Genomic DNA, 115343 nt, shown 5'->3' on the forward strand with positions numbered 1-115343 from the left:
GTAGCTTTAGTTGGAGGTGCAACAGGAATGATTGGAGATCCTTCAGGGAAATCAGATGAGCGTAATTTGTTAAACGAAGAGGCTTTAGCTAAAAATGTAGCAGGAATTCAACGAACTTTAGGACGTTTCTTAAATTTTGATAGTTCTGCTAAAAATGCTCCTTTACTTGTTAATAATTATGATTGGATGAAAGATTTTTCATTCATTGAATTTGCTAGAGATGTAGGTAAACGTATTACCGTAAACTACATGATGGGAAAAGAATCTGTTAAAAAAAGAATTTCTGGAGAAGGTGCTGGAGGGATGAGTTTTACAGAGTTTACTTACCAATTAATTCAAGGATATGATTTTTATCATTTATATAAAAACCACAATTGTTTATTACAAATGGGTGGTTCAGACCAATGGGGAAACATTACCACAGGTACTGAATTAGTTCGTAGAATGAATGTCGGTGAAGAGGCAAAAGCCTACGCAATGACTTGTCCATTAATTACCAAAGCTGATGGTTCAAAATTTGGGAAATCTGAAGGTGGAAATATTTGGTTAGATGCTGATAAAACATCAGTATATAAATTCTATCAATTTTGGTTAAATACTTCGGATGCAGATGCAGAAAAGTATATTAAAATTTTTACTTTTTTAGATCAACAAACTGTTGAAGATTTAATTAAAAAACATCAAGAAACGCCACATGAAAGAGCGCTTCAAAAAACATTAGCAAATGCAGTTACAACTTTTGTACACTCGGAAGAAGCATTAGAAAAAGCAATTGCAGCTTCTAATATTTTATTCGGAAAATCTACTGCTGATGATTTAAAAGGTTTAGACGAACAGACTTTTTTAGATGTTTTTGATGGAGTTCCACAAGCAGAAGTTTCTAAAGATGATATTTCAGAAGGGTTATCAATGATTGATGCTTTATCAGGAAAAACAAATTTCTTAAAATCAAATGGAGATGCTAAGAGAGCTCTAAAAGAAAATGCTGTTTCTGTAAATAAAGAAAAAGTAAAAGAAGATTTTGTAATTACTTCAGAAGATTTAATAGCTGATAAATATGTGTTATTACAACGTGGAAAAAAGAGTTATTTTTTATTGAAAGTAGCATAGTTTTCAAAACTTAAATATAAAAAAAAGCCTTGAGAATTTCTCAAGGCTTTTTTATGTAAATATTTTTTATGAAACAGCTTTTAAACCAAAAGATAAAGGGCATCGCTTACAATTAATTCCTTTCTTTTTGTATTTATTACAGCAGTTAGTTTTTGGTTTTAAACAATTAGAGCTACAAACAGTATCACATATAGTTTCTTTCTGTAGTGAAACTACAGGTATAACTTTCTTATTATCAGTATAAAATATAATCATAATCTATAATATGATGCAAATGTAGTAATTTATTTAGAATAAATAAGAATAATATTTATACCTATTTTTAATTGATAAAAAAAAATACTTGAACTACCTTTACACCTCCTATTTAAAAAATAATTTTTGTTACAAAAACTAAGTATATATTTTTTCATTTTATTATACATGCTTGCTATGTTGCGCCCTATTGCGCCATTTGTTGAGTATGCTATAAATTATGATTATATATCAAAAGTATTATGTATCAATAAAGACAAACCGATGCTTCAGTGTAATGGTAAATGTCAATTAATGCTAAAAATAGCAGAACAACAAGATGATGATTTTAAATCATTACGAATTGTAGCGAAAGATTATCCAATAGGTTTTGTTGAATTTATAGGTGTACCAAAGAAAACTTTAATAACACTTCATAAAAAGGCATTATTTTCATACAATCAAACATATTCTTATTTGTTTGAGGTGTCTATATTTCATCCACCCAACACTTTACTTTTATATAGGTTCGCTTAATATTCACTGGTGTTTTTAACACGGGGTTTATTGGCTGTTTTATTAATTTTTTTAAAATAATTTGTTGATGATTTCAATAGTTCATCAGCATATAAACACATATAAAATGAAAAAAATATTTAATTTATTAGCAATTACTATTGCTTTTACTTTCGCTTCTTGTAATAACGATGATACTCCTTCAACTTTAGAAGGAACAAATAATGTTTCAATTGAATTTGATGCTTCTTTTGGAGATGATGATTTAATTTTAGGAAGTTCATATACTACTGAAAATGCTGAAAAGTTAAAAATATCATCTTTTGATTACATTCTAAGTAATTTTATCTTAGTAACTGATAATGGTGTTGAGATAGAATATCCAAAGGAAAAAGGCTACTTTATTATTAGTGAAGGAGGCGTAGATAAAAAGAAAAATGTAAAAGTTATTTTAGAAGATATTCCTGCAGGAACTTATAATAAAGTGAAATTTGGTATTGGTATAGATCAAGAAAGATATATTGATGGACAAGCTGCACAAGAAGATTTTTGGACAAAAGCCGAAGATTACAGTTTAACATGGAGCTGGCAAGCAGGTTATAAATTTGTTGTTTTAGAAGGTGATTTTACATCAGAAACTCAAACTGAAGAAAGTAAATTTATGTTACATATTGCGAGTAGAGGTACTACTGTTGATTTATATAAAGAAGTAGAATTATCTATGGAAACAGCTTTAGTTAGTAATGATAAATCTCCGCAAATACATATTAAAGTAAATGCTGATAAGATGCTTGATGGTTCTAATAAGATTAAATTATCTGAAGGAGAAACTATTATGGGAGGAGATAAAGCTGCTTTAATTGCTGATAACAATAAAGAAATGTTTTCGGTACATCACGTACATAATGGAAGTGATAGTCATCACTAAAAAACTATAAAAACCAACAGCATTACATTAAAAAATTATCGATTATGTAATGTTGTTGGTTCTATTTTAATCATCCTAAATATTTATACAAATGAAGAAGATTCTACTATTTATAGTTAGTATCTGTCTTTTTACAAGTTGTAATAAAGACCAAGGAGTTTATGAAAAAGTTCCATTAGCTTTTGAAAAACCTAGTAATTTTCCAGAAATAAAATATAACTTAGATAATAATCCGTTAACAGAAAAAGGATTTGAGTTAGGTAAAAAATTGTTTTATGAAGGGAAATTATCTTCTGATGGAGTAGTTGCTTGTGCATTTTGTCATCAACAAAAATTTGCATTTACACATCATGGGCATACTTTTAGTCATGGAGTTGATAATAGAGAAGGTACTCGTAATGCACCACCTATACAGAACATGGCGTTTCAAAGTCAATTTGCATGGGATGGAGCTGCTTTTCATCTAGATTTATTTTCGATAATTCCTATAACGAACCCTGATGAAATGGGGGAAACAGTTACCAATATTTTAGCTAAATTAAAGCAAGATAAGGCTTATGAAAATTTATATTCTTTGGCTTTTGATGATGGTAAAATAAATACAGAAAATACTTTAAAGGCATTATCTCAATTTATGATTATGATGGTTTCTTCAAACTCGAAATACGATAAATATGTTAGAGATGAAGAAGGTGGAGTTTTTACTGATGATGAAAAAGAGGGTTTAAAACTATTTGAAAACAAATGTGCTTCTTGTCATAAAACAGCTTTATTTACGGATGATTCTTTTAGAAATAATGGTTTGCCAATTAATCAAGAAATTAACGATTTAGGTAGAATGCGTGTTACTCTTTTAGAAGATGATAAATTTAAATTTAAAGTTCCTAGTTTAAGAAACATAGCATTAACAGCACCTTATATGCACGATGGTCGTTTTGGGTCGTTAAAATCGGTACTTAATTTTTATGCTAACGGAGTAGAAGAAACTACAAATTTAGATCCATTATTAAAACACTCAGATGGTAGCTTAGGTATTTTAATGTCTGCCAATGAGAAAAATAAAATTATTGCATTTTTAAACACATTAACTGATGAAGAATTTATTAAAGATAAAAGATTTGCTGAAAATTAAAAAAACATACTTGTTATTTTTTACTTTATTAACTACAGTTATGTATTCAGAAAATCCTTTTCCTTCTGATTACCGTCTTTTTTTAGAAGAAGATTGTGATGCTTGTGGTTGCAGTAATAATGGAGGTAGTTTAGGCATGGGAGGTATTCTTGAAAATAATTTTATTGGAGTTAGGTATTTACATCAACAATATGAATCAAAAGATGGTATTTTTAATAATTCGCCTAAAATAGAAGAATCATTTAATACCATGCAAATTTGGTCACGTATTCCAATTACATCAAAATTAGATGTACAAGTATTTGTTCCTTATCATTTTCATACTAGAAATTATATTGATAAATCTACTCAAATAAGCGGTTTAGGAGATGTAAGTTTATTTGCAAATTATACGTTAATTAATCAACAAAAAGGAGCGTATAATGAAACTTCAGATAAAGTAACATCAACAAATCATTTGTTAAAAATAGGAGGGGGGATAAAACTTCCAACAGGTAGTTTTAATGAAAAAAATAATAATGCTATTAATCCGAGTTTTCAATTAGGAACAGGAAGCGTAGATTATATAGCCAATGTACAATATGTATACAAGTATAATAAATTAGGAGTTACAAATTATGTAAATTATTATTATAAAACAATCAATAAAAAAGAGTATAAATTTGGAAATCAATTCAATTTTAACAGTGCTTTTTTCTATGTTTTTAAAGATAATCAAAAGCATTCTTTTGTACCTTCTTTAGGTGTTTCAGGTGAGTTTTATCAAAGTAATGAAAAATTTAACTTAGAGATAAAAAATACCAAAGGACATGCTTTGTTTACAAATATTGGTTTTGAATATAATACAGAAAAAATAACTTTTGGAGCATTAGGAATGTATCCAATAAATCAAAATTTAGCTCAAGGAACTATTGATGTAAAGTATAGAACAAGTTTATACTTTAATTATAATTTTTAAAGAATAAAAAATATTAATATTTAAAATAGATACTTAAATATCAATAGAACAAAATACAATAATGAAAAAAACAATAATAATTTTATTCATAGCGCTTTTAGTGCCTATGATTAATGGTTTTGCACAAATAGTATATAAAGGAAAAATTACTGATAAAAATAATAACCCTATTATAGGAGCTACTATTATTTCTAGTAATAATAAAGGAACAGCTTCTGATTTTGAAGGTGGTTTTTCTATCAAATTAAAAAATCCGAAAGTAAAAATTACAACAGTTGGATATCAAACAAAAATTGTAACATTTTTAAATAAGTTAAACACAATTCAATTAGAAGAAGACTTAGAAAGTTTAGAGGAGGTAATTATATCAGCAAGTAGAGAGGTTCAAAAACGAAAAGATATTCCTGCAGCAATTGGAATAGTATCTGAAAAAGATATTGAAGAAACAAAAGCTTTTGGAATCGAACAGTTGGTAAATCAAGTTCCTGGAGTGTATATGAGTACTTCAATGGCGGCAAGTAATGAACAACATATGATGGCTATTCGTAGTCCGATATCAACAAAATCGTTGTTTTTATACTTAGAAGATGGTTTGCCGATTCGTCCTGTTGCGGTGTTTAATCACAATGCTTTGTTGGAAATGAATAGTACTGCTTTTGGTAGAGTTGAGGTAGTAAAAGGACCTGCATCGAGTATTTATGGAAGTGAAGCTATTGGAGGAAGTATTAATTTTATGACTAAAAATCCGAGAAAAGAATTCGGAGGATCTGTCGATATTGAAGCAAATACTTTAGGATTACAAAAAATAGGAGCAGAAATATCAACAACAGTTTTAGATAAACACGGTTTTTATGTAGGTGTACATAAAATACGTCGTGTAAATGGATTACTTGAACATTCTGATTATGAAAAATTTGCGATTACTTTTAAAAATGTAAACGATTTTTCTGAAAATTTACGTTGGACAAATACTGTTTCTTTTATCGATTTTCGTTCAGATATGGGATCAAGTTCTTTATCCGAAGAAAATTATTTAGCAGGAAAATATAAGAGTAATCACACGTTTGCAGAAAGAGTTGCTACAACTTTACGTTTTCGTACTACGTTAGATAAAAAATGGAATGAGAACAATAAAACGTCTTTTAATTTTATCTATAGAAATAACGAAATGAATCAAATTCCTTCTTATAGAATTTCAACAAGAAGTCCGTTTGGAGAAATTAATTCGAATAAATTTACAAGTGCAGTAGGGCTTGTGCAACATAAAATAGACTTTAATTTTGCTGATGCTTCTTTAATTGTTGGTGGTACTGTTGATTATTCTCCGCAAGATTATTATGCCAAGAAAATTGAAGTAACTTATAATGAAGATACACAAAAGTTTGTTAGTTATAAAATGACTGATTTGTATAATATGTTTTATCAGGCTGATATTTTAAATTATGCAACTTATGCTCAATTTGAAATTTCGCCGTTAGATAATTTGAAATTAACAGCCGCGGTTCGTTACGATGGTTTTAGTTATGATTACGATAATAAAGATGAAGGAGCTTCAGGAGTTAATGACCAAAAAGTAACTTATAATAATATTTCGCCTAAAGTTGGATTAAATTATAATATCACTAATAAATCAGGGATTTACTCAAATTATTCAAAAGGATTTACTCCGCCACAAATAGGTTCGTTATTTAGAAATAGCGGTATTGAAGGAGAAGTTTACAAATTAAAACCAGCAAATTTTGATAATTATGAAATTGGAGGATATGTTACTGTAAATTCTGAGATTAAATTAGATGTTGCTGTATATCGATTAGACGGTAAAAACAGATTAGTTACAACTTCTGATGATAGCGGAAATTATTTACAGCAAAATGCTGGAAAAACTCGTTCGCAAGGAGTTGAGTTAGGTTTTAATTGGGAAATATTAAATAACTTAACTTTTGATTATAACGGAAGTTATGCATCACATAAATATCTTGATTTTTATGAGGCTGTAAAAGATAATAAAACAAAAACATATTCAAAAATTGACCATTCAAATACGGATATGCAAACTGCGCCAAATTATATCGCTTCAATGTCGTTAAAATATAAGCCTATTGATAATTTATTATTGACTTTACAGCACGAGCAAATAGGAAAATATAATACTAGTTATGAAAATCAAGTAGTAATTGGAGAAGATACTTTAGGAAACGATATTATGGGAACGGCTGTTTATGATGGGCATCATCTTTTTAATTTAAAAGCTGTTTATACTTACAAAAAAATTGATATTTGTGCACAAGCTTTAAATATTTTTGATGAATTATATTCTACAAGAGCTTCTTATCGATATGGTAAAAACTCTTATAGTGTAGGTGCTCCAAGAGCATTTCATTTTGGAATGAAGTATAACTTTTAACACGAAAAAACTTCTTATCTATTAAGATAAGAAGTTTTTAAATTTTTTATAAAATGAAAAATAGAAAACTAAATCAATGGCTTTGGAAATGGCATTTTATTGCAGGAATTATTTCCTTGCCTTTTATATTGGTGTTATCTATTACTGGAGCTATTTATTTGTTCAATCCAGATGTAGAAAGTAAAGAGGTTGCAAAAATTCAAGACGTTGAAAATTTGCATAAAACACCAATTTCGTATCAACAACAGTGGGAGAATGCTAAAGAAAAATTAAAAAAGAAACCAAGTTCAATGGTTATTAATACAAATCCTGATAAAGCAACAGCATTTATTTCAGGTAGGTTCAGTCATAAAACAACAGTTTTTGTAAATCAATATACAGGTGAAGCTACAGGAACTTTTAGTCCTAAAGATACTTGGATGTACACCGTTAGAAAATTACATGGTGAGTTATTAGGAGGCAAAATAGGAACTAAAATTATTGAGTTAATTGCCAGTTGGATGGTGGTTTTAATTTTAACAGGAATCTATATTTGGTGGCCATTTTCTAGTGGGATAAAAGGTGTTTTTACAATCCGATTTAAAGAAGGAAAAAGAATTTTATTTAGAGATTTACATGCTGTTACAGGTTTTTGGATGTCTCTTTTATTATTACTTGTTTTAGCGGGTGGTTTACCTTGGACAGATGTTTTTGGAAGTAATTTTAAATGGGTTCAAAAAGTAACCAATACAGGATTTCCTAAAACATGGAGCGGACGTGGTTTAACATCCGAAGTAAAAGAAAAAAGAATGACCATTGAAGAAATGGTTGCTATTGCAAATCAGCAAAAATTACAAGGAACTGTTAGTATTGGTTTGCCAAAATCAGCAAAAAGTACTTTTAGTGTTTCGAATAGTACTTTTCCTTTAGATGCTCAAAAAAAGTTGCATTTCGATCAGTATTCAGGTAAATTAATAAAAGAACATACTTGGAGCGATGTCGGGTTTTTAATGCGTGGCAGAATGTGGGTTATGGCATTTCATCAAGGGCAATTTGGTGGTTGGAATTGGTGGTTGATGTTTGGCGTTGCTGTGGGTTTAACATTAATGACTGTTGCAGGTTTATTTTCGTATTTATATAGAAAACAAAAAGGAAGTTGGTGTATTCCAAAAGTATCATCTCAATTTAAAGTAGGGAAATCAATTTTATTGATATTGGTGTTATTAGCTATTTTATTACCTGTTTTTGGTGTGAGTCTAATTTTGATTTTAATCGTTGAAAAACTTTTTAAATTTAAAAAAACTCATTAAAACTACTTTTAACAAAAGTATAGCTAATGATTACGGAATAGTTTTTGTAAGTATTTGTAATTTTGAAGACGAAATAGTCATAATAACAACTTTTAAAATAATTTATAATGAAAAATAGAATCTTTCTTACAGCGGTTTTAATGCTTACAGTATTTTTTTCTAATACTGTAATGGGGCAGAAATTTGAAAAATTAGATAGAAGCCCGATGGATGCCGCAAGTTATCCAAGTAGTTCTCGTATTTCAGATAAATTAGTGAAAGTAATTTACAGCCGTCCGCAATTAAAAAGAAGAGCTATTTCTAAATTAGCACCGAATGAAAAAGTTTGGAGAACAGGAGCTAACGAAGCTCCAGAAATTACGTTTTATAAAGATGTAAATTTTGGAGGTAAAGAAGTTAAATCAGGAACTTATACTTTGTTTACGATTCCTGGGGATAAAGAATGGACGGTAATTTTAAGTACAGCAAAAAATGTTTGGGGTGCTTATTCTTATAGTGAATCTGAAGATGTGGTAAGAGTATCGGCTACTATTTCTAAATCAAAAAAATCGATTGAAGCATTTTCAATTGTATTCAACGGACAAGAAAATGATGCAATCATGTATTTAGGATGGGGAAAAGTAATTGTATCTGTACCAGTAAAAGGATAATCATAAGCGATTAAATAATAGTAAAAAACTAGGTTTGAAAATCATACGATTTTTGAACCTAGTTTTTTTTGCTTCAGTTTGTTTTTATTAGCAATAAATAAACAAATATATTATTTAAAATAAACGTAAATTTGTAGCTTCTTAAACGAAATACAATGCAATATAATCATCAAGATATAGAAAAGAAATGGCAACAGTTTTGGGCAGATAACCAAACATTTAAAGCCAGTAATGAATCAGAGAAACCTAAATATTATGTGTTAGATATGTTTCCTTATCCTTCAGGAGCGGGTTTACATGTTGGGCATCCTTTAGGATATATTGCATCTGATATTTATGCACGTTATAAGCGTCATAAAGGATTTAACGTATTGCATCCGCAAGGATATGATTCTTTTGGTTTACCAGCAGAACAATACGCAATTCAAACAGGTCAGCATCCAGCAATTACTACCGAAACAAACATTAATACGTACCGTCGTCAGTTAGATACTATTGGTTTTTCTTTCGATTGGTCTCGTGAGGTGAGAACTTCTAGTCCTGAATATTATAAATGGACACAGTGGATTTTTATCCAATTATTTAATTCTTGGTATAATAAAGATTCTGATAAAGCAGAAGATGTTTCAACTTTAATTTCAGTATTTGAAACGGAAGGAAATGCATCTGTAAATGCAGTTTCAGAAGAAGATATCGCAGTTTTTTCTGCGGAACAATGGAATGGTTTTTCTGATAAAGAAAAAGAAGCTATTTTATTACAATATCGTTTAACTTATTTATCTGATACCGAAGTAAACTGGTGTCCAGGATTAGGAACGGTATTGGCAAATGATGAAATTATAAACGGAGTATCAGAACGTGGTGCGCATCCTGTAATTCGTAAGAAAATGACCCAATGGTCTATGCGAATTTCAGCATATTCACAACGTTTGTTAGATGGTTTAGAAAACATCGATTGGCCACAACCTTTAAAAGATAGCCAAACAAATTGGATTGGAAGAAGCGAAGGAGCAATGGTAACTTTTAAAGTTGATGCTTTAGAAGTGGAAGCTGGTGTAAAATTATCGTTCAAAGAATTAGAGGCATTAAAAGAAATGCGTTTAAACTTATCAAAGGCAGAAGAAGTTCTTTGGAATGAATTAAAAAATAAAAAAGGAGCATCAAAATTTAGAAAAAAATATACTATTGGTACATTTTTAGTAGATTATGTATGTTTAGCAAAAAATATTGTTGTCGAATTTTCTGGTAAAGAAGACGAAGCAGCAAGAACTACGTATTTTACAAACGAAGGACTTCATATAGTTCGTTTTACAAATGAAGAGGTTTTAGAAAATGTTTTAGGTGTTGTATCTAAAATTAATAATACCATTCAATTTGCAAAACCTCTTGAAAAATCAACAGTTGAGGTAGCAGAAACAGTAGTACAAAACGATTATAAAATAGACGTTTTTACTACAAGACCTGATACTATTTACGGAGTATCTTTTATGACACTAGCTCCAGAACATGAGTTGGTAACTAAAATTACAAGTGAATCTCAAAAGAAAGCTGTTTATGCTTACATAAAAGCAACAGCAAAGCGTTCTGAAAGAGATAGAATGGCAGATGTAAAAACTATTTCAGGAGTATTTACAGGAGCATATGCTTTACACCCATTCACAGGAAAACAAGTGCCAATTTGGATTGGTGATTACGTATTAGCAAACTACGGAACAGGTGCAGTTATGGCAGTTCCTTGTGGTGATCAACGTGATTATGACTTCGCAAAAAACTTCGGATTAGAAATTCCTAATATTTTTGCTGATGTTGATATTTCTGAAAATGCTCATGCAGATAAAGAAGGAACAAAAATTGCAAATTCTGATTTCTTAGATGGTTTATCATATAAAAAAGCCGTGAAATTAGCTATCTATGAAATGGAAAAGCAAGGTTTCGGTTTTGGAAAAATAAACTACCGTTTACGTGACGCTGTATTTAGTCGTCAGCGTTATTGGGGAGAGCCTTTTCCAGTTTTTTATAAAGATGGAATGCCACAAATGATTGACGCAAAATACTTGCCAATCGTTTTACCAGAAGTTGAAAAATATTTGCCAACTGAAGATGGAAAACCACCTTTAGGAAATGCTGAGGTTTGGGCTTGGGATACTGAGAAAAATGAAGTAGTTTCTAACGATTTAATTAATAATGAAACTATTTTTAATCTAGAATTAAATACAATGCCAGGTTGGGCAGGAAGTTCTTGGTATTTTAATCGTTATATGGATGCTACAAATGATGGAGAATTTGTAAGCAAAGAAGCGGCTGATTACTGGAAAGAAATCGATTTATATATTGGAGGTTCTGAACATGCAACAGGACATTTATTATATGCTCGTTTTTGGCAAAAATTCTTGTTCGATAAAGGAGCTTTACCTGTTGATGAGTTTGCTAAAAAATTAATCAATCAAGGAATGATTTTAGGAACATCAGCACTTGTTTATGAAGCATTGTTTGATGGTAAAAAACATAATTTATATGTTTCAGCTGATTATTTTCAAGGAGAAAATCAAATAGAAGATACAGAAGCCGATGATAAATTAGGTTCTCGATTACATAAAAAATTAGTCGAAGCAGGTTTAACAGAAGAAACAGAAGAATCTTTAACGTACAGACCAATTCATATTTGTGTAAGTACTTTAGAAGGAGATATCAATATAAATATTGATAAATTAAAAGCTTGGAGATCAGAATTTGAAACAGCAGAATTTGTTTTTGGAAGAGATAATCAATTTGTTTGTTACAGAGAAGTTGAGAAAATGTCTAAATCGAAACACAATGTTGTAAATCCTGATTTAATTTGTGAAGAATTTGGTGCAGATGCATTACGTTTATTCGAAATGTTTTTAGGTCCTTTAGAACAAACCAAGCCTTGGAAAACTTCAGGTATTTCAGGAGTATATTCTTTCTTAAAGAAATTATGGAAATTATATGTTGGCGAAGAAGGAGTTATTGTAACAGAAGCTGAACCAACTAAAGAAGAGTTAAAGGTTTTACACAAAACAATTAAAAAGGTAGAAGAAGATATTGAGAATTTCTCTTTCAACACTTCGGTTTCTACTTTTATGATTGCTGTAAACGAATTAACTGCTTTAAAATGTAATAAACGTGCAATTTTAGAGCCAATATTAGCTTTAATTTCACCATATGCACCACATATTGCGGAAGAATTATGGAATCAATTAGGACATGAAGGTTCAATTTCAACTATTGATTTTCCAATATTTGAAGCATCTTATTTAGTGGAAAGTTCTAAAAATTATCCAGTTTCTTTTAACGGAAAAATGCGTTTTACTTTAGAGTTAGCATTAGATTTATCAAAAGAAGAAATTGAAAAAATTGTAATGGCTGATGAACGTACAATTGCACAATTAAAAGGAGAAACTCCTAAAAAGGTAATTATTGTTCCTGGAAAAATAATTAATATTGTAGGATAATACTTAAAATATAAAATATTTAAAAGCCACAAACAAATTTGTTTGTGGCTTTCTTTTTTTAGTTATTTTCGTTAAAAAATATAACTATGAAATTACTTAAAATCATTTGCTTTTTATTCACTTTTACTTTATTAACAAATTGTGCTTCTGGTTATAAATCAATTAATCCAGCTAGTTTAAATTATTTATCTAAAAGCATTGATAACGGTGTTATTCTTGAATATAAATATGAATTATTAAATAAAAAATATAAGAAAAAAGAATTAGCTAAGGGTATTAAGTTAATTGCAATTAAGCTTACAAATAATTCGAATAAAGATTTAACTTTTGGTGAAGATTTAAAATTGACTTATGATGACGGTACGGGTTTATATATTATGGAAAATGAATTGATTTTTAAATCGTTAAAACAAAGTGTTACTTCTTATTTATGGTATTTATTATTAACACCACTTAATATTTATACAACAAGTTATAGTAGCCGAGGTTATGAAGAAACTAGTTCAACACCTGTTGGTTTAATTATTGGTCCAGGATTAGCAGCAGGAAATATGATTGCTGCAGGTTCTGCAAATGAAAAATTTAAAAAAGACTTATTAAACTATAATATTAACGGTACTATAATTAAAAAAGGAGAAAAAATATCAGGATTAATTGGTGTAAGGTCTGATAGCTATCATAGTATTAAAGTTCGTGTTTTAGAATAATTTTTAATAGAAATAACGATAAATGGTGATGTATAATAATTTTATACATCACCATTTTTTATATAATAAATATTTTATGAGTAAATTATCGATTAAAAGTTCTTGGCTTTTTTTATTAATACCTATCGGAATTATTTTTTTTGTAGTTACACCACAGCTTCAAAATCAATATGAAAGATATAACAATAATCAAATAACGCTTCAAAATGATATTCGCACTTTAGATTCATTAAAGCAATCAAAAAAATTAAATCGAAAAGGTACACATCTACTTAAAAGATTAGAAATTACGGTTGCTGTTCATCAAAAAGTTTATGGAAAACAAAAATTTCTATATTATAAAACAGGTGGAATGTTACTTGTTTTAGTCTTTATGGGAATCGGTATGCTAGTAACAAGTTATCTTTCTAATAGAAAAAAAACATCCTCTAAAAACAAACAAATCGATTTTACTTTTGATGATTTTAATACCGATGAAATAGGAAGAAGTATTTCGTGGGATGGTTTAGAAAGTTCAGGAAGCAATTTTGCCAGTGAAACATTTAAAAAAACAGCACAAGGTTATAAAATAACAGGAAGTTCGTTTACGAAAGTTTTTGCGTGGAGTTTTTTATTGATAGGATTAAATTATGTAGCTGTTTCAATTTATGAATATTATCAAACTTCTGATATTCCGCTTACTTTTATGAAAGGCGGAAAATTATTTTTTACATCAGGAGGTGTTTTCTTAATTGTAGGAGTTATTTTATTATTTATGTTTTCTCCAAAAGCATATATATACACCCGAAAAAGAAAAATTATTGTTGGAGGAGAATTATTAACTTTTCAACAAATACACGCCTTACAGGTTTTAGAAAAATTTATATCAGGTAACAGCTCTTCGGGAAGTTATTTTTCTTATGAATTAAATTTAATCACTAAAAATGGAGAACGTTATAATTTATTAAATCATGGTGATAAAACCTATATTTTAAGCGATATGATGAAAATAAGCAAATTATTAAATGTATCCGTTTGGAATAATGGCGTTGTATAACATCGATTAAATAAACTTTTAGTAATTTAGATTTCAAATAGAACCAAAACCTGTGCATATTTTATCTTGTAATAAACAAACTTTAAATGTTCGATATTTTTATAATATCAATGAAATATCAACGAATATTTGGCAACAATTAAACTGTACTAATAACTGGTATTTTCATCCGAAGTATTTAGAAGCTTTACAGCAAAACAACTCAAAAATACAATTTGCATACATTGTTTTGTTTGATGAAAAAAATAGTGCCGTAGCTTTGGCGACCATTCAAATTGTCGATTTTTATTTAGATAGCGTTCAAAATGATATGCAATCTATTGTACATTGGGTAAAATGTACAGGACGAAAATTAGGTTTTTTATCTCCAGAAAAAACATTTAAAATTCTCACTTGCGGAAATACTTTTGTAAGTGGTGAACATGGAATTTTTATCAAAAAAAATCAAAATAGAAATGAAATTCTTCCGCAAATAGCCGAAGCAGTATTAGAGTTTTCTAATTTAAAACCTCAAAATACAGCCGATGCTTTTATGCTAAAAGATTTTGAAAATAAATCATTGTTTAGTAAATCAGTATTAAAAGAAGAAAGCTATAATTCTTTTAATGTAGATCCTAATATGGTTTTATATATATCCGAAAATTGGAATTCTTTAGATGATTATTTAGCAGATTTAAAAACAAAATTTAGAGTAAAAGCCAGAAAAGCATTCAAAAATAGTGCTATTTTAAAAACAGAAGATATTACCGCAGATAGATTGAAAGATTTATTTCCTGAAATGACGGAGTTATATAAAACAGTTTCTAGTAAAGCGAGTTTTAATTTAGGTGATTTCAATTTACAAACTTTTCAAACTTTAAAAGATAATTTAGGCGATGCTTATTTTTTAAAAGCCTATTGGTTAGAAGATAAATTAGTTGGTTTTTTATCAGGAATTTTTAATCAAGATTCACTAGATGCTCATTTTGTAGGTATCGATTATCAGAATAATAAAGAGTACGCTATTTATCAGCGAATGTTATACGATTATATTTCTTTAGGAATAGAGAGTCAAGTAAAATCAATAAATTTTGGAAGAACAGCTAGCGAAATAAAAAGTTCAGTTGGTGCTGTTCCTCAGGATTTAACCATTTATTTACGACATAAAAAAACGATTACAAACAGTATTTTAAGTTTGTTTTTGAAAAAAATTCAACCTTCGGAATTTAAACAGCAATATCCTTTTAAAGAGAAAAAATTACTATCAGAAGTTAAATTATAACTATGAAAAATACAGCAGAATTATTAAAGATATTAATGCTAGAAAATCTAGGAAACAATAATTTTAATGGAATAAGTAAAGATATTGGAAGTCCAATTGTATTTGGCGGACAAGTTTTAGCACAGTCTTTAAATGCAGCTTATAGAACGGTTTCTGATGAGCGTATTTTACATTCCTTGCATTCGTATTTTTTAGAAGCTGGAAATTTAGAAGTGCCGATAAAATATAATGTACAAGTAATTCGTGATGGCGGAAGTTTTTCTACTCGAAGAGTTACAGCAACTCAAGAAGATAAAACTATTTTTATTTTAGCATGTTCTTTTCATAAAAAGGAGGAAGGTTACGAACATCAAAAGCCAATTAAAAAAGACATAAAACAGCCTGAAGAATTGTTAAGTTGGTCGGATATGTTAGTGCAATTCAGCGATTTTTTACCTAAAAAATTAAAAGCTTTTTTAAGTATCGAGCGACCTGTCGATTTTAAACCTGTTCATATAGTAAATCCTTTTGATTTAAAAGATTTGCCTCCCGTGGTAGATGTTTGGTTTAAATTAAAAAATGCTTCTCAAGATTTAAACTTAGCTTTAAAGCAACAGATTTTAACGTATATTTCTGATTATAATATTTTAACGACTTGTTTAAATCCGAATGCGAGTGTTGCTCATTTCGGAAATACGCAAATGGCAAGTTTAGACCATTCTATGTGGTTTTATCGTGATTTCGATTTTAATGATTGGTTATTATTTTCAATCGAAAGCCCTAATACATTTGGCGCTCGTGGTTTTGCAACGGGTAATATTTACACTCGAAAAGGCGTTTTAGTGGCTTCCGTGGCACAAGAAGGTTTGATGCGTGCTATCAAAAAGAAGTAATAATAAAATCAGAATTATATAAAAAAGTTTAAAGGTTTTTTGAAGCAATTTCCCGCTTTCCGCACTCGCTTTTTTTTGAAGAAAAATCAAAAAAAGAGCTGAAACAACTGCTTCAATCGGGGCTAGGCATTTGTACTAAAAATTAAATTTTGAAAATAAGAAATAACATTCGTCAACCTGAATTTATTTCAGGTTTGCATCCTAATTTTCCATAGTTTTCATGTTGATGTGATGCTGAACTAAATTCAGCATGACGATAATTATTTTATATCTTTTAAAAGCAGTTGAATACTTGTATTTCCGTTCCAAGTATTTTCATCTAGTGCGTATGCAATATCAAATTCATTTTGAATTAAAGGTAGTTTTTTTCCTAAACTAAAACCAATAGAATTATAAGTTCGATTATCAGCTCCATAAATAATATTCAGTTTTAAATGATTTTTATCAGCTCCTACTTGTTTTCCATAACCATTATCTCTAACGGCAGTTGTAGAAAAAGTAGGTCTCATATTTAAAGGGCCAAAAGGTGCCATTTGTTGAATAATTCTAAAAAACTTAGGAGATATTTCTGATAAATCTAATTCGGCGTCAATACTAATTTCAGGAATTAATAAGTTTTTATCGATAGTGTTTTTTACTACTTCTTCAAATTTATTTTTAAAATTCTCGTATTGTTCAGGGACTAAAGTTAAACCCGCAGCATATTTATGTCCACCAAATTGTTCAATAAATTCTGCACATTGTTCTAAGGCATTATATACATCAAATCCTTTTACTGAACGGGCAGAAGCGGCTAATTTATCGCCACTTTTTGTAAAAACTAAAGTAGGTCTGTAATAAGTTTCAATTAATCTTGATGCTACAATTCCGATAACGCCTTTGTGCCAATTTTCATCAAAAACAACTGAAGTAAATTTTTCAGTTTCATTATTGTTTTCAATTTGAAGTAAAGCTTCTTCTGTAATTTTTTTGTCGAGTCCTTTTCTATCAGCATTAAATTTTTCAATTGCTGAAGCAAATTCAATAGCCGAATCAAAATCTATTTCGGTTAAAAGTTCCACGGCATAATTACCGTGTTTCATTCTACCAGCTGCATTTATTCGCGGAGCGATTATAAAAACAACATCGGTAATGGTTAATTCTTTTTTATCTAATTGATGAATTATTGCTTTAATTCCGTTTCGTGGTTTTGAATTAATTACTTGTAAACCCCAATAAGCTAAAGTTCTATTTTCGCCAGTCATTGGAACAATATCGGCAGCAATTGCAGTGGCTACCAAATCTAAATACGGCATTAAATCATCAATAGTTTGATTTCTTTTTGATCCTAAAGCCTGAATCAATTTAAAACCAACGCCACAACCACATAATTCATCATAAGGATAAAAACAGTCTATTTGCTTCGGATTTAAAACAGCAACAGCCTTCGGAATTTCTTTTCCAGGTTTATGATGGTCGCAAATAATAAAATCGATGTTTTTTTCGGTAGCGTAAGCAACTTTATCAATGGCTTTAATTCCGCAATCTAAGGCAATAATTAAAGAGAAATCATTGTCATCAGCAAAATCAATTCCCATGTAAGAAACTCCGTAACCTTCGGCATATCTATCAGGAATATATGTAGCAACCTTCGGGTGAATTGTTTTTAAATAAGAAGAAAGTAACGAAACAGCTGTTGTTCCGTCTACATCATAATCTCCAAAAACCAAAATATTTTCGTTGTTTGCAATGGCTTTTTCAATTCGTTGTACGGCGATATGCATATCTTTCATTAAAAAAGGGTCGTGCAAATCATCTAAAGAAGGACGGAAAAATTTTCGAGCTTTATCAAAAGTATCAATATTGCGTTGTACTAAAATTTTAGCCAATGTTTTTTCAACAGATAACTCTTTAGCTAATTGATTTACTTTTAATAAATCGGGTTCTTTTTTTAAAGTCCAACGCATATTTTCTGATACTTATTTGTTATTGATTATGAAAATGAGATGTAATTTTTACTTCGGCAAATTTTCTAAACATTTCCATTACACCACAATATTTATCTACAGATAATTGTACTGCTTTATTAATTTTATCTTCATTTAAATCAGTTCCATAAAAATGATAATCAACAGTAACTATATGATAATATTTAGGATGTTCTTCGGTTAACTCGCCAGTAACTTCCATTTTAAGGTCAGTTATTGAAGTTCTCATTTTATTTAAAAGAGGAATAATATCTAAACCCGAACAACCTGCTAATGCAGATAACATCATTGCTTTAGGTCTTAAACCATCGCTATTACCGCCATTTTCTTTTCCTGCATCTATAAAAACTTTGTGCCCACTAGGGTTGTCTGTTTCAAATTGCATGTTTTCTTTCCAAACTGTTGTAACTGTATGCGATGCCATATTTTGTTTTTTTAATACAAGCAAATTTAATAAAGACTCAACAAAAGTTGTTGAATATTTACACAAACTTACTGTTAAACTTAACTTATAAATATATTGATAAGTAAAAAATGGATTATTTTTTATAAAATAAAAAGGCGATAAAAATAATTTTATCGCCTTTAATATAGTAGTTAGTAGTTATATTACTTTTTTAATAAGTCTCTAATTTCAGCTAATAAATCTTCCTGACTTGGTCCTTTTGGAGCTTCAGGAGCAGGTACTTCTTTTTTCTTTAAAGCATTCACACCTTTTACAACCATAAACATTACAAAAGCAACAATTACAAAATCAATAACATTTGTTAAAAATTCTCCATAAAGAATAGCAACTTCACCAGTTACTTTTCCTGCTGCATCAGCAATACCTTCTTTGGCGATGTATTTCAAATCTTTAAAGTTCGCGTTAAAGATTAATCCGATTAAAGGAGATACAATTCCACCTGTAAAAGAAGTTACTACTTGTTTAAAAGCAGCACCCATAACAAAACCGACAGCAATGTCGACTAAGTTACCTTTCATTGCAAAGTCTTTAAATTCCTTAAGCATACTCATAATTTTTTGATTTAATAGTTAATACTTTGCAATTATAAGTAAAATTTAGTGTTTAACCATTCTTTTTACACGTTGTGAAATAGCAGTAAGTGTTTCATAAGGAATAGTTTCACATTTATGAGCAATATATTCTATATGTTGTTGGTGATTAAAAAGGATAACTTCATCACCTTCATTACATTCAATTTTACTAACATCAACCATAATCATGTCCATACAAACATTTCCTATAATTGGTACAGGAGTATTATTAACAAAGACAAAACCTTCTTTATTACCTAATTTACGAGAAATTCCGTCGGCATGTCCAATAGGTATTGTAGCACTACGGGTTGGTTTAGTAGCAACAAAAGCCCTGTTATAACCAACAGTTTCACCTGGTTGAATAATATGTATTTGTGAAATAATAGATTTTAAGCTATGTGTGTTTTTTAGTTGTGCAGTTTCTTTTTTATTATTTGCAAAACCATATAAACCAATACCGATACGTACCATATCAAACTGAGCTTGTGGGTAATTAATAACTCCAGAAGTATTTAAAATATGAATCATAGGCTTGTAACCTAAATGTTGATAAATTTGTTTTACGATATAGGCAAAGTTATTTATCTGTCCAATAGTAAATTCTTGTTCATTTGGATCTTCGCTTGCTGCTAAATGAGAAAAAATAGATTCAACCTTTATATTGTTCGATTTTTTTAATTCAGAAATAAGTGTTGGTGTATCACTATGCCAAAAGCCTAATCTATTTAAACCAGTGTTAAATTTGATATGAACAGGATAGTTCATTAATGGTTTTTCATCTGCTAATTTTAAAAAAGCATCAAATATTTTAAAGTTGTATAAACTTGGTTCTAGTCGATATTTTACAATATCCTTTAGATTTTGAAGTTGCGGATGTAATACTAAAATAGGTGTTTTAATACCTGCTTCACGTAAAATAATTCCTTCATTTGAATATGCAACAGCAAAATAATCAACTTTATCTTCTAGTAATTTGGCGATTTCTGTTGATTCACTACCGTAACCAAAAGCTTTTACGACAGCTAAAATTTTAGTTTCAGGTTTTAGTTTTTGCTTAAAATAAGCAAGATTATGTTGTATTGACTTAGCATCAATTTCTAAAATAGTTACGTGATTATTCATCTGATAAATTTTCTTTCTTTTTATGTTGTTCTTGTACAGCTTTGTAATAAGCGGCTCTACTTAACGGTTCGTATTCTTGTAATTCACCTAATAAAACTAGGTCATCATTAGCTGCTTTTCTATGACTGTAATGTGCTAAGTTACCTGTATGTGTGCAAACAGCGTGTACTTTTGTAACATATTCGGCAGTAGCCATTAATGCAGGCATTGGCCCGAAAGGGTTTCCTTTAAAATCCATGTCTAAACCTGCTACAATAACACGAATTCCACTATTAGCTAAATCGTTGCAAACCGCTACAATTCCATCATCAAAAAATTGAGCTTCATCAATACCAACAACATCAACATTGTTAGCTAATAATCTAATATTTGAAGAAGAAGGAACTGGTGTCGATCTAATTTTGGTAGCATCGTGAGATACTACTTGATGCTCATCATAACGAGTATCTATTGCTGGTTTAAAAATTTCGACACGTTGCTTTGCAAATTCGGCACGTTTAAGTCTGCGAATTAATTCTTCAGTTTTTCCTGAAAACATTGAGCCACATATTACTTCTATCCAGCCAAATTGTCCTGTGTTATTTACTGTATTTTCGAGAAACATTTTGTATTTTTAGGCGCTAATTATTTAATTTTGTGTTACTTTCGAGTAGGAAACAAATTTATTAAAATTAAACAGTAAAAATTAAAATCAAAAGAACAACTTATGCACAAAAAGCTAGCGTCAGATTTAACCAGTTTAGCACACAGTATTTTACAGATGAAAAATAAGGATGATGTGTTTGAGTTGAAGCATAAAGCATATGAGGTTTATGAAAAACTTTCGGTTTTAGTTTATATAGAAGAGTATATAAATAATACTCCTAATCCTTCAAAAACAAAAGAAGAATTATTGGAGGATGTTTTATTGGCTGAAGAAAATAGAACTAGAAGTAAAATTGAAAAAAGAGATCTTGAAATTTCTTTATTAAAAAAAGAAACAGTTGTTTATCACTTAGAAGAAGAAGTTGAAGAGATTCCTAAAATTGTTAAAAAAGAAGAAGAACAGATTCAACAGATAATAGAAGAAGTACTTGTAGATAAAATTCAAGAAACTCCTATAAAAAATATAGTAGTAGATACTATTATAGATGTTGTACCCGAAGAAAAGCCTGTAATAAATACTCCTGTAAAAGAAGTTGAAGAAATTATAGAGCAACCTTTTGATGAAATATCACGCTTGTTATCTCAAACTGATGATAATGTTAAAAATGATGTAAAGGATATAGGAGAAATCAAAAATAAAACTCTTGAAGAGGAATTACATGGAACAATATCTGTTGATATTATGGCAGATTTATTTGAAAAAGTAACACCAAAAAAATCATTGAATGATTTGTTACAAACTACAATTCAAATAGATTTAAATGATAGAATTGTTTTTGTAAGACATTTATTTGATGGTAATCAAAATGATTTTAATAGAGTGATTTCTCAATTAAATACATTCAAGACAGAAAAAGAAGCTAAAAGGTTTATCAATAATATGATAAAACCAGATTACGATTGGTCAAATAAAGAGATACATGAAGCTCGATTATTTGAAATTATTGAAAGAAGATTTGCTTAAAAATAGTATAGATGAGTGATAAGAATAGAGAGATGAAGTATATATTTTGCATGAAATGGGGTACGTTATACGGACCTGAATATGTAAATAGATTATACGCTATGGTGAAAAAGAATTTATCATATGATTTTAAAATGGTTTGTTTTACCGATGATAATACTGGTATTATAGATGAGGTTGATTGTTACGAGATTCCAGAAATGAAAATTCGTACAGATATACCTGAAAGAATGTGGAAAAAGTTAACAACCCTAAAAGATGATTTATACGGGCTTGAAGGAACAGCGCTTTTTTTAGATTTAGATATTGTTATTGTTGATAAAATTGATTGCTTTTTTGATGTTGATGGTTCTTTTAGAATAATTAAAGATCATAGTTGGAGATCTTGGAGAATAACAGGAAATTCATCTGTTTATAGGTTTGATATCGGTAAGCACGGATATGTTTTTAATGATTTTATTAAAAATTTTGATGAGATAAGGAAAATCCACAGAAATGAGCAAGAGTATTTAACACACAGTATTAATGATAATTCAAGTCTTCAATATTGGGATAAAAAATGGTGTCCTAGTTTTAAATATGATTGTGTTTCTAGGTTTCCATTAGCTTTTTGGAAGAAACCAGTAATACCTGCTGGTGCAAAAATTATAATTTTTCACGGAGAAATTAATCCACATAACGCTATAAAAGGAGGACGAGGTAAATGGTACAGATATGTTCGCCCTGCACCTTGGGTTGCTGATTACTGGATTAAATAGTAATTATTTATAGTTTATAAAACAGAAAAATACAGCGTAATGCTGTATTTTTCTGTTTTATAAAAGTTCAATTAGCTTTAAAATGAAATTTTTAATATTAATATAGTTATACTTTCAGAGTTAAAACAGGTCTTAAAACATTTTTCGATAAATCTATAGAAACACTCGAATTAAAAAATTGAGATAAACCACTTCTTCCATGAGTTGCTAATGAAACTAAGTCAACATCGTTTTCGTTAGAAAAATTTAAAATACCATCTTGAACTGATGTGTCATTGTATATTTTAATAGAATAATCATCTATTTTATATTTTTCAACAAACGCTTCAATTTTATTTATAGAGTCAGTTGTGTTTTCAAAGTTATTAGGTGTGTTTACCTTTAATAAATAAATTTTACTTTTAAACTTTGTTGCAAAATCTAAAAATCCCTCAAGTGCTTTTGCTTCATCATTTTCAAAGGTAGAAGCGAAAACTAGTTTCTTTAATTTAAAATTATCGTTATCTTTTTTAGTTATAATTATAGGTATTTCAGAATTTCTAACCGTTTTTTCAGTATTTGAACCAATTATAATTTCTTCTAAAGCCGTTTGACCTTTAGAACCCATAACAATTAAGTCTGCATTAATTTTTTTAGAATAATCTCTAATTCCTTCATACGGGTTTTGAAAACGAATAGCATGTTTTACATTATTAAAATCAGGAAAAAAGGTGTTCTTATAGTTAATGATTTTTTCTTTAATCATTTTAATATATAACATACTTTCAGGGATAGTTACGTTTGCACCTGATCCCATATCTTTAAATCCACTAGGTAATTCCACCATATGAATTAGGTGTATTTCACCAGCTGTTTTTTTAGCTATTTTAGAAGTTAGTTTTGCAGCATATTCAGAATGCTTTGAGAAATCGATAGGAAGTAATATTTTTTTCATAATTAAAAGATTTAAAGATAGATACTCGTCTAAAGTTACAAAAAATATTCTAAATTAGAAAACTAAAAGACATTTGTATGTTAATGAATAACTTACTATATTTGCACCAAATTTATTAATTAGATTGATACAGGGGACGAGAGTCCCCTCTTTTTATACCTTAGCATGAATCAAGAGAAAGTTAGAGAATTATTAGACGAAGCATTACAGGAAAATCAATCATTATATTTAATTGACTTGCAATTTTTAGCAAACAGTAAAATAAAAGTGATTGTTGATGGTGATTCAGGAGTCCCTTTAAATGAATGTATGCGTATTAGTAGAAAAATAGAGCATAATTTAGATAGAGAAGACGAAGATTTTTCTTTGGAAGTAACTACCCCTGATATTGCACATGCATTAACGGTTAAACGCCAGTATAAAAAGAATATAAATAGAATTCTGAAAGTTAAAACAGCAACTGAAGAATTTGAAGGTACGTTAAGCGAAGCAACTGATCAAAGTATTACATTATGTTGGAAAGCAAGAGAGCCTAAGCCAATAGGTAAAGGTAAGCATACGGTAGAGAAGATAATGACTTTGTTGTATCAAGATATTAGTGAAGCAAAAGTGAAGATCATATTTTAATAAGAGAATGAAATGGAAAATATTGCGTTAATTGAGTCATTTTCAGAATTTAAAGATAATAAAAGTATAGATAGAGTAACTCTAATGTCTATCTTAGAGGAAGTTTTTCGTGCAGCATTAAAACGTAGGTTTGGATCAGATGAAAACTTTGATATAATTATTAACCCTGATAAAGGGGATTTAGAAATTTGGAGAAATAGAATTGTAGTAGCAGATGGTTTTTCTGAAGATGATAATGAAGAAATAGAGCTTGCAGAAGCACGAAGAATTGAGCCAGATTTTGAAATTGGTGAAGACGTATCTGAAGAAGTAAAATTAATAGATTTAGGAAGACGTGCTATTTTAGCCTTACGCCAAAATTTAATTTCTAAAATACAAGAACACGATAGCACAAATATCTTTAAGCAGTTTAAAGACTTAGAAGGAGAAATATATAGTGCAGAAGTTCATCATATTCGTCATAATGCAGTAATTTTGTTAGACGATGAAGGAAACGAAATTGTTTTGCCTAAAAGTGAGCAAATTCGTTCTGACTTTTTTAGAAAAGGAGATTCTGTTCGTGGAGTTATAAAGTCAGTAGAATTAAGAGGTAATAAACCTGCTATTATTTTATCAAGAACATCACCAGATTTCTTAGTGAAATTATTTGAACAAGAAATTCCTGAAGTTTTTGACGGATTAATTACCATAGAAGGTGTTGCAAGAATACCTGGTGATAAAGCAAAAGTAGCGGTAGATTCTTATGATGATAGAATTGACCCAGTAGGAGCTTGTGTTGGTGTAAAAGGATCTCGTATTCACGGTATTGTTCGTGAATTAGGAAACGAAAATATTGATGTAATCAATTATACCAAAAATGAAGCTTTATTTGTTGCAAGAGCATTAAGTCCTGCAAAAGTAACTTCAGTTGATATTAAGCCTTACGAAGAAGAAAGAAATGGTAAAAAAGGACGTGTAAGCGTTTTATTAAAGCCAGAAGAAGTATCAAAAGCAATTGGTCGTTCAGGAGTAAATATTCGTTTAGCTAGTGAGTTAACAGGATATGAAATTGACGTACAACGTGAAGGATTAGAAGAAGAAGATGTTGAGTTAACAGAATTTTCTGATGAAATAGAAGCTTGGGTAATTGCAGAATTTAATAAAATTGGTTTAGAAACGGCAAAGAGTGTACTTGAAAAAGACGTTTCAATGTTAGTGCAAAGAACTGACTTAGAAGAAGAAACAATATTAGATGTTCAGAGAGTTCTAAGAGAAGAGTTTGAAGAATAATAAACATAAAGGAAATCAGTCTCCTGCTAAATTGATGATAATCAATACAAAATCTGATAAAAAAAGAAAAAAACGTAACTATACTGATGTATAAAGTGTGTTTTTTGAATATAAAGTATAAAATAATTTATGGCTGAAGGCAACAAATTAATAAGACTTAATAAAGTATTAAGAGAATTTAACATTTCTTTAGATAGAGCTGTAGAACACTTGGCTAAAAACGGTCATAAAGTAGAATCACGTCCTACTGCTAAAATTTCTGATGCGGAATACCAAATATTACTTGATGGGTTTCAAACAGATAAATCGAAGAAAGTGGCCTCAAAAGAAGTTAGCGAAGAAAAGCGTAAAGAAAAGGAAGCTAATCGTCAACGTGTAGAAGAGGAGCAGGAGAAGAAGAGGTTAGAAGACGAAGTGAAAAAGCAAGAAGTTTTAAAAGCCAAAGCTAAAAGATTAGAGGTTAAAACTGTAGGTAAAATTGATATCAAAACTGGGAAACCAGTAGAAGAGAAAAAAATACCTGAACCTATAAAAGAAGCACCAAAAACGGTGATAGAAACAGTTAAGAAAGAAGTGTCTGTTCAAGAAACTAAGATTGTTGAAAAACCAATAATCAAGGTAGCGGTAAAGAAAGTTGAACCTATCAAAGTTAAGCTTGAACAGCCTAAAGAAATTAAGATTAAAGAAGTTAAGCCCGAGGTTGTGAAAGCAGAAACACCTAAGAAAATAGAAATTAAGGAAGTCAAAAAGGTTACAGAAACAAAACCTGAGGAAGTAAAAGCAGAAAAACCTGTTGAAATTACTGCCGAAAATGCTGTAAAGTTAAAAACACAGTATAAAAAATTAGATGGCCCTAAAATTACAGGAATTAAAATTGATTTAAAACAATTTGAACGTCCTAAAAAGAAGAAGCCAGAAGCTAAAACAGACGCAGATAAAAGAAAGCGTAAACGTATTAGCAAACCAGGAACACCTGCTAAAGCAACAGGGGAAAAAAGAGTCGTAAGACCTGCTCAAAATAGAAGTGGTGGAAATCGTACGCCATTTAGAGGTAGAGCAGCTCAAAGACCAGCCGTTAAAAAAGAAGAACCAACTGAAGCAGAAGTACAAAAACAAGTACGTGAAACTTTAGAAAGACTTCAAGGTAAATCTAAAAGAGGAAAAGGTGCTAAGTATCGTAGAAATAAAAGAGAGGCGCACAGAGAACACACCGAAGCTGAATTAGAAGCACAAGCGTTAGATAACAAAATATTAAAAGTAACAGAATTTGTTACTGTAAGTGAAGTTGCTACGATGATGGATGTTCCTGTAACAAATATTATTTCTTCACGTATGATGTTAGGAATGATGGTAACAATGAATCAACGTTTAGATGCTGAAACATTAGTTATTGTTGCTGAAGAGTTTAATTATAAAGTGGAATTTGTTGGAGCTGAAGTAGAGGAATCTATTGAAGAAGTTGAAGACAAACCAGAAGATTTAATAAATCGTGCACCAATTATTACGGTAATGGGTCACGTAGATCATGGTAAAACATCGTTATTAGATTATATTCGTAAAGCGAACGTAATTGAAGGTGAATCAGGAGGAATTACACAACATATTGGTGCGTATTCTGTACCAGTTGGAGAACAACAAATAGCCTTTTTAGATACACCAGGTCACGAGGCCTTTACAGCAATGCGTGCTCGTGGAGCTCAAGTAACCGATTTAGTAATTATTGTAGTTGCTGCCGATGATGATGTAATGCCTCAAACAAAAGAAGCAATATCTCACGCACAAGCAGCTGGAGTTCCAATTATATTTGCTATTAATAAAATTGATAAGCAAAATGCGAACCCAGATAATATTAAAACACAATTATCAGCTATGAATTTATTAGTTGAAGATTGGGGTGGTAATATTCAATCACAAGAAATTTCAGCTAAAACAGGACAAGGAGTTGAAGAGTTACTTGAAAAAGTATTATTAGAAGCTGAAATATTAGAATTAAAAGCTAATCCTGATAAAAAAGCAACAGGAGCAGTTGTTGAAGCTTTATTAGATAAAGGTAGAGGTTATGTATCAACAATTTTAGTACAAGCAGGTACTTTAAAAATTGGAGATTATATTTTAGCAGGTAAGCATAGTGGTAAAGTTAGAGCTATGTTTGATGATAAAGGTAAAAAAGTCTTAGCAGCAGGACCTTCTACACCAGTATCAATTTTAGGATTAGACGGAGCACCACAAGCAGGTGATAAGTTTAATGTATTTGAAGATGAGCGTGAAGCCAAACAAATTGCAGCAAAACGTTCTCAATTACAACGTGAGCAATCTGTAAGAACTCAAAAAACATTAACATTAGCAGAAATTGGTCGTCGTATCGCATTAGGAGATTTCAAAGAATTAAACATTATCTTAAAAGGAGATGTAGATGGTTCGGTAGAAGCCTTAACAGATTCATTCCAGAAATTATCTACTGAAGAAATTCAAGTAAATATTTTACATAAAGGAGTTGGAGCAATTACAGAATCTGATGTATTATTAGCAACAGCTTCAGATGCAATTATTGTTGGATTTAATGTACGTCCACAATCAAATGCAAGAGTTATAGCTGATAGAGAAGAAGTAGATATTAGAACTTATTCTATTATTTATGATGCTATTAATGATCTTAAAGATGCCATGGAAGGAATGTTATCTCCTGATATGAAAGAAGAAATTCTTGGTAATGTTGAAATTAGAGAAGTTTATAAAATTTCTAAAGTTGGTAACATTGCAGGATGTATGGTAATGAGTGGTAAAGTAACTAGAGATGCTAAAATCCGTATTATTAGAGATGGTATTGTAGTTCATGACGGTTTATTATCATCATTAAAACGATTTAAAGATGATGTTAAAGAAGTTACAAAAGGATACGATTGTGGTCTTCAAATAAAAGGTTATAACGATATTCAAGAAAGAGATGTAATTGAAGCTTATACTGAAATAGCAGTTAAGAAAAAGTTGAAATAAAACATTCTAAAATATATAATTAAAAAAAGACACCTTATTTAAGGTGTCTTTTTTTGTTTATAATAGAATTAAAATAGATTTATATTTATTTAGATTAAATATAAATAAAATGTATATTTGCTCCGTAATAAATTTGAATATGGAAAACATTATAAAAATATACGACAATAAAATTGGAATTTCATTTTGCTGGAAAGATACTAGTAATACTTTAGTTCAAATAATATTTAGAGATACTGGCTTTCATTTAACCGAAAATCAAATAGAAGAGTTTTCAGAAAAAGTACTCGATTCTAAAAGTCAAAAAAATTGTGCTAATTGTCCAAAAGCAGATAATTGTAAATCTATTTTGTTACAAACTCCATCGGAAAAAGTAAGTATGGCAGTTTCACAAATTGAACTTGGACAGATAGATGATTTATTGAAAGGAACATTATTTCAAATGAGAATGAATAATTATTTAGATGATTTGTGTAAAAATTAAAAGCTCAATATTTTTAAAAACTTAATTTTCTTTGATTAAATACATATAAACAGGATAATGATCGCTGTAACCACCTGTATATTTTGAGTAAGAAAAACTTCTAAAAGGATAGCCTTTATAGCGTCCTTTTTTTTGTGTTAAAAATTGTTTGTTAAAAATACCAGCTTTAAACATTTTAAAAGAAGTAAAATCTTTATCGCCTGTATCTAATAGTTCTGAACTAATAATTATTTGATCAAATAAATTAATATTATCTCTATATCCTAAAGTATTAAAACCTTTACGAAACATATTTTCAAAAGGATTATAAAGATCACCTTCTTGAATATTCTTTTTTTTGCTTTTGTTTTTAGTACTTTTTTAAAACTACTATTAATAGGGTCATCATTAAAATCGCCAATAATTAATATTTTAGGAGTTAAGTCATTTTTTTTAATTTGCTCAATAATTTGAGTTACTTTATAAGCTGCTTTTTCACGTAATGGTCTGCTTTTAGATTCACCTCCTCTGCGAGATGGCCAATGATTTACAAGTATATGAATTAACTCATCATCCAAATAACCCGAAACCCAAAGTATATCTCGGGTATATACTTTTCTATTATCTTTATAAATACGAGGATTGAAAGCCTCAAAATGTACTGGTTTAAAATATCTTTTCTGATATAATAAAGCAACATCAATACCTCGTTTATCAGGAGAATCAAAATGAATGATTCCATAATTTTTATTTTTAAGGTTTTTAGAGTTTACTAAATCATTTAAAACCTTTTTGTTTTCAATTTCAGCAACTCCTAAAATAGCTGGACTTGTTTTTGTTTTTTCAGCTCCTAATTGTAAAATAACATCGCTTAATTTTGATATTTTATCCCAATAAATTTTTTGTTTATTTCCTTTTATTGACATTATTGGACTTGCTTCATCATTTTTTGAGGTGTCATTAATAGTATCAAAAAGATTTTCAAGGTTATAAAAACCAATAGTTCTTATTTTGTATTTTTTTTGAGCGTGTAGTGTATCAGAAAATAGAGTAATGATTATAATAACTGTAAGTAGTATTATTTTTTTCATTCTAAAACATTTTACATCAAAAATAAAATAAATTTTAAATGCAAAAGCCTATCAATAAAAAATACCTCGATTTTTTAATATTAACTTAACAAATTAAATATATATGTGCCTTAATTTACGCTGTATAGACTAAAGTGTTTTATAGTAGTAGTTTAACTTTTTTAAAGAGTTATTAATGAAGAATTTTATAGTAACAATGTTATTACTGTTTTTAAGTTTATTTACTTTAAATGCGCAAAATAATGTAAAAGGAATTGTTATTCATGGGGATACAGAAATACCATTAGAAGGTGTTGCTATCCGTGTAAAAAAAATGGATATTATTAGTAAAACAGCTATTGATGGTACTTTTACATTAAATAATGTACCTAAAGGAAAACAACTTGTTATTATTTCTTTAAAAGGATTTGAAACTCAAAATTTTCCTGTAGTAGTATCTGATAAAATACTGAATTTAGGAACTGTTTTTTTATATGAAGATACTGTAAAATACGAAGATTTAAGCACAATTACACTTACAGATGATGAATTAAATGATGAATCAAATACTGCGGATAATATTTCAGGATTATTACAAGCATCAAAAGATGTTTATTTAAGAACTGCCGCTTATGAATGGAGTTCCTCTTTTTATAGAATTAAAGGTTTAGGTTCTGAAAACTCAAAGGTACTTATCAATGGTATTGAAATGAATAAATTATATAACGGTCGTCCACAATGGAGTAATTGGGGTGGTTTAAATGATGTATTAAGAAATCAAGATTTTAGCAACGGATTATTACCTTCGGCTTATACTTTTGGAGGTGTTTTAGGTGTTACGAATATGAATACTCGTGCTTCTGATTATAGAGCAGGTGGTAAAATTTCTTACGCATCATCAAACAGAAGTTATTCTCATCGTTTAATGGCGATGTATGCTACAGGAATACTCAAAAAAGGCTGGGCAGTTACGGTATCTGCAAGTAAACGAAAAGCAAATCAAGGGTTTATTGAGGGAACAATGTATAATGCAAACTCCTTATTTATTTCTTTAGAAAAAATATTTAATGAAAATCATAGTATAAATGCAACTGCTATTTATACCAAAAATTCAAGAGGAAAGTCAGCAGCAAATACACAAGAAGTTTACGATATTAAAGGCATCAAATACAATCCTTATTGGGGTTATCAAAATGGGAAAATTAGAAATGCTCGTATCAAAAGAATAGATGAGCCTATTTTTATGTTGAATCATTATTGGAATATCCGAAGTAAAACTACTTTAGAAACAGGTATTGCGTATCAATTTGGTGAAATGGGAAATTCTCGTATTGATTTTAATGGAGGAAATGATCCTGATCCGACCTATTATAGAAAATTACCTAATTATTTTTTAAAGGATTCTTATTATGGTAAAGATTTTGAAAATGCGTATAAATCATTAGTAAATTTTCAAAATGATGGACAGTTAAATTGGAATGATTTATATATCGGAAATGAAAAAAGTGGCGACAATGCATTGTTTGCACTTTATGAAGATAGAACTGACGACAGGCAATTAACTGTAAACACTATTTTAAATTCAGAATTAACTAATAATATTACGTTAAATGCGAATTTAGAATATCGAAAATTGGCTTCAGAAAATTTTGCAAGTATTATCGATTTATTTGGAGCTACTGGATATTTAGATATCAATAAATTTGGGAATTTAGGTCAAGATGATTATCAAAATGATGTATTGCATCCTAATAGAATTGCAAAAGTTGGAGATAGATTTAAATATAATTATGAATTAGAAGCCGAAGTATATGGTGGCTTTGCACAATTACAATTCAAATATAATAAGATAGATTTTTTTATCGCAGGAACTGCAAACAATACAAGTTATCAACGAAAAGGTTTGTATAAAAATGGAATTTATCCTGGTCATGTTAGAGATACTGAAATACCAACCTCTTTTGGAACTTCAGAAAAATTAAATTTCCTTGGATATGGTGCAAAAGCGGGTTTTACTTATAAAGTTTCAGGACGACATTTATTAAATTTTAATGGAGGTTATATCAGTAAAGCGCCTTCAATTCGAAATTCTTTTGCTAATTCAAGATTAAATAATTTAACGGTTGATTCGGTTGGTAATTTATTGAATGAAAAAATAATGTCTTTTGATGCCAGCTATATTGTAAGAAGTCCTTTTCTAACCACAAAACTTACAGGATATTATACTACAATTAAAGATGCTACTGATATTGCTTTTTATTTTACAAGTGCTGAAAATCTTTTTATTCAGGAAATTGTAACAGGAATAAATAAGAAACATCTAGGTGTTGAATTAGGTATTGAGGCACAAGTTTTATCGACTTTTAAATTACGAGCAGCGGCAAATTTAGGGCAATATATCTATGATAATAATCCAAATATTGCTTTAGCTTCAGAAATAAGTATTGATTCTGAAAGAGCGGGTTTTGATAAAAGAGGAATAAAAGATTATGGAAAAGCAAGTCTTAAAAATTATAAAGTAGCTTCTGGTCCGCAAACAACGTATTCTTTTGGTTTTGATTATCGAGACCCAGATTATTGGTTTGTTGGCGTAACTGGTAATTATTTAGATAACGCTTATGTTGATCCTTCGGTTATAAAAAGAACAACTTCTTTTATTTCTGATGATCAACAGCTTTTTCCTGATTTTGATCCTGCTTTAGCAAGAAAATTATTAACTCAAGAAAAATTTGACGGCTATTTTACTTTAAACGCAATTGGTGGTAAAACTTGGCGAGTTGGTAAAAATAAGTATGTCGGGTTTTTTGCAAGCATCAGTAATTTGTTAAATAAAGCTTACAAAACAGGTGGATACGAGCAAGGACGTACAGCAAATTATGGATTAGAAAGTAAAGATAACGCTTACGGAACACCTGTTTTTGGTACTAAATATTGGTACGGAAGAGGTACTAGTTATTTCTTAAATATAAATTATAGATTTTAAAATCATCTTAAAAAAAAATAAAACGTAGAAAAAATGAGGGCTATCATAAAGAAAAATATATTTAAATTCTTTTGTATCATTTTTATAATGTTGTCTTTTTTATCTTGTGTAGAAGATGGCGAATTTGAACTTCCTATTTTAGGAGCTGAGAAAGAATACAAAAATTTAAAATCGTTAACTGAAATTGCTAGTTTATATCAAGGAAGTTTAATCGAAATTAAAGAAGATATTACAACTTCGGCATATGTAACTTCTAATGATAGAGAAGGTAATTTTTTTAAATCAATTTTTATTCAAGATGCTTTTGAAAATCCAAAAATTGGTTTTGAAATCAAAATAAATGATACCAATTTACATGCAAGATATACCGTAGGACGTAAAATTTTTATAAAAATTAAAGGCTTGTTTTTAAATAAAAATAAAGATGGAAGTTATCAAATAGGTGATAGAAATACCTTCGGAAATGCAATTGATAGAATAGGCGTAAATGATTATGTTAATTTTATTGATAGAGCTTCTGAAATTGCAACGATAACTCCACTTCCTTTAAAAATTAGTGAATTATCAGAAAAACATCAGAATATACTTATCAAAATAAATAAAGTGCAATCAGAAATAAAAGGTTTGCAATATGCTTGGCCAAAAGCAGGTAGTTCTATTTATTTTGTTGATAGAATGCTAGTTTCGTGTGAATCATCAGAAAAAATAATTTTTAGAAATAGTATTTTTTCAACATTTAAAGGGTTATTTATTCCTGATAAAAAAGGAGCTATTACTGGAGTTTTTACGATTGTGGAATCAGAAAAAATGGTAATGATTAGAGATACAAAAGATATTAATTTCACTGAAGATTATGGCTGTTTTAATAATCCAACATTAGCTTCGTTATCTGATGTGAAAAATTTATTTACTCAAGATGAAACATTGATTTCTGAAAATTTAAAAATAAAAGTAGTAGTTACTTCTGATAGTAGTAAAGGTAATATTTCAACTAAAAATGCTTTTGCTCAAGATGCTTCAGCAGGAATTTTATTAAATTTTACCGATACTCATAATTTAAATTTAGGTGATGAAATTGAAATAGCTGTTGGCGAATTATCATTAACAAAACAAAATGGTTTATTACAGTTAAATTTGACATCAAAAAACATAGTAACCAAAACAACTGGGATATTACCACTTGCTGAATTAATTACTATTGAACAAGCTTTATCAGGTAATTACGAAAGTAAATTAGTTAAAATTGAAGATGTTCAGTTTAAAAATATCACAAAAAATTATTTAGGATTAAATACTTTAACTTCTGATTGTGATAATGAATTAAAAATATCATCAATAGAAACAACGGCTATATTTTCTAATAATCAAGTAAATGATAAAAAAGGAACTATTACTGGAATAATGACACAAAATAATGAGGTTTTTATCCATATTAGAGATGAATCTGATATTGATTTTAATGAAAATTATGAATGTACATCTGTTGATAATAATCCAATATCTAATGATTTGTTTTTTTCAGAATATGCAGAAGGAAGTAGTAGTAATAAATATATTGAAATTTATAACGGAACAGGTGAAGTAGTTGATTTATCAAATTATAAGGTTGAATTATATATTAACGGTTCAACAGTTTCTTCAAAAAATATATTTCTGAATACATTGTCAAATACATTACTTGATAAAGAGGATGTTTTTGTTATTTATCATACTAAGGCTTCTAATTTCATAAAAAGTGAAGGAGATATCAATGCTTCTGTAGCTTTTTTTAATGGTGATGATGCCGTAGTTTTAAAACATAATGATATTATTATTGATGTAATTGGTTTGGTAGGCGAAGACCCAGGGACGGCTTGGGAGGTTGCTGGAATTTCAAATGCAACTCAAAATCATACTTTGATAAGAAAATCATCAGTAATTAAAGGAAATACTACTTGGAATATAAGTGCAGGAACAAATATTAGTAATTCTGAATGGGAAGTAAAAGATCAGGATTATTTTTCATCCGTAGGAAAAAAATAATAACATAGTTGTTTTAATAGTTTAGTTAATAAGATAAATTAATTTTTTAAATAATTAAGGAAAACAAATAATTTACATTGATTTCAATTTGTTTTTTTAATGAAAAAGTACTAATAACATAGTTTTTTTATTAAAAAAAACAGTAAAAAATCATGTTTTTTTGATGTTTAAAAACTTGTTAATAAGTGTTTAAGTTGTTTTTTTTATTAATAATTTTTTATCATTTTATATTACTGATTCTTCTGTATTTACTTGAAAAAAATAACATAAACCTAACACACGCACAAAGTAGGGGTTGTAATTTTGTTAACCTTAAAAAAAACCAAAAATGGGGGATCCATATATTTTAATGTTAATCGGGTTAGCAGTTTTAGCTATTATCGATTTAGTTGTAGGTGTTAGTAATGATGCTGTTAATTTTTTAAACTCTGCGATTGGTTCAAAAGCAATTCGGGTTCGAAATATAATGATAATCGCTAGTGTTGGTGTGTTCTTCGGAGCTGTAACATCTAGTGGTATGATGGAGGTAGCACGTAAAGGAATATTTAACCCCAACATGTTTATGTTTCAAGACATCATGTTTATTTTTATGGCGGTAATGATTACGGATGTTTTACTGCTCGATATTTTTAATTCCCTTGGGATGCCAACTTCTACTACGGTATCCATTGTATTTGAATTGCTAGGTGCGGCTGTTTGTATTTCGTTATTAAAAATTTCAGCAAATGATTCTCAGTCTATTACAGATATTTGGAATTATATTAACCATGAAAAAGCTGTAGAAATTATACAAGGAATCTTACTTTCCGTAGTGATTGCCTTTTCAGTAGGTGCAATTGTACAGTTTATATCTAGAATAATATATACCTTTAATTTTGAAAAAAGAAAGACTTATGTAAGTGCTTTATTTGGAGGTTTTGCTATTACTGCAATTACTTATTTTATCATTATTAAAGGAATGAAAGGTACGCCTTGGTATACCGATATTAAAGGATCAATAGAAGGAAATACTTTATTAATTATTTCGGCAAGTTTTGTCGTTTGGAGTTTAATTTCTCAATTTTTAATTAGTGTATTTAAAATTAATATTTTAAAATTAATTATTGGTGTTGGAACTTTTTCTTTAGCAATGGCTTTTTCAGGAAATGATTTAGTGAATTTTGTTGGAGTACCAATTGCAGCATTAAATTCATACGATGCATGGAAAGCTTCAGGTGTATCGGCTGATGCATTTTCAATGGGTATTTTAGCTAGAAAAGTACCATCTAATGTATGGTTGTTATTGGTTGCTGGTGCCATTATGGTTGTTACTTTATGGACTTCTAGTAAAGCACAAGATGTAATTAAAACAGGTATTAATTTATCTAGACAAGGTGAAGGTCATGAAAAATTTCAACCAAATCCATTATCTAGAATTGTTGTTAGAATAGCAATGTTTATTAATGCAGGTATTCGTAAAGTATTTCCAGATAAAACATTGGCTTTTGTAGATTCTAAATTTCAAAAACCAGTAATAGATTTATCTAGAGATAAAACATATGAAATGCCAGCTTTTGATTTAGTAAGAGCTGCCGTAAATTTAATTGTTGCGGGAATTTTAATATCAATTGCAACATCAATGAAATTACCATTATCAACAACTTATGTAACATTTATGGTAGCAATGGGTACATCTTTAGCCGATAGAGCTTGGGGACGTGAAAGTGCTGTATACAGAGTTGCTGGTGTAATTAATGTAGTAGGAGGTTGGTTTTTAACAGCATTAATTGCTTTTATTGCTGCTGGAGTTATCGCTTATTTAATTAGTTGGAGTATGGTAATGATTCCTGTATTATTATTAGTAGTGATTTTCCTAATTGGTAGAAATACATTAATTCATAGAAAAAAATCTAAAAAAGAGAAAAAACAAATTCATATTGAAAGAGCTGAATTAATTACTATTAACGGAGTAATTGAAGAAAGTGCCGATCATATTGCAGGTGTTGCAACACGTGTAAACAAATTATATACGAATGTTGTAAATGATTTAGCCGAACACGATTTAAACAAGTTACGTAAAACAGATAAACATGTAGCGAAGTTAAATGATGAAATTGATGGATTAAAAGATGGGGTTTTCTATTTTATTAAATCATTAGACGAAACATCAGTACAAGCAAGTAGATTTTATATATTAGTTCTTGGTTATTTACAAGATGTAGCACAGTCTATTAGTTATATTTCTAGAGCAAGTTTTAAACATGTAAATAATAATCATAAAAACTTAAAGAAAGAACAATTAGAAGATTTGAAACATATCGATAATACGCTTTCTAAATTATTAGATGATATTAGTGATACTTTTGATAATAGAACTTTTGATAATTTAGAACTTATTATTAATGAAAAGAAAGAGTTATTGAAAAAAGTTTCTACTTCTATCGAAAAACAAGTAGCTCGTATTAGAAAAGACGAAACAAGTCCTAAAAACACTACATTATACTTTAGTATTTTACTTGAAACACAAGATTTAGTTTCTGCTCTTATGAGTTTACTAGAAACTTATGAAGAGTTTCATATAAGTAGTAGAGATAACTAAAAAATAGTTTTCTATCAAAGTCAATTAAAAACCTTCAATTAATAATTGAGGGTTTTTTATTGATTTTTTGTAGCAATTTCCCGCTTTCCGCACTCGCTTTTTTTGTTTTTTCGAAAAGAAAAACAAAAAAGAGCTCAAACAAATGCTTCAATCGGGGCTAGGCATTCGTACAAAATTATTATAATTCCTTATTTTATTGATTATTTAGAGTTTTTTAAAAACAAGATTCCCGTCACGCTGAATTTATTTCAGCATCGCATAAAGCGAAGAACTACGGCAAATCAGGATTTCAAAAAAAAAATAAACCAGCTGTAAACCGAATAAAACAGTTGTTTTAAATTCAAATAATTAAAAAGAACAAAAAAATATTTAAATTAAGGTATTGAAAAACAATTAATTAAAAAATACTTTGAAAATAAATAAAAAAGCATGCTTGCTATTCCAACAAAAGGACGTAGATTTGCAACCGCTAACGGAAAAACGCAAGTTTAAAAGTTAACAAGGTTCATTAAAATATCGTTAAGTATCACATTAATAAAATGTAAAAAATAAGTTAAGTTTAGCTTGTTTGTAACAAATAAAAGGATGTATATTTGCAACCGCTTTCAGAAAGCGTAACGATTAAAGAAATTTGGAAATGACAATAATATGTCAGTTAGTTCGATTCTAACGTTTCTACAAAAAATGATAGGCGTAAAAACTTATCTCTGGTTTTTTTAAAAAACTAGGTTCATTGAAAATATTGAAATTGACAGCGTAAATAAGAGTGGAATAACCACGTTCTATTAATTTAGAACAAATTCTTTTGAAACTTATTCATTAATATTATTTAAAATATACAATGAAGAGTTTGATCCTGGCTCAGGATGAACGCTAGCGGCAGGCTTAACACATGCAAGTCGAGGGGTAACAGGTAGCTTGCTATGCTGACGACCGGCGAACGGGTGCGTAACGCGTATAGAATCTGCCTTGTACAGGAGGATAGCCTTTAGAAATGAAGATTAACACTCCATAATGTGTAGAAGAGGCATCTCTTTTGCATTAAACATTTATGGGTACAAGATGACTATGCGTCCTATTAGCTAGATGGTAAGGTAATGGCTTACCGTGGCAACGATAGGTAGGGGGTCTGAGAGGATTATCCCCCACACTGGTACTGAGACACGGACCAGACTCCTACGGGAGGCAGCAGTGAGGAATATTGGTCAATGGAGGCAACTCTGAACCAGCCATGCCGCGTGCAGGATGACTGCCCTATGGGTTGTAAACTGCTTTTATACAGGAAGAAACCGATCTACGTGTAGATCCTTGACGGTACTGTAAGAATAAGGACCGGCTAACTCCGTGCCAGCAGCCGCGGTAATACGGAGGGTCCGAGCGTTATCCGGAATCATTGGGTTTAAAGGGTCCGCAGGCGGTCAATTAAGTCAGAGGTGAAATCCCATCGCTCAACGATGGAACTGCCTTTGATACTGATTGACTTGAGTTATATGGAAGTAGATAGAATAAGTAGTGTAGCGGTGAAATGCATAGATATTACTTAGAATACCGATTGCGAAGGCAGTCTACTACGTATATACTGACGCTGAGGGACGAAAGCGTGGGGAGCGAACAGGATTAGATACCCTGGTAGTCCACGCCGTAAACGATGGATACTAGTTGTTGGACTTCGGTTCAGTGACTAAGCGAAAGTGATAAGTATCCCACCTGGGGAGTACGGTCGCAAGACTGAAACTCAAAGGAATTGACGGGGGCCCGCACAAGCGGTGGAGCATGTGGTTTAATTCGATGATACGCGAGGAACCTTACCAGGGCTTAAATGTGGTCTGACAGCTTTAGAGATAGAGTTTTCTTCGGACAGATCACAAGGTGCTGCGTGGTTGTCGTCAGCTCGTGCCGTGAGGTGTCAGGTTAAGTCCTATAACGAGCGCAACCCCTATTTTTAGTTGCTAACAGGTTAAGCTGAGGACTCTAGAGAGACTGCCGGTGCAAACCGTGAGGAAGGTGGGGATGACGTCAAATCATCACGGCCCTTACGTCCTGGGCTACACACGTGCTACAATGGTATGGACAATGAGCAGCCACTGGGCGACCAGGAGCGAATCTATAAACCATATCACAGTTCGGATCGGAGTCTGCAACTCGACTCCGTGAAGCTGGAATCGCTAGTAATCGGATATCAGCCATGATCCGGTGAATACGTTCCCGGGCCTTGTACACACCGCCCGTCAAGCCATGGAAGCTGGGGGTGCCTGAAGTTCGTTACCGCAAGGAGCGACCTAGGGTAAAACTGGTAACTAGGGCTAAGTCGTAACAAGGTAGCCGTACCGGAAGGTGCGGCTGGAACACCTCCTTTCTAGAGAAAGATGGTGAGTTACAAAAGGGAAGTTTTACTCTTTGCTGTTAATTTTAAAAAACACTAATAACAAGCTATTATAGTCTCATAGCTCAGCTGGTTAGAGCGCTACACTGATAATGTAGAGGTCGGCAGTTCGAGTCTGCCTGAGACTACAAAAAGCAAGTTGTTAGAAAGGAAATTCTGGAAACTAGAGGGTTCTAAATTCGTAATTCTGAATTCATAATTCTGAATTTCAAATGGGGGATTAGCTCAGTTGGCTAGAGCGCTTGCCTTGCACGCAAGAGGTCATCGGTTCGACTCCGATATTCTCCACAACGGCATAAAGTTGTTCACAAAAAGTTTAAATACTTGTCAGTGGCGACTCGCCACAAGTTCATTGACATATTGGTAAAATGATATCGTAAAGAAATCAAGATAGAGAAGTTAATCTTCGGATTAACAACAATATTTTTATAAAAATAAATAATTATAAAGAGCTCGTTCTAAACATTTATGTTTAGAGCAAAAAGTACAATAAGCTAAATAAGGGCGTATGGCGGATGCCTAGGCTTTCAGAGGCGATGAAGGACGCGATAAGCTGCGATAAGCTACGGGGAGGGGCACATACCTTATAATCCGTAGATTTCCGAATGGGGCAACCCGGTATGTTGAAGACATATCACCCGCAAGGGGGCAAACCCGGTGAACTGAAACATCTAAGTAACCGGAGGAAGAGAAAACAATAGTGATTCCGTTAGTAGTGGCGAGCGAACGCGGATTAGCCCAAACCAATACTGTTACGGCAGTGTTGGGGTTGTAGGGCTGCGACATTAGAATCTAAGAGAACTAGAATTGTCTGGAAAGACAAACCAAAGATAGTGATAGTCTAGTATAGGTAATCGAAGAAGATATAGCAGTACCCTGAGTAGTGCGGGACACGAGTAATCCTGTATGAATCCACCGGGACCATCCGGTAAGGCTAAATACTCCTGAAAGACCGATAGTGAACTAGTACCGTGAGGGAAAGGTGAAAAGAACCCTAAGTAAGGGAGTGAAATAGAACCTGAAACCGTACGCCTACAAGCGGTCGGAGCACATTAACTGTGTGACGGCGTGCCTTTTGCATAATGAGCCTACGAGTTACTGTTACTAGCAAGGTTAAGGATTTAAGGTCCGGAGCCGAAGCGAAAGCGAGTCTGAATAGGGCGACCATAGTTAGTAGTAGTAGACGCGAAACCGAGTGATCTACCCATGGGCAGGTTGAAGCTGTAGTAACATACAGTGGAGGACCGAACCAGTTGACGTTGAAAAGTCTTTGGATGACCTGTGGGTAGGGGTGAAAGGCCAATCAAACTCGGAAATAGCTCGTACTCCCCGAAATGCATTTAGGTGCAGCGTTGAGCGAAAGTTTTATAGAGGTAGAGCTACTGATTGGATGCGGGGGCTTCACCGCCTACCAATTCCTGACAAACTCCGAATGCTATAAAATGTTACTCAGCAGTGAGGGCATGGGTGCTAAGGTCCATGTCCGAGAGGGAAAGAACCCAGACCATCAGCTAAGGTCCCCAAATATATGTTAAGTTGAACTAACGAGGTGAAACTGCTTAGACAGCTAGGATGTTGGCTTGGAAGCAGCCATTCATTTAAAGAGTGCGTAACAGCTCACTAGTCGAGCGGTTTTGTATGGATAATAATCGGGCATAAACATATTACCGAAGCTATGGATTTATACACAGTATAAGTGGTAGGGGAGCATTCTATTTGCGCCGAAGGTGTCCTGTAAGGAATGCTGGAGCGAATAGAAAAGAAAATGTAGGCATAAGTAACGATAAAGGGGGCGAGAAACCCCCTCACCGAAAGACTAAGGTTTCCTCAGCGATGCTAATCAGCTGAGGGTTAGTCGGGTCCTAAGGCGAATCCGAAGGGAGTAGTCGATGGATAACAGGTTAATATTCCTGTACTTCTTATAATTGCGATGGGGTGACGGAGTAATGAAAGCACCGCGAACTGACGGAATAGTTCGTTGAAACATGTAGCTATTGGAACTGTAGGCAAATCCGCAGATCTAGGTGAAATGTGATAGTACAACAAATCTTCGGATGCGTTGATAGTGTGCCTAAAGGCTTCCAAGAAAAACCTCTAAGCTTCAGATTATAAGAACCCGTACCGTAAACCGACACAGGTAGTTGGGATGAGAATTCTAAGGTGCTCGAGTGATTCACGGCTAAGGAACTAGGCAAAATCGACCCGTAACTTCGGGAGAAGGGTCGCCCATCTTCGGATGGGCCGCAGTGAAAAGGTCCAGGCGACTGTTTATCAAAAACACAGGGCTTTGCTAAATTGAAAGATGATGTATAAGGCCTGACACCTGCCCGGTGCTGGAAGGTTAAGTGGAGTTGTTAGCTTCGGCGAGGCAATGAAATGAAGCCCCAGTAAACGGCGGCCGTAACTATAACGGTCCTAAGGTAGCGAAATTCCTTGTCGGGTAAGTTCCGACCTGCACGAATGGTGCAACGATCTGGACACTGTCTCAGCCATGAGCTCGGTGAAATTGTAGTATCGGTGAAGATGCCGATTACCCGCAGCGGGACGAAAAGACCCCGTGAACCTTTACTATAGCTTCGTATTGGTTTTGGATAAGTAATGTGTAGGATAGGTGGGAGACTATGAAGCGGCGTCGCTAGGCGTTGTGGAGTTACCCTTGAAATACCACCCTTTGCTTATCTAGAATCTAACTCAGCAATGAGAACAGTGCGTGGTGGGTAGTTTGACTGGGGTGGTCGCCTCCAAAAGAGTAACGGAGGCTTCTAAAGGTTCCCTCAGCACGTTTGGTAACCGTGCGTAGAGTGCAATGGCATAAGGGAGCTTGACTGAGAGACATACAGGTCGATCAGGTACGAAAGTAGAGCATAGTGATCCGGTGGTTCCGCATGGAAGGGCCATCGCTCAAAGGATAAAAGGTACTCCGGGGATAACAGGCTGATCTCCCCCAAGAGCTCACATCGACGGGGGGGTTTGGCACCTCGATGTCGGCTCGTCACATCCTGGGGCTGGAGAAGGTCCCAAGGGTTGGGCTGTTCGCCCATTAAAGTGGCACGCGAGCTGGGTTCAGAACGTCGTGAGACAGTTCGGTCTCTATCTGCTGTGGGCGTTAGAAATTTGAGTGGATTTGACTTTAGTACGAGAGGACCGAGTTGAACTAACCTCTGGTGTATCTGTTGTTCCGCCAGGAGCATTGCAGAGTAGCTACGTTGGGAAGGGATAAGCGCTGAAAGCATATAAGCGCGAAACCCACCACAAGATGAGATTTCTTTAAAGGGTCGTGGAAGATTACCACGTTGATAGGATACAGGTGTAAAGGCAGTAATGTCATAGCCGAGTATTACTAATAACCCATAGGCTTATGTAGAAGTCTTGCGCTCGAAAGGGCGCAAGCACCAACTCTTTTGATTATTTACGATATAATTTTTACCAATATGTTAACTTATACAGTTGAAATATACTGAAACGATTTAAGGTGATTATCGCAATGGGGCTCACCTCTTTCCATCCCGAACAGAGAAGTTAAGCCCATTTGCGCCGATGGTACTGCCAATGGTGGGAGAGTAGGTCGTTGCCTTTCTTTTAAACCTCAATCTATAAAGATTGAGGTTTTTTTTTGCGCTAAATTGAAATGATTAAAGTCCTTTTTTAATATCTAAACGTTCTGTTGAATTTATTTTAGCATTGTATAAATCTAAGAACTACGGTAAATCAGGATGTGAAACTGAAATAAAATCCCTTTGACAGATTCGGTTTTATAAAATGTTTTCAAATTTTAATAAGCTCTAAAAGTTATTAAACCTAGCCTTCATAGATTTTAAAAACCTGTGAGGACTTCTTATATAAGTAAGAAATTTTAAATCAGAAGAAAATAACCAGGATAGAGAAAGGTAAAATGTTAGATAAATCTCATCAAAAAGGATTTTTTTACGTTTAAAATAAGATAAATGAGAAGCAATTTCCCGCTTTCCGCACTCGCTTTTTTTGTTTTTTAAAAGAAAAAAACAAAAAAGAGCTCAAACAATTACTTCAATCGGGGCTAGGCATCTGTACAAAACTATTATAATTCCTTATTTTATTGATTATTTAGAGTTTTTTAAAAACAAGATTCCCGTCACGCTGAATTTATTTCAGCATCGCATAAAGCGAAGAACTACGGCAAATCAGGATTTCAAAAAAAAAATAAACCAGCTGTAAACCGAATAAAACAGTTGTTTTAAATTCAAATAATTAAAAAGAACAAAAAAATATTTAAATTAAGGTATTGAAAAACAATTAATTAAAAAATACTTTGAAAATAAATAAAAAAACATGCTTGCTGTTCCAACAAAAGGGCGTAAATTTGCAACCGCTAACGGAAAAACGCAAGTTTAAAAGTTAACAAGGTTCATTAAAATATCGTTAAGTATCACATTAATAAAATGTAAAAAATAAGTTAAGTTTAGTTTGTTTGTAACAAATAAAAGGATGTATATTTGCAACCGCTTTCAGAAAGCGTAACGATTAAAGAAATTTGGAAATGACAATAATATGTCAGTTAGTTCGATTCTAACGTTTCTACAAAAAATGATAAGATTATTCTTATCTCTGGTTTTTTTTAAAAAGAAAACTAGGTTCATTGAAAATATTGAAATTGACAGCGTAAATAAGAGTAGAATAACCACAACTTCTAACGAAGTTAAATTCTTTTGAAACTTATTCATTAATATTATTTAAAATATACAATGAAGAGTTTGATCCTGGCTCAGGATGAACGCTAGCGGCAGGCTTAACACATGCAAGTCGAGGGGTAACAGGTAGCTTGCTATGCTGACGACCGGCGAACGGGTGCGTAACGCGTATAGAATCTGCCTTGTACAGGAGGATAGCCTTTAGAAATGAAGATTAACACTCCATAATGTGTAGAAGAGGCATCTCTTTTGCATTAAACATTTATGGGTACAAGATGACTATGCGTCCTATTAGCTAGATGGTAAGGTAATGGCTTACCATGGCAACGATAGGTAGGGGGTCTGAGAGGATTATCCCCCACACTGGTACTGAGACACGGACCAGACTCCTACGGGAGGCAGCAGTGAGGAATATTGGTCAATGGAGGCAACTCTGAACCAGCCGTACCGCGTGCAGGATGACTGCCCTATGGGTTGTAAACTGCTTTTATACAGGAAGAAACCGATCTACGTGTAGATCCTTGACGGTACTGTAAGAATAAGGACCGGCTAACTCCGTGCCAGCAGCCGCGGTAATACGGAGGGTCCGAGCGTTATCCGGAATCATTGGGTTTAAAGGGTCCGCAGGCGGTCAATTAAGTCAGAGGTGAAATCCCATCGCTCAACGATGGAACTGCCTTTGATACTGATTGACTTGAGTTATATGGAAGTAGATAGAATAAGTAGTGTAGCGGTGAAATGCATAGATATTACTTAGAATACCGATTGCGAAGGCAGTCTACTACGTATATACTGACGCTGAGGGACGAAAGCGTGGGGAGCGAACAGGATTAGATACCCTGGTAGTCCACGCCGTAAACGATGGATACTAGTTGTTGGACTTCGGTTCAGTGACTAAGCGAAAGTGATAAGTATCCCACCTGGGGAGTACGGTCGCAAGACTGAAACTCAAAGGAATTGACGGGGGCCCGCACAAGCGGTGGAGCACGTGGTTTAATTCGATGATACGCGAGGAACCTTACCAGGGCTTAAATGTGGTCTGACAGCTTTAGAGATAGAGTTTTCTTCGGACAGATCACAAGGTGCTGCATGGTTGTCGTCAGCTCGTGCCGTGAGGTGTCAGGTTAAGTCCTATAACGAGCGCAACCCCTATTTTTAGTTGCTAACAGGTTAAGCTGAGGACTCTAGAGAGACTGCCGGTGCAAACCGTGAGGAAGGTGGGGATGACGTCAAATCATCACGGCCCTTACGTCCTGGGCTACACACGTGCTACAATGGTATGGACAATGAGCAGCCACTGGGCGACCAGGAGCGAATCTATAAACCATATCACAGTTCGGATCGGAGTCTGCAACTCGACTCCGTGAAGCTGGAATCGCTAGTAATCGGATATCAGCCATGATCCGGTGAATACGTTCCCGGGCCTTGTACACACCGCCCGTCAAGCCATGGAAGCTGGGGGTGCCTGAAGTTCGTTACCGCAAGGAGCGACCTAGGGTAAAACTGGTAACTAGGGCTAAGTCGTAACAAGGTAGCCGTACCGGAAGGTGCGGCTGGAACACCTCCTTTCTAGAGAAAGATGGTGAGTTACAAAAGGGAAGTTTTACTCTTTGCTGTTAATTTTAAAAAACACTAATAACAAGCTATTATAGTCTCATAGCTCAGCTGGTTAGAGCGCTACACTGATAATGTAGAGGTCGGCAGTTCGAGTCTGCCTGAGACTACAAAAAGCAAGTTGTTAGAAAGGAAATTCTGGAAACTAGAGGGTTCTAAATTCGTAATTCTGAATTCATAATTCTGAATTTCAAATGGGGGATTAGCTCAGTTGGCTAGAGCGCTTGCCTTGCACGCAAGAGGTCATCGGTTCGACTCCGATATTCTCCACAACGGCATAAAGTTGTTCACAAAAAGTTTAAATACTTGTCCGTGGCGACTCGCCACAAGTTCATTGACATATTGGTAAAATGATATCGTAAAGAAATCAAGATAGAGAAGTTAATCTTCGGATTAACAACAATATTTTTATAAAAATAAATAATTATAAAGAGCTCGTTCTAAACATTTATGTTTAGAGCAAAAAGTACAATAAGCTAAATAAGGGCGTATGGCGGATGCCTAGGCTTTCAGAGGCGATGAAGGACGCGATAAGCTGCGATAAGCTACGGGGAGGGGCACATACCTTATAATCCGTAGATTTCCGAATGGGGCAACCCGGTATGTTGAAGACATATCACCCGCAAGGGGGCAAACCCGGTGAACTGAAACATCTAAGTAACCGGAGGAAGAGAAAACAATAGTGATTCCGTTAGTAGTGGCGAGCGAACGCGGATTAGCCCAAACCAATACTGTTACGGCAGTGTTGGGGTTGTAGGGCTGCGACATTAGAATCTAAGAGAACTAGAATTGTCTGGAAAGACAAACCAAAGATAGTGATAGTCTAGTATAGGTAATCGAAGAAGATATAGCAGTACCCTGAGTAGTGCGGGACACGAGTAATCCTGTATGAATCCACCGGGACCATCCGGTAAGGCTAAATACTCCTGAAAGACCGATAGTGAACTAGTACCGTGAGGGAAAGGTGAAAAGAACCCTAAGTAAGGGAGTGAAATAGAACCTGAAACCGTACGCCTACAAGCGGTCGGAGCACATTAACTGTGTGACGGCGTGCCTTTTGCATAATGAGCCTACGAGTTACTGTTACTAGCAAGGTTAAGGATTTAAGGTCCGGAGCCGAAGCGAAAGCGAGTCTGAATAGGGCGACCATAGTTAGTAGTAGTAGACGCGAAACCGAGTGATCTACCCATGGGCAGGTTGAAGCTGTAGTAACATACAGTGGAGGACCGAACCAGTTGACGTTGAAAAGTCTTTGGATGACCTGTGGGTAGGGGTGAAAGGCCAATCAAACTCGGAAATAGCTCGTACTCCCCGAAATGCATTTAGGTGCAGCGTTGAGCGAAAGTTTTATAGAGGTAGAGCTACTGATTGGATGCGGGGGCTTCACCGCCTACCAATTCCTGACAAACTCCGAATGCTATAAAATGTTACTCAGCAGTGAGGGCATGGGTGCTAAGGTCCATGTCCGAGAGGGAAAGAACCCAGACCATCAGCTAAGGTCCCCAAATATATGTTAAGTTGAACTAACGAGGTGAAACTGCTTAGACAGCTAGGATGTTGGCTTGGAAGCAGCCATTCATTTAAAGAGTGCGTAACAGCTCACTAGTCGAGCGGTTTTGCATGGATAATAATCGGGCATAAACATATTACCGAAGCTATGGATTTATACTTTGTATAAGTGGTAGGGGAGCATTCTATTTGCGCCGAAGGTGTTCTGTAAGGGATGCTGGAGCGGATAGAAAAGAAAATGTAGGCATAAGTAACGATAAAGGGGGCGAGAAACCCCCTCACCGAAAGACTAAGGTTTCCTCAGCGATGCTAATCAGCTGAGGGTTAGTCGGGTCCTAAGGCGAATCCGAAGGGAGTAGTCGATGGATAACAGGTTAATATTCCTGTACTTCTTATAATTGCGATGGGGTGACGGAGTAATGAAAGCACCGCGAACTGACGGAATAGTTCGTTGAAACATGTAGCTATTAGAACAGTAGGCAAATCCGCTGATCTAGGTGAAATGTGATAGTACAACAAATCTTCGGATGCGTTGATAGTGTGCCTAAAGGCTTCCAAGAAAAACCTCTAAGCTTCAGATTATGAGAACCCGTACCGTAAACCGACACAGGTAGTTGGGATGAGAATTCTAAGGTGCTCGAGTGATTCATGGCTAAGGAACTAGGCAAAATCGACCCGTAACTTCGGGAGAAGGGTCGCCCATCTTCGGATGGGCCGCAGTGAAAAGGTCCAGGCGACTGTTTATCAAAAACACAGGGCTTTGCTAAATTGAAAGATGATGTATAAGGCCTGACACCTGCCCGGTGCTGGAAGGTTAAGTGGAGTTGTTAGCTTCGGCGAGGCAATGAAATGAAGCCCCAGTAAACGGCGGCCGTAACTATAACGGTCCTAAGGTAGCGAAATTCCTTGTCGGGTAAGTTCCGACCTGCACGAATGGTGCAACGATCTGGACACTGTCTCAGCCATGAGCTCGGTGAAATTGTAGTATCGGTGAAGATGCCGATTACCCGCAGCGGGACGAAAAGACCCCGTGAACCTTTACTATAGCTTCGTATTGGTTTTGGATAAGTAATGTGTAGGATAGGTGGGAGACTATGAAGCGGCGTCGCTAGGCGTTGTGGAGTTACCCTTGAAATACCACCCTTTGCTTATCTAGAATCTAACTCAGCAATGAGAACAGTGCGTGGTGGGTAGTTTGACTGGGGTGGTCGCCTCCAAAAGAGTAACGGAGGCTTCTAAAGGTTCCCTCAGCACGTTTGGTAACCGTGCGTAGAGTGCAATGGCATAAGGGAGCTTGACTGAGAGACATACAGGTCGATCAGGTACGAAAGTAGAGCATAGTGATCCGGTGGTTCCGCATGGAAGGGCCATCGCTCAAAGGATAAAAGGTACTCCGGGGATAACAGGCTGATCTCCCCCAAGAGCTCACATCGACGGGGGGGTTTGGCACCTCGATGTCGGCTCGTCACATCCTGGGGCTGGAGAAGGTCCCAAGGGTTGGGCTGTTCGCCCATTAAAGTGGCACGCGAGCTGGGTTCAGAACGTCGTGAGACAGTTCGGTCTCTATCTGCTGTGGGCGTTAGAAATTTGAGTGGATTTGACTTTAGTACGAGAGGACCGAGTTGAACTAACCTCTGGTGTATCTGTTGTTCCGCCAGGAGCATTGCAGAGTAGCTACGTTGGGAAGGGATAAGCGCTGAAAGCATATAAGCGCGAAACCCACCACAAGATGAGATTTCTTTAAAGGGTCGTGGAAGATTACCACGTTGATAGGATACAGGTGTAAAGGCAGTAATGTCATAGCCGAGTATTACTAATAACCCATAGGCTTATGTAGAAGTCTTGCGCTCGAAAGGGCGCAAGCACCAACTCTTTTGATTATTTACGATATAATTTTTACCAATATGTTAACTTATACAGTTGAAATATACTGAAACGATTTAAGGTGATTATCGCAATGGGGCTCACCTCTTTCCATCCCGAACAGAGAAGTTAAGCCCATTTGCGCCGATGGTACTGCCAATGGTGGGAGAGTAGGTCGTTGCCTTTCTTTTAAAACCTCAATCTATAAAGATTGAGGTTTTTTTTTGTCCTAAACTGAAATAAAATTCCTTTGACGGATTCGGTTTTTTTAGTTATAAAACTTTCTTAAATTAAATTTATACAAGCTCTAAAAGTAAATTATACCTCACAAGTTTTTAAAACCTGTGAGGTATTTTTATATAAGTAAGAATTTTTAAAAATATTATGAATTTTTAGCCCCGATTGAAGCATTTGTTTGAGCTCTTTTTTTGATTTTTCTTCAAAAAAAAGCGAGTGCGGAAAGCGGGAATAGCTTCTAATAATAATTTTTTCAATGTTTTTAGAGGGTTTTATTCTATCATTATTAAACAAATAAAAAGCTCTTTATAAAATTTAACCTTTCATTTATAGATGCTATTAGCAAGAATTATCTTTTCTATCGTCTAGACTTTAAAGTTATTTTATATATTGCTTAGCTTTCGTTAAATTAATTTAATAGCTATGTTTTGATTTAGAATCAGAAAAAGGCTTTAAGTATTTAATGTTATCTAGAATTGTAGTCTGTTCTGAATGAAAGCATATATAACTAAACAAAAAAATAATGCCCAAAAAAACATTTCAAAAACCAAGAGATTATATAAATAGAACTAAGGAAGAATTAGCAGAAAAAGTACTAATTGATCCTTATAATGTTTTTTATGAATGCGAGATTCGCATTGGCAAAATTAATGAACAAGATTTAGAGTTAGTTAAAATTAGCATATCTTCTTTAGAAACTATTTTGGATGATATTGATGAACACAATTGTGTCAATCTATTGGCAGAATTAGGGAAATTATACTCAGAAGACGAATTGGATTTGTTATTAAAAGAAAGAAAATTCGAATTAAATAAAGCTTTAGGTAATTTTGTAACCGGTATGGTTAGTATAAAAACAAACCCAAAAGCACGTGTTTTAATTAAAGGTAAAGACTTTGGAGTAACTCCTTTGACAAAAATAGTATTACCAGTAGGTAATGTGCTTTTAGAATTTGAATGCACAGTAACAGGAGAATGTTATTCTAAAAAAATAGCTATAGAAAAAAATGTTATTACACTCATCAACACAACAAATAATGAACAACAAAAAGCAAAAGATCTTATAAAAGAGTTCAATAAAGAAATTGAAAAACAAGCCATATTTTATATTCCAAGTTATATTTCTTTTATTGATATGATGTACGATTGTGAATGGGACTCAGAACTTAGTCTTGAAAAAATGCTTGAACAAGGACGACTTCTTTCAGAAGAAAGAAAAAAATTAGGTATCAGGCGTTTTGTGCAGAGAAAAAAAGGTTTTTCAGATGGCTATTATCATGTAAAGTTTTGGGAAATACTCAATACAGGATTAGAAATAAAAACTGAATACGGAAGCGTAGATACAAGCTCACCAAGAAAGAACACAAAAATCCATATAAATAAATCAGCAGCAGAAAAAGACTTTGAGAAAAAAATAAAAGCAAAACTTAAAAATGGCTATCAAGAAGAAACTTCTAAAAATGTTAACTGACAGTTTAAAATGTAAGAATATTTAGCATCAGAGATCCATTAATATCATAAAAAAACTAGAGAAGCCTAAGAGGTAATGTTAAAGTTATAAAACGGTAAAATATAGCACAAAAAAACCGAGCATATAGCTCGGTTTTTAATTATTAAAAAAATATAAAAATTATTTTGTTAAACTATAGTTAGTCCAAGCAAATTTAGTAAAGTTAGCTCCTCTACCAGCTTTAACAGTTAAAGCATCTCCGTTAGCAGTAATAGCCTCTGCATCTTCAGTAACAGTTCCTGTGATAGTTCCTCCTTCTTTGTTATCACCAACAGCTCCCATTTTGTAAGCTCCTGTAATATTTAAGGTTCCATTACCTTTGTCATCTTTAGTATCAATTAAGTTACCAAAAGAAGCATCACCATAAGCTGCAAATAATGCATTCTCAATTGTAGCTGTAGTTCCTCTTCTGATTTCAGCACCTGATTTAAGAGGTGTGTTTTTTGATAAGTTTAAAACAGTTACATTCTTGATAGTAGGAGAAGATATAGGAGTAGCAGTAGCATCTGAACCATTACTATCACCTTCAATACCTCTTGGGTCTTCAGTAGCTTCATTAAAATTACTTTCTCTAAGACCAAACATATTATCCATAGTACCAGTATACCCACCAGTAAAATCAAACATATCATCTTTAATGTTAACACACATAACGTTAGTAACATTTACAGTACCTCCAAATAATTCAATACCGTCATCAGCACCATTAGAGATAAATAAGTTATTAATAGTAGTTTCAGAACCTACAGAATATAAAGATACACCATTAAATTCTTGATCTCCATTAATTTTTGCACCAGTATACTCAGCTTTAACATATGTTAAAGTTCCTGAATTGTCATTGTCTTCAGTACCACCATATTTTAAACCAGCAACTTCTGTTTCAGCTTCATCACCTTTATTTGTTCTTGCTTTACCAGCAATTACAATACCACCCCAGTCACCAGCTCTAGGTGAAGTAGCATCAGATGTAAATACAATAGGCTTAGCAGCAGTTCCATTAGCATTTAATTTAGCTCCTCTTTCAACAGCAACATAAACATCAGTATTACCTGATTTACAAAGAATTTTTGTTCCTGCTTCTATTGTTAAAACTTTTCCTTCTTTTACTCTTAAAGAACTAGATAATAAATATTCAACTCCTGATTTTAAGGTTATATCAGCGTTAATGTTACCTTTTAAATCTTTAGGATCAAAATCTTCTTGACTATTGATTTCTAAGTCAAATCCAGTTGGAGTTGGAGTTGGATTATCATCTGAACATCCAACCATTATAGATGCAGAAACTGCTAAGATTGATAAAAATTTAATTGTCTTCATTTTTTTCTTTTTTAATTATTTAATTGAGTTGCAAATATTAGTTTGTTTATTTAATAAAACTTTACTTTAGTTTTATCAAAAGGTTAATAAAATTACAATTTATAAGTAACTCCTAACGATAAGTTTACACCGTTTTTAAATGATTTAGTTGTAAAGTCAAAAGGTGTACTTATAGTTTTAGAACTATCATTAGGGTCTTTAGTTATTAAGTTATTACCTATGTCTCTATAACGTTCAATACTTGAATTTGATAAATTTTTAGCACTAAATTTAACTCCTATTTTTTTAGAAAATTCAATGTTTTAAAACAAAGTCTAACCTAGGAAGAGATTTTTCAATGATAGCTTCTAAAAAGTTAGCTCCTACTGAGTATACTTTTTCATTTTGATAATTAAAAACTAAAGAGGCAATAGTTTGTTTATCATCTTTTTTATAGTTGTATGATACATCAGTATTTAAGATAATAGGTGCAGCACCTGCTAATTGTTCTTCTTTTTTTGTAGGGCTAAAATTAGATTTTTTAGTTAAAGTTTGGTTTGTATACATATAACTAGCATTAAATCCTAATTTAATCATTTGAGTAAATTCATCTTCATCTTTAGCTAAATTGAATAAATTTTTCTTAAGCTCAACTTCAAGACCTAAAACATCTGCATCTCCAGTATTCTGATATGTGAAATTATTATCAGAAGCAGCATTTTGTTCAATTCTACTGATAGCATTTTTAATACGTTTTCCAAAAATAGTTGCTGAAATCAATTCATCTCTAGAAGGGTAAAGTTCCCATTTTAAATCAATATTAATATTTTCAGAAGGTTTTAAATCTGGGTTTCCGATTTCAAGATAATCAGCTCCTTCATAAGGAAACGGTGCTATTTCTTTAAATTGAGGAAAAGTATATGTTTGACTTCCTGCAAGACGAATAACATTATTATCAGTAATATTGTATTTTAAATTGAAAGTAGGTAATAAATAATTTTCTTTTTTAGAAATAAAGTTATTTTCTACATCTTTATCTTGAGGTGTTTTCCATCTAACATCCATTTGTAATCTCTCAAATCTAGCTCCTGCATTAATAAAAAATTTATCAGTAATTTGATAATCTAAAGAAGCATATCCAGCATGAGTTGTTTTATCTCCAGTATAATACATAGGAGTTATAGCATCTGAACCAAAACCATAGTGTGTTTTAAGACGAAAAACATCATTATCTAATGCTTCTTGATTTAATGCAGCACTTAAATCATTAATGTTAGCTATATTATTTTGGTTATTGATATCATAATCAAAATAATATTGATTCATAATTCTATCTGTATTTCTAAATAAATACCCGATATTTAATTTAATTTTATTATCTTCTTTTCCTCCAAAATACTTTGTCAAATCAACTTTAGCTGTTAGATCATTTTCTTTTAAATTATGATAATATCTACTATTATTTCTTGGTGTTCCCGAAGCAAAGAAATAATCGCTTTCGTTTTCGTTACGTCTTAAAAGATTCTTTTTTCTATTAGGTTCGTCATTATGAACCGAATTATATGAAAAACCAGTATTAACATCAATACTTTCACTTAATTTATGGTTACTTAATAATTGATTAACAAATAATTTATTTTGGTTTTGTGTTTGAAGAATTAAACGAGCAACTTCACCTTCATCAGCAACATCAGGTTTAGTACCTGTATAGTCTTGAATGTTTTGTGAATTAGAATGAATAAAAAGAGTATTGTAAGATACTTTATGTTTTGAGTTTATTCTATAAGCAAAATTACCCATAGCTAATTTTGATGTCTCATATTTATACTCTTTAGCAGAGGTATAGCTACTTCCTTTAGAACCATCATTTCTTTGATAGTTAATAGAGATACCATCTCTAATTAAATAGTCGTTGTTAAAAGACCCTACTAAAAACATAGTTAAAGAAGATTCTTCATTTATATCAAATCTTCGTCCCCCAGAAAGAGATAGATTAGTTGTCGTTGCGGCACGATCATTTTTAGGTGTAAAGTTATCTGTAAAAGGTAACTTATTTAAACTATTAACATTATGGTTAGTATTCTTAGCAGAACCTATCCAGTTAGCTCCATCAATAGTTTTAAAGCTTTTTCCAGTCGTTTGACTGTTAACACCACTAGAGAATCCAATCGTCATAACTTTTCTACCGTTATGTTCTTTTGTAGATATATCAACATTTGCACCAGCTAAATCACTTGTTAAGTTAGCTGAAAATGTTTTACTTATTCCTACATTTTGGATGATACCTGTAGGGAATAACTCAAGAGATATGTTTTTATAACTAGGGTCATTAGAAGGTAATGGTAATCCGTTTAAGGTTGTACTATTATATCTGTCACCTAAACCTCTAACAAAAATTTTATTAGAACCTTGTTGCTTAGATATTCCAGCAACTTTCGTAGTAGCAGCTGCTGCATCACTTACTCCTTTTTTAGAAAGCTCTAGAGCTCCAATACTTTCAACAATTACAGTTGCTTTCTTTTGTTGTAAAAGTAAAGCACTTTCTTTTTCTCTACTAACAGTTGCTTTAATTACAACTTCATCTAAAGAAAGACCTTGATTAGGACCTAATTCTTGGTTAATAATTAAAGGTTGACTTGCTTTTACTACAATAGCTTTTTCTACCGTCTGATATCCAACAAAACTAAATACTATTGTTTGGTTACCTACAGGAACACTTAAGGTATATTTACCATCCATATCTGTTGTTCCCCCGATAGTTGTTCCTTTTATAAAAACATTTGCAAAAGGTAATACTTCTCCATTCATCTCTTTATCAGTTATTTTACCTGATATTGTTCCTTTATCTTGTGAGTACACAAAGCTACAAAGGGTTAAAAGAGTAATTACAATTAATTTTTTCATTCTATCTTTACTTAGGTTCTTAAAATACACTGCAAATCTGATGTAATGTTGTAAAGCTAGTGTTACGTAAATATTATGGTTATCTTATTAGAATGTTTATTTAATATTAAGCACTGCTTATTTATGTTACTGTAATGTTAAGTATTTACCAAGAAAACAGTAAACCTGACTATAGGTTTACTGTTTTAACACTAATGTTGTAAATTATTTAGTTAAATATTTTGAAACCTAAAGTATAGGTTCTTGGTGCTGCAGGACCATAAATGAAATTACTATCACGCTCTTTACCTATATCAAATGATGTTTGATAGGCATCAAAAATATTCTTAATACCAGCAAAAATTTCAATATTTGTCTTTAGTTTTTCTAATTGAAGTACATAACTCGTTTTAATCCCTACATTAAAAAATGTTGGAGATTTAAAATACTCATCATCACTTAAATTATCTGTAGAAGCTAAATGTAATACATCCATTTTACCAGTATAAACTAAATTTAAAGCTGTTTTAAATTTTTGATTAGGAGTATAAGTAGCAGTTGCATATCCGTAAGTAGTAGGTGTTCTTAAAAATTCTTTTTTAGTGTCAAGAGTATCAGAGTTTTTTACAGCAGTATTATATTTGCTTGATTGATAGGTAACTCCTGCATCAAACTGAATAATTCCATCGTAATTTAAACGACCTTCTAAAGTAATTCCGTTTACAACAGCACCGTCACCATTTCTTTTTTCGAAAATTTCGCCATATTTATCTTCTCCAATTCCTTCTAAATAAAAAGCATCATTTAATTCGGTATAAAAACTTTCTAGGGTAAATCCATAAATATAATGTTCGGTTGGTTTATCATAATTAAAAGATACGGTATAACTATTAGAACGTTCTCTTTTTAAATCATCAGCAAGTTGAACTCTTGAAATTCCACCACCAGCAAAAGCCATGTGTAAATCGGTATCAAAAGCTTGAGGCGCTCTAAAACCTGTTCCCCAAGTGGCACGTAATTGTCCATTTTCAAAAGGTTTGAATAGTAAAGAAACACGAGGGCTTGCTACATTATTGATAATAAATTTTCTGTTTCCATCTTTTTTTAAGGCATCTAATTTATGATGATCATAACGAATACCTGTTAATAAATTCCATTTATCGTTAATTTCCCAATCACTTTGAAAGAAGAAACCATAATTTTGAGTAATTTGATCAACTACATATTTATATGCTGAAATTTCATCAAAAACATCATCTTGTACAAATTCAGAACCAATAGTTAATACATTATTTCCTTTTAAGAAATCTTCTAGTTTATGATTAAATTGAAGCCCTCCTTGAAAAGTAGTCGTTTCAGAATTTCCGTATGGTGGATTTGCCAAATGTTCCGTATCTGCGGCATCCTTAGTTCCTGGACGGATTCCTGTATAATGATCTCTTCCTGTATATTGAGAAGCAAAATAGGTAATTAATGAACTTTTATCTTCATTAAAATTAATTTGATAATCGATATTTGCTACATAAACATCGTGGGTTCTTTCTTCGGATTGTAAGGCAAAATGAGGGGCATTTTCAATCATTTCACCACCATAACGATATTCGTTCATTTTACTGAAATTAATTTCAATTTTCTGATTATCCGTAGGTAAGAAAAATAAATTAGCACCAAACGAGTTATTTTTTAATTCAGGAAGTTCTGAATAATTATCACCATTATGATCGTAAACTTCACGAGTTCTATTATTGATGAAAAAAGAAATTCCTGCATTTTTATCTTCATTTACAACCGTTGCATTTCCTGCAATTATATGATCAGAAGCTCCTTTAAAATTTTGATATGTATATCCAATACTATAATTATCTTTTTTAGGAATATTTGTAATCACATTTACAGTACCACCAATAGCACTTGAGCCGTACAATGCAGAGCCACCACCACGAACTACTTCAATTCTATCAATCATATTGGTAGGAATTTGCTCCAAACCATACAAACCTGTTAGCGGACTAAAAATCGGACGACCATTAATTAATATTTGCGAATATCCTCCAGATAAACCGTTCATTCGTAATTGAGTATAATTACAAGTTTGGCAATCAGTTTCAACACGTAAACCTGTCTGGAATTTTAATCCTTCTGATAAATTACAGGCTTGTACATCGGCTAAAGTTTGGCTGTTAATTACGTTAACAATCACAGGATTTTTAGTACTTCGTCTGTCGGTTCGTGTTCCTGTTACCGTAATTTGATCTAATAATTCGGCATGCTCAATTAGGGAGAAATTAATAGTATTTACTTTTTCTTTTGATATATTTATTCTTTTTTGAGAAGATATAAACCCGATAGAAGAAGTAATTAACGTAACTTTTTTCTTATTTATATTTTCTAAAATAAAAGCTCCATTTTCATCAGCTGTTACTCCAATATTGGTGTTTTTAACTAAGATATTAGCAAACGGTAGTATTACTCCTTTAGAAGTGGTTACTTTTCCTGTAATAGTTTGTGCTTTACTAAAAGTTGCGATTAGTAAAAATGTAACTAAAATTATTTTTTTCATGATTTATTGATATTATTTTTAGTGTTGTCTTTTTTAAATTTATGCAAATGTAAAACAATTTTTTAGTCTTGTCTAAAAATTATTTTATATAAATGAAAATACATATATTTGTATCATCAAAAAAAGAATATGTTTAGTCAATCAGAAGAAAACTATATTAAAACAATTTATCATTTAGGATTATTATCTGATAAAGGAATTTCGACAAATGCTATTGCAAATATGTTAGCGACTAAAGCTTCTTCGGTAACAGATATGATTAAAAAATTATCAGATAAAGAAGTTGTTATCTATAAAAAATATCAAGGAGTTACTTTAACTGATTTTGGTAAAAAAACAGCAGTAAATATTATTAGAAAACATCGTTTATGGGAAGTTTTTTTAGTTGAAAAACTTAATTTTTCTTGGGATGAGGTACATGATGTTGCTGAACAATTGGAGCATATAAAATCGCCAAAATTAATTGATGAATTAGATTTGTTCTTAGGATATCCTAAAACAGACCCACACGGTGACCCTATTCCTGATAAAGAAGGAAATTTACCACAGATTCAAAAAAGTTTATTATCTACATTAGAAAAAAATCAAAAAGGACTTTGTGTTGGTGTTAATGATACTTCTTCTGAGTTTTTACGCTTTTTAGATAAACAAGAAATTGCATTAGGACAACATATAGAAGTGTTAGATAAAGAACCTTTTGATGATTCTTTTTTAGTAATGATAAATGATAAAAAAATGACCATTTCAAATAAAGTTGCCAATAATATTTATATCCAAAAAAATTAATATGAAAAAAATAATGATATTACTTGTTGTTTTAATTGCAGTAAGCTGTAAAACAACAGAAAAAAAACAAAATGGTAAATTAAACGTAGTTACAACAACGACTATGATTACTGATTTGGTTAAAAATATAGGTGGAGATAAAATTGAAATAAATGGATTAATGGGCGCAGGAGTTGATCCGCATTTATACAAAGCTAGTGAAGGAGATGTATCTAAGTTATTCAATGCTGATATTGTTATCTATAATGGATTACATTTAGAAGGAAAGTTAGAAGAGGTATTTGAAAAAATGCAACATCAAAATAAAAAAACAATCGTTATTTCTGATGTTATTGATAAAAAAAACTTGATTGGTTCAGAATTATTTGCTTCAAATTACGATCCGCATATTTGGTTTGATATTACTAATTGGACAAAAATGACTTCTTATGTTGCTGATAAATTAGCTCAAATAGATGTTGAAAATGCATCATTCTATAAAGAAAATGCAAAAATATATCTAGAAAAATTAGAAGAATTAAACAAGCAAGTAGCAACTAAAATAAATGAATTACCTCAAGAAAAAAGAATATTAGTAACTGCACACGATGCTTTTAATTACTTCGGAAGACAACACAAATTTAATGTTGTTGGTTTACAAGGTTTATCAACAGCTACGGAGGCAGGTGTTCAGGATGTTCAAAAATTGGCAAAGTTTATTATTGATAAGAAAGTGAAAGCAATTTTTGTAGAAAGTTCAGTTCCTAAACGAACTATTGAAGCTTTACAGGCTGCTGTAAAATCGAAAAATCAAGAAGTTGTTATTGGCGGAACTTTATATTCTGATGCTTTAGGAAGTGCAGGAACTATCGAAGGAACGTATATTGGAATGTACAACGCAAATGTAAATACGATTGTAAACGCCTTAAAATAATCAACAGATAATACAAATGAGTGAAATAAAATACGCAGTAACTGTTGATGATTTAACAGTTGCTTATAATTATAAACCCGTACTTTGGGATATTGATTTAGCCATACCTGAAGGTGTTTTAATGGCAATCGTTGGACCAAATGGTGCAGGGAAATCTACGTTGATAAAATCTATTTTAGGTATTATAAAACCGATTGCAGGAAGTGTTTCTATCTTTGGGAAATCATATGAAAAACAACGAAAGTTAGTTGCTTATGTTCCGCAAAAAGGAAGTGTAGATTGGGATTTCCCGACCACAGCTTTAGATGTTGTGTTAATGGGAACTTACGGAAGTTTAGGCTGGATTAAAAGACCTGGAAGAACTCAGAAAAAAACAGCTTTAGAAGCGCTTGAAAAAGTAGAAATGTTGGCTTTTAAAAGTCGTCAAATTTCTCAACTTTCAGGAGGACAACAACAGCGTGTTTTTTTGGCAAGAGCTTTGGCACAAGAAGCTGCCATTTATTTTATGGATGAACCTTTTCAAGGAGTTGATGCAACTACTGAAATTACCATCATAAATATTTTAAAAGAACTTCGAAAAGCAGGAAAAACTGTAATTGTAGTACATCACGATTTACAAACTGTACCCGAATACTTCGATTGGGTAACTTTTTTAAATGTCAAAAAAATAGCCACAGGTCCTGTTAAAGAAATTTTTAATGATGATAATTTAACCAAAACTTACGGAATTAATTATAAAGTAAGTGTACAACAATAATGGATTTACAAGAATACTTAAAACTCGTTTTTTCAGATTATACACTTCGAACTATTACTATTGGAACGGCTATTTTAGGCGCTATTTGTGGAATGTTAGGAAGTTTTGCCGTATTAAGAAAACAAAGTTTACTCGGCGATGCTATTTCACACGCTTCACTTCCAGGAATTGCGATTGCATTTTTAATTACAGGTACAAAAGATACGAATGTGTTATTGATTGGTGCATTAATTAGTGGATTAATCGGTGCTTTTTGGATACGTAGTATTGTAAAAAATACCCATTTAAAAACTGATACTGCTTTAGGATTGATTCTTTCTATTTTTTTCGGATTTGGAATGTTACTTTTAACCTTTATACAGAAACAACCGAATGCAAATCAGTCTGGATTAGATAAGTTTTTATTCGGTCAGGCAGCAACATTATTAATTGAAGATGTATGGTTTATGGCAATTGTAACGGCTATTTGTTTGGCGGTATTATTGCTTTTTTGGAAAGAATTTAAACTTTTATTATTTGATGTCGATTATGCAAAAACCTTAGGTTTTAATATCAAATTTATTGATGCTTTAATTACTAGTTTTATTGTGTTGGCAATTGTTTTAGGATTACAAACTGTTGGTGTTGTTTTGATGAGTGCGATGTTATTAGCACCAGCAGCGGCAGCCCGTCAATGGACAAATAGTTTAAGTACAATGGTTGTTTTAGCGGCAATTTTTGGTTCGGTTGCTGGTGTGGTAGGAACAGGAATTAGTGCAAGTCAAGCAAATTTATCGACAGGACCTGTAATTGTGTTAGTTGCAGCTGTGTTTGTGGTATTTTCTTTTATTTTTTCGCCATCAAGAGGTTTGCTTTTTAGTCAGATACGTTTTTTAAAAAATCGTAGAGATTTACAATTACATAAAACTTTATCTTTTATGTTTGACCTTGTTAAAACACATGAAGATAAATCACATCCACATGCTATAAAAATTTTAAATAATTTTCAAGGATACACAAAAGGAACTTTAAAAAAGTTAGAAGAAAAAAAATATATCAAATTATCAGGCAGAATGTGGTCAATGACCGAAGAAGGATATCAATTTGCAGGTAATTTATACAATCAAAATATAGAAAAATAAAAAATGAGTAGTGCTCAAATTGAAATACAATTAATTGCAAGTCTAGTAGCTGTAGCTTGTGCAATACCTGGCGTATTTTTGGTCTTGCGAAAAATGGCGTTAATTAGTGACGCAATTAGTCATTCTATTTTACCTGGTTTGGTTATAGGTTTTTTTATCACTCACGATTTAAATTCGCCTTTATTAATTTTAATGGGTGCTTTATCAGGAATTTTAACTGTGGTTTTAGTAGAGTATATTCAGAAAACAAAATTAGTAAAAGAAGATACTGCAATCGGATTGGTGTTTCCTGCTTTATTTAGTATCGGTGTGCTTTTAATTGCCAAAAATGCCAATGATATTCATTTAGATGTTGATGCCGTTTTATTAGGTGAATTAGCTTTTGCTCCGTTTGATAGATTATTAATTAATGGAATTGATATAGGTCCAAAATCATTATGGCTTATAGGAACTATTTTATTGATTACTTTAAGTCTTTTAATAGCCTTTTTTAAAGAATTAAAAGTGAGTACGTTTGATCCTGGTTTGGCAACAGCTTTAGGATTTTCTCCAATCGTAATTCATTACGGATTAATGAGTGTAGCCTCGATAACAACTGTCGGAGCTTTTGATGCCGTTGGCGCAATTTTAGTAGTTGCGTTAATGATTGCACCAGCAGCTACAGCATATTTATTAACAAACGATTTAAAGAAAATGTTAATCTATGCTGTACTTTTTGGAATGTTTTCGGCTATTTCAGGATATTGGCTAGCGCATTATTTAGATGCTTCTATTTCTGGTTCGATGATAACAATGCTTGGTTTTGTGTTTTTTCTGGTTTATTTATTCGCTCCAAATAGTGGTTTGATTGCTGTTTTATATCGAAATAGACAACAACAAAAAGAAGTGCAATTACTTACTTTTTTATTGCATTTAAATAATCATAAAGAAAAAAGAGAACGTCATATTAATCATTTAAACGAACATATTAATTGGCATAAAGTAAAAGCAAAATCTATTGTTGAATTGGCTGATAAAAATAATCTGATTTTTATTGATAATAATATTATATCGCTTACCGAAAAAGGAAAAACATTTACTGAAAAAGCAATCGATTATATTATTACTAATGATGATTCTGAAATTGAATCAATGAAAAAAGACTTCTTTTTATTTAGAGGATAGTTTTTTATCTGATTGCTATTTTTAAATTTTCTCTTTTTTAAGTACGATGTAAATAGTTTTTTCTAAATATCAAAAAGAGTAAAAATGCCTAGCCCCGATTGAAGCAATTGTTTGAGCTCTTTTTTGTTTTTCTTTTTAAAAAACAAAAAAAGCGAGTGCGGAAAGCGGGAAATTGCTTCAAAATATTTTTATTCTTATTAATTATTTTGTTACGATTCTATCTTGTTTGATGTGCTTTAAAAAGGTATTTTGCATTAAAAATTAGGCTGTGCAAAATCCATCAAATTTTCAAGTATATAATGCCTCGGCAGGTAGTGGAAAAACGTTTACTTTAGTAAAGGAATATCTTAAAGTTTTATTGAACTCGGAAGATGTTTTTAGATTTCAAAAAATATTAGCCATCACATTTACCAACAAAGCTGCTGGTGAAATGAAAGAACGTGTTTTAAAAAATTTAGAAGAATTTTCGGAAGGAAAAGAAAATGATTTGTTTCAAATTATTATCAAAGAAATTTCGATTGATAAAGAAAAAGTACAAGAACGAAGTAAGAAAATATTAGATGCCGTTTTACAAAATTATTCGGCTTTTTCAATTACTACTATTGATAGTTTTACACATCGAATTATTAAAAGTTTTGCTTATGATTTAGGATTACCACTAAATTTTGAGGTAGAAATGGATGCGATTTCATTATTAAATGAAGCTGTTGATGTGTTAATTTCTAAAATTGGTACAGATACTGATTTAACAAAATTATTGATAGATTTTTCTTTAGATAAAGCTGATGACGACACTTCTTGGGATATTTCGGTTGAATTAAATGAGTTTTCAAGAATTTTATTAAATGAAGACGATACCGAACATTTTAGAGCACTTGCTGATAAAAAATTAAGCGATTTTATAAACTTAAAAAGTAAACTTTCCAAAGATCAACGACAAATTAAACTTCGATTTTTAGAAATTGGAAAGAAAGGTTTAGGAATAATAGAAACGGCACAATTAGAAGCAAAAGACTTTTACTATTCTATGTTGCCAAAGCATTTTTTGGCGTTGTCTCAAAATCCTGCAAAAGCAAAGTTTTTTGATGAAAATAAACTTCGAGAACATATTGAAGAAAATAATTTTTATTCAAAATCAAAATCCAACGATATAAAAAGTGCGATTGAAGGAATTTTGCCTGAGCTTTTAACTTTATACACGGAATCTGAGGAATTGTATCAGCAATTTTTAATGAATAGATTGGCATTAAAAAGTGTAATTCCGTTAGCAGTTTTAAATTATATCAATATAGAATTAACGAATATTAAAGAAGAAAATAATATTCGATTAAATGCTGAGTTCAATCAATTAATTTCAGATAATATAAAAGACCAGCCTGCACCGTTTATTTATGAGCGAATCGGTGAACGATTTATGCATTATTTTATTGATGAAATGCAAGATACATCAGTATTGCAATGGGAAAATATAATTCCCCTAATAGATAATGCACTGGCACAAGAAGGTAGTAATTTATTATTGGTTGGTGATGGTAAACAAGCAATTTATCGTTGGCGCGGTGGAAAAGCAGAACAATTTATTTCATTAGGTTCAAGTACAGATAACCCGTTTCATATTGAAAAAGAAATAAAAACATTGGAAACAAACTTTAGAAGTTATACGGAGGTAATTGATTTTAATAATCAGTTTTTTCAACATACTTCTAATTTTTTGGAAAATGAACATTATAAAAAATTGTTTATCGATGGTAATAAACAATTAACAACAGCTAAAAGTGGTGGTTTTGTGTCTTTATCGTTTTTAGATAAGGAAGAAGAAAAGGCAGATGACCTATTAAAATATCCGAAGAAAATTTTAGAGACTATTCAAAAAGCGTCGGCTTCTTTTTCTTTAAATGAAATATGTGTTTTGGTTCGTAAGAAAAAAGATGGTATTGCGGTGGCAAATTATTTATCTGAAAATGGTGTTAATATTATTTCTTCTGAAACTTTATTGTTAGATAATAGTGCGAGTGTTCAATTTATGGTGAATTTATTGAAAGTTATTCAGCACCCGAACGATAAAGAAGCTTTATTAGAAGTTTTATATTTTTTATATAATCATTTGAAATTGGAAATAGCTAAAAATTTCTTTATTTCAGAAATGATTCAAAAACCTATTGATGTCATTTTTGAAGAATTAAAAATATATGAAGTGTTTTTTGAATTGTCAACTTTTCATCAATTGCCATTTTATGAAAAAGTTGAAGAAATTATCCGATGTTTTAAATTAATTGATTCTTCGGATGCCTATGTACAGTTTTTTTTAGACATCGTTTTAGAACAGCAACGAAGAGGAACGAGTATTCAAGAGTTTTTAGATTTTTGGGAAGAGAAAAAATCGAATTTAAGTATTGTAGCACCCGAAAGTGGAAACGCAGTACAAGTAATGACTATTCATAAATCGAAAGGGTTGGAGTTTCCTGTGGTTATTTTTCCGTATGATTTAGAAATTTATCGACAAATAAATCCTAAAATTTGGTTAGATGATTTGCCAACCTATTTTGAAGAATTTAAAGAATTATTAGTACCTTTTAATAAAGATTTAAAATCAATAAATGAAAGAAGTCTAGAAATATTTAATGAACAAAGAGAAGAATTAGAGTTAGATAATTTTAATCTTTTATATGTTGCTTTAACACGTGCAGTAGAACAATTACATATTATTACAGAATATAAAATTAGTACAAAAGGCGAAGAAAATACTAATTTTTATTCAGGTATTTTCATTAATTATTTAAAGGAAAAAAACTATTGGAACGATGGACAGTTAGATTATTATTTTGGAGAACCTAAAAGAGCTAGTGTACCTAAAGAAATTTCTTCGATTGCTGAGGTTCAAGAGGTATTTATTTCAACGCCTTGGCAAGAACATAATATTCATATGTTGGCAAGTGCTTCAAAATTATGGAATACCGAACAAGGGAAAGCCATTGAATTTGGTAATTTGATTCACGAAATGATGGCAAAAATTATGACTCAGCAAGATATTGCACGAGTTGTACGTCAATATGAGCAACAAGGAATTATTGATAAACCACAATCAATAGCTATTGAAGCCGATATTAATAAAATTGTAACTCATCCTGAATTGGAAGAATATTACGCCAAAAATGCAACAGTATATAATGAGCGTGAAATTGTAGATGTTGATAATCAAATTTTAATTCCTGATAGATTGGTGCTTTCTGAAAATAATGAAGTTACAATTTTAGATTACAAAACAGGAAAACCATCTAAAAGTTATCATCAGCAATTATTAAAATATGAACGTGTTTTAAAATCTATTAATTATAAAGTAACTAAAAAACTACTTATATATATTAATGAAGAAATTTTGGTTGAAGAAGTTTAACAATTAACTTTGACCTTTTAAATATAAATACCATCTCGTATAATCGAGATGTAAAAATAAATATAAGATGTACGGAAAAATAAAAGAGCAATTACAACAAGAAATTCAGGAAATTAAAGATGCTGGATTGTACAAGGCAGAACGTATTATTACATCATCTCAAGATGCAGTAATAAAAATTTCTACAGGTGAAGAGGTAATCAATTTTTGTGCAAATAATTATTTAGGATTATCAAATCATCCAGAAGTAATTCAAGCAGCTAAAGATGTAATGGATACTCATGGTTTTGGAATGTCATCGGTTCGTTTTATTTGTGGAACTCAAGATATTCATAAGCAATTAGAAGAGAAAATTGCTGAATTTTACACTACAGAAGATACTATTTTATATGCAGCAGCATTTGATGCAAATGGAGGTGTTTTTGAGCCATTATTAACAAAAGAAGACGCAATTATTTCTGATAGTTTAAATCATGCATCTATTATTGATGGAGTTCGTTTGTGTAAAGCAGGTCGTTATCGTTATGATAATAATGACATGGAATCTTTAGAAGCACAGTTAATTGAAGCGAATAAACAAAATCATCGTTTTAAAATTATTGTAACTGATGGTGTTTTTTCTATGGATGGAATTGTTGCCAAACTAGATGAAATTTGTGATTTAGCAGATAAATATGATGCCTTAGTAATGGTTGATGAATGTCATGCAGCTGGTTTTATTGGTAAAACAGGTCGTGGAACTGTTGAATTGAAAAATGTAATGGATCGTGTTGATATTGTAACAGGAACTTTAGGAAAAGCACTTGGAGGTGCGATGGGTGGTTATACAACAGGTAAAAAAGAAATTATTGAAATTTTACGTCAACGTTCTCGTCCGTATTTATTTTCAAATTCTTTAGCACCTGCAATTGTAGGAGCGTCTTTAAAAGTTTTTGATTTAATTTCTGAAGATACTTCGTTTCGTGATAAATTAGAATGGAATACAAACTATTTTAGAACAGAAATGGAAAAAGCAGGGTTCGATTTAGTAGGAGCTGATGCTGCGATTGTACCTGTAATGCTATATGATGCAAAACTTTCGCAAAACATGGCAAATAAATTATTAGAAGAAGGAATTTATGTTATCGGATTTTTCTTTCCAGTAGTGCCAAAAGAAAAAGCTAGAATCCGTGTGCAGTTATCAGCAGCACATAAAAAAGAACACTTAGATAAAGCTATTGAGGCATTTACAAAAGTAGGTAAAGAATTAAATGTGATTTAATAGGTTTTAATCAAAATATATATTTGTTGTAAGTTTTTATAGAATTGCTTTTGTAAATAAGTTTTTACAACTTACATTTGCCTTATATATAAAACGAAATTTTAATTTAAATTTATTTATAATGAAACAAATCAAATTAGCTGTGATAGCTTTGTTTACGTTTGCTACTGTAGCAACTACAAACGCACAGGATTCAGATAACCCTTGGGTTGTAGGTTTTGGGATTAACACTGTAGATGTAAGAGCTTATACAGATGATTTTGGAACTAATTTAAAAGATTATGTAGGAACAAGTGAATGGTCAGACAACACTTTACCTTCTATTTCTAGAATTACTGTTGATAAGTATTTAAAAGATGGTTTTTCTTTACAATTAGCTGGTTCTTTAAATAAACTTGAAACAATAGTTTCTAAAGGTGACGCTGATGATTTATACTATTCTATTGATGCAATCGTAAAATACGATTTAAATAACTTATTTGGAGAAACTTCATGGTTTGATCCTTATGTAGCTTTAGGTGGAGGTTACCAATCTGTAGATGGTGATGGAGACGGTGTTTTAATTGGAGGATTAGGTTTTAATACTTGGTTTAATGATAACTTAGGTTTAAACTTCCAGTCTGGTTATAAGCATGGTTTTAATGCTGAAGGTAGAGATGTATTTCAACATTCACTTGGTTTAGTTTTCAAATTTGGAGGTACTGATACTGATGGTGATGGTATTTTTGATAAAGATGATGCATGTCCTGAAGTTGCTGGTTTAAAAGAATTTAACGGATGTCCTGATACTGACGGTGATGGAATTAAAGATGCTGATGATGCATGTCCTGAGGTTGCTGGTTTAGCTGCTTTAAACGGATGTCCTGATGCTGATGCTGATGGTATTGCTGATAAAAATGATGCTTGTCCTACTGTAAAAGGAACAAAAGCAAATAACGGATGTCCTGATACTGACGGAGATGGTGTAGTTGACGGTAAAGATAAGTGTCCTACTGTTGCTGGTCCTGTTGCAAATGCAGGTTGTCCTTACGTAGATACTGACGGAGATAGCGTTTTAGATAAAGATGATAAATGTCCTAAAGTTGCAGGTGTTGCTTCTAACAACGGATGTCCTGAAGTATTAATTACTAAAGCTGCTGAGAAAAAATTAAATGATTTCGCAAGAGCTATTTACTTTAACTCAGGAAGAACTACTTTTAAGCCTGGTGTTATTGCTAACTTAGATAGAATTGCTTCAATTATGAAAGAATACTCTAAAGCTAACTTTAGTGTACAAGGTCATACTGATAGCCAAGGTAAAGCTGCTAATAACTTAAGATTATCTGAAAAAAGAGCTAAGGCTGTTTTAGATTACTTAGCTGTTAAAGCTGGTATTTCAACTTCTAGATTAACTTCTGCTGGATTTGGTGAAGACTATCCAATTGCTGATAACAAAACTAGAGCTGGTAGAGCTCAAAACAGACGTGTTGAGATTAAATTAGCAAAATAATTTAACAAAACATAAATATTATTAAAAGCCTCACTTAACGTGAGGCTTTTTTTATACAGTTAATTTAGTAAAAATAGGGTAAAACGTTTTTTAAATTCCACTAAAAAAATTACCTTTGCACCTTGAAAAAAGGGCTAAAGCTCACATAGCAAATTAAATAACTTTAATTACATATAGTAATGTCTACAATAACAGGTAAAGTTTCTCAAATTATTGGTCCAGTTATCGATGTTGAGTTTAATACAGAAAATGCTGAATTACCAAAAATTTACGATTCATTAGAAATTAAAAAAGCTGATGGTTCAATTTTAGTATTAGAGGTTCAACAACATATAGGTGAAGATACAGTTCGTACTATTTCGATGGATGCGACAGATGGTTTAAGTAGAGGTACAGAAGTAATCGCTACAGGTAATCCTATTCAAATGCCAATAGGTAACGATATTTATGGACGTTTGTTTAACGTTACAGGTGAAGCTATTGATGGTTTAGGTGATTTACCTAAAACAGGAGATGCAGGTTTATCTATCCACCGTCAAGCTCCAAAATTTGAAGACTTATCAGTATCTACTGAAGTTTTATTTACTGGTATTAAAGTAATTGATTTAATTGAGCCGTATGCAAAAGGAGGTAAAATTGGATTATTTGGTGGTGCAGGAGTAGGTAAAACTGTATTAATTCAAGAGTTAATTAACAACATCGCAAAAGGACATGGAGGTTTATCTGTATTCGCAGGTGTAGGTGAAAGAACTCGTGAAGGAAACGATTTATTAAGAGAGATGTTAGAATCTGGAATTATCAAATATGGTGATGATTTCATGCATTCTATGGAAGAAGGAGGATGGGATTTATCTAAAGTAGATAAAAAAGGAATGAGAGGGTCTAAAGCTACTTTCGTATTCGGACAAATGAACGAACCACCTGGAGCACGTGCACGTGTTGCTTTATCTGGTTTAACAATTGCTGAATATTTCCGTGATGGAGCAGGAGAAGCACAGGGAAAAGATGTACTTTTCTTTGTTGATAATATCTTCCGTTTTACACAAGCGGGTTCTGAGGTATCGGCTTTATTAGGTCGTATGCCATCTGCAGTAGGATACCAACCAACATTAGCTACAGAAATGGGAGCAATGCAGGAACGTATTACTTCTACTAAAAAAGGTTCTATTACATCTGTACAAGCAGTTTATGTACCTGCAGATGATTTAACAGATCCAGCACCAGCAACAACATTTGCTCACTTAGATGCTACTACGGTATTATCTCGTAAAATTGCAGAATTAGGTATTTATCCTGCAGTAGATCCTTTAGATTCTACTTCAAGAATTTTATCTGCTGAAGTTTTAGGAGCTGAGCACTATGATACAGCAACAAAAGTAAAAGAGATTTTACAACGTTATAAAGAATTGCAAGATATTATTGCAATTTTAGGTATGGAAGAATTATCTGAAGAAGATAAATTAGTAGTTCACAGAGCACGTCGTGTACAACGTTTCTTATCTCAACCATTCCACGTAGCAGAGCAGTTTACTGGTTTAAAAGGATGTTTAGTAGATATTAAAGATACTATTAAAGGGTTTAATATGATTATGGATGGTGAATTAGATAAGTATCCTGAAGCTGCATTTAACTTAAAAGGATCAATTCAAGAAGCAATTGATGCTGGTGAAAAAATGTTAACTGAAGCATAATTCAATTAACAATTAATAATAATTAATTCTATTGAAATTATGTTTTTAGAAATTGTAACTCCAGAAGCGATCTTGTTTTCGTCAAAAGTAGATTCTGTTACTGTACCAGGTGTTAATGGTGAATTTCAAATGTTAACTAATCACGCAGCTGTTGTGTCTATTTTAACAAAAGGAACTATAAAAATACAAGTACATACACAAGATCATTTAATTTTTGATGATTTACATGAAAGTATTGTAAGTTTACCAGAAGATAATAAGGTTTTAACCTTAACTATTAAATCAGGAACTTTAGAAATGAAAGATAATAAGGCAATTATTCTAGCAGATTAATTACTTATAAAGTCATAAAATTAAAAAGCCAAACGTAATGTTTGGCTTTTTTTTATTTTATAAAATAGTTTTATTTTTATTTTAAGTATCTTTGTAATGATGAATGTAACGTTTTTATTTATAGGAGGTCCAGAGATTTTTGTAATCGTCTTAATAGTTGTAATGTTTTTTGGTGCAGATAAAATTCCTGAAATAGCCCGAGGCTTAGGAAAAGGTATCCGTCAGGTTAAAGATGCAACCAATGATATTAAAAAAGAAATTAATAATAGTACAAAAGATAGTGGTATAAATACCGATATTGTAGAAGACATCAATAAAGAAGTAACAAAAGTTAAAGACAATATTGATGACTTAACAGGTCCTATAAAACGTCAGTTTTAAAATTACTTTACACGACTGATAGTTAATCCATCACGGATTGGTAGTAAAACTGTTTCTACACGAGAATCTTCATTTAATTTTTTATTATACTCTAAAAGAATTTTTGTATCAATATCTTTTGGATTAAGTTCCTCTACAACTTTACCACTCCAAAGTACATTGTCAGATAAAATAATTCCACCAGAATTCATTTTATCAATAATTAAATCGAAATAGTTTAAGTAATTAGATTTATCAGCATCAATAAAAACTAAATCAAATTTAGTTTCCATTGTAGGAATAATATCAATAGCATTACCTACATATTGTTTAATTTGATTTTTGTAAACTGATTTTTCAAAATATTTAGATTGAAGTCCTTCTAACTCTTCATTTTTATCAATAGTATAAAGTATTCCATCATTACTTAATCCTTCTGCCAAAGAAAGTGCAGAATATCCTGTATAAGTACCAATTTCTAAAATTGATTTAGGTTGAATTAATTTAGAAATCATAGATAAAACTCTACCTTGAAAAGCGCCGCTTAACATTCTAGGATTTAATACTTTTTGCCAAGTTTCTTTGGTTAATTCCTGTAATATTTTAGGTTCTTTTTGTGAGTGATTAACAACATAAGTGTCAATTTTTTCTGGAAGAAAGTGCATGGTTATAATTTTACATCAAAGGTATAAAAAAACCAATTCCTATTATGTTATAAAATAAAATTAATGTAGTTGATGTAGTTGTTCTTTTATTTTATCTTTATCTTCTTTTGATAAACATTTAATTTCATTTTTACAATTACTAGCTTTCATTTTAAAAATAGCTGACATTTTACGGTTTTGTTTTGAATATAAAGAACAAAATTTACAATTTAATAAATGTAAGTTTAGTTGTATTTTTTCATAAAAAGAAGCTTCATTATATTGTGCTTTATCACATATATTAGTAGCTTGTTCACATGTTATTTTAGTTTTTTTAAACATTATATTTTACTTATTAAACCAATTTTTTTCTACACAAGCTCTTAATTGAGTTCTAGCTCTGTGGATAATTACCCATAGATTTGACGGAGTAATATCTAATTCCTTACAAATTTCTTCAGTTTCAAACTCTTGAATAGTTTTCATTTTAAAAACCATAGCATATTTTTCAGGAAGTTTACTGATACATTGCTCTAATTGAGTTTTTAATTCTTCGTTTTCAATATTTTTTTCTACTTCATTACCCCAAGATTGTGGAATTCGTTCTTCAATCCAATTTCCTTCTTGTTCTCCATTATCATAAAAACTCATTCTAATTTCAGCCTTTCCTTTATTAGAGTTTATTTTTCTATAATAATCAATTATTTTTCGTTTTAATATTGAAATTAACCAAGTTCTTTCAGTTGATTTTCCTTGAAAGTTTTTGGCAGATTTAAGACCTGCAAAAAATGTTTCTTGAACTAAGTCTTTAGCTATATTACTATCACTTACACGTACAGAGGCATAATTAAATAAATAATCAGCATAATCATCTACCCATTTATTGGGGTCTAAAGTGTTCAATTTTTTAGTCTGGTTCATTAGATCAAATGTAAGTTTTTTTTTATTTATATAAAATTTAAATATATTGAATGAATTTAAGAATAAAAAAAATAGTTAAATAAAGATAATAATAACTGAATTGTAATTTTTATTTAACAGATTATTCAATAAAATAATTGCGTATTTTTACAGTCTAGAAAATTTAAAAAATGTCAGTAGCCAAAAAACAATATAAAAGAGTAACAACAAAATCATTAGTAGATATGAAGGCAAATGGAGAGAAAATCTCTATGCTTACTGCTTATGATTATACGATGGCAAAAATTGTAGATGGAGCAGGAATTGATGTAATTTTAGTGGGAGATTCTGCATCAAATGTAATGGCGGGTCAGTGAAACTACTTTGCCAATTACACTTGACCAAATGATTTATCATGCAAGTTCTGTAATACGTGCTATTGAACGTTGTCTAGTGGTAGTTGATTTACCTTTTGGTACTTATCAAGGAAATTCTAAAAATGCTTTAGATTCAGCAATTAGAATAATGAAAGAATCTGGAGGACATGCTGTAAAATTAGAGGGAGGAAGTGAAATAGCTGAGTCAATATCTAGAATATTAACCGCAGGGATTCCTGTAATGGGGCATTTAGGATTAACGCCACAATCTATCTATAAATTTGGAACTTATACGGTTAGAGCTAAAGAAGAAGAAGAAGCTGAAAAGTTATTACAAGATGCTAAATTATTACAAGAATTGGGCTGTTTTGCTTTGGTATTAGAAAAAGTTCCCGCAGCTTTAGCAACAAAAGTAGCCGAAAGTTTAACTATACCTGTCATCGGAATTGGAGCAGGTGGCGGTGTAGATGGGCAGGTTTTAGTAACTCATGATATGATTGGAATGACTCATGAATTTAATCCTCGTTTTTTACGTAGGTATTTAGATTTATATACAGAAATGACAGGAGCTTTTGAAAATTACATTGCTGATGTAAAATCAAAAGACTTTCCAAACGAAAAGGAACAATATTAATTACATAAGCCTTCTTTTTAGAAGGCTTTTTTTATTTAAAACAGCGTGAAAATACTGCACTTAGATTCAAATCACGAATTACTTTTAAATCAATTAAACGATTTAGGTTTTGTTAATGAAGAAGATTATACAGCATCAAAAGAAATAATAGAAGCTAAAATTAATCAATATGATGGAATTATTATCCGAAGTAGATTTACTATTGATAAACAGTTTTTAGACAAAGCAACGAATTTAAAATTTATCGGAAGAGTAGGAGCAGGACTTGAAAATATAGATTGTGAATATGCGAATCAAAAAGGAATTCATTTAATTTCAGCTCCTGAAGGAAATAGAAATGCGGTTGGTGAACACGCTTTAGGAATGATATTATCACTTTTTAATAAATTTAGAAAAGCAGATAATGAAGTTAGAAATGGTAAATGGTTACGAGAAGATAACAGAGGAATTGAACTAGATGGAAGAACTGTTGGTTTAATTGGTTACGGAAATATGGGGAAATCATTTGCAAAAAAATTAAGAGGTTTTGATGTAAAAGTACTTTGTTATGATATTAAACCTAATGTTGGCGATGAAAACTGTACACAAGTTTCTTTAGAAGAATTACAACAAAAAGCTGATGTTTTAAGCTTACATACCCCTCAAACAGCATTAACTAAAAATATGATTGATGCCAATTTTATCAATGCTTTTTCTAAGCCATTTTGGTTAATTAATACGGCAAGAGGAAAATCAGTAGTTACTTCGGATTTAGTGACAGCCTTAAAATCATCAAAAATTTTAGGAGCAGGTTTAGATGTGTTGGAATATGAGAAAAAATCTTTTGAAAACTTATTTGTAAATCAAGATATGCCCGAAGCTTTTCAATATTTAATAAAGGCAGATAATGTTTTATTATCTCCTCATGTTGCAGGTTGGACGGTAGAAAGTAAACAAAAATTAGCGCAAACTATTGTTGATAAAATAAAGACTATTTTTTGTTAGATGCTATTAATAATTATTAAAGTTAAATCTTTTTTAATATATTTATAAAAGATTAATTTTTGATAGATAAACAAGCTAAATAAAAATAAAATGGAAGAAAATAATAATATTTCAAAAGAAAATCTAAAAGAAAAAGCATCAGAATTTGCTGGAAAAGCAAGTGAACACGTTGCTGATGCAATGGAAGATGTAAAAGCAAAAGTAGGTGAAGTTTTATCAGATGAAACAGTTCAAGATATCAAAAATAAAGCCACTGAATTTGCTGATGATGCCAAAGAAGCTTTAGAAGAAGTATCTGAAAAAGCATCAGAATTTGCAACTAAAGCAAGTGAAGAGCTTGCCGATTTTGCAGAAGATGCTCAAGAAGAATTTAAAGAAGCTACTGCAAAAGCTAAAAAATATATTAAAGATTTATTAGATTAGTAATAAAAAAAGCATCGTTTATATAAACGATGCTTTTTTACTTCAAAAAGTATATTTATTATTGTTTACGTAATTCTAAAGCTTCTTGCTTTTTTTCTTCGTTACGTTCAATTTTATGTTCAGGTCTTGTCCATTTAGGTTTTTCACCTAAGTTTTCAAAAGCAGAATCTTTTGCTTCTACAGTTTGTGGTTGTACCTTTTTTGTAAAAGGCTTCTGAGGATTTAAACCTAACATTTTAAACATTTTCATGTCTTCATCAACATCAGGATTTGGTGTTGTTAATAATTTATCACCAGCAAAAATAGAATTTGCACCAGCAAAGAAACACATTGCTTGTCCTTCTCTACTCATTTGCGTTCTTCCTGCAGATAAACGAACCTGAGTTTCAGGTAAAACAATACGAGTCGTAGCTACCATACGTATCATATCCCAAATTTCAACAGGTTTTTGGTCTTCTAAAGGAGTTCCTTCAACAGCAACTAAAGCGTTAATTGGTGTAGATTCTGGTTGAGGACTTAAAGTAGATAAAGCCACTAACATTCCTGCTCTATCTTCTGCATTTTCACCCATTCCAATAATTCCACCCGAACAAACAGTTACATTTGTTTTACGTACGTTGCTAATCGTATCTAATCTATCTTGATATCCTCGAGTAGAAATTACTTCTTTATAATATTCTTCCGAAGAATCTAAATTATGATTATATGCATATAAACCAGCTTCGGCTAAACGTTGTGCTTGATTTTCAGTAACCATACCTAAAGTACAGCAAACCTCCATATCCAATTTATTTATGGTTCTAACCATGTCTAAAACTTGGTCAAATTCAGGACCATCTTTTACGTTTCTCCAAGCAGCACCCATACAAACACGAGAACTTCCGCTCGATTTAGCTCTTAAAGCTTGTGCTTTTACTTGACGTACTGACATTAAATCATTTCCATCAACATTCGTATGATAACGTGCCGCTTGCGGACAGTATCCACAATCTTCCGAACAGCCACCAGTTTTTATAGATAACAATGTAGAAACCTGTACTACATTAGGGTCAGTGACTTTTTCTATGAATCGTTGCAGCTTCATATAAAAGCTCCATTAAAGGTTTATTATATATTTCAAGAACTTCTTCTTTCGTCCAATTATGTCTTACTTCACTCATAAAAATCAAGTTATTTGTAATGTCAAAAATAAAAAAACTAATTGTCTTTCTATTTATTTTTAGAAGCTATTTCCTGCTTTCACTACTCGCTTTTTTTATTTTTTAAAAAAGAAAAATAAAAAAGAGCTCAAACAAGCCGTTCAATCAGGGCTAAACTTCTTAATTAAATTTATAGTTTATTTTTTAATATTTTGTGCTGATATTAATACAGAAACAGCATTTCCGCCAAAACCAACAGCATTTACTAAAATATTTTTTATTTTTTTAGGATGATTTTGTTTTTCAGCAAACGGAACTTCAATAACTTTCTGATGTTGTAATATCAGTATTGCTAATTCTAAACTAAGTAATCCAGAAGTACCAAAAGTATGTCCGACTTTCCATTTATTGGTGGTTAAAAAAGGTTTTTTATCGCCAAAAACTGCATGAATCGCATTAATTTCAGATAAGTCACCTTTAATAGTTCCAGGAGCGTGCATTACAATAGCATCAATATCATCCATAGAAATATCAGCTAAAGCCATTTTCATAGATTTTTGAAAACAGTCGGCATTTGCAGTAACCGATGTATTATGTTTTAAAACTTCCGTAGCAAAACCGATGCCTTTAATAAGTGCGATTGCATTTTCTTGAACACCTTTTTCTAAACAAAAAACAGCAGCAGCTTCACCCAAAACCATGGTGTTTTTCTGTTTATCTAAATCAAAAGCTTTACAAGGATATTCATCTGTTTCTTTCGAATAGACTTTTAAAGCTTGCATTTGTGCGATAGTAAAATCGGTTAAAGAAGCTTCACTAGCACCAATCATAAATTTTTCTGACATACCAGATTGTAACCAAGCAATTCCATTTAATAACGAATGTAAACCCGTAGAACAAGTAATAGAATGCGAAATTTCAGGACCATTTGATTGTAAATCGTGTGCAATCCAAGACGAAATATTTCCTAAAGTAGTGGTTGGCGAACTTAAAGTTGCCGATTTTCCTGTTTCTAAAAACTCTTTATGATATTTTTCAAACAAAGAAGTTGCACCTCTTGACGAGCCAATATTAATTCCAAAGTTATCTTCTGATGTCCAGTTTGTTTTTTCAATTGCTTTTCGAGCAACATAAATTGTATATAAAACCGAATCATCTAAACTTTTGTATTTATTATCTGAATTTCTGATAATATCAATTGCTTGTTTATCTTCATCAGTTAAGCTTCCTGTCCAAACAGTTTCTTTTAAACTTAGAAAATGTTTTTGGTTTAGATAATTCTCCCAAATTTGATTAGCATTACTACCTAAGGCAGAAACTGAAGCAAAAGAGGTAATAGAAATAGGTTGTTTCAACACATAAAAATTTTGACAAAAATAAAGGTAAAATCAAGTATTATGAAATAAATCTATTAAATAACCAAAGGTTTTAGAAAATATCTAAAACCTTTTGAATAGTTATATATATTTTTTGTAGTTGTTTTTCGGTAATTATATAAGGTGGCTGAATGTAAATAGTATTTCCTAACGGACGTAAAAACACACCATCATTCATAAAGTGTTTTAATAATTGGTCACGTAAAGTTCCGTAACGATTGGCATTTGTTTTTAAATCGATAGCTAAAATAACGCCTTTCGAACGTGTTGAAGCTACTTTTGGATGTTGTTTAATTTTATCTTCAAACGTTTTGTGAGAATTTGAAATAAACTGAATACTATCTTGAATTTTTTTAGTTTGTAATAATTCGATAGTTGCCAAAGCTGCACTACAAGCTATCGGATTTGCAGAATACGTATGACAATGAAAAAATCCTTTAGAAATATCATTACTTAAAAAAGTACTGTAAATTTCTTCGGTACAAGATGTAATTGCCATAGGAACTAATCCGCCAGTTAAAGCTTTACTTAAACAGATAATATCGGGTTTTGTAGTAATTTCATCCGAAGCAAAATTGTTTCCTGTTTTACCAAAACCAGTCATTACTTCATCGGCAATAGTTAAAATATTATTTTCTTTACAGAATTTTAAAATTTCATTTAAATCCGAAGCTTCATGAATTTTCATTCCCGCAGCACCTTGCACTAAAGGTTCATAAATGAAACCAGCAATATTATTTTTAGAAATTATTTCTTTTAATTGCGATAAAATTTCATCATTATTTGTGCCATCAGGAATAGAAATACGTTTAATATCCATTAAAAAATCTTCAAAAGGACCATTGTAAGCCGATAACCCAGAAACTGACATTGCACCAAAAGTATCACCGTGAAATCCGTTTTCAAAAGCAATAAAAGTTGTTCGTTTTTCCTCTTTATTAAAATAGTATTGCAACGCCATTTTAATAGCTGCTTCAACTGCTGTTGAACCGTTGTCGTTAAAGAATATTCTATTTTGATTTTTAGGCAAAATCTTAATCAGTTCTTCGGATAATTTTACGGCAGGTTCGTGCGTAAAATCGCTAAACATTATTTGATCTAATGTTTGCATTTGTTTGTAAACACGACTCGTAATAAAATCGTTGCAATGCCCAAACATACAAGTGTACCACGATGAAATTGCATCAATATATTCATTGCCTTTTTCATCGGTTAAAATACATCCTTTTGCTTTTACAATTCCTAAGCTATCAGGGTGTGTTTGATGCTGTTTTAACGGATGCCATAAATGTTTTTTATCTCTTTCTTGTAAATTCATTCGTTTATAGGTTGATTAAATTCTTTTTAAAAAGTTCGGCATATTCTTTAATTACACTTTTATCAAAATAAGGTTCTTCATCAATTCTACCAATTACAGGAACGTTTGTCATTTTTTTGATGATTTGTTCGGTGGTTTTATGTTCATCACCAGAAAAAATAATAGAAACGTCAAAATCTTTTTCTTTCAATAAATTTACGGTTAATAAGGTATGATTAATACTTCCTAAATAATGACGAGAAACCACAATTACTTTATAAGTTGGTTTGATAATATCTAAAATAGTATCGGTATTATTTAAAGGAACAAATATTCCGCCAGCACCTTCTATAACTAAATTTTCGTTATCGGTTTTTGGTTCGATAATTTTAGCTAAATCAATAGTAATATTATCTATTTCGGCAGCAGCATGCGGACTCATTGGTGTTTTTAAAGCGTATGAGTTATCTTGTATGGTCGTTTTTTTATTAGAAATAAATTTCTTGATTTTATGAGAATCAGAATCATCTAATTCACCAGCTTGTATAGGTTTCCAATAATCAGCTTCTAATGCTTCGGTAAATATTGCCGATGCAACTGTTTTTCCTACTTCTGTAGAAATTCCTGTAATAAAATATGTAGCCATTTAAAAGGTTGTTTTACAATCATTACAAATTAATTTTCTGCTTTCAAAAAAAGGAAATAACATAAAAAAAAGTTTTTTCGTTGAGGTGGAGCAACTAATATTCTAGAAGAATTACATTCTTTACAATATACCGGATTACTATTCTCATCCTTTTCATATACTCTTATTTCATTATAAATATGTAGTGCTTTTTTTAAATCATCATTATGAACTAATAATTTTACACCACCTATTGCTTGACTCATCCACGGGTCAGTATCAATAGTTTTTTCATCCATTAATGAGGTTCTAATACTATTTGAATCTAATTTAGATTTTAAAAGATGAGCTTCTGTTGAATTTTCAAAAACGGTTAAAATACTATAATTATCTTGCATTGTTTTTTAAACAAAAGTAACAAGATGTTCTAAAATATTGGTGATTTCTTGTGTAGAATTATAAGAGTGTAAACAAAAACGTAATCTTTCTTCACCTTTATTTACTGTGGGCGATAAAATTGCTTTTACATCAAATCCTTTTTCTTGCAATTTTTTTGAAATTGCTTTTACGTTTTCATTTCCTGAAATAATGCAACAATGAATTGCTGAATTACTTGCTATAAAATTAAGTTGTAATCTGTTGATTTCTTGTTTGAAAAATAAAATATTTTTCTGAAGATTTTCTGTTGCTTTACTTCTGATTAATTCGGAATATGCAAATTTTATGGTTGCCAAACTATGAGGCGATAATCCTGTTGTGTAAATAAAGCTTCTCGAAAAATTTATTAAATATTGTTTCAATTCTTTACTTCCTAAAACAACAGCTCCGTGGCATCCTAATGCTTTTCCAAAAGTGATAATTCTAGCAAAAATAGCAGTTTCGATATTTAACTCTTGTATTAATCCTTTATTGAAAACTCCCACAGCATGCGCTTCATCTACAATAAAATGGGCATTATTTTTTTTGATGATTTTAGACATTGCTATTAAATCAGGCGCATCACCATCCATAGAAAAAATAGATTCTGTTACTACATAAATTTCAGTATCATTTTTTGATTGATGTTTGCTGATTTTTTTATCTAAATCATCTAAATTATTATGTTTAAATTTAAAAGATTGCGCATTCGATAACTGAACTCCATCACGAATAGAAGCGTGAATAAATTCATCATATAAAATAATATCGCCTCGTTGAGGTATCGATGAAAAAAAACCAATATTAGCATCGTAACCCGAATTAAAAATTAAAGCTTCTTCGGAATTATGAAATTGAGCCAGTTCTTTTTCGATACTATTATATAAATGATGATTTCCTGAAAGTAGGCGAGAACCCGTTGCACCATTTTGTAAGATGCTATTATCAACTAAAAATTGATGTGTTTTATTAAAAATTGCTTCTGATTTTGCAAAGCCTAAATAATCATTGGAAGAAAAATCAATTAAAGTGTTTTTTTGTCCAAGTGTTCTTAGAGAATTGTTTTCTATCCGATGAAGTAATTTTTGTGTTAGTTTTTTTGGAAATGACATAACATAGCATTTTAAAATAAAAAAGACTTACAAGTAAATGTAAGTCTTTTTTTAAAAGCTCCTCCTTTAGGACTCGAACCTAAGACCCTCTGATTAACAGTCAGATGCTCTAACCAACTGAGCTAAGGAGGAATGTTCATATAGAACAAATTTATGTGTTGTAGCTATTATGGTTGCTACGTTACCTTTGTTGCTCCTCCTTTAGGACTCGAACCTAAGACCCTCTGATTAACAGTCAGATGCTCTAACCAACTGAGCTAAGGAGGATTTTAAAACATTTGATAGTTTTAAAATGCGAGTGCAAATTTAAGACCTTTTTTCAATAAAAAAAAACTTTTTTGAATAAATTTTTAATAAAAAATTATTGATATTGATTTTCAGTTATTTAAAAATAATTATGTGTAAAATTTAAAATAGGAACGCTTATTTGTTCAAAAAAAATAAACGATATAAAATAAGCGTGAAATGAAAGTCTTTTTTTTAGTAAAAGTTGTATTTTTGTATCCATTATTCTTATTGACAGAAAAGCATAGTAAAATATATGGACAAGTTTTCGTTCTTAAACGCAGCACATACAGGTTTTATAGGTGATTTATATGAACAGTATCAAAAAAATCCTGATTCAGTAGAACCAAGTTGGAGGAGTTTTTTTCAAGGTTATGATTTAGCCAATGAAAATTATTCTTTAACCGATGAAGAAGCTTCAGTAGAAGTACCTGACGAAGTACGCAAAGAATTTTTAGTAATTGATTTAATAAATGGCTATCGTACTCGAGGGCATTTGTTCACTAAAACAAATCCCGTTCGTGAACGTAGACAATACAGTCCTACATTAGACATAGAAACTTTTGGTTTAAATAAATCAGATTTATCTACAGTTTTTAATGCAGGAGGTATTTTAGGTATAGGTCCAAAACCTTTATCTAAAATAATTGAACATTTAAAAGCTATTTTTTGTGATAGTATAGGTGTTGAATATATGTATTTACGTAGCCCTGACGAATTAAAATGGTGGCAAAATCGTTTGAGTAAAAATGATAACCATGCTAATTATGATGAAGAGGCTAAAAAATACATTCTTACAAAATTAAACCAAGCATCTACTTTTGAAAGTTTTTTACAAACAAAATACGTAGGTCAAAAACGTTTTTCTGTAGAAGGAGGAGAAACATTAATTCCTGGAGTTAGTGTTGCACTTCGTGATGCAGCCGAAAAATACGGCGTTGAAGAATGTGTATTAGGAATGGCACACCGTGGTCGTTTAAATACTTTGGTAAACATCTTTAAAAAACCAGTTCGCGATTTATTTAGTGAATTTGAAGGTAAAGATTTTGAAGATCAAGATATTGATGGAGATGTTAAGTATCACTTAGGTTTAACTTTAAGTAAAGAATACAAGGGCGGACAAAAAATGAAGATGAATTTGGTTCCAAATCCATCTCATTTAGAAACTGTAGATGCAGTTGCTGAGGGTATTGTTCGTGCTAAAGTAGATTTAGATTACAATGGAGATAATGGTAAAATTTTACCAATATTAGTACATGGTGATGCTGCAATTGCAGGACAAGGTATTGTGTATGAAATTGCACAAATGATGACCTTAAATGGTTATAAAACAGGAGGTACTATTCATGTTGTTGTAAATAATCAAGTAGGATTTACAACGAATTATTTAGATGCGCGTTCTAGTACTTATTGTACAGATGTAGCTAAAGTAACTTTATCACCAGTTTTACACGTAAATGCAGATGATGCAGAAGCGGTTTGTCATGCTATGGAAATGGCTGTTGAATATCGAATGAAATTCAAAAAAGACATTTACATTGATTTATTAGGGTACCGTAAATATGGTCATAACGAAGGTGATGAGCCTCGTTTTACGCAGCCAGATTTATACAAAGCAATTTCTAAGCACAAAAATGCTAAAGAAATATATGCTGAGAAATTAGTTAAAGAAGGTACAATTTCAGTAGATTATGTAAAACAAATTACAGCTGACTTTAAAGCACATTTAGAAACTGAATTTACAGAGTCTAAAAAGAAAACTACTTCTAAAATACAAGATTTCACGCCAGAGGTATGGGATGGTTTTGTACGTAAGCAATTACAAGAAATGTTACAACCTATAGATACTACGTATTCGGTTGAGGCATTAAAAGATATTGCAAAAGTAATTTCTACAACTCCTGAAGGACATAAATTTGTTCGTAAAGCAGAACGTATTTTACAAGGACGTCAAAAAATGGTGTTTGAAGAAAATGCTTTAGATTGGGGTACTGCTGAAAACTTAGCTTACGGAACTTTATTAGAAGAAGGATTTAATATTCGTATTTCAGGTGAAGATGTAGAAAGAGGTACATTCTCACACCGTCATGCAATTATGCGTGATGAAGAAACTTTAGAACGTGTTAATTTATTAAATACAAACACTAAGAATAAAGGAGAAATGACAATTTACAATTCTCATTTATCTGAATATGGTGTTTTAGGTTTTGATTATGGATATGCAATGGCAGCTCCTAATACATTAACTATTTGGGAAGCACAATTTGGTGATTTTGCCAATGGAGCACAAATTGTTTTTGATCAATATATTTCTTCAGCAGAAGCTAAGTGGAAATTACAAAACGGTTTAGTTATGTTATTACCTCATGGATATGAAGGGCAAGGACCTGAACATTCATCTGGTAGAATAGAACGTTTTTTACAGTCTTCATCAACTGATAACTGGACAATTGCAAATTGTTCAACTCCTGCAAATATGTATCATATTTTGCGTCGTCAAATGAAGCGTGACTTTAGAAAACCTTTAGTTGTTTTTACTCCTAAAAGTTTATTACGTTTACCAAAAGCTGTAAATACTATTGAAGATTTAGCAAACGGAACTTTCCAAGAAGTTATTGATGATACTATTGATACAACTAATGTTACAAAAATGGTTTTTTGTACAGGTAAGTTTTATTATGACATGTTAGAAGAACGTGAAAAGTTAAACAGAAATGATGTTGCTTTAGTTAGAATAGAACAATTATTTCCATTACATAATGATAAAATTAAAGAGGTAATGGATAGGTATCCAAATGTAACTCGTTATGTTTGGGCACAAGAAGAACCTAAAAATATGGGGTCTTGGAGTTTTATGTTAGAGCGTTTTGACTTAGCTAAATTAGAATGTGCATCAAGAGGTTATCATTCAGCACCAGCAGCAGGTTCTAGTACACGTTATAAACAACGTCATCAAAAAGTATTAGATCAGGTTTTTGATTAGAAAACTCGATTAAACACAATACTTATAACGTTTAATATAATAAAATATTAAGTGGTTAATCTTAAGAAATTAAGATTAATATCAAAGAAAAGAAATAAAATAATTCAGATATAAAAAGTTAGAACTGATGGTTTTAGAAATGAAAGTTCCTTCTCCGGGGGAATCAATTACAGAAGTAGAAATAGCAACGTGGTTAGTTGAAGATGGTGATTATGTTGAAAAAGATCAGCCAATTGCCGAAGTAGACTCTGACAAAGCAACGTTAGAATTACCTGCGGAAGAAAGCGGAATTATCACTTTAAAAGCAGAAGAAGGAGATGCTGTAGAAGTTGGTGCAGTAGTATGTCTTATCGATATGAGTGCAGCAAAACCAGCAGGTGAATCTTCATCTGAAACAAAAACAGCTGAAGCTCCTAAGGCAGAAGCTCCTAAAGCAGTTGAAGCTAAGGCTACAACATATGCAACAGGAACTGCTTCTCCTGCAGCTAAAAAAGTTTTAGCTGAAAAAGGAATTGATGCAGGTGCTGTAAAAGGAACAGGAAAAGACGGGCGTATAACTAAAGAAGACGCTGTAAAAGCAGTACCTTCTATGGGAACGCAACCTACAAACGGTTCTCGTGGAACTGAGCGTAAAAAAATGTCTATGTTACGTAGAAAAGTAGCACAACGTTTAGTAGCTGTAAAAAGTGAAACGGCAATGTTAACTACTTTTAACGAAGTAAACATGCAACCAATTTTCGATTTACGTAATCAGTATAAAGAAGATTTTAAAGCAAAGCACGGTGTTGGATTAGGATTTATGTCTTTTTTCACTTTAGCTGTTGTTAGAGCTTTAGAATTATATCCTGATGTAAACTCTATGATTGATGGAGATTACCAAATTAAAAATGAATTTCAAGATATTTCTATTGCAGTTTCTGGTCCTAAAGGATTAATGGTTCCTGTAATTAGAAATGCTGAAGATTTATCTTTTAGAGGTGTTGAAAGCGAAGTAAAACGTTTAGCTTTACGTGCTAGAGATGGACAAATTACTGTTGATGAAATGACTGGTGGAACATTTACTATTACAAATGGTGGTGTTTTTGGTTCTATGTTATCAACGCCAATTTTAAACCCTCCACAAAGTGGAATTTTAGGAATGCACAACATTGTAAACAGACCAATGGCTGTTAATGGTGAAGTAGTAATTCAACCAATTATGTATGTTGCATTATCTTATGACCACAGAGTTATTGATGGTCGTGAGTCAGTAGGATTCTTAGTAGCTGTTAAAGAAGCTTTAGAAAATCCTGTTGAGTTATTAATGGGTAACAACCCTACGAAAGCTTTAGAAATGTAAACTAAACTTTAGTTTTATATATATTAAAATCCCATGCATACTTTGCGTGGGATTTTTTATTAAAAACTATAACAGTTTATAGTATTATTTTTAAATCCATTTTCTTTCAAGATGTTATTGAATTCTTTATCATCTAGTTTAGTAATATTTGTTCGTTTATAAATGTTATGAATAATATTTTTTTGTTTATCAGTTAAATGTTTTTGATGTGTTTTAAACAAGTTATTACAATTTTCGTTTAAATTACCTTCCATTATTAACATATCTTTATCAAGTTCAATAACACACATTAATAAATATCTGAAAATAAATTCTTGAAATGTATTAGCAAGTATTTCAGCATTATCATCATCATGTAAAAGTAAAACTATGTGCTTTATTTTATTATTTTCATCAAGAAAAAAACAATATAAATCACCTCCTCCAGTTTTTCCGAAGGGTATAAATTTATAATGATATTCTTTTTTAATCTCTAAATAACATTCTTCATCTGAATAAAAGTCAATATTATCAATAACTTCTTTACTTGACGAAATAATATCAAAATCCCAATAATATAATAGAAGAGGAGGATTATTTTTTAATTTAGGATACTCATTTTCAAACCAACTATTACAAACTTCTCCCCAATTAAGCATATTATCTTCAGATAGTTTTCTGTAAATTTCGGGATATTTGAAATTATATTTATTCTCAATTTCGTTTAATTCTTCTAATTTCAATGTTTTTAATTTCCTTTTAATCTTGTCCATAAATCAGTTATTAATTTTTTTCCATCACGTTTATCTTTAGGTTCTTCGGTAAAAATTACATTTCCTAAATTATCAACAGTAATTTTATACTTAAAAACAAAATTTTCTGCATTTGGTTTGATACTTAAAAGCCCAAATCTTAAATCATTAAAGTAAAGTTTATCATCTTTTTTATTGATAGTATACCAACCTTCAGAGATAAAAATCATACGTTTAACACTTTCATTTTTAGAAAGATTCTCTAACAAATGATGATTTTTTAGATGTTTTGTAAAAGTGATTGGTTTTGTATCAAAAAAGGAATAATTAGCTAGTAAAAAAGCATCTTTTGTTTGTACGTTGGCACTCCATAGTATGGTATTTAAAGGAGAAGGTCTTGTATCAATTTCTGAATATTTGATATTCTGATTTTCTAAAGCTTTTTCAAACTGATTAAAAGCTAACCATTTTAATAAAAAAGTTAAGACTAAATAAGAAGAACTGATAATTAATCCCATTTTATTATAAAAATCACGTTTTTTGCTAACTCGTTTTTGTGTCATCGCAAAAATTAAAAACACTAAAAAAGGAAGGGTATAAAGTGGGTCAATAACAAAAATGGTTTTAAAAGCTAAGCGGATATCAAAAGGCCAAAATAACTGCGTTCCCCAAGTAGTATGTGCATCTAAAATAGGATGTGTTACAAATGCTAAAAAGAATAACCAAGTCCAATTTTTAAAGTTTTTATATTTTTCATAACGAGTTACAATCCACGCAAAAATAGGTGCAAAGAGTACAGAAAAAATAATAGAATGTGTAAATCCACGATGCATATAAAGTGCGGTTACTTTATCGGTAAAAAATGAAGCAAGTACATCTAAATCAGGAATTGTTCCTGCAATTGCTCCATAAAACATAGCTCTGTTTCCAATTTTCTTTCCTAAAACTGCTTCGCCAACAGCAGCACCTAATATAATTTGAGTTAATGAATCCATATATTACAAAAATAAACGAAGTAGATTAAACAGTCTAAAGAACTTGACTAAAGCTTTCTTTTAAGTATTTCTTCTATATTAACTTCACAGTAACAAATGTTACTTATAAAAGTGTATTAAGATAGTAGTTTTGTGGTAACTTAATAGAATAGTACCATTTAAAAATAAATTATTAATAGTATCATTTATATTGTTTTCGCTCTTGATAAGAGGACAAGAGGTTATGGTTATTGCCAAAAGTGATGTTATTGCTAAAGTGAAAGAGAATAATAATACACTTAAAATGTCGGCACAAGATATTTTAATGGCTAAAGCAGATTATAATCAAACAAATGCGGTGTTCTTGCCAGATATTACCGCTTCATATACAGGAATAGCAACTACAAATCCGTTAATGGCTTTTGGATCTAAATTAAATCAAGGAATTTTAACACAAAATGATTTCAATCCTGATTTATTAAATACCCCTTCTCAAACTCAAAATTTTGCAACAAAAATTCAAGTACAACAACCATTAATTAATCTTGATGGAATTTATCAACGAAAAGCAGCAAAAGCAAAATTAAACGCTACTACTTTTCAACATTGAAAGAACGAACGATTATATTCAGTTAGCAGTTGAAAAAGCTTACATGGAATTACAATTAGCTTATAAAACAGTTGAGGTTTTAGAAAAAGTACAACAAACTGCTAATGAAAATAAGCGATTAGCAACTAATAGTTTTCAACAAGGATATTTACAAAGAGCAGATGTATTAGCAGTTGAAGTTCGTGTAACTGAAATAGCAAATCAATTACAATATGCAAAAAGTGCTATTGAAAATGCGTCTAATTATGTATCATTATTGATGAATGATGCCAGTAATCGTATTTTAAAACCATCAGATTTATTGAGTGTAACTCCTGAGATAATTACTACTACAAAATTGTCTGAAAATAGAGCAGATATTAAAGCAATGCGTTTTGCAAAAGATGCTTATCAACAATTATATAAAGCTGATAAAAAGACATTTTTACCTCGTTTAAATGCTTTTGGAAGTTATGAATTATATGATGCTAAAATTTTTAAAACTGGAGGAAGTGGTTATTTAGTTGGAATGCAATTGAGTTGGGATGTTTTTAAAGGATATAAACGCTTTGGTAAAACTCAAAAAAGTAAAGCTACTTTTGAAAAAGCATCAATTGAATTAGAAGAATATCAGGCTAAAAGTACTGTAGAACTTAATAAGGCAAAACGTTTATTACATGATGCTAAAAATAACTTAATACTTACTGAATTGGCATTAGTACAATCAGAAGAATCTTTAAGGATAAGAAAAAATAGATTCGAACAAGGTTTAGAAAAAACAACCGATTTATTAGCAGCAGAAACAAAATATGCACAAAAACAATTACAATATTATAGCACGATTTTTCAGCATAATTATGCCAACGCTTACGTACAATTTTTAATCAAAGAATAATTTTAAGATGAAAAAATATTTATATACAATCGCACTTGTTTCATTATCTTTTTTAATAATAAGTTGTGGAAATGATACTAAAAAAATATCTGAAGATACTTCAAACCCAATTCCTGTAACCGTAAAAAAAGTTGAAGCAAAAAATTCAAATTTATTTGTAACCGCAAGCGGAAAAACTCAAGCTGTACAAAGTGCTAATTTAAGTACTCGAATGATGGGTTTTGTAAATGAAGTTTATGTAAATGTAGGTGATAAAGTAAAAAAAGGACAATTATTAATTGCTATAAATAATGCAGATTTACAAGCAAAACGTGCGCAAGTAAACGCAGGAATAGCTCAAGCAAAAGCAGGGTATGCAAATGCTGAAAAAGATTTTACACGTTTTAAAAATTTGGTGGCTGAAAATAGTGCTTCTCAAAAAGAAATGGATGATATAACGGCTAATTTTCAAATAGCAAAAGCACGTTTAGAAGCGGCAAATCAACAAAAGAACGAAGTGAATTCTCAGTTTAAATACACGAATATAACTGCTCCTTTTTCAGGGGTAATAACGAGTAAAAATATTGAAAAAGGTGCGATGGCAAATCCTGGAATATCGTTGTTATCAATTGAAAAGCCGAATGAATTTGAAGTAATTGCAATGGTTTCTGAAAGTGAAATTCTGAAAATCAAAAAAAACTCGGAAGCTACTGTTATTGTAAAATCAATCAATCAAAAAATAAAAGGGAAAGTTACCGAAATTAGTACATCAGCAAAAAATACTGGAGGACAGTTTTTAGTAAAAGTAGCACTTGATAAAACACCAATTAAAATTTTATCAGGAATGTTTACTACGGTTCAGTTTTCTACTTCAGAAACAACATCGGAAATTACTGAAAACAGAAAAATAAATACTGTATTAATTCCTAAAGATATAATCATCAAAAAAGGTCAACTTTCGGGAATATATACGCTAAGTCAAAGTAATACAGCTGTTTTACGTTGGTTGCGTTTAGGACGTTCTTTTGGTGAAAATATTGAAGTATTATCAGGATTATCTGCTGATGAAACTTATATAATCAATGCAAAAGGAAAACTTTACAATGGAGTTAAAGTTACAATTCAATAACTAAAAATTGCGTTAGGGATAGCAGTGGAAATCCTTTTTTTGCTGCCATATATGGCAAAAAAAGATTGCAACGGATAGCCCGTTTAAACGCCCAAAAATAATAAATAATATGAAAGAAGGTTTAGCTGGTAAAATTGCCAAAAGCTTTATAGGTTCTAAACTTACCGTGCTTTTAATGATCGTTTTTATGGTTGTTGGGGTATATAGTTCGTTTTTAATTCCGAGAGAGGAAGAACCGCAAATTGATGTGCCAATGGCAGATATTTTTGTTGGATATCCTGGGGCAAGTCCTACGGAAGTCGAATCGAGAGTTATAAAGCCTTTGGAAAAATTAATTTCGAATATCAAAGGAGTAGAGTATGTGTACGCAACAGCAATGAACGAGAAAGCAATGGTTATTGTTCAGTTTTATGTTGGCGAAGATATTGAACGTTCGTTTGTGAAATTATACAACGAAATTAATAAACATATGGATAAAATGCCGAAGGGTGTTACGTTTCCGTTGATAAAAACAAGAGCTATTGATGATGTGCCAATGTTGGGGTTAACGCTGTGGAGTGAAAATTATACAGGATATGAGTTAAGCCAAATGGCTGAAGAGCTTGAAGGAGAAATTAAGAAGATAAATGATGTAGCAATTACGCATAAAATTGGTGGTAGCGATAGGCAATTACGAGTTGTTTTAGATAAAGATAAATTAGCCTCATCAGGTTTAGATTTTTTAACAGTTTCTGAAATGATTAAGGCGAATAATAGTCAGTTAAGTTCGGGAAGTTTTATTAAAAATGATACAGAGTTTTTAGTGCAAACGGGTAATTTTTTAGCTTCTGTTACTGATGTTGAAAATTTAGTAGTTGGTATTCAACAAAATAAACCTATCTATTTAAAACAAATTGCTACTATTATTGATGGTGCTGAAATTCCTCAAAATTATGTGAGTTTAGGTTTTGGAAAAGCAAGTGATAAATCAACAAATTATAAATCAGAATATCCTGCAGTTACTATTTCGGTAGCAAAACGAAAAGGAGCAGATGCGATGAAAATTGCTGATGTAATTTTAGCAAAAGTTACACATTTACGTTCAACTTTAATTCCTGATGATGTACATGTTGAGATTACTAGAAATTATGGAGAAACAGCTTCGCATAAAGTATCGGAATTATTGTTACACCTTATCGGTTCTATTATTGCGGTTACTTTGGTAGTAATGTTGGCGATGGGCTGGCGTGGTGGTTTGGTAGTGTTTTTATCTGTCCCAATTACTTTTGCATTAACGTTGTTAAGTTATTATATGCTTGATTATACGTTAAACAGAATTACACTTTTTGCCTTGGTTTTTGTTACAGGAATTGTGGTTGATGACTCCATAATTATTGCCGAAAATATGCATCGACATTTTAAAATGAAGCGTTTACCTTTTAAAGAAGCCGCTTTATATGCTATTAATGAAGTTGGGAATCCTACAATTTTGGCAACTTTTACGGTAATAGCCTCTGTTTTACCAATGGCTTTTGTATCTGGATTAATGGGACCTTATATGGCACCAATGCCAATTGGAGCATCTATTGCAATGATTTTATCATTATTTGTAGCCTTAACAATTACGCCTTATTTAGGATATATTTTCTTGAGAGAAAAAGATAAAAAAGGTGCTGTTGAAAAACAAGAAAAACCTTTAGAGGAAACTTTTATTTATAAGATTTACAATAAATATGAACGTCCTTTATTAGAGAATAAAACAAAAAGATGGGCATTTTTAGGTGGTACTTTTATCGTTTTATTAGCAACGATGGTATTATTTTTCACAAAATCAGTAGCAGTTAAAATGTTGCCTTTTGATAATAAAAATGAATTTCAGGTGGTAATTGATATGCCTGAAGGAACAACTTTAGAACGAACAGGAGTGGTTGCTCAAGAAATTTCACAATATTTAGCAACCCGCCCAGAAGTGGTAAATTATCAGAATTATATTGGAACTTCTGCACCGATAACTTTTAACGGTTTGGTACGTCATTATGATTTACGTGGCGGAAGTAATATGGCAGATATTCAGGTGAATTTAATTGATAAAGGAGAACGAACTATTCAAAGTCATAATATTGCAAAATTATTTCGTCCTGATATTCAAAAAATAGCTTCAAAATATAATGCCAATGTAAAATTAGTAGAAGTTCCGCCAGGACCTCCTGTTTTATCAACCATTGTTGCCGAAATTTATGGACCTGATTATAAAGAGCAAATTAAAATTGCTAATAGTATTCAAGATATTTTAAAAGATACAGATGATGTAGTTGATATTGATTGGATGGTAGAAGATGACCAAATAAAGTATCAGTTTGAAATAGATAAAGAAAAAGCAATGTTGTACGGAGTTGCTCCTCAACAAATTGCTTATACTATGAATATAGCACTTTCTAACCGAGCAATTACAAATTTATATGATGAAAATTCGGTAAATCAAGTTGGTTTAGTGTTGGCTTTAGATGAAAAAGAAAAATCAAGTATTGCTGATATTTCTCAATTAAAGATAATATCGAAACATGGAAATATGATGCCAATTTCCGATTTAGTAAGCATCAAAAAAACAATTACAGCGAAAAGTATTTATCGAAAAAATCAAAAAAGAGTAGTATATGTAATGGCTGATATGGCTGGAGAATTGGAAAGTCCTGCCTATGCAATTTTAGGAATGGAAGAAAAATTAAAGCAAATTAAACTTCCTGAAGGTTATAAATTAAACGAATTATATTTAGGACAACCAGCTTATGAAGATGATTACACGGTAAAATGGGATGGAGAATGGCAAATTACGTTAGAGGTTTTTAGAGATTTAGGAATTGCATTTTTAGGAGCAATTATCTTAATTTATATTTTAATTGTTGGTTGGTTTCAAAATTTTAAAGCGCCAATTGTAATGATGGTTGCAATTCCATTATCATTAATTGGAATTGTTTTAGGACACTGGATTATGGGCGCATTTTTTACGGCTACTTCTTTTATAGGAATGATAGCTTTGGCAGGAATTATGGTTCGGAATTCTGTTTTATTGATTGATTTTATCAATTTAAGATTAGCCGAAGGAATTCCTTTAAAACAAGCCGCAATTGAAGCAGGAGCTGTTCGTACAACGCCTATTTTATTAACTGCAGGAACAGTAGTTATTGGAGCATTTGTAATATTATTTGACCCGATTTTTCAAGGATTGGCAATTTCGTTAATGGGTGGAACTATTGTATCAACAATTTTAACATTATTGGTAGTTCCGTTGGTGTATTATATGATTGAGCGTAAAAATTACAAGTAATTATAAATTTAAAAAAGAAACAAAATGTTAAATAAATATTTCAGAATTATAGTAGGAACTTTTGTATTGTTAAGTGTAGTTTTAACTGTTTATGTAAACTCAAATTGGATGTGGTTTACCGTATTTATCGGTGTGAATTTAATTCAATCGGCATTTACAAAGTGGTGTTTGTTAGAAACTATTTTATCAAAAGTATTTAAAATAAAATAATAGAAAATATTATTTTAAAAGCTATTAATCCTACACTTTTTGTGTAGGATTTTTTGTTTTCAATATTTAAATGATATTAAAATATAGAGATTTTAAAAAATATTCTGATTCATATAAAATTAAATAAAAGAGTATCTTAAAAAAAGTATTTTTACATATTCTAATAAATAGAGTAGAATAACTTCGTGATGATAGAAAATAAAGAATTAGACCTTGCCATTCAGTTTATAGAAAAAACAGATAGAAACCTTTTTATCACAGGAAAAGCAGGTACAGGAAAAACTACTTTTTTACATAAAATAAAAAATGAATCATTAAAAAGAATGGTTATAGTTGCGCCAACAGGTGTTGCTGCAATTAATGCAAAAGGTGTAACGATTCATTCTTTTTTTCAGATGCCATTTGGTCCTATTTTACCAAATCAGATTGAAAATAGTTCGAATCAGCAACGTAAATTTAATAAAACAAAAATTGATATTATAAGGTCTTTAGATTTAGTAATTATCGATGAAATTAGTATGGTTCGAGCTGATTTATTAGATGGAATCGACCAAGTTTTAAGAAAATATAAAAATAGAAATAAAGTTTTTGGCGGTGCACAGGTTTTAATGATTGGCGATTTACAACAATTATCGCCTGTGGTAAGACCAAATGATTGGAGTTTATTAAAAGAACATTATGCATCGGTTTTCTTTTTTAGTAGTAAAGCATTTCAAGAATCAAATACGGTAAGCCTCGAATTAAAGAAAATTTACAGGCAAGATAATGATGAATTTATCAAAATATTAAATGAAATTAGAAATGATTCTTTATCACCTAAATCAGAAAAAATATTAAATGAAAGATATAATCCAGATTTTCAACCTAAAAAAAATGAAGGATATATTACATTAACTACTCATAATAAAAGAGCGGATGCAATTAATACTTTAGCATTAGAAAATATAAAAAAGAAAAGCTATTTTTTTAAAGCCGATGTTTCTGGTAAATTCAATGAAAATTCGTATCCAAATAGTGCTGATTTAGAATTAAAAGTAGGGGCTCAGGTTATGTTTATCAAAAATGATAGCTCACCTGAAAAAAGATATTTTAATGGTAAAATTGGAGAAATAAGACTGATTGATGAAGATACTATTTATGTAAAATGTCCTAATGATGATTTTGAAATTGAAACTAAAAAAGAAATTTGGGAGAATATTACCTATTCAATAGATGAAGAAACTAAAGAAATAAAAGAAGATATAGCGGGTTCTTTTACTCAAATTCCTTTGCGATTGGCTTGGGCAATTACAATTCATAAAAGTCAAGGTTTAACTTTTGAAAAAGCAATTATTGATGCAGAAGCTTCTTTTGCACACGGTCAAACTTATGTTGCGCTTAGTCGATGTACTAGTTTGGAAGGGATCGTTTTAAAAACAAGAATTGGAAGTAGTTCAATTATTAACGATAGAACAGTCGATTCTTTTAACAAAAATGTAAATGAAAATGTACCTGATGAAACTGTTTTAAGTGAATCAGAAAAAACATATCAACTTAACTTAATTTCAGAATTGTTTGATTTTAGACCTTTTTTATATCCAACAACTCGAGCTATTGAAATTTTTTATCAAAATCAAACGAGTTTAAATGGTATTATGATTAATCATTTAGAAACGATAAAAGATAATGGAATTATTCCCTTATTAAAAGTAGCAAATGGTTTTAAAATTCAATTACAGCAACTATCGGAAGAAAATGTTTTAGCTGAAAATAGCGATGTAATTAATGATAGATTTATAAAAGCAATTACATATTTTAAAACTCAAACCGAAGATTTTATAAAAAAACCATTAAGCGGAATTTCATTTTCTACAGATAATCAAGCGGTTCAAAAAGATTTAGAAAAGCAGATTTATACACTACATAATTTATTATCGATAAAATTATATTGTTTTCTGAAATTAAAAGATAGTTTTCATGTAAAAGATTATTTGCAAATTAGAGCAGATGCAATTTTACAAAATGCAGAAAAACCAGTTAAAAAGAAATTAATTTCATCAAGAGATCCTGCTTTAGCAGTAAGTTTACGAGAATTAAGAGATCAGATTTCGAAGAAAGAAGGAATTCCTCATTTTCAGATTTTTACTCAAAAAACTTTATATGCAATTTGTGATTCTCTTCCACAAACAGCTCAAGAATTATTGAAAGTTGAAGGAATGGGTAAAATTAGAGTGCAAAAATATGGTGGTCAAATTTTAGATGCAGTTAGTATTTATTGTAAAAAACAAGGTCTTAATCAGAATATTAAATTAGGTGTAAATAAAGTAGGAGTAAAGAAAAAAGAAGTGAAAATCCCAACAAGAGAAATAACTTATAATTTTTTCAAAGAAGGGATATCAGCTAAAGAAATAGCTAAAAAAAGAGGTTTAACATTAAATACTATTGAAACACATTTAGCTAGTTATCTTAGTGCTGGAGATATTGATATACTAGATCTTATGCCTGTAAAAAGGTACAATAAATTATTAAAATCGATAGAAGATACAGATTTTAAAACTTTATCAGAATTGAAGAAAAAAGTTAGTAAAGAGTTTTCTTTTAATGAGTTAAAAATGGTTTTAATGTCATTGAATTTATAACATTAAAAAGTTAAGAATAAAAAAAACGGAAATACAATTTTTGTTTTCCGTTTTATTATAAGTATTAATTGAGTTTATTTTTCGTTTAAATCCCAATTATATTCTAAATATTTGATGGTTGCTCTATCATTAATAAGTGTATTAGAATACTTATTTATATAGTCTCTTAATGAAGATTTAACTGTAAAATCTTCTAAATACCATTCAAATATTTTAGAAATTTCAATATCATCTGGTGTTATTTGATTTTTATTAGAATCGTTAAGAAAATTTTTCATTAATAATTCTAATGAACTTTCAATGTTTTTTTCTGTAAAAGCAAAATTTGGAAAACGAGGACCAGATTTTGAAGCAGCATTTATAGCTACATGAATTCTAGGGTCATCATGCCAACGACGTAATATTTTGTGTTCAATATGATCTAACGAATATATTTTTTTACCTACAGTTGCAATTGGTATTTTCCATGCATTTTTCCCTTTACGTTTAATATCTGTAATTTTTTTTAAGGGATAGCTATCTACTATCAATTTGATGGTATATGCATTGTATGCATTAATCCAAAATGCTTTAGCTTTTGAAGTACTCCATTTTTTTTGAGGTACAGTTTTTTCTAGATGTTTTAAATATAAATCTAATAAAGCTTTATTTTTTCGTAACCCTTTATAATCGATGTCACCTTCTGTACTAACATAGGTTTTAAGTAGTGCATTAAATACATCTGTTTGCGATTGTGATTGTATGCTAACAAATAGTAAACTGAAGAGTATAATAATTTTACGCATTTTTTTTAGGTTTAAATTTTTTAATTAGTTTAATTCTTTTGACGTAATATTTTGTAAATCATTACAAATATCATCTTTTTTTATATAAAAAAAAGATCATTCAATATTGAATGATCTTTCTTTTAGTAAATTACAGTAATTTATATATTATAAATCAAATCCGATATCAACTCCTAATTGTTTAGCAATAAGTTTATTGATTCTTTTCTTAACTTCTGGAATTTTTACACTTTCTAAAACAGTATTTGCAAATGCATACATTAATAATGCTTTTGCTTCTTTTTTAGGAATACCACGTTGTTGCATGTAAAATAATGCATCATTATCTAATTGACCAATCGTACAACCGTGAGAACATTTTACATCATCTGCAAAAATCTCTAATTGAGGTTTTGCATTAATTGTAGCTTTATCACTAATCAAAACATTATTGTTTTGTTGATAAGCATTTGTTTTTTGAGCTTCTTTTTCAACAATAACTTTACCGTTAAAAACAGCAGTAGAACGATCACCGTAAATACCTTTGTAATCTTGATGAGATTCACAATTAGGTTCAATATGATGCACCAATGTATGATGATCGATATGTTGTTTACCTTCACTAATTGTAATTCCTTTTAAAATAGAATCGATATGCTCTCCTCTTTGATAAAAGTTTAAATTGTTACGTGTAATATTTCCTCCAAAAGAAAAAGTATGTACAGAAACAATACTACTTGATTTTTGCTCTATGTAAGAGTTATCAACCAAAGAAGCATTTTTATCATCATTTTGAATCTTGTAGATATCAACCGTTGAATCTTTAGCTGCATAAACTTCTGTTACCGCATTTGTTAAAACAGGGTTAGAAGTTAAACTTTGATGACGCTCAATAATTTGAACATGTGCATTTTGTTCTGCAATAATCAAATTACGAGGCTGCGTCATAATAGCATCCTCACTACCTGTAGTAAAGTAGATAATCTGTATTGGTTTTTGAACCTCTACATTTTTAGGGATATGAATATAAGCTCCTTCATCAGCAAAAGCAGTATTCAACGAAGTTAAATTATCTTGCTTTGCTATTTTATTGAAATGTTTTTCAATAATAGCTTTATATTTAGGTTTCGTTAATGCAGATGACATTAAACAAACATCTATAGTATCGTGTGTAGTTTCTGATAAGAAAGAACTATATTTTCCATCGATAAATACCACTTTGTAAGTGTCTATATCGTGGATAAAATATTTCTTTACATCAGCTAATTCTACAGCAGCTTCCGAACTAGGAAAAATACTATAATCTTGCTTTAATACTGAATTTAAAGAAGTGTATTTCCAAGCTTCTAATTTTTTAGTTGGGAAACCTAATTCTTCAAAATTTTGTAATGCTTTCGTTCTAATATCATGAATATCAGAATCCACATCTACGCCATTTTCAAATGCTACGTACGATGCAGTTAGTTTTTCTTTTAATTCCATTTTCTTAAGAATTAACTTCTTCCTTAATCCAATCGTATCCTTTTGCTTCTAATTCTAAAGCTAAAGAAGCATCACCAGATTTTACAATTTTACCATCGTATAAAACGTGTACAAAATCAGGAACGATATAATCTAATAAACGTTGGTAATGTGTAATAACAATTACTGCGTTGTCTTTCGATTTTAATTTATTAACTCCGTTAGCAACAATACGTAAAGCATCGATATCTAAACCAGAATCAGTTTCATCTAAAATGGCTAATTTAGGCTCTAACATTGCCATTTGAAAAATTTCATTACGTTTCTTTTCTCCACCAGAAAAACCTTGGTTTAAAGAACGAGATAAAAATTTACGGTCTATTTCTAATAATTCTGATTTCTCACGAATCATTTTTAACATATCCTTTGCAGGCATGTCTTCTAAACCTTTAGCTTTACGATTTTCGTTAATAGCTGTTTTAATAAAGTTAGTTACAGAAACTCCAGGAATTTCTACAGGATATTGGAACGATAAAAACACGCCACTGTGTGCTCTTTCTTCAGGACCTAATTCACCAATATCTTCACCATTTAAGCTTATTGATCCGTTGGTAACTTCGTATTCTTCTTTTCCTGCAATTACAGAAGCTAAAGTACTTTTACCAGCACCATTAGGACCCATTATTGCGTGAATTTCACCGGCTTTAACTTCTAAATTCAATCCTTTTAAGATTGATTTATCTTCAATGTTAGCGTGTAAGTTTTCTATTTTTAACATGGTAATATATCTTTGTTATTGGCTATTAACCAACGCTTCCTTCTAAACTGATTTCTAATAATTTTTGTGCTTCTACAGCAAATTCCATTGGTAATTTATTTAGTACTTCTTTACTAAATCCGTTTACGATTAATGCAATTGCTTTTTCGGTATCTATTCCACGTTGGTTACAGTAAAATAATTGGTCTTCACCAATTTTACTTGTAGTTGCTTCGTGTTCTATTTGCGCCGATTTATTTTTTGTTTCAATATATGGGAATGTGTGTGCACCACATTCATTACCCATTAATAAAGAATCACACTGAGAGAAGTTACGCGCATTTTCTGCACGAGCTCCAATTTGAACTAATCCTCTATAACTGTTTTGTGATTTTCCTGCCGATATTCCTTTAGAAATAATGGTTGACTTAGTGTTTTTACCTAAGTGAATCATTTTAGTACCAGTATCAGCTTGCTGATAATTATTGGTTACAGCTATTGAATAAAATTCTCCAACAGAATTATCTCCTTTTAAAATACAACTAGGGTATTTCCACGTTACAGCAGAACCAGTTTCTACTTGTGTCCAAGAAACTTTTGCATTAGTTTCACAGATAGCTCTTTTTGTTACAAAATTGTAAACACCACCTTTTCCTTCTGCATTTCCAGGATACCAGTTCTGAACAGTAGAATACTTAATTTCAGCATCATCCATGGCAATTAATTCAACAACAGCGGCATGTAACTGATTTTCATCTCTACTAGGAGCTGTACAACCTTCAAGGTAAGAAACATAACTTCCTTTATCAGCAACAACTAAAGTTCTTTCGAATTGTCCTGTTCCTCCTTCATTAATTCTGAAGTAAGTTGATAATTCCATTGGGCAACGAACACCTTTTGGAATATAACAGAAAGATCCATCAGAAAATACTGCTGAATTTAATGCTGCATAAAAGTTATCTGTAGTTGGAACAACAGTTCCTAAATATTTTCTTACTAATTCAGGATGTTCTTGAATAGCTTCAGAAATAGGCATAAAAATAATACCTTTTTTACCTAATGTTTCTCTAAAAGTTGTTGCAACAGAAACTGAATCTACTACAATATCAACAGCGACATTAGCTAATTTTTTTTGTTCATCTAAAGAAATTCCTAAACGTTTAAAAGTGTCCAGTAATTCTGGATCAACTTCATCTAAACTATTTAATTTTGGTTTTTCTTTTGGAGCTGAATAGTAAGCAATGTCTTGAAATTTTGGTTTTTCATAATGAACATTTGCCCATTCTGGTTCCTCCATTTCTTTCCAAACTTTAAAGGCTTCTAAACGCCAATCAGTCATCCATTGTGGCTCGTTTTTCTTTTTAGAAATAGCACGAACTACATCTTCATTTAACCCTTTTGCAAAGGTTTCACTTTCTATGTCAGTATAAAAACCATATTCATATTCTTTGGTTTTTAACTCTTCTCTTAAATCGTCTTCGGTATACTTGCTCATTTGAGTTGTAATGTTATAAAGAAAAACTTTCTCCGCAACCACAGGTACGGTTTGCGTTTGGGTTGTTAAAAACAAAACCTTTTCCGTTTAAACCTCCAGAATACTCTAAGGTAGTTCCTACTAGGTATAAAAAACTTTTTTTATCAACAATAATTTTTATGTCGTTTTCTTCGAAAATTTTATCGTTTTCTTGGGTGTTTTTGTCAAAAGTTAAGTCGTACGATAACCCTGAACAACCTCCACTTTTTACGCCAACACGCACAAAATCTACTGCAGCATCAAAACCGTCATCAGTCATTAACTGGATAACTTTATTTTTTGCTGTTTCTGAAACTTTTATCATTTTTTTAGTGGTTTAAGCTAAATAAGTTGCAAATATACAATATAAGTCTCATTTAATTACAGAACCTTTGATAGGGTTTTGTTATCGTTATATCATTGTTTCTGATTATTCTTGAAATTCAAGATTGTTAATGAAGTCATTATCAGAAAGAGAAAGAAGAAATGTTTTTAAATCATCTTTGTCTTTTTGAGAAAGGTTAACACCTCCTTTGTTTACACTTTTCATTAAAGGGTCTATTGTTGAAGAGTTTTTTAAACCTGTTGAATAATGATTTATAACATCTTCTAAAGTAGCAAAACGACCATCGTGCATGTATGGAGCTGTAAATTTTAAATTCCGAAGCGATGGCGATTTAAATTTTCCATTATCATTCGGATCGCCAGTTATTTTACCTAATCCTAAATCAGTAAAAATAGCATCTAAACCATTATTATGAAATTTATTATCCGTCCATAATGGGTTGTTATTACTTCCATGACAATGAAAACAATCTCCACGAGTTTCATCCATAAAAACATCAAAACCATTTTTTTCTTCGGATGTCAGTTGTGCTTTTCCTAATAAATATTGATCAAATTTTGAGTTTCCAGAGATTAAAGTTCTTTCAAACTGTGCAAGTGCTTTGGTTATTAAAGTAGAATCTATTTTGATATTTCCAAAAGCTTGCTGAAATAAAAATGGATATTCAGCATGATTTTTAATTTTTTGAGCAACATTTATCCAATTACTATGCATTTCTATTGGATTTCTAACGGGCTCTAAAGCTTGACTTTCAAGACTTGTTTCTTTTCCATCCCAAGTAAAACGCTCATCAAAATTCCATGCTAAATTAAATAAAGGCATGGAGTTTCTATTGCCAATTTTTCCATCAACACCTTCACTAAAACGATTTTCATCCGTAAAAGCTTTTTGAGGATTATGACAACTAGCGCACGATTGTGTATTGTCTTTTGATAAAATTTCATCAAAAAATAATTTTTTACCTAAGGCAATTCCTTCTTCTGTTAAAGGATTATTTGTAGGGATAACAGGTTCAATTAATTTTTGTTGAAAAAGCTCAGGTATTTTTAATGATGTAGGTTTGGGCGTATATATTCCTTCTTCTTTTGATGAACAACTCATTAAAAGAAGAAGGAATAAAAACAAAATATTTTTTTTAATCATTTGTTTATTGCGTAATTGTACCTAAACTAAAAACGCCTTTTTTACCATTTTCAGACATTGTTTTTTGAGCTTCATAATCCATCATTAAGCTGATGTTTTTTTTATTTAAATCCCAATCATTTGGGTTTTTAAACCATTGCGCAACATTCATTTTTATTTCAATAGTTGCGTTATTTTTAACATTTATACTACCTAAATCAACTGAAAAAGAAGTGTCTTCTGCTTTTTTTGTTTCGGTATTATAAGCTCTAATTGTATGAAAGTTATAAGGGTTTTCAACATTCTTAGTATCTTTATATTTTCCATCCATTTGCATAAAATGGTAACCACCGCCTAGCATCATCGGTACGCCCCAAGAAGCTGTGTTTAAATCAGCATAATTACCATCAATATTATCATCTTCATTAAAACCAAAAGTCATGGATAGGTTGTAATTTCCTTCTGATATTTTTACAGATGGATTAAATAATGAGCTTTCAGAATTACTTAAATCTACTAATTGATAACCATCAAAAGTAGTTGCTTTTCCTGCTCCGTCAGTTAAGGTTATTTTTGATATTAAATAACGTAATTTATCAATTTTAAGAGTTGTTTCTGTTTTTATATCTGTACCTATTATATAAGAAAATTCGGTACTACTTAAATCTGATTTTTCAATAGTAGTTCCATCCCAATTTTGCGAAAAATTAACTTTAATATCAACTTCTTTAATTGGCTCGTCGTTATCTGAGCTACATGAAAAAATAAATAGACTTAATAGTAGTATTGAAAACTGTTTCATAGTTATTTTAATTTGATGATTAATAGGTCTGAAAATCCTTTGTTTGTAGGTATATCTTCAGTATTACTGTTGCTTTCACCAACTGCAATTATATTTCCATTAGCTAATTGAATAGCATCATAACAAAAATCGACAGCTGTACCACCAATGGTTTTTTGCCAAAGTTGCTTTCCATTTTTATCTATTTTAAGAAGCCAAGCATCATTTTGACCTTTATTGATAATTTGATTATCAGTACTTCTTGAACTTCCCGAAATTAAAAAATCACCATTATTAGTTTTGTTAATTGAGCGACCAACATCAAAACTAGTACCGCCATAATTTTTTTGCCAGATTAATGTACCATTTGTATTTATTTTGATAACCCATAAATCAGCGCCACCATTGTTGTCTGTTACATCTTTGTCATCGCTTCGAGTATCGCCAATAATGATAAAATTTCCGTCATCAGTAGGAGTTATTGCTCTTGCTTCATCAATTTGATCACCTCCAAAAGATTTCTCCCAAATAAGTGTTCCTGTTTTATTTATTTTGATAACCCAAAAATCATAACTACCTTGATTATTATTGATATCAACATCAACACTATCTGATGTTCCAATCATTAAATAACCATCAGAAGTTGCTGTAATTCCGTAACAGGTATCAGTATTTGTACCTCCAAAATATTTTCGCCATTCAATATTTCCGTTAGCATTTAATTTTATCGCCCAATAATCGCCACCGGCGTGTCTTGCTGCTGATTTTGCATTTCCTGCGCCTCCTGAAGCTGTAACATCTAAAATACCTCCTATAAAAAAGCCACCATCATTGGATTCAATAATTTGAAAACCTTTATCTGTTCCTGCAAATCCTGTGTTTTTTTTCCATAGAATATTTCCAGTAGCATCTAATTTTAAAATCCAAATATCTTCAAAACCTTCATTTTCGTTAACGTCACCATCAGCACTTTTACTGTATCCTATTACAGCAAAACCATTGTCACTGGTTTCAATAATTTGATACGCTTTTTCATCTTTTGAACCTCCGTATGTTTTTTGCCATTGTAAAGTATCATTTTCATCAAACTTTAATAGCCAATAATCATACTGAATTGTTGTTTTTGATGTTGAAATATCTCCATCAATACTTTGCGTAAATCCTAAAACAGCATAGCCATTATCTGAGGTTTGAATAACGCTTCTTCCGCTTTCGTTTTTTGAACCACCATATGTTTTTACAAAATCAATAGTTAATTGTTTTGTTATTGTAGCTGACGGAGTATCATTATTACAACTGATAAAAATTATAAAAGCTGATAAAAGTATTGAAATTGGTTTTAACATTTATTGTTTTTTAACGATGAATAAACCACTGTTAATATCACTTATTATTATTTTTCCGCTATCAAAATATGGATATACGTTCCATACTCCATTAAAATTAGCACCATTATTGTTTGGATAGGTATCAAAATAACCAGTTTCTGTTATTGATTTGCTAGATATATTTGTAATATCAATAAAACGAACACCTGCTGTGTAGTTCGCTAAATAAAACATGTTGTCTTTTATATACCCATTATGATCAATTGCATTAGTAGGACCAGTATAACTAAAATGCTCTTTAGGATTGTCTAAATCAGTGAAATCAAAAATAATATTTCTTGTTTTGTTTCCAAATTTTTGTTCATCTAACTCATCTCCTAAAATAAAATATTTTTTATTTTCTGTAAACCAACCTTGGTGAGTATAACCAACATTTGCATACGATATTTTAGAGATATTTTTAGGATTTGATTTGTCGCTAATATCAACTATAACAACTTCATTTTCGTTACTACCGATTAAAATTTCTTTACCAGTGTAATCAGAATCAGGACCGTTATAATTAATTACTTGTGCATCATGACTATAATTATCTGTTCCCCATCCACCTTCAGTTTTAGGGTTTTTAGGATCTTGTATATTGATAAATAAAGGACCTCCTTTATAAGGACCAGATTTACTAGTTCCTACAGGGTATGCATATCCTGATTCTTCATTAATTACCATATTATGAGCACTACCAAATTCTTTAAAGTGGGTATCAGGACTAAATGTTTCAGGAGGTGTAGATACGTTTCTTAATCTTGTTAAATCAAAAACTTGCATTCCGTGTCCATAAGCTTCACTAACAATAAAAGCATGGTCTTTATATATTTTAACATCTCTCCAAGAGCTATTAACAGTTGCTGTTGGTATCTTACCTAAATAAACAGGATTGTTTGTGTTTGTAATATCAACAAAAACAGTTCCGTTGTTTACACACATTATTGCATATTCTTTGTTAGTACTAGCATCTGTCCAACCCCAAGAGTCATTTCCTTCAGTAGCGCCAAAGGTACTTAGTGGAATGTGTAACAATAAATCATAACCGTTACAAGGGTAAATTCCTGCCATACCTGAAACACATGGAACTTTATTATCTATTGATGAATCATCACATACATCACCTATACCATCGCCGTCTGTATCTTTTTGATCTGGATTAGCCGTGTTAGGACAGTTATCTATATCGTTTTTTATACCATCTTTATCAGTATCATTTAAATATTTATCACACACATCTCCTATACCATTTCCGTCTGTATCTTTTTGATCAGGATTAGGCATTAATGGACAATTATCATCTACATCTTTAATTCCATCATTATCGTCATCATCATCACAAATATTACCTTTTCCATCACCGTCAGTATCTAATTGCTCTTTATTAGCTGTATCAGGACAGTTATCTAAAGAGTTAATTATTTCATCACCATCAGTATCATTATTGATTTTTACGGAAGGAGAATTACAAGATAAAATAAGGGTAAGTAAAGAATAAAAAAGTGTTTTTTTTATAGTGTTGTTCATAATGATTTTGATTTTAAGTGCTAAAGTTACAGAATTAACTAAGTATAAAACAGTTAATAACTAGTAAACCCTATCTTTATTTTAAAAGGAGTTATTTATTTATCCTATTTTGTTTACTTACTTGTTGTTATCTTTGCCAAATGTTAGAAGATAAAAATCAAGAAAGAACCTCATTAGCTGAACTAGGAGAGTTTGGTTTAATAAACCATTTAACGGAGCATTTTAAGTTATATAGCTCATCAACAACAAAAGGAATTGGTGATGATGCTGCTGTAATTAGCGCATCAGAAAAAGAACGCTTAATAACTACTGATTTATTAGTAGAAGGTGTACATTTTGATTTAAGCTACATGCCATTAAAGCATTTAGGATATAAAGCTGTAATGGTTAATTTATCAGATGTATATGCAATGAATGGTGTTGCAGAACAAATTACCGTATCAATTGCTGTTTCAAATAGATTTCCTTTAGAAGCTTTAGAAGAATTATATGCAGGTATTCAATTAGCTTGTGATACTTATAAAGTTGATTTAATTGGAGGAGATACAACTTCATCAACAAAAGGAATGTTAATTTCTATTACCGCAATAGGAACAGCAGAAAAAGAAGACATTGTTTACCGAAACGGTGCAAAACCTACCGATTTAATTGTTGTTTCTGGAGATTTAGGTGCTGCATATTTAGGTTTACAGGTTTTAGAAAGAGAGAAACAAGTATTTCAAGTAAATCCGCAAAGTCAACCAGATTTAGATGCTTATACCTATTTAATAGAGCGTCAATTAAAACCAGAGGCTCGTAAAGATATTACAGAATTATTAAAAGAAATGGAGGTAAAACCAACTTCTATGATTGATATTTCTGATGGATTGTCATCTGAAATAATGCATATTTGTACACAAAGTAAAACAGGATGTAAAATTTATGAAGATAAATTACCGTTAGATCCTCAAGTTATTTCTACTTCTGAAGAGTTTAAAATGGATAGCACCATGATTGCTTTAAGTGGCGGTGAAGATTATGAATTATTATTTACAGTGCCTCTTGCCGATTTTGATAAAATCAAATCAAACCCGAATTTATCAATTATTGGGCATATTGTTGCAGAAAGTGAAGGACTGAATTTAGTTACACGTGCAAATCAAGAAATTGAATTAAAAGCACAAGGATGGAATACATTTAAAGAATAAATACAAAACATATTAATATATTAGAAACCATACTTTTTAAAAGTGTGGTTTTTTTTTGATTAAATTTAAAAAATATCTGAAGTTGTTTTTTGAAAAAAAATATGTTAAAAGTCATAATTTTAATGCTTTACAATGCTGAGGTTTATATTAATATCAAAAAATGTTATTAATTTTTAATATTTTTTTTAGATAAAAATAAAAAATGGCGTAAAAATTGTATATTAGTAATCAGAAAGTAATAGTATTAATCAATAAAAAAATCAAAAAGAAAATGGGAATTTTTTCATTTATTAAAAATGCTGGTGCCAAAGTATTTGGTGTAGGAAAAACAACTGAAGAAGAAGCTGCTGAAAAATCTGCTAAATTAGTAGATGCAGTTAATACTTTAGAATTACCTGTTGAAAATTTAGCAATTACTATTGACGAAGATAAAGCTACTATTTCTGGTGAAGCTTCTGATTTAGCAACTAAAGAAAAAGTGATTTTAGTGGTAGGAAATACCAATGGAATCGGTTCAGTAGAAGATAATATGACAGTTGCACCTGTTGTAGTTGCTGAAGAGGAAGAAGTTGTTGAAGAGATAATGGCTCAGTTTCACACAGTAGTAGGTGGTGATACTTTAGGTAAAATTTCAAAAGAATTTTATGGTGATGCCATGAAATATACAGTGATTTTTGAAGCAAATAAACCAATGTTATCTCATCCTGATAAAATTTATCCAGGGCAAGTATTAAGAGTACCTGCTTTAGTAGATTAATTAGAAATAATTTACAAAATTAAAATTTAAATTAAGAAAAAGCACTGTGTTTACAGTGCTTTTTTTGTGTTTAAAATATCTTTCGGCATGCTTTTTTGCTAATCAAACAGCTAGTTGTTAAAAATAAATAACAGTATCTTTGTGTTTACTAAATTTATGATATGATACAATCTATGACGGGTTATGGTAAATCCGTATTACATTTACCTTCTAAGAAAGTAACTATTGAAATTAAATCTCTTAATAGTAAAAATTTAGACTTAAATACAAGAATACCTTCTTATTACAGAGAAAAAGAATTAGCCGTTCGTAAGAAATTAGCAAGTCATTTAGTAAGAGGGAAAATCGATTTTTCTATCTATGTAGAAACGACTTCTGATGAAACATTAACAACTGTAAATAAATCAGTAGTTGCAAATTACGTAGCGCAGTTAAAAAATGCAATGCCTATTTCTGATAATCAGGAAATTGAATTATTAAAGATGGCTGTTAGAATGCCTGATGCTTTAAAAACAGAACGTGAAGAGTTAGACGAAAATGAATGGACTCAAATTGCTGTTCATATCGATGAAGCTTTACAAGAAATTATTGCTTACAGAACTGATGAAGCTAAATCGTTAGAAGAAGATTTTCAATTAAGAATTGCAAATATTCAATCAGCTTTAGAAGAAGTTAAAAAATTAGACGGTGAAAGAATTGCAAACGTAAAAGAGCGTTTACAAAAAGCTTTAACCGATTTAAAAGTTGAGGTTGATGAGAATCGTTTTGAGCAAGAATTAATCTATTATCTAGAAAAATTAGATATCAACGAAGAAAAAGTTCGTTTAGGAAATCATTTATTATATTTCTTAGATCAATTGGCAACAGATGATTCTAATGGAAAAAAATTAGGATTTATCGTTCAAGAAATTGGAAGAGAAGTAAATACTATGGGGTCGAAAGCTAATTTTGCAGTGATGCAAAAAATAGTTATCCAAATGAAAGACGAACTAGAAAAAATAAAAGAACAAATTTTAAACGTTTTATAAAATGGCAGAAGATTTTAAAGGAAAATTATTTGTGTTTTCAGCACCTTCAGGATCAGGTAAAACAACTATTGTTCGTCATTTATTACAACAAGAAAAACTTAGTTTAGCTTTTTCAATTTCGGCAGCTTCTAGAGAACCAAGAGGTTTTGAGGTTGATGGAGAAGATTATTATTTCATATCTAAAGAAGATTTCAAAAATAAAATTGAAGCTGATGAATTTTTAGAGTGGGAGGAAGTGTACACCGATAATTTTTACGGAACTTTAAAAACCGAAATCGAACGTATTTGGGGCTTAAATAAACACGTTGTTTTTGATATTGATGTTATTGGAGGATTACGTATCAAAAGTAAATTCCCTGAAGAAACTTTATCAATTTTTGTGCAACCGCCAAGTATTGAAGAGCTTAAAAATCGCTTAAATAAAAGAAGTACCGAAAGCGAAGAAAAAATTAATATGCGTATTGCTAAAGCATCTGTAGAATTAGCAAAAGCAACAGAATTTGATAAAATTATCAAAAATGATAAATTGGAAGTTGCTTTAGAAGAAGCTGAAAATTTAGTAGGTAATTTTTTAGGATTAAATTAAAGAAGCAAAATAAACGTAATTATATTTTTAAAAAAGGGTTATGGAAAATTTCAGAAAAAATATCGGATTGTATTTTGGAACTTTTAATCCCATTCATATAGGTCATTTAATTATTGCCAATCACATGGTCGAAAATTCTGACTTAGATGAAATTTGGATGGTTGTAACACCGCATAACCCATTTAAAAAGAAAAGCTCGTTACTTGATAATCACCATCGTTTAGACATGGTGTATTTGGCGACCGAAGGTTACGATAAAATTCAACCTTCTGATATTGAATTTAATTTGCCTCAGCCAAATTATACTATAAATACATTAACACATATATCTGAAAAACATCCTAATTATAAATTTAACTTAATTATGGGCGAAGACAATTTAAAAAGCTTTCATAAATGGCGAAATTATGAAGCTATTTTAGATGATTATAATGTATATGTATATCCTCGAATTTCAGAAGGAGTTGTTGAAAATCAATTTACAGAACACCTTAAAATTCATAGAGTTGCTGCGCCAATTGTAGAAATATCATCTACAATGGTACGTAATAGCATCAAAAATGAAAAAAATATTCAGCCTTTATTATCGTCTAAAGTTTTTGATTATATCGATAAAATGAATTTCTATAGAAAATAATTTATCAATTTAAAGATTTTTTTTAGAAGCAATTTCCCGCTTTCCGCACTCGCTTTTTTTTGAAGAAAAATCAAAAAAAGAGCTCAAACAAATGCTTCAATCGGGGCTAGGCATTTTTACTAATCTATATAAAAAGGGTTTAATAAATTTATTAAATCATTTTTTTTTGTTAAAAAACAGTGAAAATGTTAAAAATACGTTATATTGTATGAAGTCTATTTTATCTAAAAATAGTTTCGAAAAATTTTCGTTGTATCTTTGAGTTTCAAACTTGTAGTAACGTGGCTAAAAATCAAAAAAAGCGAAAGCTTAAACAAAAACTTGTAGATAAATACCGATTGGTAATTTTAAATGAAGATACTTTTCAAGAAAAATTCTCTTTAAAATTATCTCGCTTAAATGTATTTGTTTTTGGCGGTATTTTTTCAATATTGCTAATTGTATTTACAACTTTATTAATAGCATTTACAGGCTTACGAGAGTATATTCCAGGGTATTCTTCTAGTTCTTTAAAACGAAAAGCAACTCGATTAATATATCAAACAGATTCTTTAAAAACTCGATTGGCAGTTATAGAGCGTTTTACAAAAGCACTCCGACCTGTTTTAACAGGCGAAATAAGTCCTGATAAAATAGATTCTATCAAAATAGATGCTCAAAACATAGCTATTGATACCCGAAAATTAGCAGCAACAAAAGAAGATTCTTTATTTAGAGAAAAAATTGAAGGTAAAGACCGTTTTCCTTTATCTGAAAGTGCAGAAGGAAGGGCTAAAGTTGTTTTCTTTTCGCCTTTAACAGGTAATATTTCACAAGTTTTTAATACCAACGATAAACATTATGCAATTGATATTGTAGCTAAAAAAGGTACACCTGTAAAAGTAATTGCAGATGGAACAGTTATTTTAGCCGAATGGACAGCAGAAACAGGTTATGTAATAATGATACAACATCCTGATGAATTTATATCGGTTTATAAGCACAACGGACAATTATTGAAACAACAAGGTGAACTTGTAAAATCAGGAGAAGCAATTGCAAGTGTAGGTTCTACTGGCGAGTTATCTACAGGACCCCATTTACACTTTGAATTATGGAATAATGGATTTCCTGTAAATCCAACAGATTATATAGATTTTCAATAGTTTTAAAAAAATAATAATAAAACAGCATTTTAACTTTTGTTTTCAAACAGAGGTATTCTGTTTTTATTTCTAAAATAGTTAAAAATGAGCATCAAATCGAAATTAGCAAAACCTTTTGCAAAGCAAGTACGAAAGCGCGTTTATAAATGGGCGAACAAACCTCATGAAACACAAGAAAAAGTATTTAAGTATTTGGTTAGTGAAGGGTGTAAAACAGCTTTTGGAAAAGATCATGATTTTATTTCTATCAATACGTATGAAGATTTTAAAAAGCGTATTCCTGTAACCGATTACGAAGGTTTACGTACTTATGTTGATAGAATGGTTGCAGGTGAAGAAAATATATTATGGAAAGGCAAGCCTTTATATTTTGCAAAAACATCAGGAACTACTTCGGGTGCAAAATATATTCCGATTACCAAAGAATCAATGCCAACGCATATAAAAGCAGCGCGTAACGCGTTGTTATTTTATATTACTGAAACAAACGATGCTAGTTTTGTTGATGGTAAAATGATTTTTTTACAAGGAAGCCCTGTTTTAGAAGATTTGAACGGTATAAAATTAGGTCGATTGAGTGGAATAGCAGCTCATTATGTACCTAATTATCTATTAAAAAATAGGTTGCCAAGTTGGGAAACCAATTGTATTGAAGATTGGGATACAAAGGTTAATAAAGTAGTAGAAGAAACTATTAATCAAGATATGTCTGTTATTAGCGGAATTCCGTCTTGGGTACAAATGTATTTTGAAAAATTAATAGCCAAAACAGGAAAACCTATTTCAGAAACATTTCCGAATTTTAATTTTTTCGTGTACGGAGGTGTAAATTTTGAACCGTATAAAAATAAGTTTGAAGCCTTAATTGGAAAAAAAGTCGATTATATAGAATTATATCCAGCTTCGGAAGGATTTATTGCTTATCAAGATTCGCAAACCGAAAAAGGAATGTTATTACAGTTGAACTCAGGCATTTTTTATGAGTTTATTCCTGCAACGGAATTTTATGATGAAAATCCAACACGTATTTCTTTAAAAGATGTGAAATTAGGTGTTAATTATGTCATCATTTTAAATACTTCGGCAGGTCTTTGGGGATATAATATTGGCGATACTGTTGAGTTTACATCACTTAAACCATATAGAATAAAAGTTACAGGACGTATTAAACATTTTATTTCTGCCTTTGGCGAACATGTAATTGGTAAGGAGGTTGAAAAGGCTTTAAACGATGCAATTATAGGAACAGACATAAATATAAGTGAGTTTACAGTTGCGCCACAGGTTACTCCAGAAAGCGGTTTACCATATCATGAATGGTTTATTGAGTTTGAAAATGAACCTGATAATTTAGCCGAATTAGCAGCTAAAATCGATGTCTCTATGCAAAATCAAAATGTTTATTATTTCGATTTAATTGCAGGTAAAATATTACAACCGCTTATTATTAGAAAAGTAAAAAAAGGTGGTTTTAATGAATATATGAAATCAATTGGAAAGTTTGGCGGACAAAATAAAATCCCACAATTATCAGACAATCGAAAAATTGCCGAAGTCTTAAAAAACTTTTTAGTGTAGTTTTTACTATGGATAATAAATACGTGTTTTTTATTTTATTGATGTACGTAATAAATTCTTTTTCTCAAAAAGCATTAGACGATTTGAGAAATAAGACAGATTCTATTTGCAGAAAAGTTCAAATAAAATCTTTTTGCAAAGTTCTTGAACTTTATAAATTAAAACAATACGATTCTTGCTATATTTATTCAAATAAAGCTTTATTAGACGTTACAACTACCAATCAAAAAGATATTATATATTATTTGCAAAGTATTAGTCCAACAGAAAAATCACTATTTAAAAAGGCACTGTTTAGCCTTGATAAAATATCAGATACAGGGCGTTTTGCTTCTTTAAAAAATTTAAGACTCGGTTATGTTTACTTAAATCAACAAAAATATGATAAATCAATTTTAAGCTTAGAGAAATGCTTATCATCTAAAGATATTATGAAAGATGTTGAGCAAAGATCAATGATCTATCATAATTTAGCAGCATGTTATTTTTATAAAAAAGACTTTAAAGAAGCTACTTTTTATTATGATAAACAGCTTTCTTTAATTCAAAAAAATGATACCACTTCTTTGATTAAATTAAAAATGGGAATGGCATATATGTATTATGATCAATATTTAGACAAACAAGCGATTCCCTTATTTAAAGAAAGTTATAATTTATCACAATTGCATACTGATATCGTATTAAAGGAAAGCACTGCTTTTAGTATGGCCGTGGTAGAAGAAAATAGAAAACGCTATAAAAAAAGTGTTAAGTATTATAAAGAAAGTAATCGCTGGAAAGATTCTATTTGGAATAAAGAGAAAATTTGGGAAATTACCGAAAGAGATAAAAAAATTGCCATTGCTTATAAACAGCAAGAAATAGGAATTAAAAATGAAGAAATAAAACGACAAAAAATAGTTCAAAAAGGGTTGGTTTTTGGCGGAATTTTATTATTATTTCTTTTAGGTGTTTTAGGTTTTATCTATAAAAAATTACGAAATAATAATAAACTAATTATATTACAAAAGGAGGCTTTAAGTACGGCTAATAAAACAAAAGATTATTTATTTTCGGTCGTTTCACACGATTTACGATCGCCTATAAATACTATAAAAAGACAGCATAAAAAATTAGAAAAACATATTGAAAATAAAGATTTACCTGCAATTAAACAAGCAACTCAAGTAGCTATTTCGGTTACACAAAGTACGAGTCGTTTATTGGATAATGTATTATATTGGTCGCTAGATCAAAGTAATATTTTAAGTTTTATTCCCGAAAAAAATGCCTTACACCCAATAATAGAACATCTTTTGTTTGATTATGAAAATTTACTAAGTGTTAAAGATATTTCTATTTTAAGTGATTTAGAAACAGGTATATTTGGTTTAATAGATAAAGAATCTTTAAAAATTGTACTGCGAAACTTAATAGATAATTCGATGAAATACATGAAAGGTTCAGGAAGTATTTCGATTAAAATGAAAATGTATTCAGAAAACCAAGCATCGATTGAAATTAAAGATACAGGAATTGGGATTTCACCAGAAAAACTTAAAGAAATAAATTCTTTGAAAAATTTATCTATAACTAAAATAGACCATTCAAAAGGAGTTGGATTGGGCTTATTATTGTGTCAAACATTGATTAAAAAAAATAAAGGAACTTTGTTTTTTGAAAGTAAGCAAGGAACTTATACAAAGGCTATTATTTTATTGCCTTTAGCGTAGTTATTAGACTAGAAATTAGTTTGTTTAGTTCTTTTTTAATCTGAATTAACTTATAAAATAAGTATCTTTGTAGATTAAAAAGCTATAAAAGATGAATAATTTATGGCCACTTCTATTAGAAGATTTAGACTAAGAAGTGAAAGGGGTAATAAGTTTATCAGAGGCACGTGATTATGAAATTATTCATGTAAAAAATACTAGAGATTCTGAAAAAGAACTAAAAAACCGTTTTTTTGACATAATTCTTTTATATATTATGATTGATGGAGAATCACGAGGTATTTCGTTAGCACACAGATTAAAT

Annotated in this window: 81 protein-coding genes, 6 tRNA genes, 6 rRNA genes and 3 pseudogenes (2 of these 96 only partly in view); 64 read left to right on the forward strand and 32 right to left on the reverse strand. The window is 31.0% G+C overall.

Annotated features, from left to right (window positions below; genetic code table 11):
- The 13 genes from tyrS to PG913_RS00980 all read left to right on the forward strand — a co-directional run.
- A protein-coding gene (tyrS, locus tag PG913_RS00920; protein WP_271231217.1) for a tyrosine--tRNA ligase crosses the window boundary here: on the forward strand, positions 1–1110 show its 3' portion. Its footprint begins 192 nt before the window's first position; only the last 1110 of its 1302 coding nucleotides appear in the window; its start codon lies off the left edge, out of view; its stop codon occupies positions 1108–1110.
- A gap of 381 nt (positions 1111–1491) precedes the next feature.
- On the forward strand, positions 1492–1881 hold the full coding sequence (locus PG913_RS00925; protein ID WP_271231218.1) for a hypothetical protein: 390 nt from the start codon (positions 1492–1494) through the stop codon (positions 1879–1881).
- A gap of 106 nt (positions 1882–1987) precedes the next feature.
- Positions 1988–2788: an MbnP family protein gene (locus tag PG913_RS00930; RefSeq protein WP_271231219.1), complete on the forward strand. Its 801-nt coding sequence runs from the start codon at positions 1988–1990 to the stop codon at positions 2786–2788.
- A gap of 91 nt (positions 2789–2879) precedes the next feature.
- Complete coding sequence (locus tag PG913_RS00935; protein WP_271231220.1) at positions 2880–3920, forward strand: cytochrome-c peroxidase; 1041 nt, start codon at positions 2880–2882, stop codon at positions 3918–3920.
- Complete coding sequence (locus PG913_RS00940; protein ID WP_271231221.1) at positions 3880–4878, forward strand: transporter; 999 nt, start codon at positions 3880–3882, stop codon at positions 4876–4878. The genes PG913_RS00935 and PG913_RS00940 overlap by 41 nt, the downstream gene beginning before the upstream one ends.
- A 61-nt stretch (positions 4879–4939) precedes the next feature.
- Positions 4940–7282: a TonB-dependent receptor gene (locus PG913_RS00945; RefSeq protein ID WP_271231222.1), complete on the forward strand. Its 2343-nt coding sequence runs from the start codon at positions 4940–4942 to the stop codon at positions 7280–7282.
- A 53-nt stretch (positions 7283–7335) separates the two neighbouring features.
- Positions 7336–8571 (forward strand): PepSY-associated TM helix domain-containing protein, encoded by a 1236-nt coding sequence (locus PG913_RS00950; RefSeq protein ID WP_271231223.1) that lies wholly within the window; start codon positions 7336–7338, stop codon positions 8569–8571.
- A 107-nt stretch (positions 8572–8678) separates the two neighbouring features.
- The gene (locus PG913_RS00955) at positions 8679–9221 is read left to right on the forward strand and encodes a DUF2911 domain-containing protein (protein ID WP_271231224.1); all 543 of its coding nucleotides are present in this window, start codon (positions 8679–8681) and stop codon (positions 9219–9221) included.
- Positions 9222–9376: 155 nt separating this feature from the next.
- Positions 9377–12694, forward strand: a complete 3318-nt coding sequence (locus PG913_RS00960) for a class I tRNA ligase family protein (protein WP_271231225.1) — start codon at positions 9377–9379, stop codon at positions 12692–12694.
- A gap of 86 nt (positions 12695–12780) precedes the next feature.
- Positions 12781–13401: a hypothetical protein gene (locus tag PG913_RS00965; RefSeq protein WP_271231226.1), complete on the forward strand. Its 621-nt coding sequence runs from the start codon at positions 12781–12783 to the stop codon at positions 13399–13401.
- A 76-nt stretch (positions 13402–13477) separates the two neighbouring features.
- Entirely contained in the window at positions 13478–14437 is a 960-nt protein-coding gene (locus tag PG913_RS00970; RefSeq protein WP_271231227.1) for a hypothetical protein, read from the forward strand.
- A 52-nt stretch (positions 14438–14489) separates the two neighbouring features.
- The gene (locus PG913_RS00975) at positions 14490–15698 is read left to right on the forward strand and encodes a GNAT family N-acetyltransferase (protein WP_271231228.1); all 1209 of its coding nucleotides are present in this window, start codon (positions 14490–14492) and stop codon (positions 15696–15698) included.
- A gap of 2 nt (positions 15699–15700) precedes the next feature.
- Positions 15701–16570, forward strand: a complete 870-nt coding sequence (locus PG913_RS00980) for an acyl-CoA thioesterase (protein ID WP_271231229.1) — start codon at positions 15701–15703, stop codon at positions 16568–16570.
- Between the two features lie 260 nt (positions 16571–16830).
- On the opposite strand, the gene recJ is transcribed toward PG913_RS00980, so the two are convergent.
- The 5 genes from recJ to PG913_RS01005 form a co-directional block, all read right to left on the reverse strand.
- A complete protein-coding gene (recJ, locus tag PG913_RS00985; RefSeq protein WP_271231230.1) occupies positions 16831–18516 on the reverse strand; it encodes a single-stranded-DNA-specific exonuclease RecJ in 1686 nt (561 codons plus the stop codon).
- Between the two features lie 19 nt (positions 18517–18535).
- On the reverse strand, positions 18536–18961 hold the full coding sequence (locus PG913_RS00990) for an OsmC family protein (RefSeq protein WP_101931586.1): 426 nt from the start codon (positions 18959–18961) through the stop codon (positions 18536–18538).
- Between the two features lie 185 nt (positions 18962–19146).
- A complete protein-coding gene (gene mscL, locus PG913_RS00995; protein ID WP_271232108.1) occupies positions 19147–19548 on the reverse strand; it encodes a large conductance mechanosensitive channel protein MscL in 402 nt (133 codons plus the stop codon).
- A 51-nt stretch (positions 19549–19599) separates the two neighbouring features.
- Positions 19600–20700, reverse strand: a complete 1101-nt coding sequence (gene alr / locus PG913_RS01000) for an alanine racemase (RefSeq protein ID WP_271231231.1) — start codon at positions 20698–20700, stop codon at positions 19600–19602.
- Positions 20693–21304 carry a thymidine kinase gene (locus tag PG913_RS01005; RefSeq protein ID WP_271231232.1) on the reverse strand — a complete coding sequence of 204 codons (612 nt, stop codon included), beginning with the start codon at positions 21302–21304 and terminating at the stop codon, positions 20693–20695. The genes alr and PG913_RS01005 overlap by 8 nt, the downstream gene beginning before the upstream one ends.
- Positions 21305–21406: 102 nt before the next feature.
- On the opposite strand from PG913_RS01005, the gene PG913_RS01010 reads away from it, so the two are divergent.
- Both PG913_RS01010 and PG913_RS01015 read left to right on the forward strand, forming a co-directional pair.
- Positions 21407–22309, forward strand: a complete 903-nt coding sequence (locus tag PG913_RS01010) for a hypothetical protein (protein ID WP_271231233.1) — start codon at positions 21407–21409, stop codon at positions 22307–22309.
- Between the two features lie 11 nt (positions 22310–22320).
- Entirely contained in the window at positions 22321–23067 is a 747-nt protein-coding gene (locus PG913_RS01015; RefSeq protein WP_271231234.1) for a glycosyltransferase, read from the forward strand.
- A gap of 106 nt (positions 23068–23173) precedes the next feature.
- Here PG913_RS01015 and PG913_RS01020 read toward each other — a convergent pair whose 3' ends face one another.
- Positions 23174–24001 (reverse strand): universal stress protein, encoded by an 828-nt coding sequence (locus PG913_RS01020; RefSeq protein ID WP_271231235.1) that lies wholly within the window; start codon positions 23999–24001, stop codon positions 23174–23176.
- A 165-nt stretch (positions 24002–24166) separates the two neighbouring features.
- Here PG913_RS01020 and rimP point away from each other — a divergent pair, with 165 nt between their 5' ends.
- The 4 genes from rimP (at position 24167) to PG913_RS01040 (ending at position 29375) form a co-directional block, all read left to right on the forward strand.
- Positions 24167–24628 (forward strand): ribosome assembly cofactor RimP, encoded by a 462-nt coding sequence (gene rimP, locus PG913_RS01025; protein WP_271231236.1) that lies wholly within the window; start codon positions 24167–24169, stop codon positions 24626–24628.
- 12 nt (positions 24629–24640) lie between these two features.
- Complete coding sequence (gene nusA / locus PG913_RS01030; protein WP_271231237.1) at positions 24641–25897, forward strand: transcription termination factor NusA; 1257 nt, start codon at positions 24641–24643, stop codon at positions 25895–25897.
- Between the two features lie 129 nt (positions 25898–26026).
- Positions 26027–28891, forward strand: a complete 2865-nt coding sequence (gene infB / locus PG913_RS01035) for a translation initiation factor IF-2 (protein WP_271231238.1) — start codon at positions 26027–26029, stop codon at positions 28889–28891.
- Positions 28892–29030: 139 nt separating this feature from the next.
- Complete coding sequence (locus tag PG913_RS01040) at positions 29031–29375, forward strand: hypothetical protein (protein WP_271231239.1); 345 nt, start codon at positions 29031–29033, stop codon at positions 29373–29375.
- Between the two features lie 21 nt (positions 29376–29396).
- Here the strand turns inward: PG913_RS01040 and PG913_RS01045 are convergent.
- A pseudogene (locus PG913_RS01045) lies at positions 29397–30445 on the reverse strand (endonuclease/exonuclease/phosphatase family protein).
- Between the two features lie 175 nt (positions 30446–30620).
- Here PG913_RS01045 and PG913_RS01050 point away from each other — a divergent pair.
- The 14 genes from PG913_RS01050 to PG913_RS01115 all read left to right on the forward strand — a co-directional run bounded on the left by PG913_RS01050 (position 30621) and on the right by PG913_RS01115 (position 51751).
- Entirely contained in the window at positions 30621–33407 is a 2787-nt protein-coding gene (locus PG913_RS01050) for a carboxypeptidase-like regulatory domain-containing protein (protein ID WP_271231240.1), read from the forward strand.
- A gap of 87 nt (positions 33408–33494) precedes the next feature.
- Positions 33495–35429: a DUF5689 domain-containing protein gene (locus PG913_RS01055; protein ID WP_271231241.1), complete on the forward strand. Its 1935-nt coding sequence runs from the start codon at positions 33495–33497 to the stop codon at positions 35427–35429.
- Positions 35430–35757: 328 nt separating this feature from the next.
- The gene (locus PG913_RS01060; RefSeq protein ID WP_271231242.1) at positions 35758–38007 is read left to right on the forward strand and encodes an inorganic phosphate transporter; all 2250 of its coding nucleotides are present in this window, start codon (positions 35758–35760) and stop codon (positions 38005–38007) included.
- Between the two features lie 838 nt (positions 38008–38845).
- Positions 38846–40363, forward strand: a 16S ribosomal RNA gene (locus PG913_RS01065).
- An 81-nt stretch (positions 40364–40444) separates the two neighbouring features.
- Positions 40445–40518, forward strand: a tRNA-Ile gene (locus PG913_RS01070).
- A gap of 86 nt (positions 40519–40604) precedes the next feature.
- Positions 40605–40678: transfer RNA gene (locus tag PG913_RS01075), tRNA-Ala, on the forward strand.
- 199 nt (positions 40679–40877) lie between these two features.
- Positions 40878–43753: ribosomal RNA gene (locus PG913_RS01080) — 23S ribosomal RNA — on the forward strand.
- Between the two features lie 105 nt (positions 43754–43858).
- Positions 43859–43967: ribosomal RNA gene (gene rrf, locus PG913_RS01085) — 5S ribosomal RNA — on the forward strand.
- Positions 43968–45108: 1141 nt separating this feature from the next.
- Positions 45109–46626, forward strand: a 16S ribosomal RNA gene (locus tag PG913_RS01090).
- A gap of 81 nt (positions 46627–46707) precedes the next feature.
- A tRNA-Ile gene (locus PG913_RS01095) sits at positions 46708–46781 on the forward strand.
- 86 nt (positions 46782–46867) lie between these two features.
- Positions 46868–46941: transfer RNA gene (locus PG913_RS01100), tRNA-Ala, on the forward strand.
- A gap of 199 nt (positions 46942–47140) precedes the next feature.
- Positions 47141–50016, forward strand: a 23S ribosomal RNA gene (locus PG913_RS01105).
- 105 nt (positions 50017–50121) lie between these two features.
- Positions 50122–50230: ribosomal RNA gene (rrf, locus tag PG913_RS01110) — 5S ribosomal RNA — on the forward strand.
- Together the 16S, 23S and 5S rRNA genes with 4 tRNA genes alongside form the textbook arrangement of a ribosomal RNA operon.
- A 573-nt stretch (positions 50231–50803) precedes the next feature.
- Positions 50804–51751, forward strand: coding sequence for a WGR domain-containing protein (locus PG913_RS01115; protein ID WP_271231243.1), 948 nt, complete (start codon positions 50804–50806; stop codon positions 51749–51751).
- Positions 51752–51910: 159 nt separating this feature from the next.
- On the opposite strand, the gene PG913_RS01120 is transcribed toward PG913_RS01115, so the two are convergent.
- The 3 genes from PG913_RS01120 to PG913_RS01130 all read right to left on the reverse strand — a co-directional run bounded on the left by PG913_RS01120 (position 51911) and on the right by PG913_RS01130 (position 58532).
- Entirely contained in the window at positions 51911–53110 is a 1200-nt protein-coding gene (locus PG913_RS01120; protein ID WP_271231244.1) for a hypothetical protein, read from the reverse strand.
- A gap of 294 nt (positions 53111–53404) precedes the next feature.
- Positions 53405–55993, reverse strand: coding sequence for a TonB-dependent receptor (locus PG913_RS01125; RefSeq protein WP_271231245.1), 2589 nt, complete (start codon positions 55991–55993; stop codon positions 53405–53407).
- A gap of 208 nt (positions 55994–56201) precedes the next feature.
- Positions 56202–58532, reverse strand: a complete 2331-nt coding sequence (locus tag PG913_RS01130) for a TonB-dependent receptor (protein ID WP_271231246.1) — start codon at positions 58530–58532, stop codon at positions 56202–56204.
- Between the two features lie 129 nt (positions 58533–58661).
- Between PG913_RS01130 and PG913_RS01135 the strand changes: the two genes are divergently transcribed.
- The 11 genes from PG913_RS01135 to PG913_RS01185 all read left to right on the forward strand — a co-directional run bounded on the left by PG913_RS01135 (position 58662) and on the right by PG913_RS01185 (position 71822).
- The gene (locus PG913_RS01135; protein ID WP_271231247.1) at positions 58662–59318 is read left to right on the forward strand and encodes a metal-dependent transcriptional regulator; all 657 of its coding nucleotides are present in this window, start codon (positions 58662–58664) and stop codon (positions 59316–59318) included.
- A 1-nt stretch (position 59319) separates the two neighbouring features.
- Positions 59320–60231, forward strand: a complete 912-nt coding sequence (locus PG913_RS01140; protein ID WP_271231248.1) for a metal ABC transporter solute-binding protein, Zn/Mn family — start codon at positions 59320–59322, stop codon at positions 60229–60231.
- 16 nt (positions 60232–60247) lie between these two features.
- Positions 60248–60988, forward strand: a complete 741-nt coding sequence (locus PG913_RS01145; RefSeq protein WP_271231249.1) for a metal ABC transporter ATP-binding protein — start codon at positions 60248–60250, stop codon at positions 60986–60988.
- Positions 60988–62109: a metal ABC transporter permease gene (locus tag PG913_RS01150; protein WP_271231250.1), complete on the forward strand. Its 1122-nt coding sequence runs from the start codon at positions 60988–60990 to the stop codon at positions 62107–62109. Before PG913_RS01145 ends, PG913_RS01150 begins: the two co-directional genes overlap by 1 nt.
- Before the next feature lie 3 nt (positions 62110–62112).
- A complete protein-coding gene (locus tag PG913_RS01155) occupies positions 62113–63273 on the forward strand; it encodes a metal ABC transporter permease (protein ID WP_271231251.1) in 1161 nt (386 codons plus the stop codon).
- A 268-nt stretch (positions 63274–63541) separates the two neighbouring features.
- The gene (locus tag PG913_RS01160; protein WP_271231252.1) at positions 63542–66667 is read left to right on the forward strand and encodes a UvrD-helicase domain-containing protein; all 3126 of its coding nucleotides are present in this window, start codon (positions 63542–63544) and stop codon (positions 66665–66667) included.
- A gap of 67 nt (positions 66668–66734) precedes the next feature.
- Positions 66735–67928 (forward strand): glycine C-acetyltransferase, encoded by a 1194-nt coding sequence (gene kbl, locus PG913_RS01165; RefSeq protein WP_271231253.1) that lies wholly within the window; start codon positions 66735–66737, stop codon positions 67926–67928.
- 121 nt (positions 67929–68049) lie between these two features.
- On the forward strand, positions 68050–69417 hold the full coding sequence (locus PG913_RS01170; protein WP_271231254.1) for an OmpA family protein: 1368 nt from the start codon (positions 68050–68052) through the stop codon (positions 69415–69417).
- A gap of 179 nt (positions 69418–69596) precedes the next feature.
- Entirely contained in the window at positions 69597–71108 is a 1512-nt protein-coding gene (gene atpD / locus PG913_RS01175) for a F0F1 ATP synthase subunit beta (RefSeq protein ID WP_271231255.1), read from the forward strand.
- A 39-nt stretch (positions 71109–71147) separates the two neighbouring features.
- Positions 71148–71441, forward strand: coding sequence for a FoF1 ATP synthase subunit delta/epsilon (locus PG913_RS01180; RefSeq protein WP_271231256.1), 294 nt, complete (start codon positions 71148–71150; stop codon positions 71439–71441).
- Between the two features lie 96 nt (positions 71442–71537).
- The gene (locus PG913_RS01185; RefSeq protein ID WP_408648494.1) at positions 71538–71822 is read left to right on the forward strand and encodes a Sec-independent protein translocase subunit TatA/TatB; all 285 of its coding nucleotides are present in this window, start codon (positions 71538–71540) and stop codon (positions 71820–71822) included.
- A 2-nt stretch (positions 71823–71824) separates the two neighbouring features.
- On the opposite strand, the gene PG913_RS01190 is transcribed toward PG913_RS01185, so the two are convergent.
- Genes PG913_RS01190 through PG913_RS01200 form a run of 3 tightly spaced genes read right to left on the reverse strand, consistent with a single transcriptional unit; the run spans position 71825 to position 73366 of the window.
- Complete coding sequence (locus PG913_RS01190) at positions 71825–72466, reverse strand: O-methyltransferase (protein WP_271231257.1); 642 nt, start codon at positions 72464–72466, stop codon at positions 71825–71827.
- Between the two features lie 60 nt (positions 72467–72526).
- Positions 72527–72787, reverse strand: a complete 261-nt coding sequence (locus PG913_RS01195) for a hypothetical protein (RefSeq protein WP_271231258.1) — start codon at positions 72785–72787, stop codon at positions 72527–72529.
- Between the two features lie 6 nt (positions 72788–72793).
- A complete protein-coding gene (locus PG913_RS01200; RefSeq protein ID WP_271231259.1) occupies positions 72794–73366 on the reverse strand; it encodes a sigma-70 family RNA polymerase sigma factor in 573 nt (190 codons plus the stop codon).
- A gap of 170 nt (positions 73367–73536) precedes the next feature.
- On the opposite strand from PG913_RS01200, the pseudogene panB reads away from it, so the two are divergent.
- The 3 genes and pseudogenes from panB (at position 73537) to PG913_RS01215 (ending at position 75763) form a co-directional block, all read left to right on the forward strand.
- Positions 73537–74356 (forward strand): annotated as a pseudogene (gene panB / locus PG913_RS01205) (3-methyl-2-oxobutanoate hydroxymethyltransferase).
- A 45-nt stretch (positions 74357–74401) separates the two neighbouring features.
- Complete coding sequence (locus PG913_RS01210) at positions 74402–75340, forward strand: 2-hydroxyacid dehydrogenase (RefSeq protein WP_271231260.1); 939 nt, start codon at positions 74402–74404, stop codon at positions 75338–75340.
- Between the two features lie 90 nt (positions 75341–75430).
- A complete protein-coding gene (locus PG913_RS01215) occupies positions 75431–75763 on the forward strand; it encodes a hypothetical protein (RefSeq protein WP_271231261.1) in 333 nt (110 codons plus the stop codon).
- 58 nt (positions 75764–75821) lie between these two features.
- On the opposite strand, the pseudogene bioB reads toward PG913_RS01215, so the two are convergent.
- From bioB to PG913_RS01255, 8 genes and pseudogenes are all read right to left on the reverse strand, one after another.
- Positions 75822–76923 (reverse strand): annotated as a pseudogene (gene bioB / locus PG913_RS01220) (biotin synthase BioB).
- Between the two features lie 176 nt (positions 76924–77099).
- Entirely contained in the window at positions 77100–78257 is a 1158-nt protein-coding gene (locus PG913_RS01225; RefSeq protein ID WP_271231262.1) for a beta-ketoacyl synthase N-terminal-like domain-containing protein, read from the reverse strand.
- 73 nt (positions 78258–78330) lie between these two features.
- Positions 78331–79596 carry an adenosylmethionine--8-amino-7-oxononanoate transaminase gene (gene bioA / locus PG913_RS01230; protein WP_271231263.1) on the reverse strand — a complete coding sequence of 422 codons (1266 nt, stop codon included), beginning with the start codon at positions 79594–79596 and terminating at the stop codon, positions 78331–78333.
- Positions 79597–79600: 4 nt separating this feature from the next.
- A complete protein-coding gene (bioD, locus tag PG913_RS01235; protein WP_271231264.1) occupies positions 79601–80221 on the reverse strand; it encodes a dethiobiotin synthase in 621 nt (206 codons plus the stop codon).
- Positions 80222–80250: 29 nt separating this feature from the next.
- Entirely contained in the window at positions 80251–80598 is a 348-nt protein-coding gene (locus tag PG913_RS01240) for a putative signal transducing protein (RefSeq protein WP_271231265.1), read from the reverse strand.
- 6 nt (positions 80599–80604) lie between these two features.
- Positions 80605–81729: an aminotransferase class I/II-fold pyridoxal phosphate-dependent enzyme gene (locus tag PG913_RS01245; RefSeq protein ID WP_271231266.1), complete on the reverse strand. Its 1125-nt coding sequence runs from the start codon at positions 81727–81729 to the stop codon at positions 80605–80607.
- A gap of 58 nt (positions 81730–81787) precedes the next feature.
- Positions 81788–81861: transfer RNA gene (locus PG913_RS01250), tRNA-Asn, on the reverse strand.
- 61 nt (positions 81862–81922) lie between these two features.
- Positions 81923–81996 (reverse strand) — tRNA-Asn (locus tag PG913_RS01255).
- 274 nt (positions 81997–82270) lie between these two features.
- Here PG913_RS01255 and PG913_RS01260 point away from each other — a divergent pair.
- Positions 82271–84997, forward strand: coding sequence for a 2-oxoglutarate dehydrogenase E1 component (locus PG913_RS01260; RefSeq protein WP_271231267.1), 2727 nt, complete (start codon positions 82271–82273; stop codon positions 84995–84997).
- A gap of 127 nt (positions 84998–85124) precedes the next feature.
- The gene (gene odhB, locus PG913_RS01265; RefSeq protein ID WP_271231268.1) at positions 85125–86336 is read left to right on the forward strand and encodes a 2-oxoglutarate dehydrogenase complex dihydrolipoyllysine-residue succinyltransferase; all 1212 of its coding nucleotides are present in this window, start codon (positions 85125–85127) and stop codon (positions 86334–86336) included.
- Between the two features lie 59 nt (positions 86337–86395).
- Here odhB and PG913_RS01270 read toward each other — a convergent pair whose 3' ends face one another.
- Both PG913_RS01270 and PG913_RS01275 read right to left on the reverse strand, forming a co-directional pair.
- Positions 86396–87088, reverse strand: coding sequence for an SMI1/KNR4 family protein (locus tag PG913_RS01270; RefSeq protein ID WP_271231269.1), 693 nt, complete (start codon positions 87086–87088; stop codon positions 86396–86398).
- Positions 87064–88062, reverse strand: coding sequence for a metal-dependent hydrolase (locus PG913_RS01275; protein WP_271231270.1), 999 nt, complete (start codon positions 88060–88062; stop codon positions 87064–87066). The genes PG913_RS01270 and PG913_RS01275 overlap by 25 nt, the downstream gene beginning before the upstream one ends.
- 202 nt (positions 88063–88264) lie before the next feature.
- Here PG913_RS01275 and PG913_RS12825 point away from each other — a divergent pair, with 202 nt between their 5' ends.
- From PG913_RS12825 to PG913_RS01300, 6 genes are all read left to right on the forward strand, one after another.
- Positions 88265–88651, forward strand: a complete 387-nt coding sequence (locus tag PG913_RS12825) for a TolC family protein (protein WP_333780769.1) — start codon at positions 88265–88267, stop codon at positions 88649–88651.
- A gap of 43 nt (positions 88652–88694) precedes the next feature.
- Entirely contained in the window at positions 88695–89525 is an 831-nt protein-coding gene (locus PG913_RS01280) for a TolC family protein (RefSeq protein ID WP_333780770.1), read from the forward strand.
- A gap of 7 nt (positions 89526–89532) precedes the next feature.
- Positions 89533–90633: an efflux RND transporter periplasmic adaptor subunit gene (locus tag PG913_RS01285; protein WP_271231271.1), complete on the forward strand. Its 1101-nt coding sequence runs from the start codon at positions 89533–89535 to the stop codon at positions 90631–90633.
- A gap of 109 nt (positions 90634–90742) precedes the next feature.
- Positions 90743–93937, forward strand: a complete 3195-nt coding sequence (locus PG913_RS01290) for an efflux RND transporter permease subunit (RefSeq protein ID WP_271231272.1) — start codon at positions 90743–90745, stop codon at positions 93935–93937.
- A gap of 24 nt (positions 93938–93961) precedes the next feature.
- On the forward strand, positions 93962–94147 hold the full coding sequence (locus PG913_RS01295) for a YgaP family membrane protein (protein ID WP_271231273.1): 186 nt from the start codon (positions 93962–93964) through the stop codon (positions 94145–94147).
- Positions 94148–94335: 188 nt separating this feature from the next.
- Complete coding sequence (locus PG913_RS01300) at positions 94336–96765, forward strand: helix-turn-helix domain-containing protein (protein WP_271231274.1); 2430 nt, start codon at positions 94336–94338, stop codon at positions 96763–96765.
- A gap of 74 nt (positions 96766–96839) precedes the next feature.
- Here the strand turns inward: PG913_RS01300 and PG913_RS01305 are convergent, their stop codons facing one another.
- The 9 genes from PG913_RS01305 to PG913_RS01345 all read right to left on the reverse strand — a co-directional run bounded on the left by PG913_RS01305 (position 96840) and on the right by PG913_RS01345 (position 106406).
- The gene (locus PG913_RS01305) at positions 96840–97550 is read right to left on the reverse strand and encodes a DUF547 domain-containing protein (RefSeq protein WP_271231275.1); all 711 of its coding nucleotides are present in this window, start codon (positions 97548–97550) and stop codon (positions 96840–96842) included.
- A 147-nt stretch (positions 97551–97697) separates the two neighbouring features.
- On the reverse strand, positions 97698–99011 hold the full coding sequence (gene sufD / locus PG913_RS01310) for a Fe-S cluster assembly protein SufD (protein ID WP_271231276.1): 1314 nt from the start codon (positions 99009–99011) through the stop codon (positions 97698–97700).
- A gap of 4 nt (positions 99012–99015) precedes the next feature.
- On the reverse strand, positions 99016–99768 hold the full coding sequence (gene sufC / locus PG913_RS01315) for a Fe-S cluster assembly ATPase SufC (protein ID WP_271231277.1): 753 nt from the start codon (positions 99766–99768) through the stop codon (positions 99016–99018).
- Positions 99769–99793: 25 nt separating this feature from the next.
- Complete coding sequence (gene sufB / locus PG913_RS01320) at positions 99794–101242, reverse strand: Fe-S cluster assembly protein SufB (RefSeq protein ID WP_271231278.1); 1449 nt, start codon at positions 101240–101242, stop codon at positions 99794–99796.
- 13 nt (positions 101243–101255) lie between these two features.
- The gene (locus PG913_RS01325) at positions 101256–101585 is read right to left on the reverse strand and encodes a HesB/IscA family protein (RefSeq protein ID WP_271231279.1); all 330 of its coding nucleotides are present in this window, start codon (positions 101583–101585) and stop codon (positions 101256–101258) included.
- 105 nt (positions 101586–101690) lie between these two features.
- The gene (locus tag PG913_RS01330; RefSeq protein WP_271231280.1) at positions 101691–102749 is read right to left on the reverse strand and encodes a cytochrome-c peroxidase; all 1059 of its coding nucleotides are present in this window, start codon (positions 102747–102749) and stop codon (positions 101691–101693) included.
- A gap of 4 nt (positions 102750–102753) precedes the next feature.
- Positions 102754–103530, reverse strand: a complete 777-nt coding sequence (locus tag PG913_RS01335) for an MbnP family protein (protein WP_271231281.1) — start codon at positions 103528–103530, stop codon at positions 102754–102756.
- Positions 103531–103532: 2 nt separating this feature from the next.
- On the reverse strand, positions 103533–104855 hold the full coding sequence (locus PG913_RS01340; RefSeq protein ID WP_271231282.1) for a hypothetical protein: 1323 nt from the start codon (positions 104853–104855) through the stop codon (positions 103533–103535).
- Positions 104856–106406, reverse strand: coding sequence for a choice-of-anchor B family protein (locus tag PG913_RS01345; protein WP_271231283.1), 1551 nt, complete (start codon positions 106404–106406; stop codon positions 104856–104858).
- A gap of 140 nt (positions 106407–106546) precedes the next feature.
- Here PG913_RS01345 and thiL point away from each other — a divergent pair, with 140 nt between their 5' ends.
- The 9 genes from thiL to PG913_RS01390 all read left to right on the forward strand — a co-directional run.
- Positions 106547–107593 carry a thiamine-phosphate kinase gene (gene thiL, locus PG913_RS01350; protein WP_271231284.1) on the forward strand — a complete coding sequence of 349 codons (1047 nt, stop codon included), beginning with the start codon at positions 106547–106549 and terminating at the stop codon, positions 107591–107593.
- Positions 107594–107864: 271 nt separating this feature from the next.
- On the forward strand, positions 107865–108350 hold the full coding sequence (gene lysM / locus PG913_RS01355; RefSeq protein WP_271231285.1) for a peptidoglycan-binding protein LysM: 486 nt from the start codon (positions 107865–107867) through the stop codon (positions 108348–108350).
- 161 nt (positions 108351–108511) lie between these two features.
- Entirely contained in the window at positions 108512–109378 is an 867-nt protein-coding gene (locus PG913_RS01360; protein ID WP_271231286.1) for a YicC/YloC family endoribonuclease, read from the forward strand.
- A gap of 1 nt (position 109379) precedes the next feature.
- A complete protein-coding gene (gene gmk, locus PG913_RS01365) occupies positions 109380–109964 on the forward strand; it encodes a guanylate kinase (protein ID WP_271231287.1) in 585 nt (194 codons plus the stop codon).
- Between the two features lie 40 nt (positions 109965–110004).
- Entirely contained in the window at positions 110005–110601 is a 597-nt protein-coding gene (nadD, locus tag PG913_RS01370; protein ID WP_271231288.1) for a nicotinate (nicotinamide) nucleotide adenylyltransferase, read from the forward strand.
- A 281-nt stretch (positions 110602–110882) separates the two neighbouring features.
- Positions 110883–111746 carry a M23 family metallopeptidase gene (locus PG913_RS01375; RefSeq protein ID WP_271231289.1) on the forward strand — a complete coding sequence of 288 codons (864 nt, stop codon included), beginning with the start codon at positions 110883–110885 and terminating at the stop codon, positions 111744–111746.
- 84 nt (positions 111747–111830) lie between these two features.
- Entirely contained in the window at positions 111831–113324 is a 1494-nt protein-coding gene (locus tag PG913_RS01380; RefSeq protein WP_271231290.1) for a GH3 auxin-responsive promoter family protein, read from the forward strand.
- 8 nt (positions 113325–113332) lie between these two features.
- The gene (locus tag PG913_RS01385) at positions 113333–115039 is read left to right on the forward strand and encodes a tetratricopeptide repeat-containing sensor histidine kinase (protein ID WP_271231291.1); all 1707 of its coding nucleotides are present in this window, start codon (positions 113333–113335) and stop codon (positions 115037–115039) included.
- A 136-nt stretch (positions 115040–115175) separates the two neighbouring features.
- Positions 115176–115343: the 5' portion of a response regulator gene (locus PG913_RS01390; RefSeq protein WP_271231292.1), read on the forward strand. It continues 111 nt past the right edge of the window; the window shows 168 of its 279 coding nt (coding positions 1–168); its start codon is at positions 115176–115178; the stop codon falls past the right edge of the window.

Source organism: Tenacibaculum pacificus (genome assembly GCF_027941775.1).
GTDB lineage: Bacteria > Bacteroidota > Bacteroidia > Flavobacteriales > Flavobacteriaceae > Polaribacter > Polaribacter pacificus_A.

Excerpts from the sequence above, each read along its gene's own strand:
- recJ (WP_271231230.1), bottom strand. The coding sequence starts at position 18,516 with ATGCGTTGGACTTTAAAAAAAGAACCCGATTTATTAAAAGTAAATCAA.
- lysM (WP_271231285.1), top strand. The coding sequence starts at position 107,865 with ATGGGAATTTTTTCATTTATTAAAAATGCTGGTGCCAAAGTATTTGGT.
- nusA (WP_271231237.1), top strand. The coding sequence starts at position 24,641 with ATGGAAAATATTGCGTTAATTGAGTCATTTTCAGAATTTAAAGATAAT.
- PG913_RS01140 (WP_271231248.1), top strand. The coding sequence starts at position 59,320 with ATGAAAAAAATAATGATATTACTTGTTGTTTTAATTGCAGTAAGCTGT.
- mscL (WP_271232108.1), bottom strand. The coding sequence starts at position 19,548 with ATGCTTAAGGAATTTAAAGACTTTGCAATGAAAGGTAACTTAGTCGAC.
- PG913_RS01335 (WP_271231281.1), bottom strand. The coding sequence starts at position 103,530 with ATGAAACAGTTTTCAATACTACTATTAAGTCTATTTATTTTTTCATGT.
- PG913_RS00955 (WP_271231224.1), top strand. The coding sequence starts at position 8,679 with ATGAAAAATAGAATCTTTCTTACAGCGGTTTTAATGCTTACAGTATTT.
- PG913_RS01020 (WP_271231235.1), bottom strand. The coding sequence starts at position 24,001 with ATGAAAAAAATATTACTTCCTATCGATTTCTCAAAGCATTCTGAATAT.
- PG913_RS00980 (WP_271231229.1), top strand. The coding sequence starts at position 15,701 with ATGAAAAATACAGCAGAATTATTAAAGATATTAATGCTAGAAAATCTA.
- PG913_RS01135 (WP_271231247.1), top strand. The coding sequence starts at position 58,662 with ATGTTTAGTCAATCAGAAGAAAACTATATTAAAACAATTTATCATTTA.
- gmk (WP_271231287.1), top strand. The coding sequence starts at position 109,380 with ATGGCAGAAGATTTTAAAGGAAAATTATTTGTGTTTTCAGCACCTTCA.
- PG913_RS01120 (WP_271231244.1), bottom strand. The coding sequence starts at position 53,110 with ATGAAGACAATTAAATTTTTATCAATCTTAGCAGTTTCTGCATCTATA.
- PG913_RS01300 (WP_271231274.1), top strand. The coding sequence starts at position 94,336 with ATGATAGAAAATAAAGAATTAGACCTTGCCATTCAGTTTATAGAAAAA.
- PG913_RS01245 (WP_271231266.1), bottom strand. The coding sequence starts at position 81,729 with ATGTCATTTCCAAAAAAACTAACACAAAAATTACTTCATCGGATAGAA.
- PG913_RS01360 (WP_271231286.1), top strand. The coding sequence starts at position 108,512 with ATGATACAATCTATGACGGGTTATGGTAAATCCGTATTACATTTACCT.
- bioD (WP_271231264.1), bottom strand. The coding sequence starts at position 80,221 with ATGGCTACATATTTTATTACAGGAATTTCTACAGAAGTAGGAAAAACA.
- PG913_RS00945 (WP_271231222.1), top strand. The coding sequence starts at position 4,940 with ATGAAAAAAACAATAATAATTTTATTCATAGCGCTTTTAGTGCCTATG.
- nadD (WP_271231288.1), top strand. The coding sequence starts at position 110,005 with ATGGAAAATTTCAGAAAAAATATCGGATTGTATTTTGGAACTTTTAAT.
- PG913_RS01215 (WP_271231261.1), top strand. The coding sequence starts at position 75,431 with ATGGAAGAAAATAATAATATTTCAAAAGAAAATCTAAAAGAAAAAGCA.
- PG913_RS01050 (WP_271231240.1), top strand. The coding sequence starts at position 30,621 with ATGAAGAATTTTATAGTAACAATGTTATTACTGTTTTTAAGTTTATTT.
- PG913_RS01005 (WP_271231232.1), bottom strand. The coding sequence starts at position 21,304 with ATGTTTCTCGAAAATACAGTAAATAACACAGGACAATTTGGCTGGATA.
- PG913_RS00990 (WP_101931586.1), bottom strand. The coding sequence starts at position 18,961 with ATGGCATCGCATACAGTTACAACAGTTTGGAAAGAAAACATGCAATTT.
- PG913_RS01280 (WP_333780770.1), top strand. The coding sequence starts at position 88,695 with ATGGAATTACAATTAGCTTATAAAACAGTTGAGGTTTTAGAAAAAGTA.
- PG913_RS01015 (WP_271231234.1), top strand. The coding sequence starts at position 22,321 with ATGAGTGATAAGAATAGAGAGATGAAGTATATATTTTGCATGAAATGG.
- PG913_RS01155 (WP_271231251.1), top strand. The coding sequence starts at position 62,113 with ATGAGTAGTGCTCAAATTGAAATACAATTAATTGCAAGTCTAGTAGCT.
- PG913_RS01040 (WP_271231239.1), top strand. The coding sequence starts at position 29,031 with ATGGAAAACATTATAAAAATATACGACAATAAAATTGGAATTTCATTT.
- PG913_RS01055 (WP_271231241.1), top strand. The coding sequence starts at position 33,495 with ATGTTGTCTTTTTTATCTTGTGTAGAAGATGGCGAATTTGAACTTCCT.
- PG913_RS01170 (WP_271231254.1), top strand. The coding sequence starts at position 68,050 with ATGAAACAAATCAAATTAGCTGTGATAGCTTTGTTTACGTTTGCTACT.
- PG913_RS01275 (WP_271231270.1), bottom strand. The coding sequence starts at position 88,062 with ATGGATTCATTAACTCAAATTATATTAGGTGCTGCTGTTGGCGAAGCA.
- PG913_RS01060 (WP_271231242.1), top strand. The coding sequence starts at position 35,758 with ATGGGGGATCCATATATTTTAATGTTAATCGGGTTAGCAGTTTTAGCT.
- PG913_RS01130 (WP_271231246.1), bottom strand. The coding sequence starts at position 58,532 with ATGAAAAAAATAATTTTAGTTACATTTTTACTAATCGCAACTTTTAGT.
- PG913_RS01325 (WP_271231279.1), bottom strand. The coding sequence starts at position 101,585 with ATGATAAAAGTTTCAGAAACAGCAAAAAATAAAGTTATCCAGTTAATG.
- PG913_RS01190 (WP_271231257.1), bottom strand. The coding sequence starts at position 72,466 with ATGCACTTTCTTCCAGAAAAAATTGACACTTATGTTGTTAATCACTCA.
- PG913_RS01340 (WP_271231282.1), bottom strand. The coding sequence starts at position 104,855 with ATGTTAAAACCAATTTCAATACTTTTATCAGCTTTTATAATTTTTATC.
- PG913_RS00935 (WP_271231220.1), top strand. The coding sequence starts at position 2,880 with ATGAAGAAGATTCTACTATTTATAGTTAGTATCTGTCTTTTTACAAGT.
- odhB (WP_271231268.1), top strand. The coding sequence starts at position 85,125 with ATGGTTTTAGAAATGAAAGTTCCTTCTCCGGGGGAATCAATTACAGAA.
- PG913_RS01345 (WP_271231283.1), bottom strand. The coding sequence starts at position 106,406 with ATGAACAACACTATAAAAAAAACACTTTTTTATTCTTTACTTACCCTT.
- PG913_RS00965 (WP_271231226.1), top strand. The coding sequence starts at position 12,781 with ATGAAATTACTTAAAATCATTTGCTTTTTATTCACTTTTACTTTATTA.
- sufB (WP_271231278.1), bottom strand. The coding sequence starts at position 101,242 with ATGAGCAAGTATACCGAAGACGATTTAAGAGAAGAGTTAAAAACCAAA.
- PG913_RS00960 (WP_271231225.1), top strand. The coding sequence starts at position 9,377 with ATGCAATATAATCATCAAGATATAGAAAAGAAATGGCAACAGTTTTGG.
- PG913_RS01150 (WP_271231250.1), top strand. The coding sequence starts at position 60,988 with ATGGATTTACAAGAATACTTAAAACTCGTTTTTTCAGATTATACACTT.
- PG913_RS01200 (WP_271231259.1), bottom strand. The coding sequence starts at position 73,366 with ATGAACCAGACTAAAAAATTGAACACTTTAGACCCCAATAAATGGGTA.
- atpD (WP_271231255.1), top strand. The coding sequence starts at position 69,597 with ATGTCTACAATAACAGGTAAAGTTTCTCAAATTATTGGTCCAGTTATC.
- PG913_RS01240 (WP_271231265.1), bottom strand. The coding sequence starts at position 80,598 with ATGCAAGATAATTATAGTATTTTAACCGTTTTTGAAAATTCAACAGAA.
- PG913_RS01285 (WP_271231271.1), top strand. The coding sequence starts at position 89,533 with ATGAAAAAATATTTATATACAATCGCACTTGTTTCATTATCTTTTTTA.
- PG913_RS01145 (WP_271231249.1), top strand. The coding sequence starts at position 60,248 with ATGAGTGAAATAAAATACGCAGTAACTGTTGATGATTTAACAGTTGCT.
- PG913_RS01260 (WP_271231267.1), top strand. The coding sequence starts at position 82,271 with ATGGACAAGTTTTCGTTCTTAAACGCAGCACATACAGGTTTTATAGGT.
- PG913_RS01010 (WP_271231233.1), top strand. The coding sequence starts at position 21,407 with ATGCACAAAAAGCTAGCGTCAGATTTAACCAGTTTAGCACACAGTATT.
- kbl (WP_271231253.1), top strand. The coding sequence starts at position 66,735 with ATGTACGGAAAAATAAAAGAGCAATTACAACAAGAAATTCAGGAAATT.
- PG913_RS01180 (WP_271231256.1), top strand. The coding sequence starts at position 71,148 with ATGTTTTTAGAAATTGTAACTCCAGAAGCGATCTTGTTTTCGTCAAAA.
- PG913_RS01115 (WP_271231243.1), top strand. The coding sequence starts at position 50,804 with ATGCCCAAAAAAACATTTCAAAAACCAAGAGATTATATAAATAGAACT.
- PG913_RS01125 (WP_271231245.1), bottom strand. The coding sequence starts at position 55,993 with ATGAAAAAATTAATTGTAATTACTCTTTTAACCCTTTGTAGCTTTGTG.
- sufD (WP_271231276.1), bottom strand. The coding sequence starts at position 99,011 with ATGGAATTAAAAGAAAAACTAACTGCATCGTACGTAGCATTTGAAAAT.
- PG913_RS00970 (WP_271231227.1), top strand. The coding sequence starts at position 13,478 with ATGAGTAAATTATCGATTAAAAGTTCTTGGCTTTTTTTATTAATACCT.
- PG913_RS01295 (WP_271231273.1), top strand. The coding sequence starts at position 93,962 with ATGTTAAATAAATATTTCAGAATTATAGTAGGAACTTTTGTATTGTTA.
- PG913_RS01305 (WP_271231275.1), bottom strand. The coding sequence starts at position 97,550 with ATGCGTAAAATTATTATACTCTTCAGTTTACTATTTGTTAGCATACAA.
- PG913_RS01290 (WP_271231272.1), top strand. The coding sequence starts at position 90,743 with ATGAAAGAAGGTTTAGCTGGTAAAATTGCCAAAAGCTTTATAGGTTCT.
- PG913_RS01330 (WP_271231280.1), bottom strand. The coding sequence starts at position 102,749 with ATGATTAAAAAAAATATTTTGTTTTTATTCCTTCTTCTTTTAATGAGT.
- PG913_RS00940 (WP_271231221.1), top strand. The coding sequence starts at position 3,880 with ATGAAGAATTTATTAAAGATAAAAGATTTGCTGAAAATTAAAAAAACA.
- PG913_RS01185 (WP_408648494.1), top strand. The coding sequence starts at position 71,538 with ATGATGAATGTAACGTTTTTATTTATAGGAGGTCCAGAGATTTTTGTA.
- PG913_RS00930 (WP_271231219.1), top strand. The coding sequence starts at position 1,988 with ATGAAAAAAATATTTAATTTATTAGCAATTACTATTGCTTTTACTTTC.
- alr (WP_271231231.1), bottom strand. The coding sequence starts at position 20,700 with ATGAATAATCACGTAACTATTTTAGAAATTGATGCTAAGTCAATACAA.
- PG913_RS01195 (WP_271231258.1), bottom strand. The coding sequence starts at position 72,787 with ATGTTTAAAAAAACTAAAATAACATGTGAACAAGCTACTAATATATGT.
- PG913_RS00950 (WP_271231223.1), top strand. The coding sequence starts at position 7,336 with ATGAAAAATAGAAAACTAAATCAATGGCTTTGGAAATGGCATTTTATT.
- PG913_RS01380 (WP_271231290.1), top strand. The coding sequence starts at position 111,831 with ATGAGCATCAAATCGAAATTAGCAAAACCTTTTGCAAAGCAAGTACGA.
- sufC (WP_271231277.1), bottom strand. The coding sequence starts at position 99,768 with ATGTTAAAAATAGAAAACTTACACGCTAACATTGAAGATAAATCAATC.
- bioA (WP_271231263.1), bottom strand. The coding sequence starts at position 79,596 with ATGAATTTACAAGAAAGAGATAAAAAACATTTATGGCATCCGTTAAAA.
- PG913_RS01270 (WP_271231269.1), bottom strand. The coding sequence starts at position 87,088 with ATGGACAAGATTAAAAGGAAATTAAAAACATTGAAATTAGAAGAATTA.
- rimP (WP_271231236.1), top strand. The coding sequence starts at position 24,167 with ATGAATCAAGAGAAAGTTAGAGAATTATTAGACGAAGCATTACAGGAA.
- thiL (WP_271231284.1), top strand. The coding sequence starts at position 106,547 with ATGTTAGAAGATAAAAATCAAGAAAGAACCTCATTAGCTGAACTAGGA.
- infB (WP_271231238.1), top strand. The coding sequence starts at position 26,027 with ATGGCTGAAGGCAACAAATTAATAAGACTTAATAAAGTATTAAGAGAA.
- PG913_RS01385 (WP_271231291.1), top strand. The coding sequence starts at position 113,333 with ATGGATAATAAATACGTGTTTTTTATTTTATTGATGTACGTAATAAAT.